At 72.4% G+C, this 115343-nt stretch carries 105 protein-coding genes, 5 tRNA genes, 3 pseudogenes and 1 riboswitch (2 of these 114 running past the window's edge); of the genes and pseudogenes, 82 read left to right on the top strand and 31 right to left on the bottom strand.

Features of this window, described 5'->3' with window-relative positions; genetic code table 11:
• The 3 genes from VM636_RS08860 to VM636_RS08850 form a co-directional block, all read left to right on the top strand.
• Positions 1 to 674, top strand: the 3' portion of a protein-coding gene (locus VM636_RS08860; protein ID WP_030421675.1) for a branched-chain amino acid aminotransferase. The gene continues 415 nt to the left of window position 1, outside the view; only the last 674 of its 1089 coding nucleotides appear in the window; its start codon lies off the left edge, out of view; the stop codon is at positions 672 to 674.
• 442 nt (positions 675 to 1116) lie between these two features.
• Positions 1117 to 2721 carry a citramalate synthase gene (gene cimA, locus VM636_RS08855; RefSeq protein WP_030421676.1) on the top strand — a complete coding sequence of 535 codons (1605 nt, stop codon included), beginning with the start codon at positions 1117 to 1119 and terminating at the stop codon, positions 2719 to 2721.
• A 94-nt stretch (positions 2722 to 2815) separates the two neighbouring features.
• Positions 2816 to 4168, top strand: coding sequence for a hypothetical protein (locus VM636_RS08850; protein WP_338484250.1), 1353 nt, complete (start codon positions 2816 to 2818; stop codon positions 4166 to 4168).
• Between the two features lie 132 nt (positions 4169 to 4300).
• Here VM636_RS08850 and VM636_RS08845 read toward each other — a convergent pair whose 3' ends face one another.
• Complete coding sequence (locus VM636_RS08845; RefSeq protein WP_030421678.1) at positions 4301 to 4903, bottom strand: YceI family protein; 603 nt, start codon at positions 4901 to 4903, stop codon at positions 4301 to 4303.
• A gap of 406 nt (positions 4904 to 5309) precedes the next feature.
• Between VM636_RS08845 and VM636_RS08840 the strand changes: the two genes are divergently transcribed.
• A complete protein-coding gene (locus tag VM636_RS08840; RefSeq protein ID WP_338484249.1) occupies positions 5310 to 6893 on the top strand; it encodes an acyl-CoA carboxylase subunit beta in 1584 nt (527 codons plus the stop codon).
• Positions 6894 to 6938: 45 nt separating this feature from the next.
• Complete coding sequence (locus VM636_RS08835) at positions 6939 to 7130, top strand: acyl-CoA carboxylase epsilon subunit (protein WP_030421508.1); 192 nt, start codon at positions 6939 to 6941, stop codon at positions 7128 to 7130.
• A gap of 159 nt (positions 7131 to 7289) precedes the next feature.
• Here VM636_RS08835 and VM636_RS08830 read toward each other — a convergent pair whose 3' ends face one another.
• The 8 genes from VM636_RS08830 to VM636_RS08795 form a co-directional block, all read right to left on the bottom strand.
• Positions 7290 to 7871: an ATP/GTP-binding protein gene (locus VM636_RS08830; protein ID WP_026243582.1), complete on the bottom strand. Its 582-nt coding sequence runs from the start codon at positions 7869 to 7871 to the stop codon at positions 7290 to 7292.
• Positions 7852 to 8424 carry a DUF742 domain-containing protein gene (locus VM636_RS08825; RefSeq protein WP_030421510.1) on the bottom strand — a complete coding sequence of 191 codons (573 nt, stop codon included), beginning with the start codon at positions 8422 to 8424 and terminating at the stop codon, positions 7852 to 7854. Before VM636_RS08825 ends, VM636_RS08830 begins: the two co-directional genes overlap by 20 nt.
• Positions 8425 to 8518: 94 nt before the next feature.
• A complete protein-coding gene (locus tag VM636_RS08820; protein WP_004983065.1) occupies positions 8519 to 8932 on the bottom strand; it encodes a roadblock/LC7 domain-containing protein in 414 nt (137 codons plus the stop codon).
• Between the two features lie 10 nt (positions 8933 to 8942).
• A complete protein-coding gene (locus VM636_RS08815) occupies positions 8943 to 12173 on the bottom strand; it encodes a nitrate- and nitrite sensing domain-containing protein (RefSeq protein WP_053913630.1) in 3231 nt (1076 codons plus the stop codon).
• 405 nt (positions 12174 to 12578) lie between these two features.
• Positions 12579 to 13154 (bottom strand): ATP/GTP-binding protein, encoded by a 576-nt coding sequence (locus tag VM636_RS08810; protein WP_053913631.1) that lies wholly within the window; start codon positions 13152 to 13154, stop codon positions 12579 to 12581.
• Positions 13135 to 13533, bottom strand: coding sequence for a DUF742 domain-containing protein (locus VM636_RS08805; RefSeq protein ID WP_003997626.1), 399 nt, complete (start codon positions 13531 to 13533; stop codon positions 13135 to 13137). The genes VM636_RS08810 and VM636_RS08805 overlap by 20 nt, the downstream gene beginning before the upstream one ends.
• A gap of 111 nt (positions 13534 to 13644) precedes the next feature.
• Positions 13645 to 14058, bottom strand: a complete 414-nt coding sequence (locus tag VM636_RS08800) for a roadblock/LC7 domain-containing protein (protein ID WP_007503778.1) — start codon at positions 14056 to 14058, stop codon at positions 13645 to 13647.
• Positions 14059 to 14067: 9 nt separating this feature from the next.
• Positions 14068 to 17754, bottom strand: a complete 3687-nt coding sequence (locus tag VM636_RS08795) for a nitrate- and nitrite sensing domain-containing protein (protein ID WP_338484248.1) — start codon at positions 17752 to 17754, stop codon at positions 14068 to 14070.
• Between the two features lie 603 nt (positions 17755 to 18357).
• Between VM636_RS08795 and VM636_RS08790 the strand changes: the two genes are divergently transcribed.
• The 9 genes from VM636_RS08790 to VM636_RS08750 all read left to right on the top strand — a co-directional run bounded on the left by VM636_RS08790 (position 18358) and on the right by VM636_RS08750 (position 22395).
• Positions 18358 to 18543 (top strand): hypothetical protein, encoded by a 186-nt coding sequence (locus tag VM636_RS08790; protein ID WP_030421515.1) that lies wholly within the window; start codon positions 18358 to 18360, stop codon positions 18541 to 18543.
• Between the two features lie 120 nt (positions 18544 to 18663).
• Positions 18664 to 19440 carry a fumarylacetoacetate hydrolase family protein gene (locus VM636_RS08785; RefSeq protein ID WP_053913633.1) on the top strand — a complete coding sequence of 259 codons (777 nt, stop codon included), beginning with the start codon at positions 18664 to 18666 and terminating at the stop codon, positions 19438 to 19440.
• Positions 19433 to 20917, top strand: a complete 1485-nt coding sequence (gltX, locus tag VM636_RS08780) for a glutamate--tRNA ligase (RefSeq protein ID WP_338484247.1) — start codon at positions 19433 to 19435, stop codon at positions 20915 to 20917. Before VM636_RS08785 ends, gltX begins: the two co-directional genes overlap by 8 nt.
• A 118-nt stretch (positions 20918 to 21035) precedes the next feature.
• Entirely contained in the window at positions 21036 to 21767 is a 732-nt protein-coding gene (locus VM636_RS08775) for an HAD family hydrolase (RefSeq protein ID WP_030421518.1), read from the top strand.
• Between the two features lie 90 nt (positions 21768 to 21857).
• A tRNA-Gln gene (locus VM636_RS08770) sits at positions 21858 to 21929 on the top strand.
• Between the two features lie 42 nt (positions 21930 to 21971).
• A tRNA-Glu gene (locus tag VM636_RS08765) sits at positions 21972 to 22044 on the top strand.
• An 85-nt stretch (positions 22045 to 22129) separates the two neighbouring features.
• Positions 22130 to 22202: transfer RNA gene (locus VM636_RS08760), tRNA-Glu, on the top strand.
• Between the two features lie 20 nt (positions 22203 to 22222).
• Positions 22223 to 22294: transfer RNA gene (locus VM636_RS08755), tRNA-Gln, on the top strand.
• 28 nt (positions 22295 to 22322) lie between these two features.
• A tRNA-Glu gene (locus VM636_RS08750) sits at positions 22323 to 22395 on the top strand.
• 217 nt (positions 22396 to 22612) lie between these two features.
• Here VM636_RS08750 and ndgR read toward each other — a convergent pair.
• Positions 22613 to 23329, bottom strand: a complete 717-nt coding sequence (gene ndgR, locus VM636_RS08745; RefSeq protein ID WP_011030305.1) for an IclR family transcriptional regulator NdgR — start codon at positions 23327 to 23329, stop codon at positions 22613 to 22615.
• A gap of 196 nt (positions 23330 to 23525) precedes the next feature.
• Between ndgR and leuC the strand changes: the two genes are divergently transcribed.
• The 4 genes from leuC (at position 23526) to VM636_RS08725 (ending at position 26857) form a co-directional block, all read left to right on the top strand.
• Positions 23526 to 24956: a 3-isopropylmalate dehydratase large subunit gene (leuC, locus tag VM636_RS08740; RefSeq protein WP_030421519.1), complete on the top strand. Its 1431-nt coding sequence runs from the start codon at positions 23526 to 23528 to the stop codon at positions 24954 to 24956.
• 5 nt (positions 24957 to 24961) lie between these two features.
• Positions 24962 to 25555, top strand: coding sequence for a 3-isopropylmalate dehydratase small subunit (gene leuD / locus VM636_RS08735; protein ID WP_338484246.1), 594 nt, complete (start codon positions 24962 to 24964; stop codon positions 25553 to 25555).
• 275 nt (positions 25556 to 25830) lie between these two features.
• Positions 25831 to 26061 (top strand): hypothetical protein, encoded by a 231-nt coding sequence (locus VM636_RS08730; RefSeq protein ID WP_030421521.1) that lies wholly within the window; start codon positions 25831 to 25833, stop codon positions 26059 to 26061.
• A gap of 136 nt (positions 26062 to 26197) precedes the next feature.
• Positions 26198 to 26857 (top strand): HU family DNA-binding protein, encoded by a 660-nt coding sequence (locus tag VM636_RS08725; RefSeq protein WP_030421522.1) that lies wholly within the window; start codon positions 26198 to 26200, stop codon positions 26855 to 26857.
• Between the two features lie 97 nt (positions 26858 to 26954).
• Here VM636_RS08725 and VM636_RS08720 read toward each other — a convergent pair whose 3' ends face one another.
• Together VM636_RS08720 and cofC are read right to left on the bottom strand one after the other, a co-directional pair.
• Positions 26955 to 27158, bottom strand: a complete 204-nt coding sequence (locus VM636_RS08720) for a hypothetical protein (protein WP_030421523.1) — start codon at positions 27156 to 27158, stop codon at positions 26955 to 26957.
• A gap of 9 nt (positions 27159 to 27167) precedes the next feature.
• Positions 27168 to 27806, bottom strand: coding sequence for a 2-phospho-L-lactate guanylyltransferase (gene cofC, locus VM636_RS08715; protein ID WP_030421524.1), 639 nt, complete (start codon positions 27804 to 27806; stop codon positions 27168 to 27170).
• 143 nt (positions 27807 to 27949) lie between these two features.
• Between cofC and VM636_RS08710 the strand changes: the two genes are divergently transcribed.
• The 4 genes from VM636_RS08710 to VM636_RS08695 all read left to right on the top strand — a co-directional run bounded on the left by VM636_RS08710 (position 27950) and on the right by VM636_RS08695 (position 32231).
• Positions 27950 to 28744, top strand: coding sequence for a lysophospholipid acyltransferase family protein (locus VM636_RS08710; protein ID WP_030421525.1), 795 nt, complete (start codon positions 27950 to 27952; stop codon positions 28742 to 28744).
• The gene (locus VM636_RS08705; protein ID WP_030421526.1) at positions 28741 to 29751 is read left to right on the top strand and encodes an NAD(P)H-dependent glycerol-3-phosphate dehydrogenase; all 1011 of its coding nucleotides are present in this window, start codon (positions 28741 to 28743) and stop codon (positions 29749 to 29751) included. The genes VM636_RS08710 and VM636_RS08705 overlap by 4 nt, the downstream gene beginning before the upstream one ends.
• Before the next feature lie 148 nt (positions 29752 to 29899).
• Positions 29900 to 31054, top strand: coding sequence for a D-alanine--D-alanine ligase family protein (locus tag VM636_RS08700; RefSeq protein WP_030421527.1), 1155 nt, complete (start codon positions 29900 to 29902; stop codon positions 31052 to 31054).
• 220 nt (positions 31055 to 31274) lie between these two features.
• Positions 31275 to 32231, top strand: coding sequence for an IS481 family transposase (locus VM636_RS08695; protein WP_338482875.1), 957 nt, complete (start codon positions 31275 to 31277; stop codon positions 32229 to 32231).
• On the opposite strand, the gene VM636_RS08690 is transcribed toward VM636_RS08695, so the two are convergent.
• Complete coding sequence (locus VM636_RS08690; protein WP_030421528.1) at positions 32228 to 32710, bottom strand: DUF3515 domain-containing protein; 483 nt, start codon at positions 32708 to 32710, stop codon at positions 32228 to 32230. The two genes, VM636_RS08695 and VM636_RS08690, sit on opposite strands and share 4 nt — an antisense overlap.
• A gap of 20 nt (positions 32711 to 32730) precedes the next feature.
• A complete protein-coding gene (locus VM636_RS08685) occupies positions 32731 to 32964 on the bottom strand; it encodes an Lrp/AsnC ligand binding domain-containing protein (RefSeq protein ID WP_030421529.1) in 234 nt (77 codons plus the stop codon).
• A 224-nt stretch (positions 32965 to 33188) separates the two neighbouring features.
• On the opposite strand from VM636_RS08685, the gene VM636_RS08680 reads away from it, so the two are divergent.
• Together VM636_RS08680 and thiD are read left to right on the top strand one after the other, a co-directional pair.
• Positions 33189 to 34157, top strand: a complete 969-nt coding sequence (locus tag VM636_RS08680) for a thiamine-phosphate kinase (protein WP_030421530.1) — start codon at positions 33189 to 33191, stop codon at positions 34155 to 34157.
• The gene (gene thiD / locus VM636_RS08675; protein WP_030421531.1) at positions 34154 to 34951 is read left to right on the top strand and encodes a bifunctional hydroxymethylpyrimidine kinase/phosphomethylpyrimidine kinase; all 798 of its coding nucleotides are present in this window, start codon (positions 34154 to 34156) and stop codon (positions 34949 to 34951) included. Before VM636_RS08680 ends, thiD begins: the two co-directional genes overlap by 4 nt.
• An 80-nt stretch (positions 34952 to 35031) precedes the next feature.
• On the opposite strand, the gene rpmB is transcribed toward thiD, so the two are convergent.
• Positions 35032 to 35217 carry a 50S ribosomal protein L28 gene (gene rpmB, locus VM636_RS08670; protein ID WP_003993230.1) on the bottom strand — a complete coding sequence of 62 codons (186 nt, stop codon included), beginning with the start codon at positions 35215 to 35217 and terminating at the stop codon, positions 35032 to 35034.
• Between the two features lie 263 nt (positions 35218 to 35480).
• Between rpmB and VM636_RS08665 the strand changes: the two genes are divergently transcribed.
• The 9 genes from VM636_RS08665 (at position 35481) to mutM (ending at position 45044) form a co-directional block, all read left to right on the top strand.
• Positions 35481 to 37382, top strand: a complete 1902-nt coding sequence (locus VM636_RS08665; protein ID WP_338484245.1) for a DAK2 domain-containing protein — start codon at positions 35481 to 35483, stop codon at positions 37380 to 37382.
• A 185-nt stretch (positions 37383 to 37567) separates the two neighbouring features.
• Positions 37568 to 39796, top strand: a complete 2229-nt coding sequence (gene recG / locus VM636_RS08660) for an ATP-dependent DNA helicase RecG (RefSeq protein ID WP_338484244.1) — start codon at positions 37568 to 37570, stop codon at positions 39794 to 39796.
• A gap of 84 nt (positions 39797 to 39880) precedes the next feature.
• Positions 39881 to 40468 carry a 16S rRNA (guanine(966)-N(2))-methyltransferase RsmD gene (gene rsmD / locus VM636_RS08655; RefSeq protein ID WP_030421534.1) on the top strand — a complete coding sequence of 196 codons (588 nt, stop codon included), beginning with the start codon at positions 39881 to 39883 and terminating at the stop codon, positions 40466 to 40468.
• A gap of 26 nt (positions 40469 to 40494) precedes the next feature.
• Positions 40495 to 40974: a pantetheine-phosphate adenylyltransferase gene (gene coaD / locus VM636_RS08650; protein ID WP_030421535.1), complete on the top strand. Its 480-nt coding sequence runs from the start codon at positions 40495 to 40497 to the stop codon at positions 40972 to 40974.
• A gap of 120 nt (positions 40975 to 41094) precedes the next feature.
• Positions 41095 to 42255 carry an ATP synthase F0 subunit B gene (locus VM636_RS08645; protein ID WP_030421536.1) on the top strand — a complete coding sequence of 387 codons (1161 nt, stop codon included), beginning with the start codon at positions 41095 to 41097 and terminating at the stop codon, positions 42253 to 42255.
• 159 nt (positions 42256 to 42414) lie between these two features.
• Positions 42415 to 43065: a DUF177 domain-containing protein gene (locus VM636_RS08640; RefSeq protein ID WP_030421537.1), complete on the top strand. Its 651-nt coding sequence runs from the start codon at positions 42415 to 42417 to the stop codon at positions 43063 to 43065.
• A gap of 5 nt (positions 43066 to 43070) precedes the next feature.
• On the top strand, positions 43071 to 43244 hold the full coding sequence (gene rpmF / locus VM636_RS08635) for a 50S ribosomal protein L32 (protein ID WP_003951102.1): 174 nt from the start codon (positions 43071 to 43073) through the stop codon (positions 43242 to 43244).
• 19 nt (positions 43245 to 43263) lie between these two features.
• On the top strand, positions 43264 to 44106 hold the full coding sequence (gene rnc, locus VM636_RS08630) for a ribonuclease III (RefSeq protein ID WP_030421538.1): 843 nt from the start codon (positions 43264 to 43266) through the stop codon (positions 44104 to 44106).
• Between the two features lie 80 nt (positions 44107 to 44186).
• The gene (mutM, locus tag VM636_RS08625) at positions 44187 to 45044 is read left to right on the top strand and encodes a bifunctional DNA-formamidopyrimidine glycosylase/DNA-(apurinic or apyrimidinic site) lyase (RefSeq protein WP_030421539.1); all 858 of its coding nucleotides are present in this window, start codon (positions 44187 to 44189) and stop codon (positions 45042 to 45044) included.
• 749 nt (positions 45045 to 45793) lie between these two features.
• Here the strand turns inward: mutM and VM636_RS08620 are convergent.
• Positions 45794 to 46342: an AAA family ATPase gene (locus tag VM636_RS08620; protein WP_267887094.1), complete on the bottom strand. Its 549-nt coding sequence runs from the start codon at positions 46340 to 46342 to the stop codon at positions 45794 to 45796.
• The gene (locus tag VM636_RS08615; RefSeq protein ID WP_053913723.1) at positions 46339 to 47097 is read right to left on the bottom strand and encodes a GntR family transcriptional regulator; all 759 of its coding nucleotides are present in this window, start codon (positions 47095 to 47097) and stop codon (positions 46339 to 46341) included. The genes VM636_RS08620 and VM636_RS08615 overlap by 4 nt, the downstream gene beginning before the upstream one ends.
• A 249-nt stretch (positions 47098 to 47346) precedes the next feature.
• Here VM636_RS08615 and VM636_RS08610 point away from each other — a divergent pair, with 249 nt between their 5' ends.
• Genes VM636_RS08610 through VM636_RS08595 form a run of 4 tightly spaced genes read left to right on the top strand, consistent with a single transcriptional unit; the run spans position 47347 to position 50487 of the window.
• Positions 47347 to 47631: a hypothetical protein gene (locus VM636_RS08610; protein WP_159042113.1), complete on the top strand. Its 285-nt coding sequence runs from the start codon at positions 47347 to 47349 to the stop codon at positions 47629 to 47631.
• The gene (gene repSA / locus VM636_RS08605; RefSeq protein ID WP_338484243.1) at positions 47628 to 49055 is read left to right on the top strand and encodes a replication initiator protein RepSA; all 1428 of its coding nucleotides are present in this window, start codon (positions 47628 to 47630) and stop codon (positions 49053 to 49055) included. Before VM636_RS08610 ends, repSA begins: the two co-directional genes overlap by 4 nt.
• Positions 49052 to 49246, top strand: a complete 195-nt coding sequence (locus VM636_RS08600; protein WP_053913725.1) for a helix-turn-helix domain-containing protein — start codon at positions 49052 to 49054, stop codon at positions 49244 to 49246. Before repSA ends, VM636_RS08600 begins: the two co-directional genes overlap by 4 nt.
• Positions 49246 to 50487 (top strand): site-specific integrase, encoded by a 1242-nt coding sequence (locus VM636_RS08595; RefSeq protein ID WP_053913641.1) that lies wholly within the window; start codon positions 49246 to 49248, stop codon positions 50485 to 50487. Before VM636_RS08600 ends, VM636_RS08595 begins: the two co-directional genes overlap by 1 nt.
• A 20-nt stretch (positions 50488 to 50507) precedes the next feature.
• Here the strand turns inward: VM636_RS08595 and VM636_RS08590 are convergent, their stop codons facing one another.
• Positions 50508 to 51692, bottom strand: coding sequence for a CAP domain-containing protein (locus VM636_RS08590; protein ID WP_053913726.1), 1185 nt, complete (start codon positions 51690 to 51692; stop codon positions 50508 to 50510).
• A gap of 160 nt (positions 51693 to 51852) precedes the next feature.
• On the opposite strand from VM636_RS08590, the gene VM636_RS08585 reads away from it, so the two are divergent.
• The 4 genes from VM636_RS08585 to VM636_RS08570 all read left to right on the top strand — a co-directional run bounded on the left by VM636_RS08585 (position 51853) and on the right by VM636_RS08570 (position 58350).
• Positions 51853 to 52134, top strand: coding sequence for an acylphosphatase (locus VM636_RS08585; protein ID WP_030421544.1), 282 nt, complete (start codon positions 51853 to 51855; stop codon positions 52132 to 52134).
• A 368-nt stretch (positions 52135 to 52502) separates the two neighbouring features.
• Positions 52503 to 52715 carry a hypothetical protein gene (locus VM636_RS08580; RefSeq protein WP_030421545.1) on the top strand — a complete coding sequence of 71 codons (213 nt, stop codon included), beginning with the start codon at positions 52503 to 52505 and terminating at the stop codon, positions 52713 to 52715.
• Positions 52716 to 52988: 273 nt separating this feature from the next.
• On the top strand, positions 52989 to 56705 hold the full coding sequence (locus VM636_RS08575) for an AAA family ATPase (RefSeq protein ID WP_338484242.1): 3717 nt from the start codon (positions 52989 to 52991) through the stop codon (positions 56703 to 56705).
• 226 nt (positions 56706 to 56931) lie between these two features.
• On the top strand, positions 56932 to 58350 hold the full coding sequence (locus VM636_RS08570; protein WP_030421547.1) for a sugar porter family MFS transporter: 1419 nt from the start codon (positions 56932 to 56934) through the stop codon (positions 58348 to 58350).
• Positions 58351 to 58483: 133 nt separating this feature from the next.
• Here the strand turns inward: VM636_RS08570 and VM636_RS08565 are convergent, their stop codons facing one another.
• Positions 58484 to 59944, bottom strand: a complete 1461-nt coding sequence (locus VM636_RS08565) for a cytosine permease (protein ID WP_030421548.1) — start codon at positions 59942 to 59944, stop codon at positions 58484 to 58486.
• A 174-nt stretch (positions 59945 to 60118) separates the two neighbouring features.
• Here VM636_RS08565 and ftsY point away from each other — a divergent pair, with 174 nt between their 5' ends.
• Positions 60119 to 61333: a signal recognition particle-docking protein FtsY gene (gene ftsY, locus VM636_RS08560; RefSeq protein WP_030421549.1), complete on the top strand. Its 1215-nt coding sequence runs from the start codon at positions 60119 to 60121 to the stop codon at positions 61331 to 61333.
• Positions 61334 to 61494: 161 nt separating this feature from the next.
• Here the strand turns inward: ftsY and VM636_RS08555 are convergent, their stop codons facing one another.
• Positions 61495 to 62160 (bottom strand): bifunctional DNA primase/polymerase, encoded by a 666-nt coding sequence (locus VM636_RS08555; protein WP_030421550.1) that lies wholly within the window; start codon positions 62158 to 62160, stop codon positions 61495 to 61497.
• Positions 62161 to 62604: 444 nt separating this feature from the next.
• Here VM636_RS08555 and VM636_RS08550 point away from each other — a divergent pair, with 444 nt between their 5' ends.
• The 22 genes and pseudogenes from VM636_RS08550 (at position 62605) to VM636_RS08445 (ending at position 84791) form a co-directional block, all read left to right on the top strand.
• Positions 62605 to 64104: a hypothetical protein gene (locus tag VM636_RS08550; protein ID WP_030421551.1), complete on the top strand. Its 1500-nt coding sequence runs from the start codon at positions 62605 to 62607 to the stop codon at positions 64102 to 64104.
• Between the two features lie 282 nt (positions 64105 to 64386).
• Complete coding sequence (locus tag VM636_RS08545; RefSeq protein ID WP_030421552.1) at positions 64387 to 65736, top strand: ammonium transporter; 1350 nt, start codon at positions 64387 to 64389, stop codon at positions 65734 to 65736.
• Positions 65733 to 66072, top strand: a pseudogene (locus tag VM636_RS08540) (P-II family nitrogen regulator). The gene VM636_RS08545 and the pseudogene VM636_RS08540 overlap by 4 nt, the downstream one beginning before the upstream one ends.
• A 145-nt stretch (positions 66073 to 66217) precedes the next feature.
• Positions 66218 to 67768 (top strand): signal recognition particle protein, encoded by a 1551-nt coding sequence (gene ffh, locus VM636_RS08535; RefSeq protein ID WP_030421553.1) that lies wholly within the window; start codon positions 66218 to 66220, stop codon positions 67766 to 67768.
• A 1128-nt stretch (positions 67769 to 68896) separates the two neighbouring features.
• The gene (locus VM636_RS08530) at positions 68897 to 69493 is read left to right on the top strand and encodes a hypothetical protein (RefSeq protein WP_030421554.1); all 597 of its coding nucleotides are present in this window, start codon (positions 68897 to 68899) and stop codon (positions 69491 to 69493) included.
• Positions 69494 to 69764: 271 nt separating this feature from the next.
• Positions 69765 to 70184: a 30S ribosomal protein S16 gene (rpsP, locus tag VM636_RS08525; protein ID WP_030421555.1), complete on the top strand. Its 420-nt coding sequence runs from the start codon at positions 69765 to 69767 to the stop codon at positions 70182 to 70184.
• Between the two features lie 2 nt (positions 70185 to 70186).
• Positions 70187 to 70426, top strand: coding sequence for an RNA-binding protein (locus VM636_RS08520; RefSeq protein ID WP_003973401.1), 240 nt, complete (start codon positions 70187 to 70189; stop codon positions 70424 to 70426).
• 234 nt (positions 70427 to 70660) lie between these two features.
• Complete coding sequence (rimM, locus tag VM636_RS08515) at positions 70661 to 71215, top strand: ribosome maturation factor RimM (RefSeq protein ID WP_053913643.1); 555 nt, start codon at positions 70661 to 70663, stop codon at positions 71213 to 71215.
• Positions 71215 to 72045, top strand: a complete 831-nt coding sequence (gene trmD / locus VM636_RS08510; RefSeq protein WP_030421557.1) for a tRNA (guanosine(37)-N1)-methyltransferase TrmD — start codon at positions 71215 to 71217, stop codon at positions 72043 to 72045. Before rimM ends, trmD begins: the two co-directional genes overlap by 1 nt.
• A 133-nt stretch (positions 72046 to 72178) precedes the next feature.
• A complete protein-coding gene (gene rplS / locus VM636_RS08505; protein ID WP_030421558.1) occupies positions 72179 to 72529 on the top strand; it encodes a 50S ribosomal protein L19 in 351 nt (116 codons plus the stop codon).
• A gap of 45 nt (positions 72530 to 72574) precedes the next feature.
• Positions 72575 to 73291: a signal peptidase I gene (gene lepB / locus VM636_RS08500; protein WP_053913644.1), complete on the top strand. Its 717-nt coding sequence runs from the start codon at positions 72575 to 72577 to the stop codon at positions 73289 to 73291.
• The gene (gene lepB / locus VM636_RS08495) at positions 73284 to 74423 is read left to right on the top strand and encodes a signal peptidase I (RefSeq protein ID WP_234312678.1); all 1140 of its coding nucleotides are present in this window, start codon (positions 73284 to 73286) and stop codon (positions 74421 to 74423) included. The genes lepB (VM636_RS08500) and lepB (VM636_RS08495) overlap by 8 nt, the downstream gene beginning before the upstream one ends.
• Positions 74398 to 75261, top strand: coding sequence for a signal peptidase I (lepB, locus tag VM636_RS08490; protein ID WP_234312680.1), 864 nt, complete (start codon positions 74398 to 74400; stop codon positions 75259 to 75261). Before lepB (VM636_RS08495) ends, lepB (VM636_RS08490) begins: the two co-directional genes overlap by 26 nt.
• Positions 75262 to 75569: 308 nt before the next feature.
• Entirely contained in the window at positions 75570 to 76343 is a 774-nt protein-coding gene (gene lepB, locus VM636_RS08485; protein WP_053913645.1) for a signal peptidase I, read from the top strand.
• Positions 76333 to 76848 (top strand): NUDIX hydrolase, encoded by a 516-nt coding sequence (locus tag VM636_RS08480; RefSeq protein ID WP_030421563.1) that lies wholly within the window; start codon positions 76333 to 76335, stop codon positions 76846 to 76848. Before lepB (VM636_RS08485) ends, VM636_RS08480 begins: the two co-directional genes overlap by 11 nt.
• Positions 76849 to 76903: 55 nt before the next feature.
• Positions 76904 to 77212 (top strand): DUF2469 domain-containing protein, encoded by a 309-nt coding sequence (locus VM636_RS08475; RefSeq protein WP_003965949.1) that lies wholly within the window; start codon positions 76904 to 76906, stop codon positions 77210 to 77212.
• Between the two features lie 119 nt (positions 77213 to 77331).
• The gene (locus VM636_RS08470) at positions 77332 to 77694 is read left to right on the top strand and encodes a YraN family protein (RefSeq protein WP_030421564.1); all 363 of its coding nucleotides are present in this window, start codon (positions 77332 to 77334) and stop codon (positions 77692 to 77694) included.
• Positions 77694 to 78794, top strand: a pseudogene (locus tag VM636_RS08465) (ATP-binding protein); the annotation flags it as partial. The gene VM636_RS08470 and the pseudogene VM636_RS08465, both read left to right, overlap by 1 nt.
• 121 nt (positions 78795 to 78915) lie before the next feature.
• The gene (locus VM636_RS08460) at positions 78916 to 80310 is read left to right on the top strand and encodes an integrase (protein WP_338484241.1); all 1395 of its coding nucleotides are present in this window, start codon (positions 78916 to 78918) and stop codon (positions 80308 to 80310) included.
• Positions 80300 to 82231, top strand: a complete 1932-nt coding sequence (locus VM636_RS08455) for a hypothetical protein (RefSeq protein ID WP_338484240.1) — start codon at positions 80300 to 80302, stop codon at positions 82229 to 82231. Before VM636_RS08460 ends, VM636_RS08455 begins: the two co-directional genes overlap by 11 nt.
• Positions 82228 to 84366, top strand: coding sequence for a hypothetical protein (locus VM636_RS08450; protein ID WP_338484239.1), 2139 nt, complete (start codon positions 82228 to 82230; stop codon positions 84364 to 84366). The genes VM636_RS08455 and VM636_RS08450 overlap by 4 nt, the downstream gene beginning before the upstream one ends.
• Complete coding sequence (locus tag VM636_RS08445; RefSeq protein WP_338484237.1) at positions 84363 to 84791, top strand: hypothetical protein; 429 nt, start codon at positions 84363 to 84365, stop codon at positions 84789 to 84791. Before VM636_RS08450 ends, VM636_RS08445 begins: the two co-directional genes overlap by 4 nt.
• Here the strand turns inward: VM636_RS08445 and VM636_RS08440 are convergent.
• Positions 84781 to 85680: a hypothetical protein gene (locus VM636_RS08440; RefSeq protein WP_338484235.1), complete on the bottom strand. Its 900-nt coding sequence runs from the start codon at positions 85678 to 85680 to the stop codon at positions 84781 to 84783. The two genes, VM636_RS08445 and VM636_RS08440, sit on opposite strands and share 11 nt — an antisense overlap.
• Before the next feature lie 117 nt (positions 85681 to 85797).
• On the opposite strand from VM636_RS08440, the pseudogene VM636_RS08435 reads away from it, so the two are divergent.
• The 4 genes and pseudogenes from VM636_RS08435 to VM636_RS08420 all read left to right on the top strand — a co-directional run.
• Positions 85798 to 86316 (top strand): annotated as a pseudogene (locus VM636_RS08435) (ATP-binding protein); the annotation flags it as partial.
• Positions 86317 to 86762: 446 nt separating this feature from the next.
• Positions 86763 to 87881, top strand: coding sequence for a DNA-processing protein DprA (gene dprA, locus VM636_RS08430; protein ID WP_051821445.1), 1119 nt, complete (start codon positions 86763 to 86765; stop codon positions 87879 to 87881).
• A gap of 278 nt (positions 87882 to 88159) precedes the next feature.
• Positions 88160 to 89002 (top strand): RNA polymerase sigma factor WhiG, encoded by an 843-nt coding sequence (gene whiG / locus VM636_RS08425; protein WP_030421567.1) that lies wholly within the window; start codon positions 88160 to 88162, stop codon positions 89000 to 89002.
• 129 nt (positions 89003 to 89131) lie between these two features.
• A complete protein-coding gene (locus VM636_RS08420) occupies positions 89132 to 89689 on the top strand; it encodes a TetR/AcrR family transcriptional regulator (RefSeq protein ID WP_030421568.1) in 558 nt (185 codons plus the stop codon).
• Positions 89690 to 89722: 33 nt separating this feature from the next.
• On the opposite strand, the gene VM636_RS08415 is transcribed toward VM636_RS08420, so the two are convergent.
• A complete protein-coding gene (locus VM636_RS08415; RefSeq protein ID WP_053913733.1) occupies positions 89723 to 90247 on the bottom strand; it encodes a M23 family metallopeptidase in 525 nt (174 codons plus the stop codon).
• A 397-nt stretch (positions 90248 to 90644) separates the two neighbouring features.
• Here VM636_RS08415 and VM636_RS08410 point away from each other — a divergent pair, with 397 nt between their 5' ends.
• The 10 genes from VM636_RS08410 (at position 90645) to VM636_RS08365 (ending at position 101582) form a co-directional block, all read left to right on the top strand.
• The gene (locus VM636_RS08410; protein ID WP_159042122.1) at positions 90645 to 90797 is read left to right on the top strand and encodes a hypothetical protein; all 153 of its coding nucleotides are present in this window, start codon (positions 90645 to 90647) and stop codon (positions 90795 to 90797) included.
• A gap of 598 nt (positions 90798 to 91395) precedes the next feature.
• Entirely contained in the window at positions 91396 to 92313 is a 918-nt protein-coding gene (gene rpsB, locus VM636_RS08405; protein WP_053913689.1) for a 30S ribosomal protein S2, read from the top strand.
• Between the two features lie 197 nt (positions 92314 to 92510).
• Positions 92511 to 93347, top strand: coding sequence for a translation elongation factor Ts (gene tsf, locus VM636_RS08400; RefSeq protein WP_030422055.1), 837 nt, complete (start codon positions 92511 to 92513; stop codon positions 93345 to 93347).
• Positions 93348 to 93553: 206 nt separating this feature from the next.
• Entirely contained in the window at positions 93554 to 94312 is a 759-nt protein-coding gene (gene pyrH, locus VM636_RS08395; RefSeq protein WP_030422056.1) for a UMP kinase, read from the top strand.
• Between the two features lie 185 nt (positions 94313 to 94497).
• Positions 94498 to 95055 carry a ribosome recycling factor gene (frr, locus tag VM636_RS08390; RefSeq protein WP_030422057.1) on the top strand — a complete coding sequence of 186 codons (558 nt, stop codon included), beginning with the start codon at positions 94498 to 94500 and terminating at the stop codon, positions 95053 to 95055.
• On the top strand, positions 95055 to 96188 hold the full coding sequence (locus tag VM636_RS08385) for a phosphatidate cytidylyltransferase (protein ID WP_078856138.1): 1134 nt from the start codon (positions 95055 to 95057) through the stop codon (positions 96186 to 96188). Before frr ends, VM636_RS08385 begins: the two co-directional genes overlap by 1 nt.
• Positions 96189 to 96393: 205 nt before the next feature.
• Positions 96394 to 97506 (top strand): 23S rRNA (adenine(2503)-C(2))-methyltransferase RlmN, encoded by a 1113-nt coding sequence (gene rlmN, locus VM636_RS08380; protein WP_053913690.1) that lies wholly within the window; start codon positions 96394 to 96396, stop codon positions 97504 to 97506.
• A 132-nt stretch (positions 97507 to 97638) separates the two neighbouring features.
• Positions 97639 to 97744: riboswitch (TPP riboswitch) on the top strand.
• A 75-nt stretch (positions 97745 to 97819) separates the two neighbouring features.
• Positions 97820 to 98908, top strand: a complete 1089-nt coding sequence (locus VM636_RS08375; RefSeq protein ID WP_030422060.1) for a thiamine ABC transporter substrate-binding protein — start codon at positions 97820 to 97822, stop codon at positions 98906 to 98908.
• A gap of 50 nt (positions 98909 to 98958) precedes the next feature.
• Positions 98959 to 100560 (top strand): iron ABC transporter permease, encoded by a 1602-nt coding sequence (locus VM636_RS08370; RefSeq protein ID WP_037859102.1) that lies wholly within the window; start codon positions 98959 to 98961, stop codon positions 100558 to 100560.
• Between the two features lie 2 nt (positions 100561 to 100562).
• Positions 100563 to 101582, top strand: coding sequence for an ABC transporter ATP-binding protein (locus tag VM636_RS08365; RefSeq protein WP_338484226.1), 1020 nt, complete (start codon positions 100563 to 100565; stop codon positions 101580 to 101582).
• A gap of 82 nt (positions 101583 to 101664) precedes the next feature.
• Here the strand turns inward: VM636_RS08365 and VM636_RS08360 are convergent, their stop codons facing one another.
• The 6 genes from VM636_RS08360 to VM636_RS08335 all read right to left on the bottom strand — a co-directional run bounded on the left by VM636_RS08360 (position 101665) and on the right by VM636_RS08335 (position 107509).
• Entirely contained in the window at positions 101665 to 102372 is a 708-nt protein-coding gene (locus VM636_RS08360; RefSeq protein ID WP_053913692.1) for an LAETG motif-containing sortase-dependent surface protein, read from the bottom strand.
• Positions 102373 to 102603: 231 nt separating this feature from the next.
• The gene (locus VM636_RS08355) at positions 102604 to 103011 is read right to left on the bottom strand and encodes a VOC family protein (protein ID WP_030422064.1); all 408 of its coding nucleotides are present in this window, start codon (positions 103009 to 103011) and stop codon (positions 102604 to 102606) included.
• A 117-nt stretch (positions 103012 to 103128) separates the two neighbouring features.
• Entirely contained in the window at positions 103129 to 104643 is a 1515-nt protein-coding gene (locus VM636_RS08350) for a hypothetical protein (protein ID WP_030422065.1), read from the bottom strand.
• Positions 104625 to 105401 (bottom strand): ATP-binding cassette domain-containing protein, encoded by a 777-nt coding sequence (locus VM636_RS08345; protein ID WP_030422066.1) that lies wholly within the window; start codon positions 105399 to 105401, stop codon positions 104625 to 104627. The genes VM636_RS08350 and VM636_RS08345 overlap by 19 nt, the downstream gene beginning before the upstream one ends.
• Before the next feature lie 222 nt (positions 105402 to 105623).
• Positions 105624 to 106991: an aspartate aminotransferase family protein gene (locus VM636_RS08340; RefSeq protein WP_030422067.1), complete on the bottom strand. Its 1368-nt coding sequence runs from the start codon at positions 106989 to 106991 to the stop codon at positions 105624 to 105626.
• Positions 106992 to 106993: 2 nt separating this feature from the next.
• Positions 106994 to 107509 carry an Lrp/AsnC family transcriptional regulator gene (locus VM636_RS08335; RefSeq protein WP_053913734.1) on the bottom strand — a complete coding sequence of 172 codons (516 nt, stop codon included), beginning with the start codon at positions 107507 to 107509 and terminating at the stop codon, positions 106994 to 106996.
• 166 nt (positions 107510 to 107675) lie between these two features.
• Here VM636_RS08335 and VM636_RS08330 point away from each other — a divergent pair, with 166 nt between their 5' ends.
• Positions 107676 to 109115, top strand: coding sequence for a gamma-aminobutyraldehyde dehydrogenase (locus VM636_RS08330; protein ID WP_030422069.1), 1440 nt, complete (start codon positions 107676 to 107678; stop codon positions 109113 to 109115).
• A 223-nt stretch (positions 109116 to 109338) separates the two neighbouring features.
• On the top strand, positions 109339 to 109830 hold the full coding sequence (locus tag VM636_RS08325) for an HXXEE domain-containing protein (RefSeq protein WP_338484222.1): 492 nt from the start codon (positions 109339 to 109341) through the stop codon (positions 109828 to 109830).
• Here the strand turns inward: VM636_RS08325 and VM636_RS08320 are convergent.
• Together VM636_RS08320 and VM636_RS08315 are read right to left on the bottom strand one after the other, a co-directional pair.
• Entirely contained in the window at positions 109808 to 110491 is a 684-nt protein-coding gene (locus VM636_RS08320) for a glycerophosphodiester phosphodiesterase (RefSeq protein WP_053913693.1), read from the bottom strand. The genes VM636_RS08325 and VM636_RS08320 overlap by 23 nt on opposite strands.
• A gap of 32 nt (positions 110492 to 110523) precedes the next feature.
• The gene (locus VM636_RS08315; RefSeq protein WP_030422072.1) at positions 110524 to 111585 is read right to left on the bottom strand and encodes an adenosine deaminase; all 1062 of its coding nucleotides are present in this window, start codon (positions 111583 to 111585) and stop codon (positions 110524 to 110526) included.
• Between the two features lie 151 nt (positions 111586 to 111736).
• On the opposite strand from VM636_RS08315, the gene VM636_RS08310 reads away from it, so the two are divergent.
• Entirely contained in the window at positions 111737 to 112540 is an 804-nt protein-coding gene (locus tag VM636_RS08310) for a DUF4190 domain-containing protein (protein ID WP_053913694.1), read from the top strand.
• A gap of 586 nt (positions 112541 to 113126) precedes the next feature.
• On the opposite strand, the gene VM636_RS08305 is transcribed toward VM636_RS08310, so the two are convergent.
• A complete protein-coding gene (locus VM636_RS08305) occupies positions 113127 to 113732 on the bottom strand; it encodes an NADAR family protein (RefSeq protein ID WP_107091355.1) in 606 nt (201 codons plus the stop codon).
• A gap of 241 nt (positions 113733 to 113973) precedes the next feature.
• Between VM636_RS08305 and VM636_RS08300 the strand changes: the two genes are divergently transcribed.
• Positions 113974 to 115343, top strand: the 5' portion of a protein-coding gene (locus tag VM636_RS08300; RefSeq protein WP_030422075.1) for a gamma-aminobutyraldehyde dehydrogenase. The gene runs 166 nt beyond the window's last position; the window shows 1370 of its 1536 coding nt (coding positions 1-1370); it begins with the start codon at positions 113974 to 113976; the stop codon falls past the right edge of the window.

Genomic DNA, 115343 nt, shown 5'->3' with positions numbered 1-115343 from the left:
AATCCCTCTACCTGCGTCCGTTCATGATCGCCACCGAGGTCGGGCTCGGCGTCAAGCCGGCCAACGAGTACCTCTTCCTGGTCATCGCCTCCCCGGCCGGCGCCTACTTCCCCGGCGGCGTGAAGCCCGTCTCCATCTGGGTCTCCGAGGACCGCGTCCGCGCCGTCCCCGGCGGCATGGGCGACGCCAAGACCGGCGGCAACTACGCCGCCTCCCTGCTCGCGCAGGCCGAGGCCGCCGCCAAGGGCTGCGACCAGGTCTGCTACCTCGACGCGGTCGAGCACCGCTGGGTCGAGGAGCTGGGCGGCATGAACCTGTACTTCGTCTACGGCGACCGCATCGTCACCCCCTCCCTCACCGGCTCCATCCTGGAGGGCGTCACCCGCGACTCGCTGCTGACCGTCGCCCGTGACCTCGGCTACCAGGCGGAGGAGGGCCGCGTCTCGGTCGAGCAGTGGCAGCGTGACGCCGAGAACGGCACCCTGACCGAGGTCTTCGCCTGCGGCACCGCGGCCGTGATCACCCCGGTCGGCACCGTCAAGCGGGCCGGCGCCGAGTGGCAGCAGAGCGGCGGCGAGCCTGGCGAGGTCACCCAGCGGCTGCGCCGGACCCTGCTCGACATCCAGCGCGGCACCGCCCCGGACACCCACGGCTGGATGCACACGCTCGCCTGACCCCCGCCCCGTCCCGTCCGCCCGCCGGAGCCGCCCCGGCGGGCGGAGGGCGGTCCGGGCGACGGCCCCGGCGCGCGGCCCGGCCCTCCGGCCCGTCCGCTCCCACGACACGCCGCGGCCGTCCGGCCCGTCCGGATCCGCCCGCGTCCGTGCCCGCATCCTGAGACGGTCATGAGGTGGCGGGCGGATTGTGCCAGACTGCCCCCGTGCTCTCGTTCGCCATGATTATTGGCAGCAGGCGCGCCGGTCCGCAGTGACCGCCTCGTACGACCAGGTACGGGCGGACACCGTCGTCCTCGACCCGCGCGCAGACCTCTCGCACCCGCGAGAGGTTTTTCGTTTTCCCGGCCCACCTCCAGCCGGGAGGGGAGCGCGAGGGATCATAGGGGACGGTGGAACCGGTCATTCCGGTAGACCGAGATCCAACACAGGAGCCTGAGACATGACCGCATCCAACGAGCTCGACGACTCGTTCCACGTCTTCGACACCACCCTGCGCGACGGCGCGCAGCGGGAGGGCATCAACCTCACCGTCGCGGACAAGCTGGCCATCGCACGGCACCTGGACGATTTCGGCGTCGGCTTCATCGAGGGCGGCTGGCCGGGCGCCAACCCCCGCGACACCGAGTTCTTCGCCCGCGCCCAGGAGGAGATCGACTTCCGGCACGCCCGGCTCGTCGCCTTCGGCGCCACCCGCCGGCCCGGCGCGACCGCCGCCGAGGACCCGCAGGTCAACGCGCTCCTCGCCTCCGGGGCCCAGGTCATCACCCTGGTCGCCAAGTCCCACGACCGGCACGTCGAACTGGCCCTGCGCACCACCCTCGACGAGAACCTGGAGATGGTCCGCGACACCGTCGCCCACCTGACCGCGCAGGGCCGCCGGGTCTTCGTCGACTGCGAGCACTTCTTCGACGGCTACCGCGCCAACCCCGAGTACGCCAAGGCCGTCGTGCGCACCGCCGCGGAGGCGGGCGCCGACGTGGTCATCCTCTGTGACACCAACGGCGGCATGCTCCCCGCCCAGATCCAGGCCGTCGTCGCCACCGTCCTCGCCGACACCGGCGCCCGGCTCGGCGTCCACGCCCAGGACGACACCGGCTGCGCCGTGGCCAACACCCTGGCCGCGGTCGACGCGGGCGCCACCCACGTCCAGTGCACCGCCAACGGCTACGGCGAGCGCGTCGGCAACGCCAACCTGTTCCCGGTGGTCGCCGCCCTGGAGCTGAAGTACGGCAAGAAGGTCCTCCCCGAGGGCCGACTGCGCGAGATGACCCGCATCTCGCACGCCATCGCCGAGGTGGTCAACCTGGCCCCCTCCACCCACCAGCCCTACGTCGGCCTCTCCGCCTTCGCGCACAAGGCCGGACTCCACGCCTCCGCCATCAAGGTCGACCCCGACCTGTACCAGCACATCGACCCCGAAGAGGTCGGCAACACCATGCGGATGCTGGTCTCCGACATGGCCGGCCGCGCCTCGATCGAGCTGAAGGGCAAGGAACTCGGCATCGACCTCGGCGGCGACCGCGAACTGGTCGGCCGGGTCGTCGAGCGCGTCAAGGAACGCGAACTGCAGGGCTACACCTACGAGGCCGCCGACGCCTCCTTCGAACTGCTGCTGCGCGCCGAGGTCGAGGGCGGCCCGCTGAAGTACTTCGACGTCGAGTCCTGGCGCGCGATCGCCGAGGACCGCCCCGACGGCACCCACGCCAACGAGGCCACGGTCAAGCTCTGGGCCAAGGGCGAGCGCATCGTCGCCACCGCCGAGGGCAACGGCCCGGTCAACGCCCTGGACCGGGCGCTGCGGGTGGCGCTGGAGAAGATCTACCCCGAGCTGGCCAAGCTGGGCCTGGTGGACTACAAGGTCCGCATCCTGGAGGGCAGGCACGGCACCCACTCCACGACCCGGGTGCTCATCTCCACGGCCGACGGCAGGGGGGAGTGGTCCACGGTCGGCGTCGCCGACAACGTCATCGCCGCCTCCTGGCAGGCCCTGGAGGACGCCTACACCTACGGCCTGCTCCGCGCGGGGGTCGCACCGGCCCGCTGAACCCCGCACGCCCCCTGCGCCGCGGCCCGCGGCACGATCCGGAAGGACGGCCCCGGAGTCTCGGCGCAGGGGAAATTCGGGTACGTTCGCACGTATGAAGGGCGCCCGCACGCAATTCCTCGTACGCCTGCTGATCGTGCCCGTCGTCGCCGCGCTCGCGGTGCTGACGACCGGCACGCCCGGAGCGCAGGCGGTCACCGACGTCCCGACCATCGCCGAGGCCCTGCGCGAACGCCCCGTCTACGTCGATCCCGACGCCTCGCACCTGTTGTCGAAGGCGGACGCCGACGCGCTCTCCGACAAGATCCGGGACGCGGACAAGCCGGTGCTCGTCGTGGTGCTCCCGGCCGACTACCCCACCCAGGACCTCTTCCAGCACCTGCGCACGCAGGCCGGGCTCACCGGCCTGTACGGGGTCCGGCTCGGCGACCGCTTCGACGCGCGCGCCGACAGCGGCGTGCTCAGCCGCCAGGGCGTCTCCAACCTGGTCGGCTCGGTGCAGGGCACGTCCGACCCCAAGGCCCAGCTCAACGACTTCGTCGACGCCGCGCTGCGCAGCGTGCACGGTTCGGCGCCCTCGACCTGGGCCACCGGCGGCTCGGTGTCGACGACCACGCTGCTCACCGCGGGAGCGGTCGTGGTGGTGGCCGGCGCGGGCGGCTACGCCCTGGTGCGCCGCGCCCGGCGCCGCCGCGAGGAGGAGCAGCGGGCGGCGCTGGAGCGGCTGCGGGTGGTGGTCGACGAGGACATCACGGAGTTCGGCGAGGAACTGGACCGCCTCGACTTCCGCCCCTTCGAGCCCGGCGCCGACGACGCGATGCGCGCCGACTACGAACGCGGGCTGGACGCCTACGAGCAGGCGAAGACGGCCATGGCGGATGCCCGGCGGCCCGAGGACGTGCGCGCGGTGACCGAGGCACTGGAGGACGGCCGCTTCGCGCTGGCGCAGCTCGCCGCCCGCCGGGAGGGCCGGCCGCTGCCCGAGCGGCGCCCGCCCTGCTTCTTCGACCCGCGCCACGGGCCCTCGGTCGCCGACGCGGCCTGGACGCCGCCCGGCGGCGCGACCCGCGAGGTGCCGGTCTGCGCCGCGGACCGGGCCCGGCTCTCGGACGGCCTGGACCCGCTGGTCCGCGAGGTCGACACCGATCAGGGCCGCCGGCCCTACTGGGACGCGGGGCCGGCGTACGGCCCCTGGGCGGGCGGTTACTTCGGCGGGGGCATCCTGCCGGGACTGCTGGTCGGCACCGTGCTCGGCGGCATGATGTCCTCCCCGTCCTACGCGGCCGGCTACGGCGGCGGGTACGGCGACTTCGGCGGCCACCAGGGCGGTGACGTCTCCGGCGCGGACTTCGATCCCGGCGACTTCGGGGGCGGTTTCGGCGGCGGGGACTTCGGCGGCGGCGGCGACTTCGGCGGTGGCGGAGGGGACTTCGGCGGCGGTTTCTGAGCCGGGCGGACCGGGCCCGGGAGGCCGCGGCGCCCCGGGACGCGGAGCCCGGTGGTCCCGTCGGGGGCCGGGACAGGCGAAGGCGGGGCCGGCGCGGTGTGCGCCGGCCCCGCCTCCGTGCGGCGGCGGGCCTCAGGCCTGCTTGATCGCGGAGATGTCGAAGTTCAGCTTGATCTTGTCGGAGACCAGCACGCCACCCGTCTCCAGGGCCGCGTTCCAGGTCAGGCCCCACTCGGAGCGCAGGAGCTCGGCCTTGCCCTCGAAACCGACGCGCTCGTTGCCGAAGGGGTCGGTGGCGGCGCCGTTGAACTCCAGGTCGATGGTGATCGGCTTGGTGGTGCCGAGGATGGTGAGGTCACCGGTGATGCGGTAGTCGTCGCCGCCCAGGGCCTCCGCCTTGGTGGAGCGGAAGGTCATCTTGGGGAACTCCTCCGTCTTGAAGAAGTCCGCGCTCTTGAGGTGGCCGTCGCGGTCCGCCGAGCCGGTGTCGATGCTGTCCATCGTGATGTCCAGGGCGGCGGTGGAGCGGGACGGGTCGCTGCCGTCCAGGTGCAGGGTGCCGCCGAAGTCGTTGAACTTGCCCTTGACGTTGGTGACCATCGCGTGCCGGGCGACGAAGCCGAGCGTGGAGTGGGCCGGGTCGAGGGTGTACTCGCCGGTCAGCGCGGCCAGGTCGGGGTTGACCGGGGCGGCAGCGGCGGAGGCGGCGGAGTTGGTGCGGTTGAAGAGGCCCATGGTGTGCTCCTGAAGGGGACGGGGACGTGACGCCGGGCGGCGTACGACCGGTGATGTTGAATGTTCAACCAGTGCAACGCTCTCGACTGTAGACGCATTCCGTTCAATATTCAACGTTATGGCCGTCACGCGCGCCTGTCCACGCGCCACGCGGCAGGATGGCCGAACACCGCCCGTCCGGCGCCCCGGGCGGCGGGCGTCACTCCGGAGGTGGTACGCGCGGCGGGCGATGTGAGGTGGCCCTGCGCCGGAGTGATTTGTGCAACCCCTACAAGCCCGGGACCCTCCGCGCAGTCGAAAGGGCTGCCGTGGGCCGGGGTTCTGTTCAAGGGCACCAGGAAAACGCCACGGAGACTGTACGGAGTGGACGGGCCGGTTTCCTTGGTCTGCTCCGTAAGGTCGCTACATGACCGTTTTGGATGAGGCGCCGGGCGAGCCGACGGACGCGCGCGGGCGAGTGGCCGAGCTGCACGACATCCGTGCGCGGGCCGTGGCCGGGCCGAGCGAGAAGGCGACGGCGGCGCAGCACGCCAAGGGCAAGCTGACGGCACGCGAGCGGATCGAGCTGCTGCTCGACCCCGGCTCCTTCCAGGAGGTCGAACAGCTCCGCCGGCACCGGGCGAGCGGCTTCGGTCTGGAGGCGAAGCGGCCGTACACGGACGGTGTGGTCACCGGGTGGGGCACGGTCGAGGGCCGGACGGTCTTCGTGTACGCGCACGACTTCCGGATCTTCGGCGGTGCGCTGGGCGAGGCCCACGCGACCAAGATCCACAAGATCATGGACATGGCCATCGCGGCCGGTGCTCCCCTGGTCTCCCTGAACGACGGGGCCGGTGCGCGTATCCAGGAGGGTGTCTCCGCGCTCGCCGGGTACGGCGGCATCTTCCAGCGCAACACCAGGGCGTCGGGTGTCATCCCGCAGATCAGCGTGATGCTCGGCCCGTGCGCGGGCGGGGCGGCCTACAGTCCGGCGCTGACGGACTTCGTGTTCATGGTCCGCGAGACCTCGCAGATGTTCATCACCGGCCCGGACGTCGTCAAGGCCGTCACCGGCGAGGAGATCACCCAGAACGGCCTGGGCGGCGCCGACGTGCACGCCGAGACCAGCGGCGTGTGCCACTTCGCCTACGACGACGAGGAGACGTGCCTCGCCGAGGTGCGCTACCTGCTGTCGATGCTGCCGCAGAACAACCGGGAGAACCCGCCGCGCACCGAGTGCGCCGACCCGGCGGACCGCCGCGGCGACGCCCTCCTGGACCTGGTCCCGGTCGACGGCAACCGCCCGTACGACATGACCAAGGTCATCGAGGAGATCGTCGACGACGGCGAGTACCTGGAGGTCCACGAGCGCTGGGCGCGCAACATCATCTGCGCCCTGGCCCGCCTGGACGGACAGGTCGTCGGCATCGTCGCCAACCAGCCGCAGGCGCTGGCCGGGGTGCTGGACATCGAGGCGAGCGAGAAGGCGGCGCGCTTCGTCCAGATGTGCGACGCGTTCAACATCCCGATCGTCACGCTGCTGGACGTGCCCGGCTTCCTGCCCGGCGTCGACCAGGAGCACGGCGGCATCATCCGCCACGGCGCCAAGCTGCTCTACGCCTACTGCAACGCGACCGTCCCGCGGATCTCCCTCATCCTGCGCAAGGCGTACGGCGGCGCCTACATCGTCATGGACAGCCAGTCCATCGGCGCCGACCTCACCTACGCCTGGCCCACCAACGAGATCGCCGTGATGGGCGCCGAGGGCGCCGCCAACGTCATCTTCCGCCGCCAGATCGCGGGCGCCGAGGACCCCGAGGCCATGCGGGCCCGCATGGTCAAGGAGTACAAGGCGGAGCTGATGCACCCGTACTACGCGGCCGAGCGCGGCCTCGTCGACGACGTCATCGACCCCGCCGAGACCCGCGAGGTCCTGGTCAGGTCCCTGGCGATGCTCCAGACCAAGCACGCCGACCTGCCGTCCCGCAAGCACGGCAACCCGCCCCAGTAACCGGGCGGACACCCCGCGGACCCCTCACCCAGAAAGACTCACACCATGAGCACTGCCGACATCCGCGTCGAGAAGGGCCACGCCGAGCCCGAGGAGGTCGCCGCCATCACGGCCCTCCTGCTGGCCCGCGCCGCCGCCCGCCCCGCCGAGATCGCCCCCGCCCACGGGCGCGTCCGCGCCGGCTGGCGCCGCCTGGAGCGCGAGCCCGGCTTCCGCGCCCCGCACAGCTGGCGCTGAGCGCCCGCGTACGCCACGCACGGCCGAAGGGGCCCCACACCCGTCACGGGTGTGGGGCCCCTTCGGCGTTCCCGAGGCGCGCGGGGAGGGGGGGAAACGACTTGGGGGGTGCCTCTCCGCAGAGAGAGGCACCCCCCAAGTCGTTCCGCGCGGTCCCCGTTACCGCAGCCGCGCCATGAGCGCGTGCTCCACCAGGGTGATCAGCGTCGACTTGGCGTCGGCGCGATGCCGGGCGTCCGTCGTGATGATCGGGGTGTCCGGACCGATCTGCAGGGCCTCGCGCACCTCGTCGGGGTTGTACGGCTGCTGGCCGTCGAAGCCGTTGAGCGCGATGACGAAGGGCAGGCCGGAGTTCTCGAAGTAGTCGACCGCGGGGAAGCAGTCGGCGAGCCTCCTCGTGTCGACGAGGACCACGGCGCCGATGGCGCCGCGGACCAGGTCGTCCCACATGAACCAGAAGCGGTCCTGGCCCGGGGTGCCGAAGAGGTAGAGGATCAGGTCCTGGTCGAGCGTGATGCGGCCGAAGTCCATGGCGACCGTCGTGGTCGTCTTGTCCCCCGTGTGGGTGAGGTCGTCGATGCCCGCCGAAGCGGAAGTCATCACGGCCTCTGTGCGCAGCGGGTTGATCTCCGAGACGGCGCCGACGAACGTGGTCTTGCCCACGCCGAAGCCGCCCGCCACCACGATCTTCGCGGAGGTGGTGGAGCGGGAAGGACCGCCGCTAGAGCTTGCGAAGTCCACTGAGCACCCTTTCGAGCAGTGTCACGTCTGGCTGGCCGCCGGCGTTCTCGTCGCCGCCGGGCTGATGAATGGCGACCAGTCCCGCCTCCGCCAAGTCGGCGACGAGGATCCTGGCCACGCCGAGGGGGATCGTGAGCAGGGCCGAGATCTCGGCCACCGACTTGATCTCCCGGCAGAGGTTGCAGATGCGCTGATGCTCGGGCAGCTGGCCCTGCATCTGGTGCGGCTGCGCGGTGGTGTGCACCAGCGCCTCGATGGCGAGCTGGTACCGGGGCCTGGTGCGTCCGCCCGTCATGGCGTACGGGCGCACCAGGGGGTTGTGTGCCGCCCCCGCGGGCGCCGGCTCGGGAGCGCGGCGCTGCGGTTGCACCGGCTGGATGCGCGGGGCGTGCGGCTGGTCATACGGCGAGGGGCCGGGGCCCTGTGGCGCGTACGGCTGCCGGTGGTCCGGCGGGGAGGGGAAGTCGTACGGGCTCGCCGGACCGTCTCCCTGGCCCTGGGCAGGGCCGTAGGACCAGTTGCCCGACGAAGGACCGCCTGGGGGTGTTGCCACTGTCTCCTCCTCCGACTGTGCCTGGCACCCATCGCTGTGGAGCCGCGTCCCGAAACCTTACGGCCCCGGGACGCCAATACGCACCGTCCGTCCTTTAGTTGAGAAGGCTCCCCTGGAGCTCCGCGCGCAGGTCCGGTGTGAGGACCGTACCCGCGCGGTCGACCAGAAGGGCCATCTCGTACCCGATGAGGCCGATGTCCGCCTCCGGGTGTGCGAGAACCGCGAGCGACGAACCGTCGGAAATGGACATGATGAAGAGGAATCCCCGCTCCATCTCCACAACCGTCTGGTTCACGCTGCCGCCCTCGAAGATGCGCGAGGCGCCGGCGGTCAGCGAGGTCAGACCGGAGGCGACAGCCGCGAGCTGGTCGGCCCGGTCGCGCGGGAAACCTTCGGACATCGCCAGAAGGAGTCCGTCGGCGGAGACCACCACCGTGTGGGACACCCCCGGGGTGTTGTCCACGAAGTTGGTGATCAACCAGTTCAGGTTCTGTGCCGCCTGGCTCATCGGGCTCACACTAACGCTCCTGGTCGTAGGTGCTGTCAGGACCACGGTGTTCATTCCTTGTGTCCTGGCCGTTCGTTTCACTGCCTGCGTTGCGGCCCCGTTGGACACCGCGCCGCAGGTTGCTCAGCCTGCCCCGGACGTCCTCCGGGGCGCGGGAGACCTGTGGGCCCCCCTGGGGGGTGGTTTGGGCGGCTCCCTCGACCAGGTTGGCCTTGGGGACCCGCCGCGGCAGACCGGAGGAGGTGACCCCGCCCGCCTTCGGCTTGCGCAGCTGTGAAGCCTGCTGCCAGCGCTCGTCGTTGGCCGACCGCCAGTCGTCGTCCGCCCCGGGAGCCGCGGCCGGTTCCGCCGGGCCCGCGTGCCGCGCCTCGCCGGTGCCGCTCGCGGCGGAACCGCGGCGCGGAAGTCCCGCGTCGGTCAGCTCGTGGGCGGCGGAGGCGGCCGGTCCCGGACGGTCGAAGCCTACGCGGTCCGCCTCGTGCGCGTCAGCGACCTCGGTGGATTCCGCTTCCGGTGCCCCCGCAGGGTACTGGCTCGGATAGCCGTTCTGGTAGCCGTCCTGTGGGGGCCAGTCGTCCTGGTGACGCCGTTGTCCGAAGGGCGAGTAGGCGTCCTGGCCGCCGGCGGCGGGGGACTGGTGCGCGTCCTGGCCGGACTCCGCATACGGGCTCTCGGGGTAGCCGGCCGGGGACGAGAAGGTGTCGTTCCGCGGCAGGCCGCCGTCGGGCGCGTAGTACTGCTCGTCGTACGCCGGCTGCTGGGGCTCCGCGTACGCCTGCTGCGGGTGTTCGGTGTACGCCCGCTGGTCGTAGCCGCCCTGCTGCTCGGGGTAGCCGCCCTGGTCGAAGGCGGTCTGGCCGGTGAACGGGTCCTGGTAGCCGGCCGCCTCGCCGCCCTCGGCGCCGGGCCGCGGGTCGTCGGGGTGGGCCTGGGCCTCCAGGGCCGCGCGGCGCTCCCCGCGCATCAGCGAGCGGCCGACGGGATCGAGGTCGCGCAGGTCGTCGGGGACCTCGGTGTAGCGGCTGTCGTCGAAGCCGAGTTCGGCCGCGGTGCGCATCGGCTGGGCGAAGTTCTCACCCGGGACGTGCTGCGCGGGCATGGTCTGGGAGATGGTGAACTCGTCGCGCTGGACGTGGTGTTCGCCGCCACCGCCGTGGGTGATGGCGTCCGGCAGCATGACCAGCGAGGTGGTGCCCGCCTGTTCGCCCGAGGGGCGGAGCTGGACCCGGACGCCGTGCCGGTCGGCGAGCCGGCCGACCACGAACAGGCCCATGCGCTGCGAGATCGCGGCGTCCACGGTCGGCGGGTTGGCCAGCTTGTGGTTGATGTCCGCGAAGTCCTCGGCGGTCAGGCCGATGCCCTTGTCGTGGATCTCGATCATCACGCGGCCGTCGGGCAGCCGGGTCGCGGTGACGCGCACCTTGGTCTGCGGGGAGGAGAACGTGGTGGCGTTCTCCAGCAGCTCGGCGAGCAGGTGCACGAGGTCGGTCACGGCGCGGCCGTGGATCTCGGCCTCCGGCACGCCGGACAGCTCGATGCGCTCGTACTGCTCCACCTCGGAGGCGGCGGCGCGGAGCACGTCGACCAGCGGGACCGGCTGGTCCCAGCGGCGGCCGGGCTCCTCGCCGGCGAGGACGAGGAGGTTCTCGCCGTTGCGGCGCATGCGGGTGGCCAGGTGGTCCAGGCGGAAGAGGTTCTCCAGCTGGTCCGGGTCGGCCTCGTTGTTCTCCAGGTCGGTGATGAGGGTGAGCTGGCCCTCGATGAGCGACTGGTTGCGCCGCGACAGGTTGGTGAAGATCGCGTTGATGTTGCCGCGGAGCAGGGCCTGCTCGGAGGCGAGCCGGACGGCCTCGCGGTGCACCTGGTCGAAGGCGCGGGCGACCTCGCCGATCTCGTCGGTCGAGGTGATCGGGATCGGCGTGACCCGGGTGTCGACGCGGCCGGGGTCGGTACGGGAGAGCTGGTCGACCAGCATCGGCAGGCGCTGCTCGGCGATGCCGAAGGCGGCGTTGCGCAGACGGCGCATGGCGCGGCTCATCTGGCGGGCCACCATGCCGGCCAGGATGAAGGCGGCGAGCAGTGCGATGACGACCGCGGCACCGGTGATGAAGGCGTCGCGCCGGGCGTCGTCGGCGATGGCGGAGGCCTCGGCCACCGCCCGGTCGGCCATGTCCGACTCCAGCGTGTGGTAGGCGTCGTACTTGAGGGTGTGGACCGCCCACCAGTTGTCCGGAGTGATGCCCCGCTGGGCGAGGGCGGCGCGGGCGGCGGGGTCGGTGGTGTCCAGCCGGGCCAGTTCCGAGACCATCGTGGTCGGGTTGGCGGGCGGCGGCACGTAGTCGGGGTCGTTGGCCTTGGCCTCCCTGGCCAGGGCGGCGCCGTCCTCCTTGACCTTCTTCTCCGCCTCCTTGAGCCTCTTCGCGTCCTCCTCGGTACCGCCGCCGATGTACTCCTCGACGGCGATGCCCTCCAGGTAGGCGTAGGAGGAGAGGGCGACGCGCTGGCTGGCCAGGTGGCCCGGGTCCGGACCCGGTTTGACCAGCATGTGCATGCCGATCGAGCGTTCCAGCGAGAGGGCGGCCTTGGTCAGGGAGATCGCGTAGACCGCGCGGCCGTAGGAGGTGATGTTGCCGGTGCCCAGGCCGAGTTCGTTGGCGAACTCCATCAGCGGGTGGGCGATGCCGACGTAGCCCTCCTCCGTCTCCACGCCCTTCAGCTTGGGGGTGTAGGAGGCGGCGCGCAGGGCGGAGAGCTTGGGCTCCTGCTCGCGGAAGAGCTTGAGCCGGCGCTGCAGGCCGGGCTTGTCGGGCATGTTCCGGGCGGCCTCGTCGAAGGTGCCGGCCGCCTTGTCGGTGGCCTCGCGGGCCTTGGTCACGGAACTGTCGCTCTGGCCCTTGCCCTGGAGCAGCGGGGCGGCGCTGACGTCGCGCTCGTAGTAGAGGGCGTCGGCGTAGCTGAGGGAGGCCTGCACGAGGCGGGCGGTGTTCTTGGCGTCCTCGGCGTCCTGCCAGGTGTCGATCGAGCCCTTGACCTGGAAGCCGCCCATGACGAGGCCGACCAGCACGGGTATGAGCAGGATCGCGTTGAGGCGGGTCGCCACGTGCCAGTTGCGCGGGGTGAGACGGCCTCCGACGGGTGCGGGCGGCGCCACGGGTTCGGACGCGGGGGCGGACGCCGCTGTGCGCGGCGGGGTGAAGTTGCCCCGGGCCGATGGCTCGGGACTGCTCTTGCTTCGCCTCACTCGACCAACAACCTCTCGGCGGTCGGCACCTGTGTCGTGCCGCAGTGTCTCAGAGCCCAGTCCGTCATCAGTACGTGCTACTGGTGAGTACGTCTTTGACCATCGGGCAGTTCTGGCATTCCAGCACGACGACCAGCGCTCTTCCAAACAGCGGAACGAGGGGATTTCACGTGAGGTAAACCGCAGATAAATCGGTCATAAAGAGCGAGGGCCAGCAAAAGGCGGGGCCGGCGTGAGCGCAGCGGCACCGATCGACCGCGACGCGTGTCGGTACCACCCGATTCCTCTGCCGAAACGTTATGAACAGCGAAGCCGACCGTGTCAAAGGACACAGCCGGCTCCGGTACCGCTACGACAACTGCCGTATGACCATGCCGATTTGATCACCGGCGATGGGCGGTGCGCCTACCGCAGCCGGGCCATGAGCGCGTGCTCCACCAGGGTGATCAACGCGCTCTTGGCGTCGGCACGGTGGCGGGCGTCGGTCGTGATGATCGGGGTGTCGGGGCCGATCTGCAGGGCCTCGCGGACCTCGTCGGGGTTGTACGGCTGCTGGCCGTCGAAGCCGTTGAGCGCGACCACGAAGGGCAGGCCGGAGTTCTCGAAGTAGTCGACCGCGGGGAAGCAGTCGGCGAGCCTCCTCGTGTCGACGAGGACCACGGCGCCGATGGCGCCGCGGACCAGGTCGTCCCACATGAACCAGAAGCGGTCCTGGCCCGGGGTGCCGAAGAGGTAGAGGATCAGGTCCTGGTCGAGCGTGATGCGGCCGAAGTCCATGGCGACCGTCGTGGTCGTCTTGTCGCCGGCGTGGGTGAGGTCGTCGATCCCGGCGCTGGCGGAGGTCATCACGGCCTCCGTGCGCAGGGGGTTGATCTCGGAGACGGCGCCGACGAACGTGGTTTTGCCCACGCCGAAACCACCGGCCACCACGATCTTCGCGGAGGTCGTCGCCCGACCTCCGTCAGAGCTTGCGAAGTCCACTGAGCACCCTTTCGAGCAGTGTCACGTCCGGCGCACCGCCGTTGTTCTCGTCGCCGCCCGGCTGGTGGATGGCGACGAGCCCGGCCTCCGCGAGGTCCGCGACGAGAATCCGGGCCACACCGAGAGGCATCGACAGGAGTGCCGACACCTCGGCCACCGACTTCACCTCGCGGCACAGGTGGCAGATGCGCTGGTGCTCGGGGAGCAGCCCCATGAGCGCTGCCGGATCGGCCGTCGTGCTGATCAGCGCCTCGATGGCGAGCTGATAGCGCGGCCGCGTCCGGCCACCGGTCATCGCGTACGGACGGACCAGTGGTTGGTCGCCCTCATCCTCGTACGGCTCCGCGTACGGATCATGAGAGGCGGTGGGCGGGGTCATGAATCCTCCGGGCGGGACAGCAAGTCGGTCGGTCAAGCCGTCTGACGAGGCCGGTGGGGGGATTGTGGCGGCCGGACGGTGATTTGGTGAGACGGGTGGTGCCGGGGCCGATCAGTGGAGCAGACTGCCCTGTAGTTCGGCGCGCAGGTCGGGTGTGAGGACCGCGCCGGCACGGTCGACCAGAAGCGCCATCTCGTAGCCGACCAGACCGATGTCGCACTCGGGGTGGGCGAGCACGGCCAGGGACGAGCCGTCCGAGACGGACATGAGGAAGAGGAACCCCCGCTCCATCTCCACGACCGTCTGGGAGACGTCGCCGCCTTCGAAGATCCGGGAGGCCCCCGCGGTCAGCGAGGTGAGTCCCGAGGCGACCGCCGCGAGCTGATCGGCGCGGTCGCGTGGAAAGCCTTCCGACATCGCCAGAAGGAGTCCGTCGGCCGACACGACGACGGTGTGGGACACCCCCGGGGTGTTGTCCACGAAATTCGTGATCAACCAGTTGAGGTTCTGTGCCGCCTGGCTCATCTGGCTCAACTAACGCTCCTGCTGGTGAGTGGGCCGCGGGTGGCTGCCGGTCTGGTTGGTGCCGGCCTGGCGGCCCTGTGCGATTCCCCGACGGAGATTGGTCAGCCGGCCGCGCACCTCGTCGGGCGAGCGCGAGACCTGAGGACCACTCTGGTGGGACTGCTGCTGAGCCGTGCCCGGGACGAGGTTGGCCCGGGGGACCCGGCGGGGCAGACCGGAGGTGGTGACACCGCCGGCTGCCGGCTGCCGGACGCGCTCCGCCTGCCGTACGAGGTCGTCGTTCGGCGAGCTGCGCCACGTGGAGGGGGCGGGCTGCTCGGGCGCCGCCGGGGTCTGGGGCTGGGCCGCCGGTTCGGCGGACGGGGCGTCCTGTGCCCGTGCCCGTCGTTCCCCGTGGAACCAGTTGGTCTCCAGCGTGTCGTAGAGCGGGGTGCGTCCGTCGCCGGGCCCGGGGGCGGGCGGCAGGGCCCAGCCGTCCGCCGGCCGCTGCGGGGCGGCCGGCTCCTGGGACGCGGGGCGCTGTGGCACGGCACCCGGGGCGCCGCCGCCCTGCGGACGGGGGAACCCGCCACCGGCCGGGGGCTCCTGGCGGGCGGGCAGCCCGTGGCGCGCGCCCGAGCCGTTGCCGAAGGACGAGGGGCCGCCGAACGGGCCCGGCGCGGCCGGGTCCGGGGAGGCCGCCGGGCCGGTGGGGCCGCCGAAGACGTCCGGGCGGACGAACGAGCCGGTGTGCTGCTGCGGCGCGGCCTCGCCCCGCGAGAACTGGTCGTCGCGCGGCCCGCCGCCGCCCGGCCTGCCGTACGGGTCGGCGCCCGGCTGGGTGAACTGGCCCGTGTGCTGCGGGGTCCCCGGCGCCGGGGCGTCGAAGTCGGGACGGGCGAACTCGGCCGTGGCGCCCGGTCCCTGGCCGTCGCCGAAGCCGGTCACGGCCGGCATCCGCGCGGTCGAGTCCGGAGCCTGCCGGGCGTCGTGGTGCGGGGCGCGGGCGCCCGGCTCCTCGTGGCCGCGCGGGGCGTCCAGCGAGGCGCGGCCCGCCGGCGGCTGCGCGTTCTCGTCGCTCCAGCTCGGCACGCGGGGCTGCGGCGTGCCGCCGGGCAGCTCGGCCCGGGGACCCCCGCGCGGCGGGAGCTGGGGACGGCGGCCCTGGCCGGTGTCGGCGGGGCCGGCGTCGCGGCCGGTGCCGCGCTGCGGGGGCACCGCGCCGTGGCTGCCGCCGAACATGTCCTGGCCGCCCTGCGCGCCGCCCGCGGGGGCCGGACGGCCCTGCTGCGGAGGCGTCGGGGACTGGGGTCCGCGCATCCCGCCCGGGGCGCCGGACCGTTCGCCCGCGTCCCGTCCGGGCAGCGCGGCGCGCGGGTTCTGGCCGGTGCCGAGGGGACCGCCGCCGAAGCCGCCGCCACCGCCGAGGGCGCCGCCGCCCTGGCCGCCGCCGCCCTGGCCGCCGCCCCGGCGGGCCGCCGCGGCGCCCGCCGCCGCCTGCGCGGCGGCCGGACCGCCGCCGCCCATGGCGGGCTGGCCCTGCTTGGGCTGCGGCTTGCGACCGCCCTGGGCCACGTCGACGGGGAGCATGACCAGCGCGGTCGTGCCGCCGGAGTCGGAGGGGCGCAGCTGGATGCGGATGCCGTGGCGCTGCGAGAGGCGGCCGACCACGAAGAGGCCCATGCGGCGGGAGACGGAGACGTCCACCGTGGGCGGCGCCGCCAGGCGCTCGTTGATCGCGGCCAGGTCCTCGGGGGAGAGGCCGATGCCGGTGTCGTGGATCTCGATCAGCACCCGGCCGTCGGGCAGGGCGTGACCGGTGACCTTGACCTTGGTCTGCGGGGAGGAGAACGACGTCGCGTTCTCCAGCAGCTCGGCGAGCAGGTGCACGAGGTCGTTGACGACCCGGCCCGCCACCTCTGTGGTGGGCACGGAGGTCAGTTCGATGCGCTCGTACTGCTCCACCTCGGAGGCGGCGGCGCGCAGCACGTCGACCAGCGGGACCGGGCGGGTCCAGCGGCGGCCGGGCTCCTCGCCGGCGAGGACGAGGAGGTTCTCGCCGTTGCGGCGCATGCGGGTGGCGAGGTGGTCGAGCTTGAAGAGCGAGGAGAGCTGGTCCGGGTCGGCCTCGCGCGACTCCAGTTCGGAGATGAGCGAGAGCTGGCGCTGGATGAGGCCCTGGGAGCGGCGCGAGAGGTTGGTGAACATCGCGTTGACGTTGCCCCGCAGCAGCGCCTGCTCGGCGGCGAGGCGGACCGCCTCGCGGTGCACGTCGTCGAAGGCCGCGGCCACCCGGCCGATCTCGTCCCGGGAGTGCACGCCGACGGACTCCACGGAGGTGTCCACGTCCTGCGGGTCCGTCTCCGAGAGCTGCTTGACCAGCTCGGGCAGACGGTCCTGGGCGACCTTGGTCGCCGTCTCCTCCAGGCGGCGCAGCGAGCGGATCATGGAGCGGGCCACGACGAAGGCGCCGACCAGCGAGACGCCGAGCACGATGAGGATCACCGCACCGGAGATGATGGCCTCGCGCTCGGAGGCGCTGCGCAGCTCGCGGGCCTTCTGCTCCATGTCCTCGAGCAGCGTGTGCTCGATGTTCTTCATCTGCTGGATCTTGGTGGAGCTGTCGTCCAGCCAGTCCTGGTACGAGCGCTTGTCCAGACCGGCCAGGCCGTCGGCGCTGCCGAGCGCGCGGCCCGCGTAGGTGTCGCTGGCCTCGATGGTCGGGTTGCCCTGCGAGATGGGCTTGAGGAGTTCCTCGGCACCGTCGCCGTAGATGCTGGTGAAGGTGCGGATCTCGGACTTCTGGCTCTGCAGCGCCGACTCGGCGTACAGGCGGTCGTTCTCGACCAGCTTGCCGCGGGTGGTGTTGCTGGCCGGCAGCGCCGCCGCGATGACCGCCCGCTGCACCGAGGCGTACTCCTTGGCCGAGGAGAAGGCCGACAGGGCGCGGGTGCGCTGGATCATCTCGGGGTTGCTGGTGGCCTCCGCCATGTCCTGCGAGAGGTCGAGCAGGTGGGTGATCAGGCGGTGGTAGGCCTCGACGGTCTGGGTCGAGTTGTCCTTGGCCTGGTAGGCGGTGCTGCGGATCTTGTTGAGGTCGTTCAGGTCGCTGGCGAGGCCGACGAGGCTGTCGCGGACACCGACCAGGTTGCCGTCCTTGGAGGCGGCGTCGATGTCCTCGGAGCTGTCCAGGAAGTTCTTCAGGGCCCGGTCGGTCTTCTCCCGGTCGCCCTTCACCGAGATCGCGCTGGCGGTCGAGCCGTGCGCGAGCGGGCCGGCGGACTGGTCGCGCTCCTCCTGGAGCGCGGCGGCCAGTTCGGTGGCCTGCTTGGTCATCTCGGTCAGCAGCTTCATGTTGTCGAGCTGCTGGATGTCGTCCATGGACTGGCTGATGCGCAGTCCGCCCAGCGTGGTGGCGGCGACCACGGGCAGCGCGAGGAGCGAGACCAGGCGGGTCGAGATGCGCCAGTTGCGCAGGGCTATCCGCGGTCCGGGGCCGGGCGGGGCCTTGGGCGTCTCGCCGCCCGGTGCCGAGCCGCCGGGGGAGGACGGACCCGCCTTGCCGGGCCGTCCCGGCCGCTCCCCGCCGTCGCCGGACTGTCCCTGGCCCTGGTTCTGGGCGTGCTGGGGCGAGGAGCCGACGGCCTTGGGGCCGGTCCCGCCGTGCGGCTCCGGCTCCGCCGAAGCGCTGCCATCCCTCTTGAAACGTCCCTGCACTAGCGTCGCAACCTCTGGACCAGGCGCCCCTCCGCGTGAACGGCACGGGCACGGTGTCGGCGTCTTGGGAGCGCCCTGAATACGCCCCCGTGGTGGTCGTCGGTGACCGGCGCTTTGGTTCCCCCTCGGGCCGCCGCGCGGCGCTGTGGTGCGCCCCCTGCGCGCCGGCTCGATACCTGCGGCGGTTCGACGAATTCCAGCACAGTGCAGGATCTCCAACAAGGCCCGCGGTCCAGGGTGTGGAATACGTGACACCATGTGAGGGCCGGATCACCGCGGGTAGAAAGGCTTCGGCGGCAAAACGGATGTATGTGCGCAAGTCCGCGAGGCGTGGGTCGTGTCCCAGTCGCCATGATCAGGAGCGGAATGGTGGGTTCAGGTGCATCATGTCCGTTTCGTCGGCATGGGTGACCGGTCGGGATTGACCGTTTTGACCAGTGATAAGTGAGGAAACTCACACGGTGATCACAGCCTCTCCCTGGGTTCGGCGGGAATTGCATGTTTAGCCTGACGATTTACAGAGAAGGCAAAACCGACAACCCGCGTCCCCCCAAGGGTGCTTGCACCCTCCCGGGCGCCGTACACGACAGGGTCACGTAAACCGTGAAGACGACGATGATGTTCCCCAAGACCGCCAACCCGCGGCGCACCACGCTGGCGCACCTGACCGACGCCGGCGAACTGCAGGTCCCGGAGCTCCCGGAGCACACCGCCGAGCTGCCCGCCCAGACCGCCAACCCGCGGCGCACGGTCCTGATGGAGGTCCCCGTCTCCGCCTTCGCCGAGTAGTACGGCCCCCGGCCGCCCGCCGTTCAGGCGGCCGTCCCCGCCTGAGCCGCCGGACGGACCGTCCGCGTTAGCCTGGAGCGTCAGACTTCAGCCCAGCTCAGCCAAGGGGTCACACCACCCGTGCGCATCGCCAGGTTCTCCATCGACGGGAACGTCGCCTTCGGCGCGGTCGAGGGCGACCAGCCGGACGAGCTCGTGCTCGACATCATCAAGGGCATCCCCTTCGCGGACTTCGAGCTCTCCGGCACCAAGGTGCCGCTGGGCAAGGTGCGCCTGCTGCCCCCGGTGCTGCCCAGCAAGGTCGTGGCCTTCGGCCGCAACTACGCCGAGCACGCCCGCGAACTCGGCAACGAGGTGCCCGACGCCCCGTTCGCCTTCTTCAAGCCCTCCACCTCGGTCGTCGGCCCCGGCGACGAGATCCGCCACCCCTCCTTCTCCGAGGAACTCCACCACGAGGCCGAGCTGGCCGTCGTGATCGGCCGCATGTGCCGCGAGGTCCCGCGCGACCGCGTCAAGGACGTGATCCTCGGCTACACCTGCGCCAACGACATCACCGCCCGGGACGTCCAGCGGCGCGAGAAGCAGTGGGCCCGCGCGAAGGGCTTCGACACCGCCTGCCCGCTCGGCCCCTGGGTGGAGACCGACCTCGACCCCGGCGACCTGACGATCCAGCTCACCGTCAACGGCGAGCAGCGCCAGCTCGGCCGCACCGGCGAGATGATCCACTCCGTCGAGGACCTGGTCGTCAACATCTCCGAGGCGATGACGCTGCTGCCCGGTGACGTGATCCTCACGGGCACCCCGGCCGGCGTCGGCCCCCTCCACGTCGGCGACGAAGTCGCCGTCACCATCGAAGGCATCGGCACTCTCACCAACAAGGTTGTCAAGCGTGGCTAGCGCATCCGGCTCCTCCGTCCGCGTCCGTTTCTGTCCCTCGCCCACCGGTAACCCCCACGTGGGCCTGGTCCGCACCGCCCTGTTCAACTGGGCGTTCGCCAAGCACCACCAGGGCACCCTGGTCTTCCGCATCGAGGACACCGACGCGGCCCGCGACTCCGAGGAGTCCTACGGCCAGCTCCTCGACGCGATGCGCTGGCTCGGCTTCGACTGGGACGAGGGCCCCGAGGTCGGCGGCCCCCACCCGCCCTACCGCCAGTCGCAGCGCATGGACGTCTACGCCGACGTCGCGCAGCGGCTCCTGGACTCCGGCCACGCCTACCGCTGCTACTGCTCCCAGGAGGAGCTGGACGAGCGCCGCGAGGCCGCCCGCGCCGCCGGCAGGCCCTCCGGGTACGACGGCCACTGCCGCGACCTGAGCGCGGCGCGGGTGGAGGAGTACGTGGCGCAGGGCCGCGAGCCCATCGTCCGCTTCCGCATGCCGGACGAGACGATCACCTTCACCGACCTGGTCCGCGGCGAGCTGACCTTCACCCCGGAGAACGTCCCGGACTACGGCATCGTCCGCGCCAACGGGGCCCCGCTCTACACCCTGGTCAACCCGGTCGACGACGCCCTGATGGAGATCACCCACGTCCTGCGCGGCGAGGACCTGCTCTCCTCCACCCCGCGGCAGGTCGCCCTCTACCGGGCGCTGATCGAGCTGGGCGTCGCCAAGGAGATCCCCGCCTTCGGCCACCTGCCCTACGTCATGGGCGACGGCAACAAGAAGCTCTCCAAGCGCGACCCGCAGTCGAGCCTGAACCTCTACCGGGAGCGCGGCTTCCTCCCCGAGGGCCTGCTCAACTACCTGTCGTTGCTCGGCTGGTCGCTCTCGGCCGACCGGGACGTCTTCACCATGGACGAGATGGTCGCCGCCTTCGACATCTCCGACGTCAACCCCAACCCGGCCCGCTTCGACCTCAAGAAGTGCGAGGCGATCAACGCCGACCACATCCGGATGCTCGGCGCCCAAGACTTCGCCGAGCGCTGCCGCCCGTGGCTGGAGGCCCCCGTCGCCCCCTGGGCGCCCGAGGACTTCGACGAGACGAAGTGGCAGGCGATCGCGCCGCACGCGCAGACCCGCCTCAAGGTGCTCTCCGAGATCACCGACAACGTCGACTTCCTCTTCCTCGCCGAGCCGGTCTTCGACGAGACCTCCTGGAACAAGGCGATGAAGGAGGGTTCGGACGCCCTGCTGCGCACCGCGCGGGAGAAGCTGGAGGCCGCCGACTGGACCTCCCCCGAGTCCCTGAAGGAGGCCGTCCTCGCGGCCGGCGAGGCGCACGGCCTCAAGCTCGGCAAGGCCCAGGCCCCGGTCCGCGTCGCGGTCACCGGCCGCACGGTCGGCCTGCCGCTCTTCGAGTCCCTGGAGGTCCTCGGCAAGGAGAAGGCGCTGGCCCGCGTGGACGCGGCGCTGGCCCGCCTCGCTGCCTGACCCACCCCGCGTGACGGCGCGGACACGCACCGGCGCGCACCGGCGCGGGACGGGGGCGGCACCCGGCGACGGGGCCGCCCCCTCGTGCGTCCGCACCCCGGCGGGTTACGGTCGGGGCATGGGGATCACAGCCGTCGTCTGGGACGTCGACGACACGCTCTTCGACTACACCACCGCCGACCGCGAGGGTCTCAGCGCCCACCTGGCGGCCGAGGGCGTCCTCGGCCGGTACGGGTCCGCCCACGAGGCCCTCGCCCGCTGGCGGGAGATCACCGACCGCCAGTGGGCCCGCTTCGCCGCCGGCGAGACCGACTTCGAGACCCAGCGCCGCGACCGCACCCGCGTCTTCCTGGAGCGGGACCTGACCGACGCCGAGGCCGACGACTGGTTCCGCCGCTACCTCGTCCACTACGAGGCCGCCTGGGCCCTCTTCCCGGACGTGCTGCCCGTCCTGGACGCCCTGGCCGGCAGCCACCGCCACGCCGTCCTCTCCAATTCCAGCCTCACCGTCCAGGACCGCAAGCTGCGCGTCCTGGGCGTGCACGACCGCTTCGAGACCATCCTGTGCGCCGCCGAACTGGGCGTCTCCAAGCCGGACGCCGCGGCCTTCCTGGCCGCCTGCGACGCCCTCGGCCTCGCCCCGCACGAGGTCGCCTACGTCGGCGACCACCCGGAGATCGACGGGCGCGGCGCCGCCGACGCCGGGCTGCTGTCGGTGTGGATCGACCGGGGCGGTCCGTACGCCGCCCTCGAACCGCCGTCCGGGCCGCGCCGTATCGCCTCCCTGTCCGAACTCCCCGCGCTCCTCGGCGCCGATACTCGTTTTGGAGCCCCGTCCACCTTCGGGTAATGTTCTTCCTGCGCCGCCGGGGAGCGGGCCGAAAGGCCGGGGAACCGGGACGTACACGAGAACAAGATCCCTCCGGGGCTTGCGTTCCAGTGGCCTATGGTGTAATTGGCAGCACGACTGATTCTGGTTCAGTTAGTCTTGGTTCGAGTCCAGGTAGGCCAGCTCGCAGAGCTCATCTGCGTCCGTGGAGGACTGCTCCACAAAGCCCCCGTTGTGTAGCGGCCTAGCACGCCGCCCTCTCAAGGCGGTAGCGCCGGTTCGAATCCGGTCGGGGGTACTGATCCATCCCGCGGGAACAATCGGGGTCGCACCCCTTGTTTCCACGGTGACAACGCCCGGCTCCGGCCGGGTGGGATCGCCAGGCCCCCGTTGTGTAGCGGCCTAGCACGCCGCCCTCTCAAGGCGGTAGCGCCGGTTCGAATCCGGTCGGGGGTACTGACTGGTCTAAACCACATTGGTCTATGGTGTAATTGGCAGCACGACTGATTCTGGTTCAGTTAGTCTTGGTTCGAGTCCAGGTAGACCAGCTCGGACCTGCGGAAACGCAGTGTCCAGGCCCCCGTTGTGTAGCGGCCTAGCACGCCGCCCTCTCAAGGCGGTAGCGCCGGTTCGAATCCGGTCGGGGGTACGTCATCGATGGCCCCTCGCTCAGGCGGGGGGCCATCGGCGTGTCCGGGGCCGGGCGGCCGGTACCGCGCACAACTCGCCCCGCGGCGGTACGGGTTCACCCCGGACCGGAGAGCGGGAGGGCCCGGCGTCGGGGAGCGGGGTCGTGGGACCGTGGTCGAGGGGAGCGCCCGCCGCGGCGTTGAGGCGGACACTCCCGAGGGGACGGTGGACGGCGGTCAGCCGTTGCGGCGCAGGGCCTCCGAGAGGCGGCCGGCGGCGTCGATGATCGCCTGGGCGTGCATCCGGCCCGGGTGCCGTGTCAGGCGCTCGATGGGCCCGGAGACGGACACCGCGGCCACCACGCGGTTGGACGGGCCGCGCACCGGCGCCGAGACCGACGCCACGCCCGGCTCCCGCTCGCCGATCGACTGGGCCCAGCCGCGCCGCCGTACCCCGGAGAGCGCCGTCGCCGTGAAGCGGGCGCCCTGCAGGCCCCGGTGCAGCCGCTCCGGCTCCTCCCAGGCCATGAGGATCTGCGCGGAGGAGCCGGCCTTCATGGTGAGCGTGGACCCGACCGGGACCGTGTCCCTGAGGCCCGACAGGCGCTCGGCCGCGGCCACGCAGATCCGCATGTCGCCCTGGCGCCGGTAGAGCTGCGCGCTCTCGCCCGTCACGTCCCGCAGGTGCGTGAGGACGGGGCCCGCCGTGGCGAGCAGCCGGTCCTCGCCGGCCGCGGCGGCCAGCTCCGCCAGCCGCGGGCCGAGGATGAACCTGCCCTGCATGTCCCGCGCCACCATGCGGTGGTGTTCCAGCGCCACGGCCAGGCGGTGGGCCGTGGGTCGTGCCAGTCCGGTCGCACCGACCAACCCCGCGAGGGTGGCCGGGCCGGACTCCAGAGCGCTCAGGACGAGGGCCGCCTTGTCCAGAACGCCGACGCCGCTACTGTTGTCCATGCAACGATACTTGCGTCTCACTCTGTGAAACGCAAGTTCAATTTTCCGTGGAACACGCCACCCTGGGTCCCACGACGTCACAGCGGCCCATGGACGGAACGGGCCTGGCGGCGGACGCCCGGACCAGGGGGGCGCGGGCGCCGCTTCCACACGATCTAGTTGGTTCGGCGCTCGGTCGCCGGCCGGAGGGAAAGCGATGGCCAGGACACTCGCGGAGAAGGTCTGGGACGACCATGTCGTCCGGCGCGCGGAGGGCGAGCCCGACCTGCTCTTCATCGATCTGCACCTCCTGCACGAGGTGACCAGCCCGCAGGCCTTCGACGGCCTGCGCAAGAACGGGCGCGAGGTGCGCCGGCTCGACCTCACCATCGCCACCGAGGACCACAACACCCCGACCGTCGACATCGACAAGCCCATCGCGGACCCGGTCTCCCGGGCCCAGCTCGAGACGCTGCGCAAGAACTGCGCCGACTTCGGCGTGCGGCTGCACCCGCTGGGCGACGTCGAGCAGGGCGTCGTGCACGTGGTCGGCCCGCAGCTCGGCCTGACCCAGCCCGGCACCACCGTGGTCTGCGGCGACTCGCACACCTCCACCCACGGCGCCTTCGGCGCGCTGGCCTTCGGCATCGGCACCTCGCAGGTCGAGCACGTGCTGGCCACCCAGACGCTGCCCCTGGCCCGTCCCAAGACCATGGCGATCACCGTCGACGGCGAACTGCCCGACGGCGTCACGGCCAAGGACCTGATCCTGGCGATCATCGCGAAGATCGGCACGGGCGGCGGCCAGGGCTACATCCTGGAGTACCGCGGCGAGGCCATCGAGAAGCTCTCGATGGAGGCCCGGATGACCATCTGCAACATGTCGATCGAGGCCGGTGCCCGCGCGGGCATGATCGCCCCCGACGAGACCACCTTCGCCTACCTCAAGGGCCGCCCGCACGCCCCCGAGGGCGAGGACTGGGACGCGGCCGTCGCGTACTGGAAGACGCTGAGGACCGACGAGGACGCCGAGTTCGACGCCGAGGTCGTCATCGACGCCGCCGAGCTGTCCCCGTTCGTCACCTGGGGCACCAACCCCGGCCAGGGGGCGCCGCTGTCCGCCGCCGTGCCCGACCCCGCCTCCTACGAGGACGCGTCGGAGCGCCTCGCCGCCGAAAAGGCCCTGGAGTACATGGGATTGGAGGCCGGGCAGCCGCTGCGCTCCATCAAGGTGGACACCGTCTTCGTGGGGTCCTGCACCAACGGGCGCATCGAGGACCTGCGTGCCGCCGCCGACATCCTGCGGAGCCGCAAGGTCGCCGACGGCGTGCGCATGCTGGTCGTCCCCGGCTCCGCCCGGGTCGGCCTCCAGGCCGTCTCCGAGGGCCTGGACCAGGTCTTCAAGGAGGCCGGGGCCGAGTGGCGGCACGCGGGCTGCTCGATGTGCCTGGGCATGAACCCGGACCAGCTCGCCCCCGGTGAGCGTTCCGCGTCCACCTCCAACCGCAACTTCGAGGGCAGGCAGGGCAAGGGCGGCCGCACCCACCTGGTCTCCCCGCAGGTCGCCGCCGCCACCGCCGTCACCGGCCACCTGGCCGCCCCGGCCGACCTGGCCGCCGCCGACGTCCCCACGCCCGCTGGAGTCTGAGAGTCATGGAAGCCTTCACCACCCACACCGGCCGGGCCGTCCCGCTGCGCCGCAGCAACGTCGACACCGACCAGATCATCCCCGCCCACTGGCTCAAGAAGGTCACCCGGGACGGTTTCGAGGACGGGCTCTTCGAGGCCTGGCGCAAGGACCCGTCCTTCGTGCTGAACCAGCCCGAGCGCGAGGGCGCCTCGGTCCTGGTGGCCGGCCCCGACTTCGGCACCGGCTCCTCCCGCGAGCACGCCGTCTGGGCCCTGCAGAACTACGGCTTCAAGGCCGTGATCTCCTCCCGGTTCGCCGACATCTTCCGCGGCAACTCGCTGAAGAACGGCCTGCTGACCGTGGTCCTCGACCAGAAGGTCGTGGACGCCCTCTGGGCGCTGACCGACGCCGACCCGCAGGCCGAGATCACCGTCGACCTGGAGGCTCGCGAGGTCCGCGCCGAGGGCGTCACCGCCGCCTTCGAGCTGGACGAGAACTCCCGCTGGCGGCTGCTGAACGGCCTCGACGACATCTCGCTCACGCTCCGCGACGAGAGCGACATCGCCGCCTACGAGGCGACGCGCCCGTCCTTCAAGCCGCGGACGCTCCCGGTCTGACCCGGGCGGCCGGCCCACCGCCGGCACAGTCGACTTTCGGCCACCCCAGCACCGCCTCCGTACCCCCGATCGGTCCGATCGGGGGTACGGCCGTGTCGGGGCGTCGTCCGTCGCGCCGAGGCGCCCTCGGATCGGCAACTTCCCACGTTAGAGCCGTGGTTGCAGGGGTACACGCCCCCTGGAGCCACGGCTCTCGCGCGTCCCGGAACGACGTGCCGAGACGCGAGTTGCCCCCTGCGCAGGCGACAACTCGCCCCAGATGGCACAATCTGTGCATGGAACACGACGGCCAACTCGAGCTCTATGCGGCGGTCGCGGTCCGGCTCAAAGAAGCGCACGCGAAGGTGCGCGCACTGCAAGTCCCGGAGGGCGTACGGATGGCGCTGACCCGGAAGCTGCTGGTCATTACGGCCGCGGCCAAACACGATCTGCCCGGTGCGGCGCGGCGTCTGGAGCGGTTCACGGCGGACCTCGACGAGGGTCGGCTCCCCGAAGAGGAAGCCTGAACAGGCCGAGACAGCCGAGTCCGTTGCGGCACAAGGGTGATTAGCCCGTTTCGCGTTTGATTTGCGGTATATATCTGCCTAACGTGCGAAAAAGCCTGAACGCATTCGTTCCGGCAATGTCTCCGAAGGGGAAGACGTGAACAAGGCGCAGCTCGTAGAAGCGATTGCCGACAAGCTGGGCGGACGGCAGCAGGCCGCCGACGCCGTCGACGCGGTCCTGGACGCCCTCGTCCGCGCGGTGGTCGCGGGGGACCGGGTGTCGGTCACCGGTTTCGGTTCCTTCGAGAAGGTGGAGCGTCCCGCCCGCTACGCCCGCAACCCCCAGACGGGCGAGCGGGTTCGGGTCAAGAAGACCTCCGTGCCCCGCTTCCGCGCGGGCCAGGGTTTCAAGGACCTGGTGAGCGGCTCGAAGAAGCTCCCGAAGAACGACATCGCGGTCAAGAAGGCCCCCAAGGGCAGCCTGTCGGGCCCCACGCCGACCATCGCCAAGGCCGCGGGAAAGAAGGCCGCCGCCAAGAAGGCGACCACGGCGGCGAAGAAGGCCACCCCCACGGCGAAGAAGACCACCGCGGCGAAGAAGGCCACCCCCGCCAAGAAGACGGGCGCGGCCAAGACCACGGCGGCGGCGAAGAAGAGCACGGCGAAGAAGGCCACGGCGAAGACCACCACCGCCACGGCGAAGAAGACCGCCGCCAAGAAGGCTCCCGCGAAGAAGGCGACCGCCAAGAAGGCCCCCGCCAAGAAGTCGACCGCCCGCAAGACCACCGCCAAGAAGACCACCGCCCGCAAGAAGTAGCGGCGGGCCACCGGGCAGCAGGGCACTCACGCGCCGGGCCGGACTCCCCATCGGAGCCCGGCCCGCGGCGTGTCCGGGGGCGCCCGCGCGGCCCGCGTCAGAAGGTCTGGAGCGTCACCAGCGTGATCCGGCGGTCCGCGCCCGCCCCCTCGGTCTCCACGCGCACGCGCTGTCCGGGCCGCAGGAGCCGCAGGCCCCCCGCGTCGAACGCCGCCGTGTCGAAGGGCACCGGGGTGCCGTCGTCGAGCAGCACCTGCCCGCTGCGGCTGTCGGGGTCGTACGTGTACGCGGTCGCCTGCATACCGGCAGCCTACGTCCCCACCGCGGGCAACCGCGCGGCCACCGCGGCCGTATGAGGACCCACCCCCAGCGCCAGCGCCGTCCGCAGGTCCTCGCCGGTGTCGACGTCCTGCCGTACGGAATCCACCCCGGCGGGGAGCAGCTCCGCCGCGCCCGACGCGCGGTGGCGGAAGCGGGAACGCACGCCGAAAGCCGGTGACAATTCCCGGCCCGGGGCGGCCGTCAGCAAGGTCGTGCCGATTCCCGCCGCGTCCGGGAGAAAAGCGCGGGGGAAACACGCCGCCGCCGACAGCGCGCGGGCCAATTCCACCGGCCGCAGCGCGGGGAGATCCGCGTTCAGCGCGGCCACCGCGCTTTCGGGGAGGAGCGCCCGCACCCGCGCCGCGCCGTGGGCCAGGGCGGCGTTCAGACCGGCGTCCGGTTCGTCCGGGACGACGCCGGCGCCGAGGGCCGCCAGGGCGCCGGCCGCCCGCGGATCGTCCGTGACGACGGCCACACCCGCGACCGCCGGGCAGGCCAGCGCGGCCGCCACGGTGTCCTGGGCGAACGCCAGCGCGAGCCCCGGCCGCACCCCGTCGTGGGCCGTGTCCGCCAGCCTGCTCTTGGCCCGGGCCAAGGGCTTCACGGGTACCACCAGGGTCCACTGCACGGGCGTTCCGTCCTTCTCTCGTCGCCGTCATTGTCACCCGGGGTATCTGGCGGTTCCCCCGTCGGGGCGTACGGTGTTCTCGACAGACGCGCGGCCCGGGGCGACACTTGTCCGTCCCCAGGCCCTGGAGGAAAGGTGTCCGCGTGCCCCGCCGCCGAATCGGCTTCTGGTACCGCTTCGCCGCGGTGATCTGCAAACCGCCGCTGGTGGTTCTGCTCAAGCGGGACTGGCGGGGAATGGAGAACATTCCGGCCGACGGCGGATTCATCACCGCCGTGAACCACAATTCGCACGTCGATCCCTTCGCGTACGCGCACTATCAGTACAACACCGGACGGGTGCCGCGGTTCCTGGCGAAGAGCGGTCTTTTCCGGAAAGGTCTCGTCGGCGCCGCGATGCGCGGCACCGGGCAGATCCCCGTCTACCGCGAGAGCACCGACGCGCTCAGCGCCTTCCGCGCCGCGATCGACGCGGTGGAGCGCGGCGAGTGCGTCGCCTTCTACCCGGAGGGCACCCTGACCCGCGACCCCGACGGCTGGCCCATGACCGGCAAGACCGGCGCGGCGCGCGTCGCGCTCCAGACCCGCTGCCCGGTGATCCCGGTCGCCCAGTGGGGCTGCAACGAACTCCTGCCGCCCTACGCCAAGAAGCCCCACCTGCTGCCGCGCAAGACCCACCGCGTGCTGGCCGGGCCGCCGGTCGACCTCTCCCGCTTCTACGGCCAGGAGATGACCGCGGAACTGCTCAAGGAGGTCACCGAGGCCATCATGGCCGACGTGACCCGGCTGCTGGAGGAGATCCGGGGCGAGAAGGCGCCCGAGACCCCCTACGACCCGCGTCGCGAGCGGATCGAGCAGCGGCGCCGCACCGAGGCGCAGACGCAGACGCCGGCGCAGGAGCGGGCACAGGAGCAGCACGCGGAAGGGCAGAGCACGTGAGCACAGCGGTCAGGGCGGCCGTCTTCGGCACCGGTTCCTGGGGCACCGCCTTCGGCGCGGTCCTCGCCGACGCGGGATGCGAGGTGACCCTGTGGGGGCGCCGCGCCGCACTCGCCGACGCGGTCAACTCCACCCGCACCAACCCGGACTACCTGCCCGGGGTGGAACTCCCGGCGAACCTGCGGGCCACCACCGACGCCGCCGAGGCCGCCGCGGGCGCGGACTTCACCGTCCTCGCCGTCCCCTCCCAGACGCTGCGCGAGAACCTGGCCGCCTGGACGTCGCTGCTGGCGCCCGGCACCGTCCTCGTCTCGCTGATGAAGGGCGTCGAACTCGGCTCCGCGATGCGGATGAGCGAGGTCATCGAGGACGTCGCCGGCGCCGCCGCCGACCGGGTCGCCGTCGTCACCGGCCCCAACCTGGCCCGCGAGATCGCCGCGCGCATGCCGGCCGCCGCCGTGGTCGCCTGCCGCGACGAGGAGGTGGCCCGCCGCCTCCAGACCGCCTGCCACACCCCCTACTTCCGCCCCTACACCAACACCGACGTGGTCGGCTGCGAACTGGGCGGCGCCGTCAAGAACGTCATCGGCCTCGCCGTCGGCATCGCGGACGGCATGGGCCTCGGCGACAACGCCAAGGGCTCCCTCATCACCCGCGGGCTCGCCGAGACCACCCGGCTCGGCGTGGCGCTCGGCGCGGACCCGCTGACCTTCTCCGGACTGGCCGGACTCGGCGACCTGGTGGCCACCTGCTCCTCGCCGCTCTCCCGCAACCACACCTTCGGCACCAACCTCGGCAAGGGCATGACCCTCCAGGAGACCATCGCGGTCACCCGGCAGACCGCCGAGGGCGTCAAGTCCTGCGAGTCCGTGCTGGATCTGGCCCGCCGGCACGGCGTCGACATGCCGATCACCGAGACGGTCGTCGCCATCGTGCACGAGGGCAAGTCCCCGGTGACCGCCGTGGCCGAACTGATGGGGCGCAGCGCCAAGCCCGAGCGGCGCTGAACCGGCCGCGGGGCCCCGGCCGGGCCCCGCCGGCCACGACGCTGAGCGACCGTCCCGGCGACAGCGCGCGACCGTCCGTGGGACGTTGCGGAGAGGCGGCCCGGCGGGCGCAGACGCGCGGAATACCACCGGGTACTCTCGACGCGATATGAGCACCGAGAACCTCCCCCAGAGCCCTGAGCCGCCGCGCAAGCCGCGGGTGGCCGTCGTGTTCGGCGGACGCAGCTCCGAACACGGGATCTCCATGGTCACCGCGGGCGCCGTCCTCGCGGCCATCGACCGGTCGGCGTACGACGTCCTGCCGATCGGCATCACCCGCGAAGGCCGGTGGGTGCTCACGGCCGACGAACCGGAACGCATGGCCATCACCGAGCGGCGCACGCCCAGCGTGGACCAGCTCGCCGAGTCCGCCGACGGCGCCGTGGTGCTGCCCGTCGACCCGGGCAACCGCGAAGTCGTCTACAGCGAGCCCGGTTCGGTGCCCAAGGCGCTCGGCGAGGTGGACGTCGTCTTCCCGGTGCTGCACGGCCCCTACGGGGAGGACGGCACCCTCCAGGGCCTGCTGGAACTGTCCGGGGTCCCCTACGTCGGCTCGGGCGTGCTCGCCTCGGCCGTCGGCCAGGACAAGGAGTACATGAAGCGGGTCTTCGCCTCCTTCGGGCTGAAGGTCGGCCCCTACGAGGTGATCCGGCCCCGCGACTGGGAGCGGGACCGGCCCGCCGCCCGCAAGCGGATCGTGGACTTCGCCGCGGAGCACGGCTGGCCGCTCTTCGTGAAGCCCGCCCGCGCCGGCTCCTCGATCGGCATCACCAAGGTCGAGGACCTCGCCGGGCTCGACGAGGCCATCGAGGAGGCCCGCGCCCACGACCCGAAGATCCTCGTCGAGGCGGCCCTGCGGGGCCGGGAGATCGAGTGCGGGGTGCTGGAGTTCGAGGACGGCCCCCGGGCCTCCGTCCCCGCCGAGATCCCGCCGCCCTCCTCGCAGGCGTACTACGACTTCGAGGCCAAGTACATCGACTCCACGCCGGGCATCGTCCCCGCCCCGCTCACGCCGGAGGAGACCGCCGAGGTGCGGCGGCTGGCCGTCGAGGCGTTCGAGGCGGCCTCCTGCGAGGGGCTGGTGCGCGCGGACTTCTTCCTCACCGAGGACGGCGAGTTCGTGATCAACGAGATCAACACGATGCCCGGTTTCACGCCGATCTCGATGTACCCGCAGATGTGGCAGGCGAGCGGCGTCGGCTACCCGGAGCTGGTGGACCGGCTCATCTCGGCGGCGCTGCGCCGCTCCACGGGCCTGCGCTGAGCCACCGGGGCCGGTCGCGGTCGGCGGCTCGCCGGCGTCTGGGGTCTTTCGTTGGGATCAGGCCGGATCAGGGTGCCGGGCCCCGCGAGCCCGGCGTGATCCCAACGAAAGGCCCTAGGTGTATTGATCACGAGCGTTGTTGACACTGCTGGATCTTGAACATGGCGAAGACCTCCGGTGTGGTGGGAGCTGTCTAGGAACTCACCGCACGGAGGTCTTCGTGCCCCACCGTAATGCCCGGCTGACCGTCTTCGGTAGAAGACTGCTGGTCGAACGTGTCTGCTCAGGCCGTCCGGTCGCTCACGTGGCCGCCGAGATGGGTATCTCCCGGGCCACGGCTCACAAATGGATCCGCAGGTGGCGGGCTGAAGGCGAGGCGGGCCTGCACGACCGGTCGAGCCGGCCTCACACGACGCCGCACCGGACCGCGGCCTCGGTCGAAACCCGCGTCTGCGACCTGCGACAGAGCCGCAAGCTCGGGCCGGCCAGGATCGGCCCGATCCTGGGCCTGCCCGCCTCGACCGTCCACCGGATCCTGACCCGCCACCGGCTCAACCGCCTGGCCTGGCTCGACCGCCCCACCGGCACGCTGATCCGCCGCTACGAACGCGAGCGTCCCGGGGAACTCATCCACGTCGACGTGAAGAAACTCGGCCGGATCCCCGACGGCGGCGGTCACAAAGCGCTGGGCCGCCAGGCCGGCCGGGCCACCCGCAACAACATGGGCTTCGACTACGTCCACTCCGCCGTCGACGACCACACCCGCCTCGCCTACAGCGAGATCCACGGCGACGAGAAGACCGCGACCTGCGCGGGCTTCCTCACCCGCGCGGCCACGTTCTTCCACAGCCAGGGCATCACCCGGATCGAGCGGGTGCTGACCGACAACGCCTGGGCCTACCGCAAGGGCCTGGCCTGGAAGGCAGTCCTGGCCGAGCTCGGCGCGACCGGCAAGCTGACCCGGGCCTACCGGCCGCAGACCAACGGCAAGGTCGAACGCTTCAACCGCACCCTGCTCGACGAATGGGCCTACCTGCGGCCCTACACCTCAAACACCGAACGGACCGAAGCCCTGGCAGACTTCCTCCACACCTACAACCACCACCGCTGCCACACCGCACTGGACGGACACCCGCCCATCAGCCGTGTCAACAACGCTGCGGGTCAATACACCTAGGAGGCGATTCCCTCGGGGATCGCCTTCTTCACGGCCGGGGCCAGATCGACCAGCGGCGCCATTCCGCCGTCCGCCCGCTCGGCGGGGATGGTCACCTCGACGTACGCCTCCCGCAGCGTCGTGGTGAACCGGAACCCTCCGTCGTCCCGCCTGAGCAACTGCCAGCCCACTCCGTCGACCTCGACCCCGTCCGCCGCGGGATCGTCCATCTCGGCGGGCCGTTCCACACCGCAGCGCAGTATGATCACCGGGTTTCCCCAGCCCGCCGTCAGCTTCGAGGCGGGCGAGGGGTCCTCACGCTCCAGGCCGTCCACGGTCGGCGGCAGCGCCGAGTCCAGGTTCCGGCACAGTCCGGCGGCCTTCGCGTCCGGGCTCGGGACCGGCACCGGGGCACCGTCGTCCGCGGTGGTGCAGCCGGCGGCGGCGATCAGCAGGACGAGGGCGGGCAGGCGGCGGGGCCGGTGGCGGAAGGATGTCACCGGCACAGCGTAGACGGGGGCTAGAGATGGACGACCGGGCAGGTCAGAGTACGGGTGATCCCGTCCACCTGCTGGACTTTGGCGACCACCATGCGGCCCAGGGCATCGACGGTGTCGGACTGCGCCCGGACAATGACGTCATAGGGTCCCGTCACGTCCTCGGCCTGGATCACGCCGGGGATCTCCCCGATCGTCCGGGCGACGGCCGACGCCTTGCCGACCTCCGTCTGGATCAGGATGTACGCCTGTACCACGGAACCTCCAGGGCGGCCACGGGGATCATGTGCGGGAAAAAGGAACGCCACGGTATCGCGTCGTCCCTTCCGGCGGGGAGACCCGCGGGGCGGGGACACGCCGGGCATCCGGCGACGACGCGCGATCGGCACCCACGCGGCCGGGACGACGGTCCTCTCGACCGTAACCAGCCCGGGAACGGCACGCGACCGGACCCGGACAGGGACAGAAGGGGAGTAAGGCAATGAAGGGCACTGTCGGTGAGCTGGGGGAGTTCGGGCTCATCAGGGAGCTCACCTCCCGGCTCACCACGACCCCGGCGGTCCGCGTCGGCCCCGGCGACGACGCCGCGGTGGTCGCCGCACCCGACCGCCGGGTGGTGGCCAGCACCGACATCCTCGTGGAGGGACGGCACTTCCGGCGCGACTGGTCCACCGCCTACGACGTGGGCCGCAAGGCGGCGGCCCAGAACCTGGCGGACATCGCCGCGATGGGCGCCGTGCCCACCGCACTGCTCCTCGGCCTCGTCGTCCCCTCCGAACTCCCGGTGACCTGGCCGACCGAGCTGATGGACGGGCTGCGCGACGAGTGCCAGGTCGCGGGCGCCGCCGTGGTGGGCGGCGACGTGGTGGGCGGTGACACGATCACCGTCTCCATCACCGCCCTCGGCGACCTGCGCAACCAGGAGCCCGTCACCCGGGGCGGCGCCCAGCCCGGCGACCTGGTCGCGGTGACCGGCTGGCTCGGCTGGTCCGCCGCCGGATTCGCCGTCCTGTCCCGGGGTTTCCGCTCCCCGCGCGCCTTCGTGGAGGCGCACCGGCGCCCCGAGCCGCCCTACCACGCCGGCCCGGCCGCCGCCGCCCTCGGCGCCACCGCCATGTGCGACGTGAGCGACGGGCTCGTCGCCGACCTCGGGCACATCGCCGAGGCCAGCAAGGTGCGTATCGACGTCCGCTCCGGACAGATCGACATCCCCTCCCAGATGAACGACATCGGCCAGGCCGTCGGCGTCGATCCGATGCAGTGGGTGCTCACCGGGGGAGAGGACCACGCCATGGTCGCGACCTTCCCGCCGGACGTGAAGCTGCCCGCCCGCTGGAAGGTCATCGGCGAGGTGCTCAACCCCTCGGCGCTGCCCCAGGTCACGGTCGACGGCGCGCCGTGGACCAGCACCGGCGGCTGGGACCACTTCGGAGGGGGTGGGGAGGCGTGACCCCGCCGCGCGTCCTGACCGTGGCCGGTTCCGACTCCGGCGGCGGAGCGGGGATCCAGGCCGACCTGAAGACGATGCTCGCCCTCGGTACCCACGGCATGAGCGTGCTCACCGCGGTCACCGCGCAGAACTCGCTCGGGGTCCAGGGCGCCTGGGAGCTGCCGGTGGAGGCGGTCCGCGCCCAGTACCGCAGCGTCGTCGACGACATCGGGGTGCAGGCGGTCAAGACCGGCATGCTCTCCTCCGCCGAAGTGGTCGAGACGGTCGCCGCACTGATCGCCGGTACCGACGCGCCGGCCGTGGTCGACCCGGTCGGCGTCTCCAAGCACGGCGACGCGCTGCTCGCCGCCTCCGCCCTGGACGCCGTCCGCACCCGGCTCCTGCCGGCGGCGACGGTGGCCACGCCCAACCTCGACGAGGTGGCGCAACTGACCGGGGTGGAGGCCGGCTCGGAGGCGGATCTGCCGAGGGCCGCCGCGGCGGTCCTGGAGTTCGGGCCGCGCTGGGTGCTGATCAAGGGCGGGCACCTGGAGGGGGACGCCGTGGACCTGCTCACCGACGGCTCCGAGGAGCACTGGCTGCGCGCCCCGCGCCTGGACAACCGGCACACGCACGGCACGGGCTGCACCCTCGCCTCGGCCGTCGCCTGCGGGCTGGCCCGGGGACTGAGCGTCCCCGACGCGGTCCGGGCGGCCAAGGAGTACGTCACGGGCGCCATCCGGGCCGGCTTCGCCCTCGGCGGCGGCATCGGACCGGTCGGCCACGGCTGGGCCCTGCGCCGCGCGACGCCCTAGCTACCGGCGTGCGGGTACGGCAAAAAGCCGGTCCACCTCAGGTGGACCGGCTTCGTACCGCGGACCGGGCAGTGCACGCGTCAGCGCGAGACCTTGCCGGCCTTGATGCACGAGGTGCAGGCGTTCACGCGCTTCGGCGTCCCGCCGACCACGGTACGCACACGCTGGATGTTGGGGTTCCAGCGACGGGACGTACGGCGGTGCGAGTGCGAGATGTTGTTGCCGAAGCCCGGCCCCTTGCCGCAGACGTCGCAGTTGGCAGCCACGGGTCACTCCAAAGACTTCAGATGCACTTACGGTTGATCCCGGCATGCCGGGATCAAGATTTCGGCTCGTGAGCGTTCCGGAATCTGAGTGGCGGTGCCAGGGGAAAGCCCGATCGGATCGGGCAACCGGAGCAGCATACAACGACTGCATCGGTACAACGAAACTACCATGGCGGCCCACCGGCCGGTCCCGGCCCTCCGCGGGCCGAGGGCCCCGCACGGTCTACGCTGCCTGCCACGTCCAGCAGCTCAGGGAGGCGCAGGTGCCGCGGAGGTTCTTCGACGCTTCGGCGGTCCGCACCTGGTGCGGACTGTCGCTGGACGCGCTGGGGCGGGCCCGCGAGGGGATCGACGCGATCAACGTCTACCCGGTCGCGGACGGGGACACCGGCACCAACCTGTACCTGACCGTGGAGTCGGCCGCCGCCGCCGTCGAGGCGGTCTTCGCCGCGCACGAGGTGCCGGCCGCGGTGACCGCGGCGGCGGGGGAGACGGCCGCCGGGGGCCCCGCGGCGGGCGCGGGGGGCACGGGGGCCGGGGGAACGCACGCGTCCGCGGACGCCGGGCCGGAACTGGCCGACGTGGTGCGCGCCATGGCGCACGGGGCGCTGATCGGCGCCCGGGGCAACTCCGGGACGATCCTGGCGCAGCTCCTGCGGGGGATGGCCCAGGTGCTCGCGGGGGCGGCGGAGTCCGGGTCCGCCGGGTCCGGAGGGTCCGCTGGTCCCGCTGGTCCCGGCGGTCCTGCCGGGTTCGCCGCCGACGGGGCCGTGCTCGCGTGGGCCCTGCGCCGCGCGGCCGACTCCGCCCGGCAGGCCGTCGCCCACCCGGTCGAGGGCACCGTCCTGACCGTCGCCTCGGCCGCCGCCGACGCCGCCTCGGCCGCCGCCGACGCCGCCTCGGCCGCCGCCGACGCCGCCTCGGCCGCCGCCGAGGGTGCCGGGGACGCCGGGGGCGACTGCGCCGCCGTGTCCCGTGCCGCGTACGACGGTGCCCGTCGGGCGCTGGCCGCGACCCCCGGTCTGCTCCCCGCGCTGGAACGCGCCCACGTGGTGGACGCCGGCGGCCAGGGCCTGGTCACCCTCCTCGCCGCGCTGGTCGAGGCGCTCACCGGGCACGCCCCCGAGCCGCCCGTCGTGCCGCACGCGCGCGTGGAGCGCGGCGAGCCCGCGGGCCGCCCGCCCTCCGGCGCGCACACCGAGCGGGACACGCCGGGGGAGTGCGCCGGGGCGGAGTGCGCCGAGGGCGGCCCCGCCTTCGAGGTGATCTACCTCCTGGAGGCCACCGACGACGCCGTGGCGCGGCTGCGGCGGCGGCTCGACGCCCTCGGGGAATCGCTCGTCGTGGTCGGCGGCGACGGACTGTGGAACGTCCACGTGCACGTCGACGACGCCGGCGCCGCCGTCGAGGCGGGTGTCGAGGCCGGGCGGCCGTACCGGATCAGGATCACCCACTTCGGCCACGACGAGGCACACGCCCCCGAGCGCCCGGTCCGGGAGCGGGCCCAGCGCGCCGTCGTCGCGGTCGTCCCCGGCGAGGGACTGGCCGGACTCTGCGCGGAGGCCGGCGCGACCACCGTGCTCGCCCGCCCCGGGGAACCGCCCGCCAGCGGCGAACTCGTCCAGGCCGTCCGGCGCGCGCACGCCCGCGAGGTCGTCCTGCTGCCCAACGACACCGAACTGCGCCACACCGCCGCCGCCGCGGCCGACCAGGCCCGTGCCGAGGGCGTCCGCGTCGCCCTGATCCCCACCCGCTCCGCCGTCCAGGGCCTCGCCGCGCTCGCCGTGCACGAGCCCGCGCGCCGTTTCGACGAGGACGTCGTGGCCATGACCTCGGCGGCCGGCGCGACCCGCCACGCCGAGGTCACCGTCGCCGAGCACCGGTCGTGGACCTCGGCCGGCATCTGCCAGGCCGGGGACGTGCTCGGCCTCCTCGACGGGGACGTGGCCGTCATCGGCACCGACGTCACCGCCGTCGCCGAGACCGTGCTCGACCGCATGCTCGCGGCCGGCGGCGAACTCGTCACCCTGGTCGTCGGCGACGAGGCCCCCGAGACCGTCGCCGGCCGGCTGGAGGCCCGGGTGAGGGAGGCGTACCTCGCCGTCGACACCGTCGTCTACCACGGCGGCCGGCAGGGCGCCCTGCTCCTCATCGGCGTCGAATAGCCGGACCGGCGTCGAAGGGCCCACCGCGGCCCGCTCGCACGGCACGGGCACCCCGCCCCGAGCACCGGCCCGCCGCCCGCACCGGCGCATCCGCCGCCCGCAGCGTCCGGCCGGGCGCCCCGTACGGGCCGTACGACCAGGGCTTTTCCGGCGAGGGTACGGCGATGTCGGTGCCGTGGTGTGCAATGGATCTCGTGCCCGCACAGCGACAGACCCTCGACCAGCCCCTGAAGTCGGTGCTCGGCCCCGCCACCGCGAAGGTGATGGCCGAGCACCTCGGCCTGCACACCGTCGGCGACCTCCTCCACCACTACCCCCGCCGGTACGAGGAGCGCGGACAGCTCACCCACCTCGCCGACCTCCCCATGGACGAGCACGTCACGGTCGTCGCCCAGGTCGCCGACGCCCGGCTGCACACCTTCGCCTCCTCCCGGGCCCCGCGCGGCAAGGGACAGCGCCTGGAGGTGACCATCACGGACGGCAGCGGCCGGCTCCAGCTCGTCTTCTTCGGCAACGGCGTGCACAAGCCCCACAAGGAACTGCTGCCCGGCACCCGCGCGATGTTCGCCGGCAAGGTCTCCGTCTTCAACCGCCGCCTCCAGCTCGCCCACCCCGCCTACGCGCCGCTGCGCGGCGACGGCGAGGACGGCGAGGAAGCCGCCGAGTCCTGGGCGGGCTCCCTCATCCCGCTCTACCCGGCCACCGCCAAACTGGAGTCCTGGAAGATCGCCAAGGCGGTCCAGACCGTCCTGCCCAGCGCCGGCGAGGCCCTCGACCCGCTCCCCGAGGCCCTGCGCGAGGGCCGCGGAATGCTCCCGCTCCCCGAGGCACTGCACAAGATCCACCGCCCGCACACCAAGGCCGACGTGGAGGAGGCCCGCGCCCGCCTGAAGTGGGACGAGGCGTTCGTCCTCCAGGTCGCCCTGGCCCGCCGCCGCCACGCCGAGACCCAGCTCCCCGCCGTCCCCCGCCGCCCCCGGCCCGACGGCCTGCTCACCGCCTTCGACGCCCGGCTGCCCTTCACCCTCACCGAGGGCCAGCGCACCGTCTCCCGCGAGATCTTCGACGACCTCGCCACCGACCACCCCATGCACCGCCTGCTCCAGGGCGAGGTCGGCTCCGGCAAGACCATGGTCGCCCTGCGCGCCATGCTCGCCGTCGTCGACGCCGGGGGGCAGGCCGCGATGCTGGCGCCCACCGAGGTCCTCGCCCAGCAGCACCACCGCTCGATCGTCGAGATGATGGGGGAGCTGGCCGAGGGCGGCATGCTCGGCGGCGCCGAGAACGCCACCAAGGTCGTCCTGCTCACCGGCTCCATGGGCGCCGCCGCCCGCCGCCGCGCCCTGCTCGACCTGACCACCGGCGAGGCCGGCATCGTCATCGGCACCCACGCCCTGATCGAGGACAAGGTCCGCTTCCACGACCTGGGCCTCGTCGTCGTCGACGAACAGCACCGCTTCGGCGTCGAGCAGCGCGACGCCCTGCGCGGCAAGGGCACCCAGCCCCCCCACCTGCTCGTCATGACCGCCACGCCCATCCCGCGCACCGTCGCCATGACCGTCTTCGGCGACCTGGAGACCTCCGTCCTGGACCAGCTCCCGGCCGGCCGCTCCCCGATCTCCAGTCACGTCGTCCCCGCCGCCGACAAACCGCACTTCCTCGCCCGTGCCTGGGAACGGGTCCGCGAGGAGGTCTCCCAGGGCCACCAGGCGTACGTCGTCTGCCCCCGCATCGGCGACGAGGACGAGGACCCCGGAAAGCGCAAACCGCCCGCCGACGCCCAGGGCGACGACGCGAAACGGCCCCCGCTCGCCGTCCTGGAGGTCGCCGGACACCTCGCCGAGGGCCCCCTCGCGGGCCTGCGCGTCGAGATCCTGCACGGCCGGATGCCCCCCGACGACAAGGACGCCGTCATGCGCCGCTTCGCCGCCGGCGAGACCGACGTCCTGGTGGCTACCACCGTCATCGAGGTCGGCGTCAACGTCCCGAACGCCACGGCGATGGTCATCATGGACGCCGACCGCTTCGGCGTCTCCCAGCTCCACCAGTTGCGCGGCCGGGTCGGACGCGGCTCCGCCCCCGGCCTGTGCCTGCTGGTCACCGAGGCGCCCCCGGCGAGCGGGGCCCGGCAGCGCCTGGACGCCGTCGCCGCCACCCTCGACGGCTTCGCGCTCTCCCGCGTCGACCTGGAACAGCGCCGCGAGGGCGACGTCCTCGGCCAGGCCCAGTCCGGCGCCCGCAGTTCGCTGCGCGTCCTCGCCGTCATCGAGGACGAGGAGATCATCGCCGAGGCCCGCGAGGAGGCCGCGGCCCTGGTCGCCGCCGACCCGGACCTCACCCGGCTGCCCGGACTGCGCACCGCGCTGGACGCGCTCCTGGACGCGGAACGGGAGCAGTACCTGGAGAAGGGCTGACAGACTGGACGGGGCAGCGCCCCTGCCCCGTGCCGCCGCACGGCGGCCCGGCCACCGCACCCACACCACCGTGAAGGACCCGAGATGACCCGCGTGATCGCCGGACGGGCCGGCGGACGCCGCCTGGCCGTTCCGCCGGGCAACGGCACCCGCCCCACCTCCGACCGCGCGCGCGAGGGCCTCTTCTCCACCTGGCAGTCCCTGCTCGGCGGCCCCCTCGACGGCCTCCGCGTCCTCGACCTGTACGCGGGCTCCGGCGCCGTCGGACTGGAGGCCCTCTCCCGCGGCGCGGCCCACGTGCTGCTGGTGGAGGCCGACCCCCGGGCCGCCCGCACCCTCCGGGAGAACGCGCGCTCCCTCGGCCTGCCCGGCGCCGAGACGCGCACCGGGAAGGCCGAGCAGACCGTCCGCGCCGCGCCCCCGGCCGACCCGTACGACGTGGTCTTCCTCGACCCGCCCTACGCGGTCTCCGACGACGATCTCCGGGAGATCCTCCTCACACTCCGTACCGGGGGGTGGCTCGCGCCGGACTCGCTCGTCACCGTGGAGCGCAGCACCAGAGGCGGTGAGTTCGGCTGGCCGGACGGCTTCGACGCACTCCGTGCCCGTCGCTACGGCGAGGGAACGTTTTGGTACGGTCGCGCCGCCTCTACGTGCGAAGACGCACGATGACCGGACCGGAGAGCGAGGGACCACCAGTGCGCCGAGCAGTCTGTCCCGGGTCGTTCGACCCGATCACCAACGGACACCTCGACATCATCGCCCGTGCCTCCAGCCTCTACGACGAGGTGTACGTCGCGGTGATGATCAACCAGGCCAAGAAGGGCCTCTTCGACGTCGACGAGCGGATCGACCTCATCCGCCGGGTCACCGCCGAGTACGGCAACGTGCGCGTGGAGTCCTTCCACGGACTGCTCGTCGACTTCTGCAAGCAGCGCGAGATCCCCGCCATCGTCAAGGGCCTGCGCGCGGTCAGCGACTTCGACTACGAACTCCAGATGGCCCAGATGAACAACGGGCTGTCCGGGGTCGAGACCCTGTTCATCCCGACCAACCCCACCTACAGCTTCCTCTCGTCCTCCCTGGTCAAAGAGGTCGCCACCTGGGGCGGAGACGTCTCCCACCTGGTCCCGGAGCTGGTCCACGGCGCCCTGGCCGAACGGCTGGGGAGGGACTGACCCGCGCCCCGCGCGGCGCGGTGGGCTGACAAACCGTCACCCGGTGTCCCCGGGCGGGCCGTGGGTCGTACAGTCGTCCCGTCCGTCTCCAACACAGCTGTAGAGAGTGGCGAGCACACGGTGGACGTGCAGAAGAAGCTCGACGAGATCGTCACGATGGTCTCCGGCGCCCGCGCCATGCCCATGTCGGCCTCGTGCGTGGTCAACCGCGCCGAGCTGCTCTCCCTGCTGGAGGAACTCCGCACCGAGCTGCCCGGCTCGCTGGCGCAGGCCCAGGAGCTGATCGGCGACCGGGAACAGATGGTCGCGCAGGCCCGCCAGGAGGCCGAGCGGATCATCGAGGGCGCCCACGCCGAGCGCGGCTCCCTCGTCGCCGGCACCGAGGTCGCCCGCCGCTCCCAGGCCGAGGCCGACCGCATCCTCGCCGAGGCCCGCCAGGAGGCCGAGGAGGTCCGCGCCGAGGCCGACGACTACGTCGACTCCAAGCTCGCCAACTTCGAGGTCGTCCTCACCAAGACCCTCGGTTCCGTCGGCCGAGGGCGCGAGAAGCTCCTCGGCACCGGGCCGGGCCTGGACGAGAACGGCTACGAGGACGAGGACGCCCCCGAGCGCAGCCACGACCCGGAGACGCTGCGCCGCGACGCCGACTCCTACGTCGACTCCAAGCTCGGCGCCTTCGAGGCGGTGCTGGCCAAGACGCTGGAGGCGGTCGGCCGCGGCCGGCAGAAGCTGCACGGCCGGATCGCCACCGACGACCTCGGCGCCCTCGCCGACGACACCACCACGGTCCGGCACTCCAGCGACGCCGACTACCTCGCCGACCTCGCGGCCCTCTCCGACGCCCCCGCGGCCCCGCTCCGCGCCCCGGAGTACGACGGGCGGCAGCCCGCCGCCGCCGGGTACGGCGAGCGGCAGCCGGCCGCGGCCCAGGCGGCGCCCGAGACCGCCCAGCCCGCCTACGGCTACGCCCAGCAGCCCGACCCCTACGCCGGCTACGCGCAGCAGGGCTACGACGGCGGACAGGACGCCTACGGCTACCCGCAGCAGCCCGACCCGTACGCCACCGGCGGCTACGCGCAGCCCGGCGCCGACCCGTACCAGGCCGGTTACGACACCGGGCAGCAGCCCGCGTACGACACCGGACAGCAGGGCGGCTACCCGGCGCTCCCGCCGGCGACGCCGCAGGCCCAGCCGCAGGTCCTCGACGAGACCAGCCTCTTCGACACCAGCATGATCAGCGCCGAACAGCTCCGCGCCTACGAGCAGGGCCGCGGGCTCTAGGAGAGGGTCCGGGGCGGTGCCCGCGGCCCGGTACCGAATTGGGCCGAGCGCCGAACGTCCAGTATCCTGGCTCATCGGTCGCGTGTACGTCCGCGATCGCCGCTGCCCGGGAACACCGCAGGGCGGCGTCCCCCTCAGTCACGGAGACCGAAAGCAGGAATGGTTCTGAACGCGCGCTTGGACCACCGTGATCCCCTCGTGTTCGACACGCACGAGCTGGGACGACGGCCGGGTGCGCTCCAGCGCCTGAACCGCACCGTCGACGCCCCCAGGGACCTGGGGATCAAGGGGGTCATCGGAGTGCCGGAGGGCGCCCCGGTGGAGCTCGGACTCCGGCTGGAATCCGTCATGGACGGAGTCCTCGTCACGGGTACCGCCCGTGCGCGGGCCGAGGGGGAGTGCGTAAGGTGTCTGGAGCCGCTGGAGCAGGAGCTCGAAGCGGACTTCCAGGAGTTGTTCTCGTACCCTGACGCCGACGACCGGGGCCGCGCCAGCGCGGAACCGGGCGACGACGCCGAGGACGACGAGGACAGGCTCTTCGTCGAGGACGGTCTGATCGGCCTCGAACCCGTGCTGCGCGACGCGGTGGTGCTCGCACTGCCGATGCAGCCGGTGTGCCGGGAAGACTGCCCGGGTCTGTGCTCCGAGTGCGGGGCGCGCCTGGCGGACGATCCGGACCACCACCACGACGCCGTCGACATTCGTTGGGCGGCATTGCAGGGACTCGCCGGATCACTCGGAGACGGCGAGAAGGACGATATGAGCGGCGACGCGCCTCGTTCAGCAGACGCCGCCGAGAAGCAGGAGTAGTAGCCGTGGCCGTTCCCAAGCGGAAGATGTCGCGCAGCAACACGCGCCACCGCCGGTCGCAGTGGAAGGCTGCGGTCCCCACCCTGGTTGCGTGCGAGCGCTGCCACGAGCCCAAGCAGCAGCACATCGCGTGCCCGTCTTGCGGCACTTACAACAAGCGCCAGGTCCTCGAGGTCTGAGCGGCTGGTGAGAGGCACTGTGTCCACGCCCAAAAAGCAGTCGTCCCGCACCGTCGGGAACGGACCGGCGGACCACACGGCCTCGTCCCACACGCTTCTGGAAGGGCGGCTCGGCTATCAGGTCGAGTCCGCCCTTCTGGTGCGTGCGCTCACCCACCGTTCCTACGCGTACGAGAACGGCGGTCTGCCGACGAACGAGCGACTGGAGTTCCTCGGTGACTCCGTGCTCGGCCTCGTCGTCACCGACACGCTGTACCGCACCCACCCCGATCTGCCCGAAGGCCAACTGGCCAAGCTGCGGGCCGCGGTGGTCAACTCGCGCGCACTGGCGGAGGTGGGCCGCGGGCTCGACCTCGGCTCCTTCATCCGGCTCGGCCGCGGTGAAGAGGGCACGGGCGGCCGGGACAAGGCGTCCATCCTCGCCGACACCCTCGAAGCGGTGATCGGCGCGGTCTACCTCGACCAGGGACTGGACGCGGCGGCGGAGCTGGTGCACCGCCTGTTCGACCCCCTGATCGAGAAGTCCTCGAACCTCGGTGCCGGACTGGACTGGAAGACGTCCCTCCAGGAACTCACCGCGACCGAGGGGCTCGGCGTCCCCGAGTACCTGGTCACGGAGACCGGACCCGACCACGAGAAGACCTTCACTGCTGCCGCCCGCGTCGGAGGCGTCTCGTACGGCACCGGCACCGGCCGCAGCAAGAAGGAGGCGGAGCAGCAGGCCGCGGAATCCGCCTGGCGCTCCATCCGGGCGGCGGCGGACGAACGCGCCGCGGCCGAGGCCACCGCCGAGGAGGCCGGGGCGGCCGAGCCCGCCGGGGTCGCCGAGGCGGGCGCCGACGCGCCCGCGGCCTCCGCCTGACCCACCCGCGTACGACCGCGCGCCCGTCCCGGACCCGGGGCGGGCGTTCGCTCGTCCACCGGCCCACCCGAGGGGATGCCATGCCCGAGTTGCCCGAGGTCGAGGTCGTCCGGCGCGGACTGGAGCGCTGGATCGCCCACCGGACCGTCGCGGACGCCGCCGTCCTGCACCCGCGCGCGGTCCGCCGGCACCTCGCCGGCCCCGACGACTTCGCCCACCGGCTCAAGGGCCACCGCATCGGCACGCCCAGCCGCCGTGGCAAGTACCTGTGGCTGCCGCTGGCGGACACCGGACAGGCGGTCCTCGCCCACCTCGGCATGAGCGGCCAGCTCCTGGTCCAGCCGCACGAGGCACCGCCGGAGAAGCACCTCCGCGTCCGGGTGACCTTCGCGGACGGCGTCGACACCGAGCTGCGCTTCGTCGACCAGCGCACCTTCGGCGGCCTGTCCCTGCACGACACCGGTCCCGACGGGCTGCCCGACGTCATCGCGCACATCGCCCGCGACCCGCTCGACCCGCTCTTCGACGACGAGGCGTTCCACCTCGCCCTGCGCCGCAAGCGCACCACCGTCAAACGCGCGCTGCTCGACCAGTCCCTGATCAGCGGCGTCGGCAACATCTACGCCGACGAGGCGCTGTGGCGCTCCCGCCTGCACTACGAACGGCCCACCGCGACGCTCACCCGCCCCCGCACCGCCGCACTCCTCGGCCACGTCCGGGACGTGATGAACGAGGCCCTGGCCGTCGGCGGCACCAGCTTCGACAGCCTCTACGTCAACGTCAACGGGGAGTCCGGCTACTTCGACCGCTCCCTGGACGCCTACGGCCGCGAGGGCCTGCCCTGCCGCCGCTGCGGCACCCCGGTCCGGCGCCGCCCCTGGATGAACCGCTCCAGCTACTTCTGCCCCGCCTGCCAGCGCCCGCCCCGGGCGTCGTAGCGCGCCCCGGCCTCCTGGACGGCTCCCCGCGAGGCCGGGGGCCGTCCGCTCACCTCACCTCCGCGCGACACCGTCCCGCAGCGTCCACGCGTGCGCCCCTCCGGGGCCCGTGGCGGGCGGTTGTCTCAGTAGCCGAAGAAGTGCGGGGGCGGTTCTCTGACCTGCGCCCACGTAATCGATCAACGCTGCGACCTGCGACTTAGCTGTCGGTGGTTGTCAGCGTTGGTCGTCTTTGAGCGCCCCCGCACGGCCCAGAGACGGCCCGAGTGGGGATGCCCGCCTCTCCTTTATCTCCCCCCCTCATCCCCACCACCCCCACCACCCCCACCACCCTTGACCGTGAGTTGGCAACGGTGAGAGGTCGGCTCCGAGACTTTGGGCTGGAGCTGCCATGGGGCGAGTGATCATGGCCCATTAAGCTGATGGCGAGTCGGGCAGTCTGTGGACCTGCCCGTTAAAGCACGACGTTGGGCCATGATCTTCGAGGCTCGCCCCATGGTGGCTGCCTAAAGTCTCGGAGCCGACCGGCCCCCGCCGGCGCAGTCGTACGGTGCTCGACTCATAGCTTCCGGCCCTATCCACACGTGGGCGCGCGTCGGCGCAGCGCGGGCGGAGCGGGCCGAAGGCAGGAGCGGCGCCCGGAGCGGAGCCGGGAGCGCGCCCGGCGGAGCGGAGCGCAGCCGGGGCTTGATGAGGTAGAGAAACCTGTAACTGGTGCCTGGCTTGGCACGATGGCCTGCGGCTCAGAGCTAAGGGCGGGCCTGCTCCGATTGCAGCGCCTTCAGAACAGACTCAGGATCGCCGTTGTAGACGATGTGCGGCTCAGCGGGCTCCGGGGCAATGAATCGAGAGCGGTAGCGGATCAGATCGCTTTCGGCGAAGTAGATCGAGTTCGGATCGTCCTCGTGCCGGGCGTTGCGCTTGCTCACGCGGGACCACAGCTCTTCGTGGCTGGCCTCCAGATAGACGACCACGGAGATCGCTCCACCTTCGGTAGCAACCGATCGCCAGTGAGCACGGTCCTCCGGCGTCCAAAAGCCATGGTCCACCACCACATCGTGCCCGGCCTGGAGCTGCTCACGGAGTTCCACTGCCGTCTCTTCAAGAATCGGCCGCTCAAGGGTCGGGAACGTCCCTCGGGGAAAGTCGACCCCGTACACCCCATGTCGGCGGAACATTTCCTCGTCCGGGCAGAGTCTGACGAACCCTTGCGCTGTCAGCGCACGGGCCAGAGTCGTCTTCCCTGAACCAGGTAGGCCCACCATCAGGACGCAGAACGGTCGGCGAGCGACATTCACTGGGCGACTTCCGATTCCGTCTGCCACGTACGGCCGGGGCCGCCGAGGTCGACACCGTACTCAACGACGGCACCTTCACTGTCAACGAACCTCGCAGTCATGACGACCACAGGGTCTCGCGGGGCCTTCTCGGGGTCTAGCTCCAACAGCTTCGCGTCGTCAGGAGTCAGCAGCCGAGCCGACGCGGTGTCGAACCGGTGTGTGATGGGGCGACCGGTTGCCTGCGCGATGAGTTGCAGGGAGGTTCCTCCCGTCAGTCGCTCGCTGCTCGTGAGCTGTGGAATCAGCTCTCCGTACCGGGCGGGAATCCATGACGTTGAGTGCGCGACGATGCCGTGTCGGTCGCGGTAGACGCGGCTGCGCCGGATCACCTTCGAGTTGGGCTTGAGGTCCAGCGCTTGGGCCACTTCTGCGGGCGCCGGCACCACCGAAGCTCGATGTGAGTCGGACCGTTCGCCGGTTCCCCAACTAGATCCGGTGCGGCGGCCTCGATCCTGGCGCTGAGCCCCGGAGGACATAGGAGCAGGGCGGTCCAGAACCTCGGTGCCGATGCCGTGGATGCCCCTGACAAGGCCCTCGTTGCGCAGCTTCCGCAGAGCCTTCTCGGCAGTCGCAGTGCTAACGCTCCACTCCTGCGACAGGTTCTTGATGCTCGGCAGAAGCGTGCCCGGCTGGAGTTCGCCGGATGTGATCAGTTCCGTGTAGTGGGCGGCAATCTGCGCATAGGGCGCTCGATTGTCGGCCTGGTCAGCCATGGGGGCCATCTCCCTCGTCTCAGTTGGCTACATCCCTAGCGTACCCCTTGACACCCTAAGGTGCCCTAGGGAACCTTAGGGATGTGCCTCCTGTGCGAATGAGCGAGGCCCAGCACCTACTACGTCTGCCCAGGGGCGGCGCTCAACCGCCAAGAAGAACCGCCGCCCCTGGCTCCCTCGAAGGGAAGTCCCATCATGCCTGGAACCTTGGTTGCGTCGCACGCTCTGTCTGCGGCTCCGGTCAAGACGGTGAACGGGTGCCCGTCCTGCGGCGGCACGCTCGTGGACCTGGACGGAGACGGTTCGCTGACGGGGTTCGTCGGCGCGCTGGTCCCGTGCTGCTGCACGACCTCCAGCCAGGGGCGGAGCCTGTCGTGTGTCTGCCACATCGAGGGCTACCTCCTGGACGGTGGCTTCACCGGCTGGGTCGTTGACGCCCCCTTCGCCGACGACAAGCCGTTCTTCCGCCCGTGCTCGGCGCACTCGCCCGCCCGCACGAAGGCGGTCGCCAAGCTGCTGGTGGGTGCCGCGTGACGGTGTTCCCCGTCCCCTCGGAGGCCGTGGCCGGTGCTGCGGCCTCCCTGGGCTGTGACCCCACAACGCTGGCCGACCTGCTGCGGGTGGCCAACGCTCCGGGCTTCGACCGCTGGCAGGAACAGGTTCGCCGTACGGGCGGCTGCTCGAACCCCATCCGCCTGATGGGCCAGACCGTGACCCGCGACCGCGTGACCGGGGATGTGCTCTACTCCTACAGCACCGAGCACGAGCCGGACGGCGCTCTCCGGGTGGCCTGCGGCAACCGCCGTGCCTCCCGCTGCCCGGCCTGCGCCTGGACCTACGCCGGGGACACCTACCACCTGATCCGTGCCGGGATCACCGGGGACGCACGCAAGGACGTACCCGCCACCGTGCGGGATCACCCCCGTGTCTTCGCCACCCTCACCGCCCCGTCCTTCGGACCCGTGCACAACCGGCCCGACTCCGGGCGCTGCCGCTGCGGGCACACGCATACCGAGGACGCCCCGGAGCTGGGCACGGCCCTCGCCCCCGAACGGTACGACTACGCGGGCGCGGTGCTGTGGAACAACTTCGCCTCCGACCTGTGGCGCCGCTTCACCATCTACCTGCGCCGCGAGATCGCCGCCCACGCAGGACTAACCCAGGCGGCAATGAAGGAGGTATGCCGGGTCTCCTTCGGCAAGGTCGCCGAGTTCCAGAAACGCGGCTCCGTCCACTTCCACGCCGTGGTCCGCCTCGACGGCCCCGACGGACCCGACACCGCCCCGCCGGCGTGGGCCACGGTCGCTCTCCTGGACGCCGCGATCCGCGCTGCCGCCGCCCGCGTCTCCGTACCGGTCCCCGCATCCGGCGACTTCCCCGCCCGCACCCTGCGGTGGGGTGACCAGGTCGACGTGCAACCCATCGGCGCCCTCGGACATGAGGAACTGACCGAACAGGCCGTGGCCTCCTACGTCGCCAAGTACGCCACCAAAGCGGCCGAGACGACCGGCACCGTTGACCGCCGGATCGGGGAGCTGTCCGAGCTGGACAAGCTGCCCCTGCCCGCGCACACGCGACGGCTCATCGAAGCGGGCTGGGACCTGGACGACTCCTACCCGGATCGCCTGCTGGCGCGCTGGGCTCACATGCTCGGCTTCCGCGGGCACTTCTCGACCAAGAGCCGCCAGTACTCCACCACGCTCGGCGCCCTCCGCCAGGTCCGCGCCGACTACCGCGCACGCCAGGAACGCCGCGAACGCGGGCTCTCCGAAGACCTCGACGACACGGAGGGCTCCACGCTCGTGCTCGCCCACTGGACCTACGCCGGACAGGGCCACACCCCCGGTGAATCCTGGCTGGCTGCATCGATCGCCCGTGAGCTGCACCTGAACCGCGAGACAGCACGCGAAGCACTCGCCGACCTGCACGACATGGACGACATGGAGGTGTGGGCGTGAAGCGCTCGTTGCCCGACCGCTACCTGACCCCGGTCGACCTGGCTGACCTCCTCGGCGTCCCGGTCGAGACCGTCTATCAGTGGCGCCGCAAGCAGACCGGACCGCGCGGCTTCCGCGTCGGCCGGCACCTTCGCTTCGACCCCGAAGACGTTCGCGTCTGGGTCCAGTCCCAGATGGAGAGGGCCGCCTGATGGCCGGACACGTACAAGACCGCTGGTACAAGGTCGAGACCGGCACCGACGGCAAGACCGTCAAGGTCAAGACCGACCGCTTCGGCGTCGGCCTGCGCTACCGCGCCCGCTACGTCGGCCCTGACGGCTCCGAGAAGTCCAAGAGCTTCCCTGACAAGCAGAAGCGCAAGGCGGAGCAGTGGTTGGCCAATATCGAGGCCGACATGTCGCGCGGCGACTACGTGGATCCCGTGGCTGGCAAGGTCACGTTCGAGCAGTACGCCACTGAGTGGATGGCCTCGCAGATCACTGACCCGCTGACCCGTGAGTCGGTGGAGAGTCGTCTCCGCCTGCACGCGATTCCGTACCTGGGCTCTCGGCCGCTGGCCTCCTTCACACCGTCGCATCTGCGGGTCTGGCTGCGGACGCTGGAGGATCGGGGCCTCTCCGCCGGGTATCGACGCGGCATCTTCGCTCACGTGTCGACGGTGTTCACCTCCGCCGTGGAAGACCGAATCATTCGCGCCAACCCGTGCAGCGCTCGGTCCGTGCGTGCGCCGCGTCTGGAGCCACGCAAGGTCAAGCCGTGGCCTGCTGAGCGGATCATGGATGTGCGCTCGGCCCTGCCGGACCGCTATCAGGCGCTCGTCAACGTCGCTGCCGGATGCGGCCTGCGTCAAGGGGAGGTCTTCGGCCTCGCCGTGGAAGACGTCGACTTCCTCGGGGGAGTGGTCCACGTCGTCCGGCAGGTCAAGCTACTGCGTTTGCACCGGCCGGTGTTCGCTCCCCCGAAGGGCGGCAAGGAACGTGACGTGCCTCTGCCGCAGTCCGTCGCCTTCGCTCTGGCCGCTCACCTCAAGAGCCACCCCGCGACGCGGATCACGCTTCCGTGGAAAAACCTCGACGGTCCGCCGGTCACGGCATCGCTCATCTTCACTGGCCCTGCCGGGCTGCCGCTCGACCGGAACCGCTTCAACGATCGCGTGTGGCGGCCGGCGCTTCGGGCCGCGAGTGTCGAGGCCGGTCGGGACAACGGCATGCATGCCTTGCGGCACTTCTATGCCTCGGTGCTGCTGGACGCGGGGGAGAGCATCAAGGCTCTCAGCGAGTACCTGGGGCACCACGACCCCGGCTTCACGCTGCGGACGTACACGCACCTGATGCCGTCGAGCGGGTCCCGGACCCAGGCCGCCGTGGATCGCGTCTTCTCTGACGAGGGGCCTGCCGCTGACGGCCCGGAGAGGGCCCACGAGGGCGACTAGCCCGCTGACCTGCGGTTATCTCAGTAGCCGAAGTTCTGGGTCCACCAGGGGCCGCCGGGGGCGAAGTGGACGCCCACGCCGAGGGTGCGGAAGTCGCAGTTCAGGATGTTGGCGCGGTGGCCGGGGCTGTTCATCCAGGCGTCCATCACCGCCTGCGCGTCGGCCTGGCCCCGGGCGATGTTCTCGCCGCCGAGGTTGGCGATGCCGGCCTTCTCCGCCCGGTCCCAGGGCGTGGCGCCGCTCGGGTCGGTGTGGTCGAAGAAGCCCTGGGTGGCCATGGCCCTGCTGAAGTTCTCGGCGAGGTCGCGCAGCGCGCTGTTGGCGGCGACTGGGCTGCACCCGGCCCTGGCCCGCTCCTCGTTGACCAGTGTGAGCACCGCGGCCTCCGCCGCGGCCCGCTCGGAGACGGTGACCGGTGCCTCGACCCGCTGGGGCGCCTTCGTCTCCGTACGCGGGGGCGTGGCGGGCGACTTGGTGCCGGGCGCCGCCTCCCGCTCCGACGTCTCGGAGGGCGCCTCGTCGGCCGTCGGGGCCGGGGCGGAGGGCGTGGCGGACGGGGCGGCGGGGGCGGTGGAGGAGCCGGGGGTGGAGGGCGAGGCCGTACGGCCCGTGCCGCGGCTCGTGGACGCCTCGGCGCCGTGGCCGGCCTCCGCGCTGCCGGAGGTGCCGCCCAGCCCCGCCGGGCTGTTGGTGGGCCCGCCGTCGGCCTGGACCCGGTCGGAGCCGCCGGCGTCACCGCCGATCCGGTAGTTCTCCAGGCCCGGCACCGCGCCCGTGGCGACGGCGACCGTGCCGAGGGCCACGGCGGCGGAGACGCCGAGCAGGCCCGTGCGGACCGGGGTGGCGGCCTTCTTCTTGCGGCGGCGGTGCGCGCCGGAGCGCTGCGGGCCGTCGGCGGGCGTGTAGACCTCCGGCGCGTGCACCTCGTGCGCGTGGTCCTCGCCGGGGAGGTCGACCATGCGGCGGGCCTGCGGGGGCACCGCGGCCTGCGGCTCGTCCGGCGCGAAGAGGTAGGCCTCGCTGCGCGCCCGCGCCTCGGAGTACGCGTCGGGGTTCAGGTAGGGAGCGATGCCCATGGTGGGGCGGCCGTCGGCGTCCCGGCCGAGTGGGCGGGGGTCCCTGCCCGCCGGGCCGTCCGGCTGCTGTCCCCCCGCGGCGCGGCCCGTGGCGGCGCGGCCGGCGTCGGAGCGTCGGTGGCGTCCCATGTCCTGGCCTTCCTCGTCCTGGCGGTCGACGACCTTCATGATCACCACTGAACTCACACGATCGAGTGAGTTTCATATGAGATTCATTGGGTGGGGACGGTACCGCATGGGCCAGGGGCCGCGGGTGCCCGGAGGGAGTTTGACCGGTTAGGTTGCCCTCATGAGCGAGGACGCGCGACTGGTGGCATGGGTGCGGGGACGGGTACAAGGGGTGGGTTTCCGCTGGTTCACCCGCGCCCGGGCGCTGGAACTCGGCGGACTGAGTGGTTTCGCTCTCAATGTGGCCGACGGCCGGGTCCAGGTCGTCGCCGAGGGCCCGAGGGACCGCTGCGAAGCCCTGCTCGACTGGCTGCGCGGTGACGACACGCCCGGCCGCGTGGAGGGCGTCACGGAGATCTGGGACACACCGCGCGGCGGCTACGACGGCTTCGCGATCCGCTGACACCGGCCCTCCCGGCGCCCGGCACGAGCTGCGTGCCGCGCCCCGCCGGGAGGGAAAACGAGCAGGTGGTTGCCAAGGCGGCCGGCTCGTGACAGGCTCCGGACGGCAGAGTGATCGCCACGCCCCGAGGGCCCCGCAGGAGTCGCGGCGCCGCCGTCCGACGGCCGCGCGCCCCCGGCGCCCGCCGATACGGGGCGTGATCGTGTTGACCGTCAAACTTTTTGGTGAGACGCTGAAAGCCCCGCGCACCTGAGCTGTTTGGCATGGTTGAACGGCAGTGCGGCTCACGAATGCCAGGCATCGCGGGTGCGAATCCCTCACGACCCACACCGCATCGGTCGGTCACTCATTGTGGAGGACCATCCATCATGGCAAAGGCGCTTCTCGGTTACGTCGGCGGCTCCGACCCTCGACTCCTCGCCGAGATGCGACGGCTCCAGCAGCGCGTCCAGGACCTGGAATCCGAGCTCGTACGGATCCAGGCGGAGAACGACGCCCTGGCGGCTGCCGCCTCTCACGAAAGGATCATGGAGAGCATGGAGAGCGTTGACGCACACCAGGCGGAGCCTGCGCTCACCTGATCACCGTAATCGCTCCAGGGTTCCATGACGGCACAGCAGTGGTTGCGCCGCCCGTCAACCGCTTCGTTGTCCGAGTTGCAAGGGACGCTTCGGCGTCCCTTCTTTCTTGCCCGCCCCCTTCGGTCGCTCCGCGTCCCCGCCCCGCCCCCGTTCGTTCCCCGTGCGTTCCTTGAAGCCTTCAACGTCTGGTCTGCCCTGCCCGTTCACCCGTGAAACCGCGCCGGTTCACCGGTTCGTGGAGCGAGATGTCCGAGAAAGGTAGAGTCGGGCCGCGTGCACCTGAAGGCCCTGACCCTCCGCGGATTCAAGTCGTTCGCCTCCGCGACCACCCTCCGGTTCGAACCGGGCATCACCTGTGTCGTCGGCCCCAACGGCTCGGGCAAGTCCAATGTCGTGGACGCGCTGAGCTGGGTCATGGGCGAACAGGGGGCCAAGTCGCTGCGCGGCGGCAAGATGGAGGACGTCATCTTCGCCGGCACCACCGGCCGCCCGCCGCTCGGCCGGGCCGAGGTGTCGCTGACCATCGACAACTCCGACGGCGCCCTGCCCATCGAGTACGCCGAGGTCACCATCACGCGGACCATGTTCCGCAACGGCGGCAGCGAGTACCAGATCAACGGCGACACCTGCCGGCTCCTCGACATCCAGGAACTGCTCTCCGACTCCGGCATCGGCCGGGAGATGCACGTCATCGTCGGGCAGGGCCAGCTCGACTCCGTCCTGCACGCCGACCCCGCCGGACGCCGGGCCTTCATCGAGGAGGCCGCCGGGGTCCTCAAGCACCGCAAGCGCAAGGAGAAGGCCCTCCGCAAGCTCGACTCCATGCAGGCCAACCTCGCCCGCGTGCAGGACCTGACGGAGGAACTCCGGCGCCAGCTCAAGCCGTTGGGCCGCCAGGCCGCCGTCGCCCGGCGGGCCGCCGTCATCCAGGCCGACCTGCGCGACGCCCGGCTGCGGCTGCTCGCCGACGACCTCGTACGGCTGCGGGAGGCGCTGCGGGCCGAGGTCGCCGACGAGGCCGCGCTCAAGGAGCGCAAGGAGGCCGCCGAACGCGAACTCGCCCGCGCGCTGCACGGCGAATCCCTGCTGGAGGACGAGGTGCGCCGGCTCGCGCCCCGCCTCCAGAGCGCCCGGCAGACCTGGTACGAACTGTCCCAGCTCGCCGAGCGGGTACGCGGCACGGTCTCGCTGGCCGACGCGCGCGTGCAGAGCGCCCGCTCCGCCCCCGTCGAGGAACGGCGCGGCCGGGACCCGGAGGAACTGGAACGCGAGGCCGCCCGCGTCCGCGAGCAGGAGGCCGAACTCGACGCCGCCCGCGAGGCGGCCGAACGCGCCCTGGAGGACACGGTCGCCCACCGCGGCGAGCTGGAGGCCGAACTCGCCCGCGAGGAACGCCGCCTGCGGGACGTCGCCCGCGCCCTCGCGGACCGCCGCGAGGGACTGGCCCGTCTCGGCGCCCAGGCGGGCGCGGCCCGTTCGCGCGCCGCCGCGGCCCAGGCCGAGATCGAGCGGCTGGCCGCCGCCCGGGACGAGGCACGCCTGCGGGCCGCCGCCGCGCAGGAGGAGTACGCGTCCCTCCGGGCCGAGGTCGACGGGCTGGACGCGGACGACCGTGATCTCGCCGAGCGGTACGAAGCCGCCCGGGTCCGGCTCGCCGAGTCGCAGAACGCCCTGGACGCCGCCCGCGACGCGCTCGCCGCCACCGAACGGGAACGGGCCGCCACCCAGGCCCGCCACGACGCCCTCGCCCTGGGGCTGCGCCGCAAGGACGGCACCGGCGCCCTCCTCGCCGCGGGGGACCGCCTCGGCGGCCTGCTCGGACCGGCCGCCGAACTGCTCACCGTCGCCCCCGGCCACGAGACGGCCCTCGCCGCGGCCTTCGGCGCCGCCGCCGACGCCGTCGCGGTCGCCTCCCCCTCGGCCGCCGCGGAAGCCCTGCGCCTGCTCCGCAAGCAGGACGCGGGCCGAGCCGCCCTGCTCCTCGCCGGCGCCCCCGACGACCCGCCGGGGGCGCGCCGGACCGGCGACACACCGGCGCGGGCGGGAGCGGACGACGTGCCGCGAGACGGGCGGTTCGGCGACACTCCGGGCGAGCGGCAGCCCGCTGACACGCCGGGGCCTGCGCACCCGTCCGACACGCCGCACCACGCGCACCGGCCCGGCGAAGCGCCGCCGCCCCCGTCCGGGGCTTTCCCCCTCGCCGCCGACCTCGTCCGCGGCCCCGCCGAACTGCTGCCCGCCGTCCGGCGCCTGCTGCGCGGGATCGTCGTCGTGGGGACCCTGGAGGACGCCGAGGAACTGGTCCGGGCCCGGCCGGGGCTCACCGCGGTCACCGCCGAGGGCGACCTGCTGGGCGCCCACTACGCGCAGGGCGGCTCCGCGGGTGCCCCCAGCCTGCTGGAGGTCCGGGCCTCCGTCGACGAGGCCGCCGCCGCGCTCCGCGACCTGGACGCCCGCTGCGGGCGACTGACCGTCGCCCGCGCCACGGCGGCGGAGGAGCACTCCCGCCGCGCCGCCCTCGTCGAGGAACTGGGCGAGCGGCGCCGCGAGGCCGACCGGGAGAAGTCCTCCGTCGCCCAGCGCCTGGGCCGGCTCGCCGGACAGGCCCGGGGCGCCGCCGGGGAGGCGGAGCGGGCCGAGGCCGCCGCCGACCGGGCCCAGGAGGCCCTGGAGAAGGCCCTCGCCGAGGCCGGGGAACTGGCCGAGCGGCTCACCGCCGCCGAGGAGGCGCCCGGCGAGGAGGAGCCCGACACCTCCGTACGCGACCGGCTGGCCGCCGACGGGGCCAACGCCCGCCAGACCGAGATGGAGGCCCGCCTCCAGCTCCGTACGCACGAGGAGCGGGTCAAGGGGCTCGCCGGACGGGCCGACTCCCTCGACCGGGCCGCCCGCGCGGAACGTGAGGCACGCGCGCGTGCCGAACGCCTCCGGGCCCGCCTCCGCCACGAGGAGGCCGTCGCCGAGGCCGTCTCCCGCGGCGCCCGGCAGCTCCTCGCCCACGTCGAGGTCTCCCTCACCCGAGCCGACGAGGAGCGCGCCGCGGCGGAGGCCGCCAAGACCCGCCGCGAGGAGGAACTGACCGCCGCCCGGGCCGCCGGACGCGACCTCAAGGCGGAGCTGGACAAGTTGACGGATTCGGTTCACCGCGGCGAGGTACTCGGCGCCGAGAAGCGGCTGCGCATCGAGCAGCTGGAGACGAAGGCGCTGGAGGAACTGGGTGTCGAACCGGCGGGGCTGGAGGCGGAGTACGGTCCGCACCGGCCCGTGCCACCCTCGCCCCCCGCCGACGGCGAGGAACCGCCGGAGGACCCGGAGCACCCCCGCAACCGGCCCCGGCCCTTCGTCCGCGCCGAGCAGGAGAAGCGGCTGAAGGCGGCCGAGCGCGCCTACCAGCAGCTCGGCAAGGTCAACCCGCTGGCCCTGGAGGAGTTCGCGGCCCTGGAGGAGCGCCACCGTTTCCTCGGAGAGCAGCTCCAGGACCTCCGGCAGACCCGGGCCGACCTGCTCCAGGTCGTCAGGGACGTCGACACGCGCGTCGAACAGGTCTTCACCGAGGCATACCGGGACACGGCCCGGCAGTTCGAGGGTGTGTTCGGCCGGCTCTTCCCGGGCGGCGAGGGGCGGCTCGTCCTGACCGACCCCGGCAACATGCTCACCACCGGCGTCGACGTCGAGGCCCGGCCACCGGGCAAGAAGGTCAAGCGGCTCTCCCTGCTCTCCGGCGGGGAGCGTTCGCTGACCGCGGTGGCCCTGCTCGTGGCGATCTTCAAGGCGCGGCCGAGCCCGTTCTACGTCATGGACGAGGTCGAGGCCGCCCTCGACGACACCAACCTGCGGCGGCTGATCGGCATCATGCGGGAACTCCAGGAGACCTCGCAGCTCATCGTCATCACGCACCAGAAGCGGACGATGGAGGTCGCCGACGCGCTGTACGGCGTGTCCATGCAGGGCGACGGCGTGTCGAAGGTCATCGGCCAGCGGCTGCGCTGAACGGCCGGACCGCGGACACCGGAGCACCGCCGAACCGGCACCTTGGCTTCATGTCTTGAACGCTTGATCTCCCATCGTCGGCCTTTCCTTCCCCAACCCACCCTGTTGACTTCGAAACTTGAAGGCTTAGTCTCTGCAACGTTGCCTTCACCTTCAGGTGCCTCACGTGGCACCACGAAGGGCGGACCCCACCCCGGCAGCGCTGCCGGTGGCCCGAGGAGTACACGTGACCAGCACATCGCCCGCGTCCGAACCAGCCGCGAGGGCGGCTCACCCCGAACATCTCGGCCATGTCGTCTTCATCGCGGCGGCCGCCGCGATGGGCGGCTTCCTGTTCGGCTACGACAGTTCCGTGATCAACGGCGCCGTCGAGGCCATCCGCGACCGGTACGACGTCGGGTCGGCGGTCCTGGCCCAGGTCATCGCCGTCGCCCTGATCGGCTGCGCCTTCGGCGCCGCGACCGCCGGGCGCATCGCCGACCGCATCGGCCGCATCCGCTGCATGCAGATCTCCGCGGCGCTCTTCGTGGTCAGCTCCATCGGCTCCGCCCTGCCCTTCGCCCTGTGGGACCTCGCCATGTGGCGGGTGGTCGGCGGCTTCGCCATCGGCATGGCGTCGGTGATCGGCCCGGCCTACATCGCCGAGGTCTCCCCGCCCGCCTACCGCGGCCGGCTCGGCTCCTTCCAGCAGGCCGCGATCGTCGTCGGCATCGCCGTCTCGCAGCTCGTGAACTGGGGCCTGCTCAACGCCGCCGGAGGGGACCAGCGCGGCCGGCTGATGGGCCTGGAGGCGTGGCAGGTCATGCTCGGTGTCATGGTCGTCCCGGCCGTGCTGTACGGGATGCTCTCCTTCGCCATCCCCGAGTCGCCCCGCTTCCTCGTCTCGGTCGGCAGGCACGAACGCGCCCGGCGCGTCCTCGCCGAGGTCGAGGGCGAGGGGGCCGACCTCGACGCGCGGGTCGCCGAGATCGAGACCGCGATGCGCCGCGAGGAGAAATCGTCCTTCAAGGACCTCCTGGGCGGCACCTTCTTCTTCAAGCCGATCGTCTGGATCGGCATCGGCCTGTCGGTCTTCCAGCAGTTCGTCGGCATCAACGTCGCGTTCTACTACTCCTCGACGCTGTGGCAGTCGGTCGGCGTCGACCCGACCGACTCGTTCTTCTACTCGTTCACGACGTCGATCATCAACATCGTCGGCACCGTGATCGCGATGATCTTCGTGGACCGCGTCGGCCGCAAGCCGCTCGCCCTGATCGGTTCGGTCGGCATGGTCATCGGCCTCTCGCTGGAGGCGTGGGCCTTCTCCCACGACCTCGTCGACGGCAAGCTCCCGGCGACACAGGGCTGGGTGGCCCTGATCGCGGCCCACATGTTCGTGCTCTTCTTCGCCCTGTCCTGGGGCGTCGTGGTCTGGGTCTTCCTCGGCGAGATGTTCCCGAACCGCATCCGCGCCGCCGCGCTCGGCGTCGCCGCCTCCGCACAGTGGATCGCCAACTGGGCCATCACCGCGAGCTTCCCGTCCCTGGCCGACTGGAACCTCTCCGGCACGTACGTGATCTACGCGATGTTCGCCACGCTCTCCATCCCGTTCGTCCTCAAGTTCGTCAAGGAGACGAAGGGCAAGGCGTTGGAGGAGATGGGGTAGCACCCCGCACCGGCCCGGGGAGGCGGGCTCAGTCCCCGCCGCCCGTCTCCCCGTACGAACCGCCGCCCCGCCCGGTCGCCGACCGGACCGGGCGGCGGTTCGGGTTCCGGGGGCCGGACGCCGGCCCCCGGGGTCAGGCGCCCCGGACGGTCACCGGCTCCCGCTGCTCCGCGCCGGCCGCGGCAGGCGCGGGCAGGCGCACCGGGGGCTTCGGCAGCACGACGTACAGCACACCGGAGACCACCACCGTGGCGACCCAGCCGAGGCCGTACTGGCCGACGACGTTGTTCGCGGCGAGCGGGCCCGTGAACCAGTCCGACGAGGTGAACATCAGCCCCACCGCCAGCCCCAGCGCCCACGCCGCGACCGCGGCGGGCGAGAACCCGCCCCGGTACCAGTAGGCGCTGGTGCGCCCGGTGTCGGCGAGGGCGGCGCCGTCGTACTCGCGGCGCCGCAGCATGTCCGCGCCGAAGACGCCGACCCAGGCCGAGAAGGCGACCGCCAGCAGCGACAGGAAGGCGATGAAGGAGCCCATGAAGCTGGTCGCCGCCAGCATCAGCACCCCGCCGAGGACCAGCGAGATCAGGGCGTTGACCGAGACCGCCCAGTGCCGCTCGACCGTGAAGCCCAGGGTCTGCGCGGTGAATCCCGCCGAGTACATCGACATCGAGTTGATCAGCAGCATCCCGATCAGCGCGGTCAGCAGGTACGGCACCGCGAGCCAGACCGGCAGGATCTCGCCGAGGAAGGAGACCGGGTCGGCGGCCGAGGCCAGACCCGGCGTGGAGACCGCCATCACGGCGCCCATCAGCACCATCGGCAGGACGACGATGCCCGCGCCGCCGATCGTGACGCCCACGATGCCCTTGGCGGAGGCCGTGCGCGGCAGGTAGCGGGTGAAGTCGGGGGAGGACGGGATCCAGCTCACCCCGCCCGCCGCGATCAGTCCGATCCCCGTGATCACCGAGGCCACCGGCCCCGCCGGCCGGCCGAAGACCGCCGGCCAGTCGGTGTGCACGACGAGATACCCCAGCACCAGCACCGAGAAGACGCCGAAGAGATAGGTGGCGTACGTGTTGCACCTGCGGACCGCGCGGATGCCGAGCCCCGAGATGGCGAAGGTGCCGAGCACGAAGGCGAGCAGCGTCACCAGATCGAGCACGGCGTTGCGGCGGACCCCGAAGAGGACGTCCAGGACGGTCAGCACCGCGTACGCGCCGGTCACCGCGTTGATCGTCTCCCAGCCCCAGCGGGCCACCCAGATCAGCGCGCCGGGCAGCAGATTGCCCCGCTGCCCGAACACCGCCCGGGACAGCGCCATGCCCGGCGCCCCGCCCCGCTTGCCGGCGATCCCGATCAGCCCCACCAGCCCGTACGACACCACCGGCGCCGCCAGCGCGACGACGACGGCCTGCCAGAAACCGAGGCGGTAGGCGACGACGAGGCTCGCGCCCATGGTGAGCAGCAACACGCTGATGTTGGCGCCGACCCAGGTGGGGAAGAGGTCGCGGATGCGGGCGGTGCGCTCGTGGTCGGGCACCTGCTCGATGCCGCGGGTCTCCAGGGCGCCGTCGGTCCGGGCGGTCTTGCTCATACGGGGGTCCGTGCCTCGATCGTGGGGGAGAGGGAGCGGTCGGGGACTCTACGCGCGTCGACGGAGCCTCTTCCATCGTACTTTGGTCCGACTCCTTCCTTCCAGTGGCCTTTGTCTCTCGGAGGAAGCCACAAGCGGAGCGTCTCGGGAGCCATGACTGATACTGGACGGGTTATGGACATCGTCATCCTTGCTGTAGTCATCGCCGTGGTCGTGATCGGCGCGCTCGGCGGGCTCGTCGTCGGCAGCCGGCGCAAGAAGAAGCTGCCTCCGCCGCCGCCCGCCACGCCCGACATCACCGCCCCTCCGGCCGAGCCGCACGTCGGCGACGAGGCCGAGACACCGCGCGACGAAACGCGCCGGACGATAGAGGAGGTCGACCTTCCGGACGGCGGCGGAGCCCCCGCCACCGTCGAGGAACCGCCCGTCGTCGAAGAGCTCGAAGTCCCTCCGATCGAGGTCCCCGAGCCCACCGCCGGCCGGCTGGTCCGGCTCCGCGCCCGTCTCTCCCGTTCGCAGAACGCGCTCGGCAAGGGTCTGCTCACCCTGCTCTCGCGCGAGCACCTGGACGAGGACACCTGGGAGGAGATCGAGGACACGCTGCTCACCGCCGACGTCGGCGTGCAGCCCACCCAGGAACTGGTCGAGCGGCTGCGCGAGCGGGTGAAGGTGCTCGGCACCCGCACCCCCGAGGAGCTGCGCGCCCTGCTCCGCGAGGAACTGGTCACCCTGGTCGGCCCCGAGATGGACCGCCGGGTCACGACCGAGCCCGAGACCGGCAAGCCGGGCGTCGTGATGGTCGTCGGCGTCAACGGCACCGGCAAGACCACCACCACCGGCAAGCTGGCCCGGGTCCTGGTGGCCGACGGGTGCAGCGTCGTCCTCGGCGCCGCCGACACCTTCCGCGCCGCCGCCGCCGACCAGTTGCAGACCTGGGGCGAGCGGGTCGGCGCCCACACCGTGCGCGGCCCGGAGGCGGGCGACCCCGCCTCCGTCGCCTTCGACGCCGTGAAGGAGGGCAAGGAGATCGGCGCGGACGTCGTGCTGATCGACACCGCCGGCCGGCTGCACACCAAGACCGGTCTCATGGACGAGCTGGGCAAGGTCAAGCGGGTCGTGGAGAAGCAGGCCCCGCTCGACGAGGTGCTGCTGGTCCTCGACGCCACCACCGGCCAGAACGGCCTCATCCAGGCCCGGGTCTTCTCCGAGGTGGTGGACATCACCGGCATCGTGCTGACCAAGCTGGACGGCACCGCCAAGGGCGGCATCGTGATCGCGGTCCAGCGCGAACTGGGCGTGCCGGTCAAGCTGATCGGGCTCGGCGAGGGCGCGGACGACCTGGCGCCGTTCGAGCCGGGGGCGTTCGTGGACGCCCTGATCGGCGACTGAGAAGCAGCGGACGAGATCCGCGGACGAGGGAAGCGCCCGCCCCCGAGGTGCAGTCGGGGACGGGCGCTTCGTCATGGGGCGGCCGGCAGGGGACCCGGGCACCGGGGGAGCGGAGGCGGGCCGCCCGCGGGGTGCGGGGTGCCCGGCAGGGCGGGGGCCGCCTACGCCCAGCAGCGGTGGGCCACGTAGGCCAGGGTGCCCAGCAGCAGCCGGGCCGCCGGGGGGCGGCTCGTCGCGTCGAGCGCCGGGGCGCGCAGCCAGCGGGCCGGGCCCTTGCCGCCCCGGTCGGAGGGCGGCGCCGTCAGGTACGTCCCCGGGCCGAGGCCGCGCAGGTCGAGGGCGGACGGGTCGTCCCAGCCCATCCGGTACAGGAGCCGGGGCAGCTCGGCCGCGGCGCCGGGGGCGACGAAGAACTGGGCGCGGCCCTGCGGGGTCACGGCGACCGGGCCGAGCGGCAGCCCCATGCGCTCCAGCCGCGCCAGCGCCCGGCGCCCGGCGGCCTCGGCCACCTCGATCACGTCGAAGGTCCGTCCCACCGGGAGCATCACCGCCGCCCCCGGGAACCGTGCCCACGCCTCGCCCGCCTCGCCCAGCGTCGCGCCCGCCGGCACCTCCGGGGCGAAGTCCAGCGGATGCGCGCCCGGAGCCGGACAGTCCGGCCGGCCGCAGGAGCAGGCGCCCGCGGCGGCCCGTGCCCCTGGCACGACGTCCCAGCCCCACAGCCCGGTGAACTCGGCCACGGCCGTGCCCTCCGAGGTGCGTCCGCGGCGCCGCGCGCCGGACCGGATGTCGCGCATCGCCCGACTGCTGCCGATCGTGAAGCCCATGCCCCCTCCAACGGTCCGACGCGGCGTCGGTTACGCAGCGGACGCGAAACGTGACTCTCTGTCTCCAACTCCCCGGTGTGGCGCGGTTCATGCAGCGCCTTGGCGTGTGTCCGGGAGTGCGCTTGCCGGTGCGCGCCCCGGCGTGCACCCTTGCACCGACTCCCGGTTGGCCTGTGTCAAGTCAATCGTGGGCAGCCTGACCGGTGTTCATTCGAAGGGGTGGCGAATGGTGGCGTTTATGGAATCCCCATGGCTGGACGGGTGATCGTAGGATTACTTTGAGTGCACGACGCCTTGGGGCACATGCACGGAAGGGTATGCCGGAGGCAAGTCGACTCCCTGTTCGAAGGGTGACGAACACCGGACAGAGGGTCGCCGACACCGGCATTCTGATAAGGCTTGGCGCACTCGGCGACAGGTGGTCTCAGGGATGGGGGCGTTCCAGTGAGCGGCAACGGCGGAAGCGGGACGAGCGCGGGGAGTCCGGGGAGTCCCGCGCCCGCCGAGAAGCGCCCCAACGAGCTGCTCACCTCGTGGTTCGTGCGCAGCGGCTGGTCCAAGGGCGAGCTGGCCCGGCAGGTGAACCGGCGTGCGCGCCGGCTCGGCGCCAACCACATCTCCACCGACACCTCACGGGTGCGCCGCTGGCTCGACGGCGAGAACCCGCGCGAACCCATCCCGCGCATCCTCTCCGAGCTGTTCTCCGAACGGTTCGGCGTCGTCGTCGCCGTCGAGGACCTGGGCCTGCGCACCACCCGCCCCACCCCCTCCACGACCGGCGTCGACCTGCCCTGGACCGGCCCCCAGACCGTGGCCCTGCTCAGCGAGTTCTCCCGCAGCGACCTCATGCTGGCCCGGCGCGGCTTCCTCGGGACCTCCCTGGCCCTGTCCGCGGGGCCGTCCCTGATCGAGCCCATGCAGCGCTGGCTGGTCCCCTCGCCCCCGGCCCCCGCCGAGCCCGAGCCCCTCTCCGCCGAGGTCCCGCGCGGCCGGCTCTCCGCGCCGGAGCTGGACCTGCTGGAGTCCACCGCCGTGATGTTCCGGCGCTGGGACGCCCAGTGCGGCGGCGGCCTGCGCCGCAAGGCGGTCGTCGGCCAGCTCCACGAGGTCACCGACCTGCTCCAGGAGTCCCAGCCGGACGCCATCCGCGCCAAGCTCTTCAAGGTCGCCGCCGAACTCGCCGAACTGGCCGGCTGGATGTCGTACGACGTGGGCCTCCAGCCCACCGCGCAGAAGTACTTCGTCCTCGCCCTGCACGCCGCCAAGGAGGCCGGGGACCGGCCGCTCGGCTCGTACATCCTCTCCAGCATGAGCCGGCAGATGATCCACCTCGGCCGGCCCGAGGACGCGCTGGAGCTGATCCACCTCGCCCAGTACGGCAGCCGGGACTGCGCGAGCCCCCGCATCCAGTCGATGCTCTACGCGATGGAGGCCCGCGCCTACGCCAACATGGGCCAGCCCGGCCGGTGCAAGCGCGCGGTCCGCATGGCCGAGGACACCTTCACCGACGTCGCCGAATGGGACGAGCCCGACCCGGACTGGATCCGCTTCTTCTCCGAGGCCGAACTGCACGGCGAGAACTCCCACTCCTTCCGCGACCTCGCCTACGTCGCCGGCCGCAGCCCCACCTACGCCTCCCTCGCCGAACCGCTGATGAGCCGCGCCGTCGAACTGTTCGCCCAGGACGAGGAACACCAGCGTTCCTACGCGCTCAACCTGATCGGCATGGCCACCGTCCACCTGCTGCGCCGGGAGCCCGAGCAGAGCACCGTGCTCGCCGCCGAGGCCATGGCCATCGCCAAGAAGGTCCGCTCCGAACGCGTCAACACCCGCATCCGCAAGACCGTCGACACCGCCGTACGCGACTTCGGCGAACTCGGCGAGGTCATCGACCTCACCGAACGGCTCGCCGTCGAACTGCCGGAGACCGCCGAGGCGGTCTGACCCACCCCCAGACCCCGGCCGCGGCCGGCCCTCCCGAACTGCCCGACTCGGCTCCCCCATGCCAGTCATTCGGAAGGCCGGACGCGGCCGGCTCGCGTCCCCCCCCCCCGGCCGCCACCCGCCTGTTCACCGGGCCGTAACACCCGCGGCACCTTCGTCACCCGCGCGAAACCGCGCGGCGCGCCCGCCGAAACGGCGCCACGTCACGCTCGTGACACGCGACGGCCCGCAGCCGCCGCGCCTCGCGCCCGCACGGGCCGCACCAACGACGAGGAGGCGCCGATGGCCCCCGCCACCCCCTTCGCCGCGGACACCCCCGCGCTCTCGCCCGCCGACACCGGCTTCATGCTCGTCTGCACCGCCCTGGTGATGCTCATGACGCCCGGCCTGGCCTTGTTCTACGGCGGCCTGGTCCGGGTCAAGAGCACCCTCAACATGCTGATGATGAGCTTCGTCAGCCTCGGCGTCGTCACCGTCCTGTGGGTGCTCTACGGCTTCTCCCTCGCCTTCGGCACCGACACCGCCGGCCTCATCGGCTGGAACCCCCACTGGCTCGGCCTCAGCGGCATCGGCCGCACCGACCTCTGGGACGGCACCACCATCCCGGTGCTGGTGTTCCTGGTGTTCCAGATGATGTTCGCGGTGCTCACCCCGGCCCTGATCAGCGGCGCCCTCGCGGACCGCGTCAGGTTCGGTGCCTGGGCGCTCTTCGTCACCCTGTGGGCCACCGTCGTCTACTTCCCGGTCGCCCACTGGGTCTGGGGCGCCGGCGGCTGGGCCCACCGCCTCGGCGTCATCGACTTCGCCGGCGGCACCGCCGTCCACGTCAACGCCGGCGCCGCCGCCCTCGGCGTGATCCTGGTGACCGGCAGCCGCGCCGGCTTCCGCACCGACGCGATGCGCCCGCACAACCTGCCGCTCGTCATGCTCGGCGCCGGACTGCTGTGGTTCGGCTGGTTCGGCTTCAACGCCGGCTCCTGGCTCGGCAACACCGACGGCGTCGGCGCCCTGATGTTCGTCAACACCCAGATCGCCACCGGCGCCGCCGTCCTGGGCTGGCTCGCCTACGAGAAACTGCGGCACGGCGCCTGCACCACCCTCGGGGCCGCCTCCGGCGCCGTCGCGGGCCTCGTCGCCATCACCCCCTCGGGCGGCGCCGTCTCCCCGCTCGGCGCGCTCGCCGTCGGCGCCTGCGCCGGCGTGCTCTGCGCCCTCGCCGTCGGCCTGAAGCACCGGCTCGGCTACGACGACTCCCTCGACGTCGTCGGCGTCCACCTCGTCGGCGGCGTCCTCGGCTCCCTCCTCGTCGGCCTCCTCGCCACCGGAACCGGCCAGTCCGACGTCGCCGGCCTCTTCTACGGCGGCGGGCTCGGCCAGTTCTGGAAGCAGTGCGCCGGCGTCCTCGCCGTCCTCGCCTACTCCCTCGCGGCCTCCGCCCTCCTCGCCCTCCTCCTCGACCGGACCCTCGGCATGCGCGTCTCGCGGGAGACGGAGGAGAGCGGCATCGACGGCGCCGAACACGCCGAGACCGCCTACGACTTCAGCGGCGCCGGCGGGGGCGCCGACCACGTTCCCACGGCCCCGGGCGCCCCGCGGGCCGGGCGGGCCGACACCAGGAAGGTGACCGCGTGAAGCTCATCACCGCCGTCGTCCGCCCGCACCGGCTCGACGAGGTCAGGAACGCCCTCCAAGCCCTCGGGGCGCACGGCCTCACCGTCACGGAGGCCCACGGCCACGGCCGCCGGCCCGGCCACACCGAGATCCAACGGGGTGCCGGGTACACGGTCGGCCCGACGCCCGAGGTCCGCGCCCGAGGTCCTCACCGCCGACGAGGACGCCGGGCGGCTGATCGACGCCGTCGTCACCGCCGCCCGCACCGGCACGCTCGGCGACGGCAAGGTCTGGTCCGTCCCGGTCGACACGGCCGTACGGGTCCGGACGGGAGCGCGCGGGGCGGACGTGCTCTGAGCCCCGGGGCGCGGTGGGGAGGCGCTGCGAACCCGGGGGCGCGGCGGGCCCGGACCGACCTCGCCCGCGAGGGCCGAATCGCTTGCGCGGCCCGATACCCTGGAAGACGCTCAGACTGCCGCCGACTCCGAGGACCGACGCCGCCGTGTTCGATACTCTCTCCGATCGCCTCTCAGCCACGTTCAAGTCCCTCCGGGGCAAGGGCCGGCTCTCCGAGGCGGATATCGACGCCACGGCCCGTGAGATCCGCATCGCCCTCCTCGAAGCGGACGTGGCGCTCCCGGTCGTCCGGGCGTTCATCAAGAGCGTCAAGGAACGCGCCCTCGGGAGCGAGATCTCCAAGGCCCTCAACCCGGCACAGCAGTTCATCAAGATCGTCAACGACGAGCTGGTCACCATCCTCGGCGGCGAGACCCGCCGGCTGCGCTTCGCCAAGCAGCCCCCAACCGTGATCATGCTCGCCGGCCTCCAGGGCGCGGGCAAGACCACCCTCGCGGGCAAGCTCGGCCGGTGGCTCAAGGAGCAGGGCCACTCCCCGCTGCTGGTCGCCTGTGACCTCCAGCGCCCCAACGCCGTCAACCAGCTCAGCGTCGTCGCCGAGCGGGCCGGCGTCGCGGTCTACGCGCCCGAGCCGGGCAACGGCGTCGGCGACCCGGTCAAGGTCGCCAATGACTCCATCGAGTTCGCCAAGGCCAAGGTCCACGACCTCGTCATCGTGGACACCGCCGGCCGCCTGGGCATCGACCAGGAGATGATGCGGCAGGCCGCGGACATCCGCGACGCGGTCTCGCCCGACGAGATCCTCTTCGTCGTCGACGCGATGATCGGCCAGGACGCGGTCAACACCGCCGAGTCGTTCCGCGACGGCGTCGGCTTCGACGGCGTGGTCCTGTCCAAGCTGGACGGCGACGCACGCGGTGGCGCGGCCCTCTCGATCGCCTCCGTGACCGGCAAGCCGATCATGTTCGCCTCCAACGGCGAGAAGCTGGAGGACTTCGACGCCTTCCACCCGGACCGGATGGCTTCCCGCATCCTCGACATGGGTGACCTCCTCACCCTGATCGAGCAGGCGGAGAAGACGTTCAGCCAGGAAGAGGCCGAGAAGATGGCCTCCAAGCTGGCGTCCAAGAAGGGCCAGGACTTCACCCTGGACGACTTCCTGGCCCAGATGGAGCAGGTCCGCAAGATGGGCTCGATCTCCAAGCTGCTCGGCATGCTGCCGGGCATGGGCCAGATCAAGGACCAGATCAGCAACCTGGACGAGCGGGACGTCGACCGCACCGCCGCGATCATCAAGTCGATGACCCCGGGCGAGCGCCAGGACCCGATGATCATCAACGGCTCGCGCCGTGCCCGTATCGCCAAGGGCTCCGGTGTCGAGGTCAGCGCGGTGAAGAACCTCGTCGAGCGGTTCTTCGAGGCCCGCAAGATGATGTCCCGCATGGCCCAGGGCGGCGGCATGCCGGGGATGCCGGGCATGCCCGGCATGGGCGGCGGTCCGGGCCGGCAGAAGAAGCAGCAGAAGAAGGCCAAGGGCAAGCAGCGCTCCGGCAACCCGATGAAGCGCAAGCAGCAGGAGCAGGAGGAGGCCGCCCGCCGGGCCGCCGCGGCGCAGAGCGGGGGCGCCCTCGGGCTGCCGCAGCAGGGCGGCCAGGACTTCGAGCTGCCGGACGAGTTCAAGAAGTTCATGGGCTGACCCGCCCCGGTCGTCTTCGGGCGACCCCGCCCACGGGCGGTCGGCAGGGGCACCGGCGGGCGGGCGGTCGTGCGCGCCGGCCGGGGTCCGGCGCCGGGTGGCCCCGGGGCGGGGTGCCGCCGTAGCCGCGACAGCACCAGGCCGCCGCCGGGTGCGCCGTCGCCCCCACGGTCCGGCGACGGCCGATCGTGTCCCGCGTACGGCGCGGTGCCCGTGTAGGCGGCGCCCATGTACGGCGTGCCCGTGTAGGGCGGCGCCCGCGTCGGTGTGGCCGGAGGGGGTGGGCCGAGCCGGCCGAGTCGACGGGGGGGAGCCGTCCGGTCGAGCCCACGGTGCGGAGTCACCCGGCCGAGCCGCCCAGCGAGAGTCGCCCGGCCGAGCCGGCCGCCCAGAGCCCACCCGTCCCGCACCGGACAGGTTTCGCCGTGTGCCGCCGCAGCGGCCGACGCTCCGGCCCTCGTACGCCGCGGCGGACTCCACCGTCCGCGGCAAGGGAACCCGGTCCCACCGGCCCGTGCGGCGACGCGCGCCCGCGTCGGCCCGCCGTCCGTCCCGTGGCGAGAAGTCATCGGCGTGCCATCCGCCCGGCCCGTACGCCACACCGGGTGGCACGATCCCGGGCCCCGCACCGGATGGCCGGAACACGGCGCCCGCCCGTGACAGCGGGTCGCGGCGCCGCCCGTACGGCGCTTTCGGCCAGGGCCCGCACCGCCGTTGCGCGGGCTCCGGACGCGGAGCACCAAACTCCGGAAACCGGTGGCCGAGAAGGGCGGTCGGGGAGCGCATGCCGACGGCACACCCGGTAGCCTCGCGCCCATCGGCGCGCTGGGGGGCGTGCCCGGGGAGTGCACGGGGCGTGCTGCCGGAGGTGCCGCCCGCCCGCCACGACACCGGCCGAAACCCCCCTTGCGTGGGGGCGGACCGTCCGTACCCCGGCGCGCGGACAGGGGGTACGCGCCCGCGCGTACGCCTGACTACGCACCGACTTGCCACCAGGTGCGAGGCTTCTCCGCAGATCAGCGCACCCGCCCTCGTCGGGACGCATCAGCGGCAACTGACGGGTACGTGCAAATTATTTGGGATGGCCCGGAATAGGAACACAGCGGCACTCCGGCTCGTTGTCATTACGTGAGCACGACACCACCTGTTCTCGCCGCAGAGCTGGCGCAGGCGTGGGCCGACATTCAGCGGTACCACCCCGAGCTGCCGGATCTTGCCGCGCCGGAGTCCCTGATCGGGGAGTCGTCGTCCGCCTGCGGACACGAACTCTCCTTCGAGCGACTGCTCCATGAGGCAGTCCACGGCATCGCCGCAGCCCGGGGAGTGCGTGACACCTCCCGAGCCGGCCGCTACCACAACCGACGATTCCTGGCCATCGCCGAGGAGATGGGCCTCGACCACCCCGAGGAGCCGCATCCCAGCAGCGGTTTCTCGCTGGTCGCGCTCACCCCCGAGGCGAAGCGCCGCTACCGCCCGACGATGGAACGCCTCCAGCGCGCGCTGAAGGCCCACTCCGCCGCGACGTCGGCCGACTCCGCCCGCAGCTTCCGCGGGCCGGCCGCCCGCCACGGCTCCTCCGGCGGAGGGGTACGCGTCAAGGCGGTGTGCGACTGCGGACGCAACGTCCGGGTCGTCCCGTCGGTCCTCGCCCAGGCGCCCATCATGTGCGGCGGCTGCGGCAAGCCCTTCCGCATCCCCGAGCCGGTCGGCGCCGCGGCGGGCTGACGGTCCGGCTGCTCGTGGCAGCCGGACCGCCGGCCGGCGGTGACGGAGGCGTCCGGGCCGGTCACGGCCGCGCCCGGACGCCCTCCGTGCTGCCCGGACGCCCTCGTCCACACCCCCCGAGCGGGTGTGGCAGAATGGCCAGCTGTACTCGACAGCCGCACAGGACCCCTCTCTCCTCCGGCTGACGCGTCCATCGGGCACTCGGGTACCGCAACCCCACGCGGCAGTCCCGCCGTGCCCCACCACGTCAATTCCAGGAGAACCCACTCCCGTGGCAGTCAAGATCAAGCTGAAGCGTCTGGGCAAGATCCGTTCGCCTCACTACCGCATCATCGTCGCCGACTCGCGCACCCGCCGTGACGGCCGGGCCATCGAGGAGATCGGCAAGTACCACCCGACGTACAACCCGTCGGTGATGGAGGTCGACGCCGAGCGCGTGGCGTACTGGCTCGGCGTCGGCGCCCAGCCGACCGAGCCCGTGCTCGCCATCCTCAAGAAGACCGGCGACTGGCAGAAGTTCAAGGGCGAGCCCGCCCCGGCGCCGCTGCTCCAGGCGGCCGAGAAGGCGGCCCGTCCGTCCTTCGAGTCCCTCGGCGGCGACGACGCCGGCAAGGGCGAGGCCATCACCCAGAAGAAGAAGGCCGACAAGAAGGACGAGGCCGAGTCCTCGTCTGAGTCGACCGGGGCCTGAGCATGCTCGAGGAGGCTCTCGAGCACCTCGTGAAGGGCATCGTCGACAACCCCGACGATGTGCAGGTGGCCTCGCGCAACCTGCGCCGCGGGCGCGTCCTCGAAGTCCGGGTCCATCCGGACGACCTCGGCAAGGTGATCGGCCGCAACGGCCGCACCGCTCGCGCGCTGCGCACCGTCGTGGGCGCCATCGGCGGCCGTGGTGTCCGCGTCGACCTCGTCGACGTCGATCACGTCCGCTGACGTTTCACCGCACCGGCTCGGGCCGGGGAGGGCCATCGGCCGTCCCCGGCCCGTCGTCGTCCGGCCCGCCCCGGCCGATGCCGTCCGGGCCGCCCCCCGGCCCGGGGCCTCCGGCGTCCCGGGCGGTGCCTCCGGGGGTCCGTCCCCGGGCGGCGCCCGCCACGCTTTCGTTTCCCGCCTCGTCGCCGTCCGAGCCGTGACCGGCTCCCGCAGTTCCGACAGGAGATCAGCACAGTGCAGCTCGTAGTCGCCCGCATCGGCCGCGCCCACGGCATCCGGGGCGAGGTCACGGTCGAGGTCCGCACCGACGAACCCGAACTGCGGCTCGGCCCCGGTGCCGTGCTGACCACCGACCCCGCCACCGCCGGACCGCTCACCATCGAGACCGGCCGCGTGCACAGCGGGCGCCTCCTGCTGCGCTTCGAGGGCGTCCACGACCGCGACGGCGCCGAGGCCCTGCGCAACACCCTCCTCATCGCCGAGGTCGACCCGGACGAACGCCCCGAGGACGAGGACGAGTACTACGACCACCAGCTCATCGACCTCGACGTGGTGACCGTCGACGGCGAGGAGGTCGGCCGCATCACCGAGATCTCCCACCTGCCCACACAGGACCTCTTCATCGTGGAACGCCCCGACGGCTCCGAGGCCCTCGTGCCCTTCGTCGCCGAGATCGTCACCGAGATCGACCTGGAGCGCCAGCGCGCCGTCATCGACCCGCCGCCCGGCCTCATCGACGACCGCGCCGAGATCGCCTCCGCCCGGGACGCCGGGGAGGAGCGGGCGTAATGCGGCTCGACGTCGTCACGATCTTCCCCGAGTACCTGGAACCGCTCAACGTCTCCCTGGTCGGCAAGGCCCGCGCCCGCGGACAGCTCGACGTGCACGTGCACGACCTGCGCTCCTGGACCCACGACCGCCACCACACCGTCGACGACACCCCCTACGGCGGCGGCCCCGGCATGGTCATGAAGACCGAGCCGTGGGGCGAGGCGCTGGACACCGTCCTGGCCGACGGCTACGAGGCCGGCCACGGACGGCCCGCCCTCATCGTCCCCACCCCCAGCGGCCGGCCCTTCACCCAGGACCTCGCCGTCCGCCTCTCCGCACAGCCCTGGCTGATCTTCACCCCCGCCCGCTACGAGGGCATCGACCGCCGGGTCGTCGACGAGTACGCCACCCGCATGCCCGTCCACGAGGTGTCCATCGGCGACTACGTACTGGCCGGCGGTGAGGCGGCCGTCCTCGTCGTCACCGAGGCCGTCGCCCGGCTGCTGCCCGGCGTCCTCGGCAACGCCGAGTCCCACCGCGACGACTCCTTCGCCCCCGCCATGGCCGGCCTCCTGGAAGGGCCCGTCTACACCAAGCCGCCGCTCTGGCGCGGCCGGGACATCCCCGACGTGCTGCTCAGCGGACACCACGGCAGGATCGCCCGCTGGCGCCGCGACGAGACCCTGCGACGCACCACCGCCCACCGGCCCGACCTGATCGAGCGGTGCACGCCCGACGCCTTCGACAAGAAGGACCGCGAGATGCTCTCCATCCTGGGCTGGCAGCCCGACCCCGAAGGGGAGCGCACCGGCCGATTTTGGCGCAGGACCGAAGACGTGGAAGAATAGGCCGCTGTTGTGCGCAGGTCCGGCGCGCGCCCCTGCCACAGGGGGAGCCGACGCCCGCCCCGACCCGCACCACCTCGATCCGTACCCCTAGTGCCGCTGATGACCTGTGGCATCAGCGAAGAAAGCAGACGAAATGTCTCACCTGCTCGACTCCGTCGACGCCGCGTCGCTGCGCAGCGACGTCCCGGCCTTCCGCCCCGGCGACACCGTCAACGTCCACGTGCGCGTCATCGAGGGCAGCCGCTCCCGCGTGCAGCAGTTCAAGGGTGTCGTCATCCGCCGCCAGGGCGCCGGCGTCCGCGAGACCTTCACGGTCCGCAAGGTCTCCTTCTCCGTCGGCGTCGAGCGCACCTTCCCCGTGCACACCCCGATCGTCGAGAAGATCGAGCTGGTCACCAAGGGCGACGTCCGCCGCGCCAAGCTGTACTACCTGCGTGAGCTGCGCGGCAAGGCCGCGAAGATCCGCGAGAAGCGCGAGAGCTGAGCGCGCCGAGGGGTCCGCGTCCGGGCCGGATAGCATCTGGCCCCGATGGACACCGACGCTGAACGCACGGAGCGCGACCGCTCCTCCCGCCCCACCGGCACCGAGCACCCCTCGGACCCGGAGGGCCCGGAGGAACGGTCGCGTTCCGCGTTCGCCACGAGCCTCACGGAGTGGGTGCCGGGCGGACGCCTCACCCTCGCCCTGCTCGCGTTCCTGGCCGTGCTGCTGCTCGTCAGCACCTTCGTGCTCAAGCCGTTCCAGATCCCCAGCGGCTCCATGGAGCGGGGATTGAGGATCGGGGACCGTGTGCTCGTAAACAAGGTGGCGTACCGTTTCGCAGGCCGGCCGCAGCGGGGCGACATCGTCGTCTTCGACGGCACCGGGACCTTCGGGCACGGCGACTACATCAAACGCGTCGTCGGTGTGGGCGGTGACCGCGTGGTGTGCTGTGACAGGGAGGGGAGGGTCCAGGTGAACGGTGAGCCCGTCGACGAGTCGGCCTTCCTGTACCCGGGCGACAGCCCCTCCACCGTCCCCTTCGACGTCGTCGTCCCGGCCGGCGCCCTCTTCGTCCTCGGCGACCACCGCGGCGCGTCCAGCGACTCCCGCGACCACCTCGGCTCCCCGGGCGGCGGCATGGTCCGTACCGACGACGTGATCGGCCGCGCCGACTGGATCGTGTGGCCCTTCGCCCACGCCACCCGCCTCGACCGCCCCGACGCCTACGCGCGCGTACCGGCCGCCGAGGGCAGCGATGGGTAGCCGGGGCAAGCCGCGCAACGCGCCCAGCAGCCCCGCCGAGGACCTGCTGCCCACCGGTTTCCGACGGGCCCCCTCCGGCGGCGGACGCTCCCGCGCCGAGCGCCGCAAGCTCCAGCGCAAGGTCAGACGGCGCCGCAGGCGCAGCGCCGTCAAGGAGATCCCGCTGCTCGTCGGGGTCGCCGTCCTCATCGCCCTGGTCCTCAAGACGTTCCTCGTCCAGGCCTTCGTGATCCCATCCGGCTCCATGGAGCAGACGATCCAGATCGGCGACCGCGTCCTGGTCGACAAACTCACCCCGTGGTTCGGCTCCCGGCCCGAACGCGGGGACGTCGTCGTCTTCCGCGACCCCGGGGGCTGGCTCCAGGGCGAGCAGACCACCAAGACCAAGGACCCCGTCGTCGTCAAGCAGGTCAAGGAGGGGCTCGCCTTCATCGGCCTGCTCCCCTCCGACGACGAGAAGGACCTCATCAAACGGGTCGTCGGCGTCGGCGGCGACCGCGTCACCTGCTGCGACACCCAGGGCCGGATCACCGTCAACGGTGTCCCGCTCACCGAGAACGACTACCTGTACCCGGGCGACCGCCCCTCCACGACCCCGTTCGACGTCACCGTCCCCGAGGGCCGGCTGTGGGTGATGGGCGACCACCGGTCCAACTCGGCCGACTCCCGCGCCCACCAGGACACCGACTTCGGCACGGTCTCCGAGGCCGGCGTGGTGGGCCGGGCCATGGTGATCGCGTGGCCCTTCGGCCACTGGACCACCCTGGACGAGCCGAAAACGTTCACGACCGTGTCCGACGCGGTCTCCGGACCGGCCGCCGCCGCGCCGCTGTCGCATAGGGTTGCCTCCTACGGCCCGAACGCGATGGTTCAACTCCCGATCCCTGCGGAACTCCCGCTCGTTATGGGAGTGGTGGGCCTGCGCCGGGCACGGGGCAGGCGGTGGCAGAGAGTGAGGAGTTGGCGTGGGCGATGTGGCGGTTGGCGCGCGGTCCGGACACGACGGCGAGGAGGACCGCGGACGCCCCGGGGAGACGGCCGGCCCGACCGCGCACCGCTCCCCGGCCTCCGGGCACGACGCCGGGACGACGGAGGACGGCACGCGAGTGGACGGACACGGCGGCACCGCTGAGCGGGGCGAGGGCGGAGCCGCCCACACGCCCCCTCCGGCGGCCAGGAAGCAGCGGTCCTTCTGGAAGGAACTGCCGATCCTCGTCGGCATCGCCCTGGTCCTCGCACTGCTGATCAAGACGTTCCTGGTGCAGGCGTTCTCGATCCCGTCGGCCTCGATGCAGAACACCCTCACCGAGGGGGACCGGGTCCTGGTGGACAAGCTCACCCCCTGGTTCGGCTCCGAGCCGGAGCGCGGCGAGGTCGTCGTCTTCCACGACCCGGCGGACTGGCTGGCCGGCGAGCCGACCCCCGAACCGAACGCCTTCCAGACGGTGCTGAGCTGGATCGGCCTGATGCCGTCCGTGGACGAGAAGGACCTGATCAAGCGGGTCGTCGGCGTCGGCGGCGACACCGTCGAGTGCAAGGGCACCGGCCCGGTGCGGGTCAACGGCCTGGCACTGAACGAGCCGTACGTCTACCCCGGCAACACCCCGTGCAGCGTCGACGACCAGGGCGGCCAGTTCAAGGTCAAGGTCCCCGAGGGCTTCCTCTGGGTCATGGGCGACCACCGGCAGAACTCCCGCGACTCGCGCTACAACCGCGCCGACCGCAACGGCGGCATGGTCCCGGTCAAGGAGGTCGTCGGCCGCGCCATCGTCAAGGCCTGGCCGATCAACCACTGGGGCACCCTCCCGGTCCCCGACACCTACGACCAGAGCGGGCTGCAGAACCGGTCGGCGCCGGCGCTCACGCCGGGCGTCGCGCTGACGACCGCCCCCCAGGGTGTGGCCCTCGCCGGCGCGGTCCCCTTCGTGCTGTGGCGGCGCCGGCGCATCGCCCCGGCACGCACCCGCTGACGGGAGCGCCGGCCCGGAGCGCGGCGCCCTGGCGGGGCGCGGTCCTCGGTGGTGCGCGGCCCTCCGCGAGTCCGGTGCGCGCGGCGGTGCCCGTGCGCGCCGGTCCCGCACGGTGCGGCGGGCTTGGCTCACGGCGGCCCCGGTCGCCCGGCCTCCGGTTCTCCGGACGGCGGGGCGACCGGGGCCGTCGTCCGTCCCTGGCCCATGGCCTGCGGGCGCTGCGGGCGCTGCGGGCCGGGGCCGGGGCGGCCCCGGAGGCCGGAGGAGGGGCTGACCCGCCCCGGTACCGGCGGGTAAGGTGCGGGTCCATGGGTGGCGAGAGCACGACACACACGGACCGGCGGGGTCCCGGCCCCGGCACCCCGGCCGGCGGCCGGACCGGGCAGCGGCTGTCCGGGCTGGTCGTGGCGCTGGGCACGGTGCTGTTCCTCGGCGGTTTCGCCTGGGGAGCGGTGGTGTACCGGCCGTACACGGTGCCGACCGGTTCGATGGCGCCGACGATCGCCGTCGGCGACCGGGTGCTGGCGCAGCGCGTCGACAGTGCCGACGTCCGCCGGGGCGACGTGGTCGTCTTCAAGGACGCCACGTGGGCCGACGCCCCGATGGTCAAGCGGGTGGTCGCGGTCGGCGGGGACACCGTCACCTGCTGCCAGGAGGGCCGGCTGAAGGTCAACGGCAAGGTGATCGACGAGACCTACCTGGCGGCCGGGACCCCGGCCGAGATCACCGGCTTCCCCACCGTCACCGTGCCCGAAGGACGCCTCTTCCTGCTCGGCGACGAACGCGGGGGCTCCCTCGACTCCACCGCCCACCTCACCGACGCGGCCGGCGGCACCGTCGCCCGCTCCGCCGTCGACGCCCGGGTCGACGCCGTCGTCTGGCCCCTGGACGGCATGCTGGAACGGCCCTCCGGCTTCGAGGCGCTCGGCCCCCTGTCGACGCCGGGCCCCCTGCGCACGGTCCTCACCGTCGTCGTGGCCGGGGCGGTGCTGATCTTCGCCGGCGCGGCGTACGGGCCCGTCGCCCAGCGGCTCGGCGCCTCCCGCGCCCGGTCCGGAACGGAGCCCGCCGATGTCCGCTGAGCGCGTGCCCGGCACGGAGGCCGCAGGGCTGCGCAGGGTGGCGCGGGTCGTCCTGCTCGATCCGCGGGACCGCATCCTGCTGCTCCACGGACACGAACCGGACGATCCGGCCGACGACTGGTGGTTCACCCCCGGCGGCGGCGTCGAGGGCGAGGAGACCCGCGAGCAGGCCGCCCGCCGCGAACTGCGTGAGGAGACCGGGATCACCGACGTCGAGATCGGACCGGTGCTGTGGCGGCGCACCTGCTCCTTCCCGTTCGCCGGCCGCCGGTGGCACCAGGACGAGTGGTACTACCTGGCCCGTACGCACCAGACCGCGACCGTCGCCGCCGGGCTGACCGAACTGGAACGGCGCAGCGTCGACGGAGCCCGCTGGTGGACGTGTCGGGAACTGGCTCGCGCCCATGAGACGGTGTATCCGACCAGACTCGCCGAGCTGCTGCGCACACTGCTCGACGAAGGTCCCCCGGCCGGGCCGGTGACCCTGGACACCGAAATCGTCTAGGGCGCGCGGACCTGACGCACAATGGTGGGATCGCACGGCTGAAGGGGAACATGCCATGAGCGCCGAGGACCTCGAGAAGTACGAGACCGAGATGGAGCTGAAGCTCTACCGGGAGTACCGCGATGTCGTCGGTCTGTTCAAATACGTGATCGAGACGGAGCGGCGTTTCTACCTCACCAACGACTACGAGATGCAGGTGCACTCGGTCCAGGGCGAAGTGTTCTTCGAGGTCTCCATGGCCGATGCCTGGGTCTGGGACATGTACAGGCCGGCCCGTTTCGTGAAGCAGGTACGCGTCCTCACGTTCAAGGACGTGAATATCGAGGAGCTGAACAAGAGCGACCTCGAACTGCCCGGCGGTTGAAACCCCGACGACGGTCACACAGGCGGGTGACGGAGTTTTCCACAACCCGCTGACCGTCCACCAAGATCCCACAGCGCTGCGGGCCGCCCCCATCGTTGGCACCGGAGGTGGTGCCGACAATGAACGCACGAGACGCGATGGGCAGGTACGGCGAATCCCTCGCCGCCCGCCGGCTGACCGAGGCCGGGATGACCCTCCTGCGGCGCAACTGGCGCTGCGGCAGGACCGGAGAGATCGACATCGTCGCCCGGGACGGAGACGTCCTGGTCGTTTGCGAGGTCAAGACCCGCAGGGCAGGCTCCTGGGAACACCCGATGGCCGCCGTCACACCCGCCAAGGCACGACGGCTGCGCACCCTCGCCGCACACTGGGTCCACACCCACGGCGGAGCCCCGCCCGGCGGCGTCCGCATCGACCTGGTGGGGGTGGTCCTGCCGCCCCGGGGCGCACCCGTCGTCGAGCACGCCCGGGGGGTGGCGTGATGGGATTCGCCCGCACCTGCTCCGTGGCCCTCATGGGCGTGGAAGGCGTCGTCGTCGAGGTCCAGGCCGACCTGGAACCGGGCGTGGCCTCCTTCGCCCTGGTCGGCCTGCCCGACAAGAGCCTCACCGAGAGCCGCGACCGGGTCCGGGCGGCGGTGGTCAACTCCGGAGCCGAATGGCCGCAGAAGAAACTCACCGTCGGCCTCAGCCCCGCCCCCGTCCCCAAGAGCGGCAGCGGCTTCGACCTCGCCGTGGCCGCCGCCGTCCTCGGCGCCACCGAACGCGTCGACCCCCGGCCGCTCGCCGACATCGTCATGATCGGAGAGCTGGGCCTCGACGGACGCGCCCGCCCCGTCCGCGGCATCCTCCCGGCGGTCCTCGCCGCGGCCGACGCCGGGTACGAACAGGTGGTCGTCCCCGAGAGCGCCGCCGCCGAAGCGAGCCTCGTGCCCGGCGTCTGTGTCCTCGGCGTGCGCAGCCTGCGCCAGCTCATCGCCGTCCTCGCCGACGAACCCGTCCCCGAGGAGGAAGCGGACCGCCAAGGCCGCCCCGACCCGCTGCTCGCCGGACTGCGCATGCCCGGCACCGGCGCCGCCACCGGCACCCACAGCCCCGCAGACCGGGGCCACGACCTCGCCGACGTCGTGGGCCAGGCAGCGGCCCGCACCGCCGTCGAGGTCGCCGCCGCAGGCGGCCACCACCTCTTCCTCGAAGGCCCTCCGGGCGCGGGCAAGACGATGCTCGCCGAACGGCTCCCCGCGGTGCTTCCCCGGCTCACCCGCCCGGAGTCCCTGGAGGTCACCGCCGTCCACTCCCTGGCCGGCCTGCTGCCCCCGGGCAAACCCCTCATCGACACCGCCCCCTACTGCGCGCCCCACCACTCGGCCACCATGCAGTCCCTGGTCGGCGGCGGCCCGGGCATCGCCCGCCCCGGCGCCGTCTCCCTCGCCCATCGCGGCGTGCTCTTCCTCGACGAGGCGCCCGAGTTCAGCGGCCACGCGCTCGACGCCCTGCGCCAGCCGCTGGAGGCCGGACACGTCGTCATCGCCCGCAGCGCCGGAGTGGTCCGCTTCCCGGCCCGCTTCCTGATGGTCTTGTCTTATGCGGGTTCGGACATGTCCTTGTTAGCGTCCAGCCGTGCGAACGAGAGACACGGGCGTGTTGGGGTGGCGGGTGTTTTTCACGCGTCGCGAGCTGCCCCAGCCGCGGGCTGGGACCGATGTGCTGGCCGAACTTGATGACCTTGACGACTGGCTGGACTCGCGGGGAGTCGAGGACGGATCGCCGTACCTGATCGACCCGTTGGGCCGGTACGACGTCGATCTGAACGACTACTTCCTGACCGAGCTGGCGAACGAGCCGACCACTACGCAGGAGGCTGTGGCCTACGACCTGAAGCGGTTCCTGAAGTTCTTGTGGGACAACCGCGGCCGCAGGAGTTGGAAGGTCGCCACGGCGGAGGACCGGGCGGCGTTCAAGCACTGGCGGATCAGCGACATCGCCGGTCCGCGGGTAGAGCTGACAACCTGGGACCGCGAGGTCGCCACAGTCCACCAGTTCTACATCTGGGCGGTGAGGGAGAGCCACGCAGCCCGCAACCCGTTCCGCCAGCGGAAGTCCCGGAGCCGTGATCCGCGCAGGCGGACCGCAGAGGAGACCCCGGCGGAGGCTTCGCACGAGGGCCGCCCCAACGACATCGAGTGGCTGCCACCGGTCCTCTACCGCCAGTGGAGGGATGCGGGACTGCGGGGATTCACCCCGGAGGGGCTCCCGGATCGCTCGTTCCGGGGCCGGTTCGCCTCGCGGAACGCGGCCTACAGCGACTCGATGATCCGCACCGGATTGCGGCTGTCCGAGCAGACCAGTCTGAGCCTGTTCGAGCTGCCCGAGGTGGTGCCGGGCGTGCTGAACATGAGGTCGTGGCTGCCGAAGGCCATCGCCAAGGGCGGCTCGGCCCGCCGGATCTACTTCGCGGCGTCCCCGCTCAAGGACGTGTGGGACTACGTCGAGACCGACCGGGCCGAGGCCGTCGAGGCGGCCCGGGATAACGGCGCCTACGAGCGCATCCGCAATCCGCTGATCATCACCAACCCGCGCAAGCCGGTCGTGATGCTCGACGGCGAGCGCGTGAACATCGCCAAGCTCAAGCACCACGAGCGCCGCCGGGTGCTGATCGACACACCGCAGGGGCTGGAGCCGGCGGCCTTGTGGTTGAACCAGTACGGCATGCCGAGCAAGCCGTCGGCCTGGCAGGAGGTCTTCAAGACCGCCAACGGTCGGTGCGAACGGCTGGGGCTGAAGGTCAGATGCCACCCCCACGTTTTGCGGCACAGCTTCGCGGTGATCACTCTCGAACAGCTGATGCGCGGGCACATCCAGGAGATGGCGGAGATGACGCCGGGCCAGCGCTTCACCTTCCAAAGGATCTTCGGTGACCCGCTGAACTGGGTCCGGATGCGACTGGGCCACTCATCGATCGAGGTCACACAGCTTTACTTGCACACCCTGGAAGAACTGGCGATGGAGACCCGGATGGCGCTGGTCCCCGACGGCTGGGAGCCGACCGGGGTCCACCCGGAGGACCTGGAGGAGAAGGCGGTGGACGATGCCGCCTGAGATCCCGAGCCAGCGGCGCCGGACCGGGCGAGGCCGGGTCTCGCCCCAGCCGGACGGCTTCTACGAGCCGGAAATCGTGCGCGAGGAGGCCGGCCCGGTCGTCGAGTTCTTCGGCGAGGACGGCCGACGAGCCACCTACTCGTTCGCGGAACTACCGTGTCCCGGGCTCCATGCCGATCTCGCCGCGGCCTGGGCCCGCAGGACCAGCCCCACGGGCGACGGGCTGCGAACCCGCGCTGCCGCCGAATACGCCTGGGGCGTGATCGCACGGCTGATGAGATGGCTGGGCGAACTCGCCCGCCCGCCACGGGCGTTGCGCGGACTGTCCCTGTCTCACCTGCGGCGTTTCGACCAGCACCGGCGCATGACGATCCAGGCCACCAGCGCCGTGCTGGAAATGGCCCAGATCAGAGCCCTCCTGAGGGAGGTCGAGCCAGCCGGTCTGCTGCGAGAGGAAGTACGGGAGTATCTGGACCGGCCCGGACAGCTCTACGGCCGCTGGCGGGAAGTGCGGGCCAAGGAGCCGCCGCCCGGCTACTCGGACCGCGAGTTCGCGGCGATCATGGCCGCCGCCCGCAAGGACGTGGTCGCGATTCGCCAGCGGTTGCGGGCCTCCCGCACGCTGATCGAGCGGTTCGAGACGGCCCCGCACACCCTCAGTGGGGACGAGCGGGCACGGGCCGAGGAACTGGCGAGGATGCTGAGGACCGGTGAGGTTCCCCCGCCGATGAAGGCTAAGGGCAACGGTGGGCACCTTCCCGATCTGGCCGCGCAGAGGGACCGCGCGGGACAGGTGTTCCTCACCACCCAGGACCTGCCCTCGCTCATGGTGATGGGGGTGGGCCTCTCTGGCCGAAACGGCGAGACGATCAAGGAACTGGCCGCCGACTTCCGTGCCCTCGACGGGCGGGCGGTCGCGGTCAATCTGCTCAAACGGCGCCGTAACAAGGCCCGCACCCGCCAGACGGTCCACTGGGAGGTCGGGAGCGAGAGCTCCCGCCTGCACACTCCCGGCGGCTGGTTCCTGCTCCTCAACGAGCTGGCCGAGTCCAGCCGCGTGTTCAGCAGGTCGGAGCGGGTGTGGTCGATCTGGACCGGCGACACCGCCGGCGGGCCGGAGGACTTCAAGGCCGCCCGCAGCGCGGCCAAGGGCCACATCGACCCGTTCGGCCTGAAGCTCGCGCGGCAGTTCGAGTGGAACAAGTGGGTCGCCCGGCACGAGTTGACGGCTGATACTGCTGACGATGAGGCGGAGCCCGAGCCGCTGGTGCTGACGATGAACCGGTTGAAGAAAACGGCCGAAGTCCGCACCACACGGGCGGTCGGCGGGCACCTGCCGTCCGCGTCGCGAACCAACACGCCAGACGTGTCGTTCCTGCACTACCTGCGCAACGACCCGACCATCCGGGACTGGGCCGAGCAGATCCTCACCGAGGCCCTGGAGGACACCGAGGCGTCCGCCCGCGCCTTCCGGGGACGGATCTTGGACGAACAGATGGCCAAGGAGGCCGGGCACGACCCCGCGGCCGCGGCCGAGAAGCTGGGCACTACAACGGACAAGCTCACCGCCGCCATGAGCGGCGAGCTGGACACGCTGGTGGCCTCCTGCCTCGACTTCGAGCACAGCCCCCAGAACGACGGCGGGCTCTGCAACGTGTCGTTCCTGACCTGCCTACGCTGCCCGAACGCGCTGGTCGCGGAACGGCACCTGCCGAAGCTGTTCGCGCTGCTGCGATGGCTCCAGAGCGAACTCGACGCCCGAGGCGTCGACGACTGGATCGCCCGCCACGGCATCACCTGGCTGATCATCACGCGCCTGATCCTGCCCAAGTTCACCGAGGCCCAGCAGGAGCAGGCCCGCGCGAACGCCTCCGAGAAGCTGCCCACCGAACTCCTCGACGGACTCAAGGAGCCCTCGTGACCGACCTGACCGTCGGCGAAGTACAGCCGAACGTGCGCAACCGCAGACGAGTACGCATCCCTGCCGACGCCCTCGTCCTGGCCGGGCGCCCTCTGCGGCCCGGAGTGAGGCTGAACGATACCTCCAGGTTCAGTGACGACACCTGGCTCCTCAAGCACACTCAGACGCAGAACCACCAGAGCGAGCTGGTGCTGAACTTCCGTCGCATCCCCGCCGCCTTTCGCACAGTGGCGAAGGAGATCTGCTTCACGCTCCTGCGCGGCGACCTGCCACCTGGCTGCGAGGCGATCCGCAGCATCGACTCGATCCTGGGCTATCTGACCGAGCTGAAGATGGTCTTCGAGTGGGCAGAGAGCCGAGGCATCACCGAGGTCGCCGCGATCACCCCGACGGACGTCGAGGCGTTCGCCCGCTACATCGCCGGGCAGCGGCTCAGCCAGAACACCAAAGACCACCGCCACCGGGGCATGAGACTGCTGTGGTTGTGCCGGTCGAAGACCAACGACCCCATGGCCTTCGACCCCGCTGCCGTGGTCGCCGGGATGCGGTTGCCCCAGTCCCGCTCGGCGACCTCCCGGCGCCGGGAGAACGTCACCGACCGCATCCCGGAGCAGGTTCACGCCCCCTACCTGGTCTGGGCCCTGCGTTTCGTCGACGACTTCGCCGCCGACATCGTGGCCGCCCACGAGGAATGGCGGCAGCTGAACCGATGGTCCATGCCGGCCCGGCGGCGCCGCGGCCAGAAACCCGCCGGACGACATCAGGTCGTCAAGGCCACGACCCGGGTCCTGGCCCGCTACCGGGCCGAGCGGCGCCCGCTGCCGGGCTGGAAGGACGAACCCAACCGCTGCCACATTGCCCGCGAGGCCCAGGTCGAGCGCACGAGCCTGTCGGACAAGTACGCAGGAGGGAAGTTGATCCGGGAGGCCGCCGCCGAGCTGGGTGTCGCGGACGCCACCTACCTGCGGACGCCGGTTACCGGACAGCTGGACGGACAGCCCTGGCGCGGACCTATCGAATACGACGACGTCGAACTGCTGACACGCATGTTGCAGACCGCCTGCTACGTCGTCATCGCGTTCCTCTCCGGCATGCGCGACAGCGAGGTCAAGCACATCAAACGCGGATGCGTGAAAGCCTGGCGCGATGAGGACGGCCGCGTGGTCCGCCGCCGACTGAAGAGCCTGGCTTTCAAGGGCGAGGAGGACCAGACCGGGGTCGAGGCCACCTGGGTGATCAGCGGGCCCGCCCAGCGAGCCGTCGAGGTCCTGGAGCGGCTTCAGCCGGCCAGGCAGAAGTTCTTGTTCGCACTGCTGCCGCCTTCCCGCGGCTACATCGCCCAAGGCGGCCAGAACGAGGCGAAGACAACAGCAGCGACGAACAAGGACCTCATCGCCTTCGGGCAGTGGATCAACGACTACTGTCGCCGCACCGGACGGGACGACGGCGTCCCCCTGGTCGATAAGCAGGAGTGGAAGATCACCACCAGCCAGTTCCGCCGCACCCTGGCCTGGTTCATCGCCCGTCGTCCCGGCGGCGTCATCGCTGGCGCCCTGCAATACCGGCATCTGCGGGTCCAGATGTTCGAGGGCTATGCAGGCACCTCGGAGTCGGGGTTCCGCGACGAGGTCGAGGCCGAGGACGCCATCGCCCGCGGTGAGAAGCTCGGCGACCTGATCACCAGCCACGAGTTCCACCGTCTGACCGGACCGGCCGCGGCCGAGGCGGAAAGTCGGCTGGCAACCTTCGAGCGGCACGTCCAGTTCGACGGCAAGGTCATCAACGACCGCAAGCGGCTCCAGCGGCACATGAACCGCCACGACCCGCACATCTATCCAGGGGAGTACGTCACCTGCGTCCACAACCGTGACCGGGCACTCTGCCACCGGTCGGACGGGAAGGAAGGCCCATCGTTGCCCGACTGCCAGCCCCTGCGCTGCCGCAACGTTGCGCTGACCAGCGAAAACCTCGCCCATATGCGGGACGCTCTGACCGCCTACGACCGCGAACTTGCCCGGGGCGAGTTGCTCGCCCCACTCGTCCGCCACCGCCTGCAAGCCCGTCGCCAAGAGATCGCCGACTTCCTCGCCGCGACCATCGGCCCAGCTCAGGCCGTCACCACGGAGGCATCATGAACCGCCCGCTGCCCACCGACGAGCAGGTCCGCAGCGCGATGACGGCCGAACTCGACGAGAGCGAGGCCAGCGGTCGGCGGGCCACCGCCAGCAACGTCGAGAAGCAGCTCGGCGTCACGCACGCGACGTTCTACCGGAACTACCCCGACCTGATCGAGTGGTTCAAGGTCCAGCTCGTGGCCCGGCGTCAGGAGGTAGTGACCGAGAAGGGCACGAGCAAGCGAGAAGACGACCTGGACCGGCTCCGGCGCGAGAACACCGACCTCCGCAAACAGGTGAGAATCTATGCCGAGGCCATCCGCCAGCTCACCCTGGACAAGGCTGCGCTGGAGGACACGGTCCAGAGCCTTGCTGGGATCGCCAGTCTCGACGATCGCCGGCGTCGGCAAACAACCGATCTCGACACCGGGCCGTTCACCAGCTGAGGTCGTTTCCCTCTCCATACACTGCCGTCACCCCAGACAGCGGAGAGACCAGCCACGCCTTGCTCAGCACGCCAGGCCAGTCTTGCGCGATCTCGTGGATCAGGTGACTGACCACGAAGGGCGGAAGGTCGAAGACCGGTTCCGGTTTCCCCTTCCCCGGGCTAAGCATGGGCCGGCTGTCTATGAGCAGCCCGATGGGGCGGGTCGCCGCCACAGCTCTGACTCCCGCCAACTGCTTGCGCAGCTTGCCTTCGATAGCCCGCCCGATGGTGGGACGGATCTCGTTGACGTTGAACCGCCAGTGCCCGTCAGGGTCAAGGCGCCCTGACCAGCCAGAAGTCAGATCAGTGAAGGAGATGATCACCCGCAGCTCGTCCGGGCACGGCCAGAATCCGATCGTGGGCACGGGGAAGGGGCGTTGGGGCAACCGTCGCATATCAACGAATGGCTTGCCCCGCTCGACCGCTTTCCTAGCCATGGCGACGACTTGGGCATACAGCCGGTCTCCCGCCTTCTTCGACACTCCCATCCACGGACTGGCCGCCAGGTTGACGATCAAGCCGCCACCGGGTGCTTCCGCTGCGAGGTCGGTCAGCAGACCTATGAGACGCTCAGCCACGGCATCCTGGGTTGCCACCCGACGTTGATCTTCCTGCGGAGCGGGGAGCACGGTGTGATCAACGAAGCCAGCCACACCGTTCACGGCCACTTCGGCGTCTACGGGGATAGGCGGGGTGAAGGGATACAGGTCCCTTTGGCGCTCGGGGCTGCCCAAGAGTTCAGCGTGATGCCCTTCGTTCCTCATGGCTTCGAGCAAGGCCGCGAAGGCGCTCATCTCGCGCGGCTTGTCAGCCAACAGCTGCAAGGGTTCTGCTTCGTCAGCCGTCATCCGCCCCATCCTTCTCTCGATTACGAGCACCAGCTTGCACCGTCAGATCCAAGTTGGTGGCCTCATGCGGAGAGCAGCCAGCGCGGACAACGGACAGAAATGAAAGGCCCTCATAACCTCGCCGCCAACCCGTGCCCCTGCGGACGCTTCAGCCAGAACGACGAGCATTGCGAATGCCCGACGTCACTCGTCCGCCGCTACCAGGCCCGGCTCTCCGGCCCCCTCCTGGACCGGGTCGACCTGCGGGTCGAGGTGGACCGTGTCACCCGCGCCGAACTCACCGCCACCGGCACCCGCGGCGACTCCACCGCCACCGTCGCCGACCGGGTCCGCGCCGCCCGTGAACGCTCCGCCGCCCGTCTCACCGGCACCCCGTGGCACGCCAACAGCGAGGTCCCCGGCCGCGAACTGCGCACCCGCTGGCGCGCCGCACCGGGTGCGCTCGACCAGGCGGAGCGCGGCCTCGAACGGGGCCTGCTCACCGCCCGCGGGCTCGACCGGGTCCTGCGCGTCGCCTGGAGCGTGGCCGACCTCGTCGGACACGACCGCCCGGACGCCACCGACGTCGCCCTCGCCCTGCAACTCAGGACGGGCGTGCCACGAGGCGTGCCGATGCTGCTGGGGGCGGGGACATGACGGGCGCGGCAGCGGGGCGGAACGAGGGGCGCGGCGAACGGGACCCCGGCCCCCGGCAGGGCGACGGCGGCGCCACCGGCCGGGCCGGTGGCGCCGGCACGGCTCGCGCGGCCCGCACGGCGGGTGCCGTCGGTGCCGCAAGCGCCGTTGGTGAGGAGCCTACGGGGGTGCCGGGCGCGGAGCACGGGCGTACGGGCGTGAACGGGGGAGCGCCACCGGGCGCGGGCGTGCCGAGCGGCCCTCGCACACCGGATGGGCCCGGCGGGCCGCCTTCCTCCGGCGGACTTCCGCAGTCCGGCGCGCCACCCGGGGGCACGGTGGCGTCGGGTGGCGCGGGACCACAGCTGGGTGGCGCGGGAGGCCCGGGGCAAGCGCCGCCCGGCGCGGACCGGGAGTACGCGCCGGGGACGGGGGAGGACCCGGAGGACCCGGAGACACTCGGCCGGATCTTCCTCACCCGCGTCCTCGAACCCGGCGACGCGACAGGCGGGCGCTGGGTGCGGGAACTCGGCGTCACCGAAGTCGTCCGGCGCCTGCGCGAAGGCGGCACCGCCCTGCCGGGGGCCGGCGAGAAACGCTGGGCCGGGCTGCGCGCCCGCGCCGTCCGCGCCGACCCCCGCCAGGACCTCGCCGCCGCCCGGACAGCGGGCGTCCGGTTCGTGCCGCCCGGCACGGCGGAGTGGCCCCGGCAACTCGACGACCTGGGCGACGCCCGCCCCCTCGGCCTGTGGGTCCGCGGCCTGCCCAGCCTGCGGATGTGGGCGCTGCGCTCCGTGGCCGTCGTCGGCGCCCGCGCCTGCACCGCCTACGGCGCCCACATGGCCGCCGAACTCGCCGCCGGCCTCACCGAACGCGGCTGGGTCGTCGTCTCCGGCGGGGCCTACGGCGTCGACGGCGCCGCCCACCGCGGCGCCCTCGGCGCGGGCGGCGCCACCGCGGCCGTGCTCGCCTGCGGAGTCGACCGCCCGTACCCGGCCGGCCACGCCCGTCTGATCACCAGGATCGCGGAACAGGGCCTGGTCATCGGCGAACTCCCACCCGGCGACCATCCCACGCCCAGCCGCTTCGTCCTCCGCAACCGGGTGATCGCCGCGCTCACCCGGGGCACCGTGGTCGTCGAAGCCGCCCTCCGCAGCGGCTCCCTCGTCACCGCGCGCGCCGCCCAGCGCCTGGGCCGCCACACCATGGGCGTCCCCGGCCCCGCCACCAGCACCCTCTCCGCCGGAGTGCACGAGATGCTGCGCGGCGGCGCCGTCCTCGTCACCGACGCCGCCGAGATCGTCGAACAGGTCGGCGCCATGGGCGAACTCGCCCCCGACCGGCGCGGACCCGTCCTGCCCACCGACCTCCTCGACCCCGGAACCCGCCAGGTCCTGGCCGGACTCCCCGCCCGGGGCGCCGCGACGGCGGACGAGATCGCCCGCCAGGCACAGACCACCCAGGACGACGCCGTCGCCCGGCTGTACGAACTTCGAGCACTTGGGTACGTCGAACGACACAGCGACGGTTGGAAGTTGACACGCCAAACCATGATCTCCGCGCGCGGCGGCCGAAGTCCGCGCTGACCGAGCGTGTTCGGCCGTCCGGGGTAACCCCTACCCCCTTGGGAATTCCCGAAGTTGAGGTAGTCGAGTGATCGCGCAGAGTGATCATCGCCACCTCTTCGGAGCATTCAGCGGAACGTATCTGCATACCGCTCCGCCCCGCCCCTCGCGCACCGCGACAGCTCAGTCACGCTACGCTCACGAGGGCCCCCGCACAGACGGGCACCAACCGGACAGTGGACCGGCAGCCACCATCGGCTCCCCACACACGATCACGGCAGAACGGCACAAGGCGACGAATGCCCCAGCACACCTCCGGGTCCGACAGGGCGGCGATCCCCCCGGCCGCCCGAGACGGTGGCGGCGTGCGCCCGCCCGCTCCCTCGACGCTCGACGAGTTGTGGCGGTCGTACAAGGAGACGGGAGACGAGCGGCTGCGGGAACAGCTCATCCTCCACTACTCGCCCCTCGTCAAATACGTGGCGGGCCGGGTCAGCGTCGGACTGCCCTCCAACGTCGAACAGGCCGACTTCGTCTCCTCCGGAGTCTTCGGACTGATCGACGCCATCGAGAAGTTCGACGTCGACCGGGAGATCAAGTTCGAGACGTACGCGATCACCCGCATCCGCGGCGCGATGATCGACGAACTGCGCGCACTGGACTGGATCCCCCGCTCGGTACGCCAGAAGGCACGCCATGTCGAGCGCGCCTACGCCACCCTGGAGGCGAGGCTGCGCCGCACCCCCTCCGAAGGCGAGGTGGCCGGCGAGATGGGCATCGCGGTGGAGGACCTGCACGCGGTTTTCAGCCAGTTGTCCCTGGCCAACGTCGTGGCACTGGAGGAACTGCTGCACGCCGGGCAGGAGGGCGGCGACCGGCTCAGCCTCATGGACACCCTGGAGGACACCGCCGCCGACAACCCGGTGGAAGTGGCCGAGGACCGCGAACTGCGCCGCTTCCTCGCCCGCGCCATCAACACCCTGCCCGACCGGGAGAAGACCGTCGTCACGCTCTACTACTACGAGGGCCTCACCCTCGCCGAGATCGGCAACGTACTCGGAGTCACGGAGAGCCGGGTCAGCCAGATCCACACCAAATCCGTCCTCCAGCTCCGCGGCAAACTGGCCGGATTCGCGCGCTGACCCGCCCCGGACGGCCGAGAGCCGGACCGCTCCGCCACCCGGTCGGCGGGCGCGCGCCCGGTGGCCGACTCCCATACCGGCAGTCACCTCCGTACAGTGGAAGGCGTGCCAAGGATTCGAGCGGCCTCCGTGGCCGAGCACCGGTCGATGCAGCGTGCCGCCCTGCTGGACGCGGCACGCTCCCTGCTGTCCCACGGCGGTACCGATGCCCTGACCTTCCCCGCTCTCGCCGAGCGGACGGGTCTGGCCCGGTCCTCCGTCTACGAGTACTTCCGCTCGCGCGCCGCCGTCGTCGAGGAACTCTGCGCGGTCGACTTCCCCGTCTGGGCGGCGGAGGTCGAGGCGGCCCTGGCCCAGGAGGCCACACCCGAGGGCAAGGTCGAGGCGTACGTGCGCAAGCAGCTCGCCCTCGTCGGCGACCGCCGGCACCGCGCCGTCGTCGCGATCTCGGCCAGCGAACTGGACGCCGGGGCGCGCGAGAAGATCCGGGCGGCCCACGGCGGGCTCATCGCCATGATCGTCGAGGCGCTGGCCGAGATGGGGCACGCCCAGCCCCGGCTGGCGGCCATGCTGCTGCAGGGCGTCGTGGACTCGGCCGTGCGCCGGATCGAACTGGGCGCCGCCGAGGACCCCGAGACGATCACCGAGGCCGCGGTGTCCATGGCCCTGCGCGGCGTACGGGGCTGACCCGGCCGGCAAGGCGCCCGGTGGGCCCCGGCGTCAGGGTGTGCCCGTGATCCGGCCGCCCTCCGGCCGCGGAAGCGGAACACCGAGCACCGGCAGCAGCCGGGGCGGGCCCCCGTCGAGCAGCCACGGCGGCAGGAGCGCCAGCGGATTGAGGTAGACCTCTCCGCGCAGCAGACCCCAGTGCAGGCAGCCCGCACAGTGCGGCCCCGCCGGCTCCAGCGTGCCCAGCACGTCACCGGCGGCCACCTCGTCGCCGCGCCCCACGGACGCGGCGACCGGGAGGTACGTCGTCCGCAGCGGCGGATCACCCGTGCCGGCCAACTCCACGGAGACGACGCCCCAGCCGCCCACCCGGCCGGCGAAGGACACCCGCCCGGCCGCCACCGACCGCACGGGCCCGGACGCCGCGGCGGCGAGATCGACACCGCGGTGCCCCGGCCCGTAGGGCGTCGACGGCGGCTCCCAGCCCCGGACGACCGCCGGCCGCCGGCCCACCGGCCAGTTCCGGGCGAGGGCGGGGACGTCGGGGGTGGGGGCGTCCAGGACGCGGAGGTCCAGAGCGGCGACGTCGGGGACGGGGCCGGGAGCGGTGACGTCGGAGGGAGTGGCGAGGAGGCCGAGCGGCGTAGCGGTCACCAGGGGGGCCGCCCCCACCCCCTCCCCCCTCCCCTCCGCCCCCACCCCCGGTGCCAGCACCCCCGGCACCATCAGCCCCCACGCCCCCATCCACACCCCGGCCCGCACCCGCACCCGCGCCGCCGGCCCGGCGCGCACACCACCCCGCGCGCCCGCACCCACTCGCGCGCCCGTCGGCACCGGCACCCTGCCCCGTCCTCGCGCGCAACCCTCAACCCACTCCAGCACCCGCCCCCACCCGGGCACCCGCCCCCACCCGGGCACCCGCACCCGACCCGGCACCCGCACCCGACCGGGCCCACGCCCCGCCATCGGCCCCTTGACCGATCTCGACGTCGGGTCCCGCATCGGCCCCTTGACCGATCTCGACGTCGGGTCCCGCATCGGCCCCTTCACCGATCTCGACGTCGGCTCCCGCACCGGCCCCTTCACCGATCTCGACGTCGGCTCCCGCACCGGCTCGCTCACCTGACCGCGCGGCCCCGCCACCCGACCGCCTGATCCCGGCATCCGTCCTCTCATCGGCCCCGCCACCCGACCGCCTGACCCCACCACCCGTCCTCTCACCGGCCCGGCCACCCGACCAACTCGGCCCCCGCGTCCGAGCCCTCCGCGCTTCCCCCCTCGTCCTCGACCCCACCACTCCCGCCCTGCCTTCGGGCCCGGTCCCCGCCCGCACTCCCGCCCCTGCCGTTGCCTTCGCCTCCGCCCTCGCCCTCGCCCTTGCTCCTCTTCCCGACCCCGCCGACGTCCCCGCTCCGGCGCCCGCATCCGTGCTCGCGTTCTCATGCCGGAACTGTCCCGTAGGCGGCATCCGGCGTGTGCGGACCTGTGGACGGGTGTCCGGTTGTGGACAACCGCGTCACCCGGTGGTCCTCCGGTCCCGTACACTTCTGATGGCGACCCGGGTCATCGGGTCGACTTCGCACGCCCCGGTACCAGGGCCGGCAGCAGCCGCAGCCCGGGTAGCAGCGCCCCTCGGTCCCTCGTGGCACGGCGCATCGTGGGCGTCAGGCGCGGGAGCCGTCCGGTTCCCGCGGCACAACCGAGAAAATCAAGGAGATACGGCCATGGCCGTCGTCACGATGCGGGAGCTGCTGGAGAGCGGCGTCCACTTCGGTCACCAGACCCGTCGCTGGAACCCGAAGATGAAGCGCTTCATCTTCACCGAGCGCAACGGCATCTACATCATCGACCTGCTCCAGTCGCTGTCGTACATCGACCGCGCCTACGAGTTCGTCAAGGAGACCGTCGCCCACGGCGGCACGGTCATGTTCGTCGGTACGAAGAAGCAGGCGCAGGAGGCCATCGCCGAGCAGGCGACCCGCGTCGGCATGCCCTTCGTGAACCAGCGCTGGCTGGGCGGCATGCTCACCAACTTCTCGACCGTCTACAAGCGTCTGCAGCGCCTCAAGGAGCTCGAGCAGATCGACTTCGAGGACGTGGCCGCCTCCGGCCTCACCAAGAAGGAGCTGCTGGTCCTCTCCCGCGAGAAGGCCAAGCTGGAGAAGACCCTCGGCGGTATCCGCGAGATGTCCAAGGTGCCCAGCGCCGTCTGGATCGTGGACACCAAGAAGGAGCACATCGCGGTCGGCGAGGCCCGCAAGCTCAACATCCCGGTCGTCGCGATCCTCGACACCAACTGCGACCCCGACGAGGTCGACTACAAGATCCCGGGCAACGACGACGCGATCCGCTCCGTCACCCTGCTCACCCGTGTGATCGCCGACGCCGTCGCCGAGGGCCTCATCGCCCGTTCCGGCGCCGCCACCGGTGACAAGGGTGAGAAGGCCGCCGGCGAGCCGCTCGCCGAGTGGGAGCGCGACCTGCTCCAGGGCGAGAAGGCCGAGAAGGCCGAGGCCCCCGCCGCCGCCGAGGCCCCCGCCGCCGAAGCCCCCGCCGCCGAGGCCCCCGCCGCCACGGAGGAGCCCGCCGCGGCCGAGAAGCCGGCCGAGGCCCCCGCCGCCGCCGAGGGCGAGCAGGGCTGACCGTCCCGTCGGTGTCGACGGCGGGAGCGCGGACCGCGCCGGCCCCCGGCCTCCGGGCCGGGGAAGGTGTGCCGGGCGCTCCCGCCGTTCACCCGTAGGTCGGCGGCCGGTCACGCGGTCACGGCTCCCTGGGCCGTGGAGACCGCGGGCCCCGCAGATCTCCGAACCTCCAGACTTCGAGAAAGACTCACAGACTCATGGCGAACTACACCGCCGCCGACGTCAAGAAGCTCCGCGAGCTCACGGGCGCCGGCATGATGGACTGCAAGAAGGCGCTGGACGAGGCCGAGGGCAACGTCGACAAGGCCGTCGAGGCGCTCCGCATCAAGGGCCAGAAGGGCGTCGCCAAGCGCGAGGGCCGCTCCGCCGAGAACGGCGCGGTCGTCTCGCTCCTCGCCGACGACAACACCTCCGGCGTCCTCGTCGAGCTGAAGTGCGAGACGGACTTCGTCGCCAAGGGCGAGAAGTTCCAGAGCGTGGCGCAGGCCATCGCCGAGCACGTCGCCAAGGTCGCCCCGGCCGACATCGAGGCGCTGCTCGCCTCCGAGATCGAGGCCGGCAAGACCGTCCAGGCGTTCGTGGACGAGGCCAACGCCAACCTGGGCGAGAAGATCGTCCTGGACCGCTTCGCGCAGTTCTCCGGCGGCTTCGTGGCCGCCTACATGCACCGCACGATGCCCGACCTGCCCCCGCAGATCGGTGTCCTCGTCGAGCTGGACAAGCCGAACGCCGAGGTCGCCAAGGGCGTCGCCCAGCACATCGCCGCCTTCGCGCCGAAGTACCTCGCCAAGGAGGACGTGCCGGCCGAGGTCGTCGAGAGCGAGCGCCGCGTCGCCGAGGAGACCACCCGCGCCGAGGGCAAGCCCGAGGCCGCCCTCCCGAAGATCGTCGAGGGTCGCCTCAACGGGTTCTTCAAGGAGGCCACGCTCCTCGGCCAGCCCTACGCGCTGGACAACAAGAAGTCGGTCCAGCAGGTGCTGGACGAGGCCGGTGTCACCCTGAAGCGCTTCTCGCGTATCAAGGTCGGCATCTGACTCCGTACCGCGACGGACGCACGACCCCGGTAGGGTCGGCGGCAGTCGTCCGCACCGCGCGCGTACGCCGTGCCGCGCACGCGCGCGGCGCGGGGCGACAGCAGATCTGACGAGGAGGCCATTGCCGAGCATGGGATGCGAACCACGCCCCCACCGGCAATGGCCTTCTTCGTGTGTGTGACCCACGTAAAAGAGGCGAGATCTCCATGACCACCAAGGCCGAGAAGAGCGACGACGGCAAAGTACGCGGCCGGTTTCTGCTGAAGTTGTCCGGAGAGGCCTTCTCCGGCGGTGGGGGACTCGGCGTCGACCCCGACGTGGTGCACGCCATCGCCCGCGAGATCGCCGCCGTGGTGCGCGACGGCGCGCAGATCGCCATCGTCATCGGCGGCGGCAACTTCTTCCGCGGCGCCGAACTCCAGCTGCGCGGCATGGACCGCGCCCGCTCCGACTACATGGGCATGCTGGGCACCGTGATGAACTGCCTGGCCCTCCAGGACTTCCTGGAGAAGGAAGGCGTCGACTGCCGCGTGCAGACCGCCATCACCATGGGCCAGGTCGCCGAGCCCTACATCCCGCTGCGCGCCGTGCGCCACCTGGAGAAGGGCCGCGTCGTCATCTTCGGCGCGGGCATGGGGATGCCGTACTTCTCCACCGACACCACCGCAGCCCAGCGGGCCCTGGAGATCGACGCCGAGGCGCTGCTCATGGGCAAGAACGGGGTGGACGGGGTCTACGACTCCGACCCCAAGGCCAACCCGGACGCCGTGAAGTTCGACGCGCTCGGCTACGGCGAGGTCATCACCCGCGACCTGAAGGTCGCCGACGCCACGGCCGTCACGCTCTGCCGCGACAACCGCCTTCCCATCGTCGTCTTCGAACTTCTGAAGGAAGGCAATATCGCCCGCGCCGTCAAGGGTGAGAAGATCGGCACGCTCGTGGGTGACCACGGCAGCCGGGACTGACCGGAGAACCACCCCCCTCCGTGGCCGGACGCCACCTGTCCGGGCGACGGCGGGGACGGTGCCGGGCCGGGGGATGGACAATGTCCCGCCGGTCGGGAACCGTGCAGGAAGAAGACGCGACGCAGCCGGCCGCCGCCCCCACGGGAGCGCGGCCGGGCCTTACTCAAGACACGCAGGAGCAAGTGGTGATCGAAGAGAGCCTCCTCGAAGCCGAGGAGAAGATGGAGAAGGCCGTCGTGGTCGCCAAGGAGGACTTCGCCGCGATCCGCACCGGCCGTGCGCACCCGGCGATGTTCAACAAGATCGTGGCCGAGTACTACGGGGCGCCGACGCCGATCAACCAGCTGGCCTCGTTCTCCGTGCCCGAGCCGCGCATGGCCGTGGTGACGCCGTTCGACAAGACCGCGCTGCGCAACATCGAGCAGGCGATCCGCGACTCCGACCTGGGCGTCAACCCCAGCAACGACGGCAGTATCATCCGGGTGGTCTTCCCCGAGCTGACCGAGGAGCGCCGCCGCGAGTTCATCAAGGTCGCGCGGGCCAAGGGCGAGGACGCCAAGGTGTCCATCCGCGCCGTGCGCCGCAAGGCCAAGGACGCCATCGACAAGCTCGTCAAGGACGGCGAGGTCGGCGAGGACGAGGGCCGCCGTGCGGAGAAGGAGCTCGACGACACCACCGCGAAGTACGTGGCGCAGGTGGACGAGCTCCTGAAGCACAAGGAAGCCGAACTGCTCGAGGTCTGATGAACCACTCTTCCTGGGGAGCGCCGCCACACGCCGGGTACGGGGGGCCGCCCGACCAGGGGCCTGCCCAGGGGGCCACCGCCCCGGCGGGGCCCGCCCACGATGCGCACCAGGCGCAGCAGACCCGCCCCATGCCCGTCGTCCCCGGCGTCCCCGGACACGGACACGGCGGTGACCAGGACGACCGGGGGGCCGCCGGGCACGGTGGTCCCCTCTTCCGCGACGACACCCCGCCCGCGCGGCCGTACCCGGCGGCGCCGCAGAATCCGGAGCCCATGCCCGACACCCCGCAGCCGGCCGCCGGGCCGCCGCAGAAGAAGAGCGCGGGGCGGGACCTGGGGGCCGCGATAGGGGTCGGCGTGGGGCTCGGCGCGGTGATCGTCGCGTCGCTCTTCGTCGTCAAGGCCGTCTTCGTCGCCGTGGTCGCGGTCGCCGTGGTCGTGGGGCTGTGGGAGCTGACCTCGCGGCTGGAGGAGCGCAAGGGCGTCAAGGCGCCCCTGGTGCCGCTGGCGGTGGGCGGCGCGGCCATGGTCGTCGCCGGGTACGCGCGGGGCGCCGAGGGCGCGTGGATCGCCATGGCGCTGACCGCGCTGGCGGTGCTGGTGTGGCGGATGGCGCGACCGCCGCAGGACTACCTGCGGGATGTCACGGCGGGCGTGTTCGCCGCGTTCTACGTGCCGTTCCTCGCCACGTTCGTCACCATGATGCTCGCCGCCGACGACGGCGCCTGGCGCGTGCTGACCTTCCTGGTGCTGACGGTGGTCAGCGACACCGGGGCGTACGCGGTCGGCTGGCGGTTCGGCCGGACCAAGCTGGCCCCGCGCATCAGCCCCGGCAAGACCCGGGAGGGCCTGATCGGCGCGGTGGCCTTCGCCATGGCGGCGGGCGCGCTGTGCACGCAGTTCCTGATCGACGGCGGTTCCTGGTGGCAGGGGCTGCTGCTGGGGCTCGCGGTCGCGGCCAGCGCCACGCTGGGCGACCTGGGCGAGTCCATGATCAAGCGCGATCTGGGCATCAAGGACATGGGCACGCTGCTGCCGGGGCACGGCGGCATCATGGACCGGCTGGACTCCCTGCTGCCGACGGCGCCGGTGGTGTGGCTGCTGCTGGTGCTCTTCGTCGGATCGGGTTGACAGGCATCGGGTACGCTGGAAGGGCCCGTGGCGCTGTCCGCGGGCCCTTTCCCGTGTTCCCGCCGCTTCCGCCGGCCCGCTTCCGCGGCCGGTGACCGTCGGCGGGGACGGTCCCGTGAGGTCTCCTGGCTCCGGCATGGCCTTGCCGTCTTCCCGCCGTGCGCGGGGGTGCCGTAGGCCCGTCGTCCAGAGGAGTTGCCCGACCGTGGCCCGACCCGTCCCCGGTGAGCTCACCTTCGTCGCGCCCCGCGGGGCGCAGCGTCCGCCGCGTCACCTCGCCGATCTCACGCCGGCCGAGCGCAAGGAGGCCGTCGCCGCGATCGGTGAGAAGCCGTTCCGTGCCCGGCAGCTCTCCCAGCACTACTTCGCGCGCTACGCGCACGACCCGGAGCAGTGGACCGACATCCCGGCGCGCGCCCGCGAGGGACTCCGGGAGGCGCTGCTGCCCGAGCTGATGACGGTCGTGCGGCATCTGTCGACGGACGAGGGAACCACCCGCAAGACGCTGTGGCGCCTCTTCGACGGCACCCTCGTCGAGTCCGTCCTGATGCGCTACCCGGACCGGGTGACCATGTGCATCAGCTCCCAGGCGGGCTGCGGCATGAACTGCCCGTTCTGCGCGACCGGGCAGGCGGGCCTGGACCGGAACCTGTCGACGGCCGAGATCGTGCACCAGATCGTGGACGGCATGCGTGCCCTGCGCGACGGCGAGGTCCCCGGCGGACCGGCCCGGCTCAGCAACATCGTGTTCATGGGTATGGGCGAGCCGCTCGCCAACTACCGGCGGGTCGTCGGCGCCATCCGCCGGCTCACCGACCCCGAGCCGGACGGCCTCGGCCTGTCGCAGCGGGGCATCACCGTCTCCACCGTCGGTCTGGTCCCCGCCATCCACCGCTTCTTGGACGAGGGCTTCAAGTGCCGTCTGGCGATCTCGCTGCACGCCCCCGACGACGAGCTGCGTGACACCCTCGTCCCGGTCAACACCCGGTGGAAGGTGCGGGAGGTGCTGGAGGCGGGCTTCGCGTACGCGGCGAAGTCCGGGCGGCGGCTCTCCATCGAGTACGCGCTGATCCGGGAAATCAACGACCAGGCGTGGCGCGGTGACCGGCTCGGCCGGCTGCTCAAGGGCAAGCCCGTGCACGTCAACCTGATCCCGCTCAACCCGACACCCGGCTCGAAGTGGACCGCGTCGCGGCCCGAGGACGAGAAGGCGTTCGTGGAGGCGATCGCGGCGCACGGCGTGCCGGTGACCATCCGGGACACCCGGGGCCAGGAGATCGACGGGGCCTGTGGCCAGCTCGCCGCGAGCGAGAGGTAGTCTGGCCGACGCGGGGACATCTTCATACGGTTCACGACATACGGTTCACGGAATACGGTGTACGGCATACAGTGCCGTGTGCGTGTGCCGGGGCGGTGTCCCGCGCCGACAACTCCACATCCCGACATCTTCATATTCCGACAGGGGAGCGCCACAGCGCTGAGAGTGCGGCACCGGCCGCAGACCCTCCGAACCTCGCCCAGGTCATTCTGGGTAGGGAGATCGGTCACCACTCAAGCTGCTGCGTCCTGCCCGGGCCCCGCGAGGGACCCGGGCAGGGCCGCGTCTCCTTCTGGAACCCCAGGAGGAATCAGTGAGCATCACCCGCAAGGTCACCGTCCTGGCCGCCGGGCTGGGCCTGGTCACGCTGTCCGCGTGCGGATCGTCCGGCGGCTCGGACACCGGTTCCGGTGCCGGCGGCGCCAAGACGGTGACCCTGGTCAGCCACGACTCGTGGGCCGCCTCGAAGGACGTCATCGCCGCCTTCGAGAAGAGTTCCGGCTACAAGGTCCGGGTCCTGGAGGACGGCGAGGCCGGACAGGCCGTCAACAAGGCCATCCTCACCAAGGACAACCCGCAGGGCGACGTCTTCTTCGGCGTCGACAACACGCTGCTCTCCCGGGCGCTCGACAACGGCCTGTTCCAGCCGTACGCGGCCAAGGGGCTCGACGCGATCGACGAGCGCTACCGGGTCGACGGCGACGAACACCGGGTCACGCCCGTCGACTACGGCGACATCTGCGTCAACTACGACAAGGCGTACTTCGAGCGGCACGAGCTGGCGCCGCCGGAGACCTTCGACGACCTGGTCAAGCCCGAGTACAAGGACCTCCTCGTCACCGAGAACGCCGCCACCTCCTCGCCCGGCCTCGGCTTCCTGCTCGGCACCGCCGCCCGCTACGGCGACCAGGGCTGGACGGACTACTGGAAGAAGCTCAAGGCCAACGGCGTCAAGGTCGTCGACGGCTGGGAGCAGGCGTACAACGAGGAGTTCTCCGGATCGGCCGGCGGCAAGGAGGCCAAGGGCGACCGTCCGCTGGTCGTCTCCTACGCGTCCTCGCCGCCCGTCGAGGTGATCTACGCCGAGCCCCGCCCGGACACCGCGCCCACCGGCGTGGCGACCGGCACCTGCTTCCGGCAGATCGAGTTCGCCGGCCTGCTGGCCCACGCGAAGAACCCGGAGGGCGGCAAGGCGTTCATCGACTTCCTGATCGGCCGGGAGTTCCAGGAGGACATGCCGCTCAACATGTTCGTCCACCCGGTGAACCCGGACGCCGGGCTGCCCGCGGAGTTCACCGAGTTCGCCCCCAAGGTCGAGGACCCGCGGACGATGGCCCCCGCGAAGATCGCCGAACACCGTGACCAGTGGGTCACCTCGTGGTCCTCGCTCGTCCTGAAGTGAGCGCCCGCCCCGCCCGCCGGCGGAGCGGGAACGCGGCGCGGCTCGCCCTGATGGCCGGGCCCGCCGCGTTCTTCGCGGTGTTCTTCGCCTACCCCGTCGCGGCCATCGTCGCCCGGGGCCTCACGGCCGACGGCACCTGGCGGTTCGGGCGGTTCGCCGAGGTGCTGGCCGAGCCCGGCATCCGGCAGGTGCTGTGGTTCACCACCTGGCAGGCGCTCGTCTCCACCGCGCTCACCCTGCTGATCGCGCTGCCCGGCGCCTACGCCTTCGCCCGCCTCGACTTCCCCGGCAAACAGGTCCTGCGGGCCGTGGTGACCGTGCCGTTCGTGCTGCCGACCGTCGTCGTGGGCACCGCCTTCCTCGCCCTGGTCGGGCGCGGCGGGCTCCTCGACGAACTGTGGGGGGTGCGCCTGGACACCACCGTGTGGGCGATCCTGCTCGCCCACGTCTTCTTCAACTACGCGGTCGTCGTCCGCACCGTCGGCGGACTCTGGTCCCAGCTCGACCCCCGCCAGGAAGAGGCCGCGCGGATGCTCGGCGCCTCCCGGCTCGCCGCCTGGCGCCGGGTGACGCTCCCGGCGCTCGGCCCCGCCGTGGCCGCCGCCGCGCTGATGGTGTTCCTGTTCACCTTCACCTCCTTCGCCGTCGTCCAGATCCTCGGCGGGCCCGCCTTCTCCACCCTGGAGGTGGAGATCTACCGGCAGACCTCGCAGGTCTTCGACCTGTCCACGGCCGCCGTGCTGACCCTGGTCCAGTTCGCCGCGGTCGGCGCCGTCCTCGCCGTGCACGCCTGGACGGTGCGGCGCCGCGAGAGCGCCCTCCGGCTGGTCGATCCCGCGGGCACCGCGCGCCGGCCGCGCGGCGCCGGCCAGTGGGCGCTGCTCGGCGGGGTGCTGGCCACCATCGCCGTACTGCTGGTGCTGCCGCTCGCCGTCCTGGTCGAACGGTCACTCGCCGCCCCCGGCTTCGGCTACTACCGGGCGCTGACCCGCGAGGACGGCGGCGCCTTCCTCGTGCCGCCCATCGACGCCGTCGGCAACTCCCTGCGCTACGCGCTCGCCGCCACCGCCATCGCCGTGGTGATCGGCGCCCTGGCCGCCGCCGCGCTCGCCCGGCGCGACGCGGGCCGCCTGGTACGCGGCTTCGACGCCCTGCTGATGCTGCCGCTCGGCGTCTCCGCGGTCACCGTCGGCTTCGGTTTCCTCATCGCCCTGGACGAACCCCCGCTGGACCTGCGCTCCTCCTGGCTCCTGGTGCCGCTGGCCCAGGCCCTGGTCGGCGTGCCGTTCGTGGTGCGGACGATGCTGCCGGTGCTGCGCGCGGTGGACGGACGGCTGCGGGAGGCCGCGGCGGTGCTCGGCGCGTCCCCCTGGCGGGTGTGGCGCGAGGTCGATCTGCCGCTGGTGCGGCGGGCGTTGCTGATCGCGGCCGGTTTCGCGTTCGCCGTGTCGCTCGGCGAGTTCGGCGCGACGGTGTTCATCGCGCGGCCGGACAACCCGACGCTGCCGGTCGCGGTGGCCCGGCTGCTGGGCCGGCCGGGACAGATGAACTACGGCCAGGCGATGGCCCTTTCGACGATTCTGATGGTGGTGTGCGCGGTGGCCCTGCTGGTGCTGGAGCGGCTGCGCACCGATCGGGGCGGGGAGTTCTAGGGATGTTGCTGAGTCTGCGGGAGGCGACCGTCCGCTTCGGCGGGCGGGCCGTGCTCGACGCCGTCGACCTCGACGTCGCCGAACACCAGGTGGTGTGCGTGCTCGGGCCGAGCGGCAGCGGCAAATCCACGCTGCTGCGCGCCGTCGCCGGGCTCCAGCCGCTGGACGCCGGGCGGGTGCTGCTCGACGGACGGGACCAGGACGGGGTGCCGGCGCACCGGCGGGAGGTCGGGCTGATGTTCCAGGACCACCAGCTCTTCCCGCAGCGGGACGTGGCCGGAAACGTCGCCTTCGGGCCCCGGATGCGGGGCGCGTCCCGGGCCGAACAGCAGGCCCGGACCGCGGAGTTGCTGGAGCTGGTCGGTCTGCCCGGCGCGGCCCGCAGAGCGGTGGCCGCCCTGTCCGGCGGCGAGCAGCAGCGGGTGGCGCTGGCCCGCGCCCTCGCGCCGCGGCCCCGGTTGCTGATGCTGGACGAACCGCTGGGCCAGCTCGACCGCTCCCTGCGCGAACGGCTCGTGGTGGAACTGCGGGAGCTGTTCGGCCGGCTGGGGACCACCGTGCTCGCCGTGACGCACGACCAGGGCGAGGCGTTCGCGCTGGCCGACCGGGTGGTGGTGATGCGGGACGGGCAGATCGCCCAGTCGGGCACGCCGCTGGAGGTGTGGCAGCGGCCCGCCGACGCCTTCGTGGCGCGCTTCCTCGGCTTCGACAACGTGGTCGGGGCGACCGTCACGGGCGAGGCCGCGGACACCCCGTGGGGCAAGGTGCCGGTCCCGCGGAACGCCCCGCAGGGCGCCCGTACGCTGCTGGTCCGCCCGGCCGGCGTCCGTCTGGTCGAGGCCGGGGCGGGCCTGCGCTGCACCGTCACCGCGCGCACCTTCCGCGGCACCCACGTCACCGTCCTCCTGCGGCCGGGCGACGCCCCCAGCCTGGAGGCCGCCTGCCCGCTGCGCTCGGCCCCGGCCCCCGGTGAGGAGGTCGGCGTGGAGTTCGACCCGGCCGAGACGGTGGTGCTGGACTGAGCGTCCGGCGAGGTGCCGCCGGGCAGGGCCGTGGCCCGTCTCCCGGGTGGGGACGGGCCACGGTGGTGCGGGTGGTGCGGGGTCAGCCGGCGTTGCCGGCGCCGCGGCGGCGCAGGCCGAAGAAGATGGCGCCGCCACCGATGGCGACCAGGGCGGCCGCGATACCGGCGATCAGGCCGGTGTTGGAGTCGGCACCGGTCTCGGCGAGGTTGGACTCGCCGACCGCCGGGGACGGGGCGTTGCCAAAGCCGCCCGCCGGGACGGTGCTCTCGCTCTCCGAGGCGGCCGGGGACGACTCGGACGGGGCCGGGGCCGGGGAGTCGGACTCCTCGGGGGCGGGGGAGGTCTCGGACGGCGACGGGGCCGGCGGCTCCTCCGTCGCGCAGGCGGTGCCCGGGGTCGTGAGGTTCGGCTTGATGTCCTCGTCGACGTACCGGTCGGCCTTGACGTGGACGCGGTACTCGGCGTTGGGCTGCCAGTCCGCTGCGAAGGTGATGGTCTCGCCCTTCCGGGAGCCCTTGACCACCTGCTCGCCGATCTTCCGGGCGTCGGCGCCGTTGTTCTGGAGGTAGACGGTGACCGTGGCCGGGATGCCGGCCGGGTCGACGTCGGTCACGGTGATGACGCCCTTGTCGCCGTCGCAGACGGCCTGGGCGGAGAACTCGCTGATGTCGCAGGCGAGGGCGTTGCCGGCGGCGCCGAACGCCAGGGCCGCGGAGGCCGAGACGACGCCGAGGACACGGAGGCCACGGCGGGTGGCCGTGCGGCTGGGTATGGACAGGACTGCCACGTTTGTCCTTTACGAAGCGCTGATGCGGGGGGTGGAAGGGGCGCTGACGTGACGTCAGCGCCCCGGGAGCCTCACTGGTCTATAAGCGGAGCGTAAGCAGTGTCAACGCATATGCCCGCAGGGGGCAGGGGCTTTGCTCACTTATTAACCACGGAGACGTTTCAACACTTCGGAAGGTTGTACGAGTTCTGGCCGACGATCGTGATCTCCCCCACGGTGAGGCCGAGTTGGTCAGCCCTCGATGGCCGCCGGGTCCATCCAGACGACCTCCCAGGTGTGGCCGTCCAGGTCGTCGAAGGCCCGGCCGTACATGAAGCCGAGGTCCTGCGTCTGGCCGGTGACCGATCCGCCCGCGGCGACGGCCCGGTCGACCATCTCGTCGACCTTGGCGCGGCTCTCCGCGCTGAGCGCCAGGAGCACCTCGCTGCTCCGGGTGGCGTCCACGATCTCCTTCTTCGTGAACTGCCCGTACTTCTCGTGGGTGAGCAGCATCGCCACGATGGTGTCGCTGATCACGATCGAGGCGGCCGTCTCGTCGCTGAACCGGGGGTCGTTGCGAAAGCCCAGCTCGGCGAAGAACGCCTTCGAGGCGTCGAGGTCGCGCACGGCCAGGTTCACGAAGATCATCTGCTGGTACATGGGGTCTCCCGTCGGGGTGTGCCGTTGTCGTGCCGTACAGGGGGTAGACCGGGCGGGAGGCCGAAAGTCATCGCCGCCCCGGGAAGGGAGGTCCCGGGGCGGCGAGGGGCCCGTCGGTCAGCGGCCCAGCGGCAGCGCGGCCAGCGCCGCCACGATCAGTGTCAGCGGGCCGAAGAGGGCCAGCAGCGCCCCCGCCCGCACCGCCGCCGCGGCCCGCAGCGTCGCCGGGGGCGCCCCCAGCCGCAGCAGCGCCTCGGTGGTCTCGGCCCGGTCGTGCTTGGCCTCCACCGCGGCGATGAGCAGGGTGGCCACCGCGCAGCCGGCCACCAGGACCGCGCCGAGGGTGCCCAGCGGACCGAACGACGGCCCGTCCCCGGCGTGGAGCACCGCCGCCGCGTAGGCCGCCGACGCCACCGCGCAGACGACGCCGAGCGGGCGGCCGACGCGGTGCGCCTCCTCCATCAGGACGCGGCCGGCCAGCAGCCGCAGCGCGCCGGGGCGCACCGCCTGCAGGAGCCGGCCGCACAGGTGGGTCAGGCCGGGCCCGGCCATCGCCAGGCCGAGCGCGGTCAGCGTCCAGCCGGCGAGGACACCGGCGGCCGGGACGGCGCCGGGCGCGACGCCGGTGGTGCGGCCCGCGTACGTCTCGACGGCGAGGCCCGCGGCGAGGACGGCGATGCCCCAGGGGAGCGTGCCGGCCCCCGGGCGGGGCGCCGCCGGCGCGAGGGCGGGGGCGCCCGCGGCGGCCGGATCGGCGGCCCGCGCGCCCGGAGCGCCGGGCGCGTCCGCCGTGCCCACCGCGCCCGCCGGGCCGGCGGGATCCTCCGTCCCGGGAGCCCCGGCGGTCACCGCGGACACCGCGCCCGCCGGCACCGCGCTCGCCTGCCCCGGGCCCGGCGTGACCGTGCTGTGCGCCACCTCCGGGCCCGCCGTGACCACCGTGGGCGTCGACCCCCGCGCGGCCACCGCCCCGCTCGCCGTCGCCCCGCCGGACGCGCCGGTGGCGGAGCGGCGGGCGCCGAAGCGTCCGTAGGCGCCGAAGGTCTCGCGGGCCGCTCCCCAGCCGTACGCCCCGAAGCGGCCGTGGTGGCGGGTGCCCGGGGCCTCGGCGGGCCGGGGCGCCTCACGGGGCCGCAGGGCGAGGGCCACCGCGCAGGACGCGGTCGCCGGCACCAGCGCCAGCAGGGTCAGCGCGGCCGGGTAGGGCAGCGGGTGCCCGGCGGCCAGGCTGCCGGCGGCGGCGCCGTCGAAGGGCATGCCGGACAGGTCGCCGCGCAGGTGCAGGAAGAAGAGCAGGGCCAGCAGCGAGCCGAGGACGCAGGCGAGGGCGGTGGTCGTCGCGGAGACGGCCATCATCCGGCCGGGCCCCAGCCCGATGGCGGACAGCCCGGTGCGGGGCCGGGTGCCGGGGTCGGTCCGGGCGACGGCGACGGCGAGGTAGACGGTGGCGGCGAGGGGAGCCGCGCACCAGGCCAGCCGGAGCGCGGAGGCGCCGGCCGTCTCGGGGTGGCCCAGCGCGTGGCCGAGGGCGCACAGCAGCAGGAAGCCCGTGCCCCCCGAGGCCGCGGCGACGAGCAGACGGCGCCCCTGGACGGCGAGGTGCGCGCCGCGGCTCAGACGGAGAGCGAGCACGCCGCCCGGCCTTCCGTCCCGGCGGGGCCCGCGGTCCCGGCGGCCGTGGTGGTCTCGGCGGCCGGCGGCAGGTGCACGGTCTTCACGCGCCGGCCGTCGAGCAGCGCCACGGTGCGGTCGGCGAGGGCGGCGGTGCGCGCGTCGTGGGTGGCGAGGACGACGGTGATGCCGTGCGAGCGGGCCGCCGTGGTGAGGGTGCGCAGCACCTGGGCGCGGTCGGCGCGGTGCAGGGGCGCCGTCGGCTCGTCGGCGAACAGGACCGAGGGCCCGACGGCGAGGGCGCGGGCGATGCAGACGCGCTGGCGTTCGGACTGGCGCAGCTCGTGCGGGCGGCGCCGGGCCCGGTCGCCGACGTCGAGGCGCTCCAGCCACTCCAGGGCGGCGGTCTTGGCCCGGCGGCGGCCGGTGCCGCGCAGCATCAGCGGCAGGGCCGTGTTCTCCCAGGCGTTCAGCTCGGGGACGAGCGCGGGGGCCGGGTCGATCCAGCCGAAGCGGTCGCGGCGCAGCCGTTCGCGGCTGAGCGGGCCCATGGTGTGGACGGGCACGCTGTTGAACCAGACCTCGCCCTCCTGGGGGCGGATCATCCCCGACAGGCAGCGCAGCAGGGTCGTCTTGCCGCTGCCGCGCGGTCCGCTGACGGCGAGGATCTCGCCCTCCCGGACGCCGAGCGAGACGCCGCTGAGCGCGGGAGTGCCGTCGTGGTGCTGGAAGTGCAGGGCGCGGGCCCAGAGCACGTCGTTGTCCGGCGGGGCCTCCATGGGCGTACACCTCGGTTCTGATCCGTGTTTCCCGGGTCCGTCCCCCCTTTCGGGTGAACGACGGCGGGGCCGATCGGTCACTCGGCACGCTAGGCAGTCACCACGGGGAGGCCGGACAGCACGCGGCCCCGGGCCGTCAATTCTCACTCGAAAGGACGACGCCGGGGCTGTGGAGGACCCTCGTTCGCGTGAAACGCGGGGGTGGGGGTGGACGGGTGGGGGTCAGAGCTGGGCCCATGCCTCCGTCAGCGTCGCGCGCAGGATCTGCTCGATCTCGTCGAAGGTCCCCTGGTCGGAGATGAGCGGCGGGGCGAGCTGGATGACCGGGTCGCCGCGGTCGTCGGCCCGGCAGTACAGGCCGTTCTCGTAGAGCTCGCGGGAGAGGAAGCCGTACAGGACGCGCTCGGTCTCCTCCTCGTCGAAGGACTCCTTGGTGGTCTTGTCCTTGACGAGTTCGATGCCGTAGAAGAAGCCGTTGCCGCGGACGTCGCCGACGATCGGCAGGTCGTGCAGCTTCTCCAGGGTGGCGCGGAAGGCGCCCTCGTTGTCGAGGACGTGCCGGTTCAGGCCCTCGCGCTCGAAGAGGTCGAGGTTGGCGAGGGCGACGGCGGCGGAGACGGGGTGGCCGCCGAAGGTGTAGCCGTGCAGGAAGGTGTTGTCGCCCTGGTAGAAGGGCTCGGCGAGCCGGTCGGAGACGATGCACGCGCCGATGGGGGAGTACCCGGAGGTCATGCCCTTGGCGCAGGTGATCATGTCCGGGACGTAGTCGAACTTGTCGCAGGCGAAGGTGGTGCCGAGGCGGCCGAAGGCGCAGATGACCTCGTCCGAGACGAGCAGCACGTCGTACTGGTCGCAGATCTCGCGCACCCGGCGGAAGTAGCCGGGCGGGGGCGGGAAGCAGCCGCCCGCGTTCTGCACCGGCTCCAGGAAGACGGCGGCGACGGTCTCCGGGCCCTCGAAGAGGATCTGCTGCTCGATCTGGTCGGCGGCCCAGCGGCCGAACGCCTCGGGGTCGTCGCCGTGGATCGGGGCGCGGTAGATGTTGGTGTTCGGCACCTTGTGGGCGCCGGGGACGAGCGGCTCGAACGGGGCCTTGAGGCCGGGCAGTCCGGTGATGGACAGGGCGCCCTGCGGGGTGCCGTGGTAGGCGACCGCGCGGGAGACGACCTTGTACTTGGTCGGCTTGCCGACGAGCTTGAAGTACTGCTTGGCGAGCTTCCAGGCGGTCTCGACGGCCTCGCCGCCGCCGGTGGTGAAGAAGACCTTGTTGAGGTCGCCGGGCGCCTCGTGGGCCAGGCGCTCCGCGAGTTCGACGGCCTTGGGGTGGGCGTAGGACCACACCGGGAAGAAGGCCAGCTCCTGGGCCTGCTTCATGGCGGTCTCGGCCAGCTCCGTGCGGCCGTGCCCGGCCTGGACCACGAACAGGCCGGCGAGGCCGTCGAGGTAGCGCTTGCCCCGGTCGTCGTAGATGTGCACGCCCTCGCCCCGCACGATGGTGGGGACGGGCGCCTTCTCGTACGACGACATGCGGGTGAAGTGCATCCACAGGTGGTCGTACGCGGTCCGGCTGAGATCCTTGTCGGTGCTCACGATTATCGGGTTCCCCACATGTAGGTCTGCTTCTTGAGCCTGAGGTAGACGAAGCTCTCGGTGGAGCGCACTCCGGGGACGGCCCGGATGCGTTTGTTGATGACGTCCAGCAGGTGGTCGTCGTCCTCGCAGACGACCTCCACCATCAGGTCGAACGAGCCCGCCGTCATCACCACGTACTCGCACTCCGACATGGCGGCCAGCGCGTCGGCGACCGCGTCCACGTCGCCCTCCACGTTGACGCCGACCATGGCCTGGCGCAGGAAGCCCACGGTGAGCGGGTCCGTGACCGCGACGATCTGCATCACGCCCTGGTCGAGCAGCTTCTGGACGCGCTGGCGCACGGCCGCCTCCGACAGGCCCACGGCCTTGCCGATGGCGGCGTACGGCCGGCGGCCGTCCTCCTGGAGCTGCTCGATGATGGCGAGGGAGACGGCGTCCAGCGGGGGGCCGCCGTTCCGGGACTCGCGGGGGTCCTTCTTCTCTGCGCTTCGACTGGCCACGGCCTCACTGTGCACCACGGATCGGCAGTTTCGCAAGCCAAATGCGATGAAATTCGTTGTCTGTGACGCCTCAGCCTGCGGATTTCGCAACGTCAGGGGGAGTGGGGGTGTTGAAAACGTGGAGTCACGGATTAGGGTGGGTGTCTCAGAGAATGGACACCCCGAACTTGGAGGGCCGGCAGTGAGCACCGAGCTGCGTCGACTGCGCAACCACATCGACGGCGAGTTCCGGGACGCCGCCGACGGGCGGACCACCGAGGTGGTCAACCCCGCCACCGGCGAGGCGTACGCGACCGCGCCGCTGTCCGGGCAGGCGGACGTCGACGCCGCCATGGCGGCCGCCGCCGCGGCCTTCCCGGCCTGGCGCGACACCACGCCCGCCGAGCGGCAGCGGGCCCTCCTGAAGATCGCCGACGCGTTCGAGGAACGGGCCGAGGAACTCGTCGCGGCCGAGGTGGAGAACACGGGCAAGCCCGTCGGGCTGACCCGCACCGAGGAGATCCCGCCGATGGTCGACCAGATCCGCTTCTTCGCGGGCGCGGCCCGGATGCTGGAGGGCCGCAGCGCCGGCGAGTACATGGAGGGCCTGACCTCCCTCGTCCGCCGCGAGCCGATCGGCGTCTGCGCGCAGGTCGCGCCGTGGAACTACCCGATGATGATGGCCGTGTGGAAGTTCGCCCCGGCGCTCGCCGCGGGCAACACGGTCGTCCTCAAGCCGTCCGACACCACCCCGGCCTCCACGGTCCTCATCGCCGACATCATCGGCTCGGTGCTGCCCAAGGGCGTCTTCAACGTGATCTGCGGCGACCGCGACACCGGCCGCATGATGGTCGAGCACCCGACCCCGGCGATGGCCTCCATCACCGGCTCGGTGCGGGCCGGCATGTCCGTCGCCGAGTCGGCCGCCAAGGACCTCAAGCGGGTCCACCTGGAACTGGGCGGCAAGGCGCCCGTCGTCGTCTTCGAGGACACCGACATCCCCAAGGCCGTCGAGGACATCTCCGTCGCCGGCTTCTTCAACGCCGGCCAGGACTGCACGGCGGCGACCCGCGTGCTCGTGCACGAGTCGATCCACGACGAGTTCGTGGCCGCGCTCGCCAAGGCCGCCGCCGAGACCAGGACCGGACAGCCGGACGACGAGGACGTGCTCTACGGCCCCCTCAACAACCCGGCCCAGCTCGCCCAGGTCTCCGGCTTCGTCGAGCGGCTGCCCGCCCACGCCAAGGTCGAGGCCGGCGGCCACCGGGTCGGCGACCGGGGCTACTTCTACGCGCCCACCGTCGTCTCGGGCCTCCGGCAGGACGACGAGATCATCCAGAAGGAGGTCTTCGGCCCGGTCATCACCGTCCAGTCCTTCACCGACGAGGACCAGGCCGTGGAGTGGGCCAACGGCGTCGAGTACGCCCTCGCCTCCTCCGTCTGGACCAAGGACCACGGCCGCGCCATGCGGATGTCCAAGAAGCTCGACTTCGGCTGCGTCTGGATCAACACCCACATCCCGCTGGTCGCCGAGATGCCCCACGGCGGCTTCAAGAAGTCCGGCTACGGCAAGGACCTCTCGGCCTACGGCTTCGACGACTACACCCGCGTCAAGCACGTGATGACGTCCCTCGACGCCTGAGCCCTCCCCGGCCACCACCCCGCCCCCGGAAGCCGGCAGCCGCCCGGGGGCGGGGTGCCGCCTCCGGTGCGGAACCTTCCGCGCCCGCGCGGAGTCCTTCCCCGTGTCATGCCCGTGACGAACACTTCGCGGCCCCCGGAGGCCGTCGGCGCCGCCACGTGGGGGGCCGGCGGCGGCCTGGGCCCTGCACGACGCCGAGGAACTGGCCACCGCGGCCGCCTGGGTGCGGCGCAACGCGCCCGTCCTGCGCGAGCGGTACCCGGCGGTGCCCGAGGCGGTGTGGCGCCGGGCCGCGTCCGTCGACCGGCGCGAATTCACCGTGGCCGTCGCCCTGGTGGGCCTGTACGTCGCCGCCGCGGCAGCCGCGGGCCGGGCGAGCGGCGGGCGTTCGGCCTTCTACCAGTGCGTGCTGTACGGCTTCGGACTGCACGCACTGGTCCACATCGGGCAGGCGGCGGCCCTGCGCCGCTACACCCCGGGCTCGGTCACCTCACCGCTCGTGGTCGTCCCGTTCACCCTGTGGGCGCGCGGACGGCTGCGCCGCGCCGGGGTGTTGCGGCCCACGCGCCCGCGCGACCTCGTGATCGCCCCCGGCGGCGCGGGCGCCGTCGCGGTCGCCGCGCACGCCGTGGCGCAGGGGCTGCTCGCCGCCGGGGACCGGCCCCGGCGGCGGACGGCTGCCGGCGGCGCGCTCAGCGGGGGCGGAGGGCGGTGAGGAGGGGGACGCGGTTCGTGGTGATGGAGTCGACGCCCAGGCGGAGCATGCGGCGCAGCGAGCGGCGGGTGTCGGGGGTCCACACCGACAGCAGGAGTCCGTCGCGGTGGACCCGGCCGACGAGGTCCGCGTCCACCAGCCCGAAGCGGTAGTTGAGCCAGCGCGGGCGCACCGCCGCCAGCACGCCGGCCCGCGGCGGGGCGAGCGAGGTCCAGGTCAGGGCGATCTCGGCGGAGGGATCGGCGGCCCGCACGGCGAGCATGGTCCGGGCGCCCGCGCAGTAGTACACCCGCTCCCGCGCCCCGCAGGCGTCGACCACCTCGACGATGCGCCGCACCGACCGCGGGCCGGGGGACCCGGGCAGGTCCAGCATCACCCGGCTGCCCTCCGTCGCGGCGAGGGCCTCGGCGAGCGTGGGCACCCCGCCCGAGGTCACCGCGCGCACCTCGTCGGCGGAGAGCGAGCCCAGCGGACGGTCGTGCCCCCACAGCCGTTTCAGCGTCTCGTCGTGCAGCAGCACCGGGACGCCGTCCCGGGTCAGACGGACGTCGATCTCCACCGCGTCCGCGCGCCGGCCGAGCGCGGAGCGCAGCGAGCCGAGGGTGTTCTCGCGGACGTGGTACGGGTCGCCGCGGTGGGCCACGGCGGTCACGGTCTGCATGGCGGCATTCTCCCTCGGGCCGGCCGGGCGGCTCAGGCCGCGGTCCGGCGGTCGGTGTACGCGTCGATCTCCGCGAGGATCCGCGCCTTGCCCGCCTCGTCGAGGAAGGAGGCGCGCACCGCGTTGCGGGCCAGGGCGGCGACACCCCGCTCGTCGAGGCCGAGCAGCCGGGCCGCGACCGCGTACTCGTTGTTCAGGTCGGTGCCGAACATCGGCGGGTCGTCGGAGTTGACCGTCACCAGGACCCCGGCGCGCGCGAACTCCTTGAGCGGGTGCTCGTCCAGCGACGCCACGGCGCGCGTGGCGATGTTCGAGGTCGGGCACACCTCCAGCGGGATGCGCCGTTCGGCCAGGTACGCCAGCAACTCGGGGTCGCGGGCGGCGCTCGTGCCGTGGCCGATGCGCTCGGCGCGCAGGTCGCGCAGCGCGTCCCACACCGTCTGCGGGCCGGTCGTCTCGCCCGCGTGCGGGACCGAGTGCAGCCCGGCGGCGATCGCGCGGTCGAAGTACGGCTTGAACTGCGACCGGCCCACCCCGATCTCGGGCCCGCCGAGCCCGAAGGACACCAGCCCCTCCGGGCGCACCCGGTCGTCGGTGGCCAGCCGCGCCGTCTCCTCGGCGGAGTCGAGGCCCGCCTCCCCGGGGATGTCGAAGCACCAGCGCAGCACGGTCCCGAAGTCGGCCTCGGCCGAGCGGCGGGCGTCCTCGATGGCGTCCATGAACGCGCCCTCGTCGATGCCCCGCCGGGTGGAGGAGTACGGGGTGATGGTCAGTTCCGCGTAGCGCACCTGCTGGCGGGCCATGTCCCGCGCCACCTCGTAGGTGAGCAGCCGGACGTCCTCCGGGGTGCGGATCAGGTCCACCACCGACAGGTACACGTCGATGAAGTGGGCGAAGTCCGTGAAGGTGAAGTAGTCCGCGAGCGCTTCGGGATCGGTGGGCACCTTGGAGTCCGGGTGGCGGGCGGCGAGTTCGGCCACGATGCGGGGGGAGGCGGAGCCCACGTGGTGGACGTGCAACTCGGCCTTGGGCAGCCCGGCGATGAACGCGTGCAGGTCGCGCGGGACCTCGGGGTCGACGAGGCGCTGGGTCAAGGGTTCCTCCCCGGAACGGCGTCCCGGGCCGTCCGGCGGCGGGACGCGGTGATCGGCTGATCGGCGGTGCGGGGATCATCGTAGGCCCGGCCCCCGCCGGGCAGGCTCTGGCCGTAGCATGACGGGACGTTCGACAGAGGGGAACCCGCGCATGTCCGACGACGCGCTGCCGCCGAGAGCCGGTGCGCAGCCTCCGGAAGGCCCCGGCGACGGCTTCGGACCGGCGCCGACCCCACGGGTCGACCTGGACAAGGGCGCTACGGGCGGCGCCCCCGCCGAGCCCGGTCCGTGGGCGCCGCCCCCGAACGACGCCGGGCCGGGCCAGGGCCCCGGCGAGACCGTCGTCTCCGGCCCGATGCCCCCGTGGCCGGGTCCCTCCGTGCACGACCAGCAGACGGTCACCTCCCTGCCCTCCCCGGGCGACGGCCCCGCCCCCTCGCCGTGGGCCGCCCCCGCCGCGAACCCGGCGCCGGACACCGGCGGCCCCTTCGCCGCGCCCGGCGGGCCGGCCACGCCGTCCGCCCCCGCGCCCAACCCGTTCGCGGCGCCCGAGGACCGGCCGTCGCCCCCGCCGGGCCCCGCGGCCGGCGCCGGGCACGTGCCCTACGGCTACCCGCCCGGGCCCGCCTACCCGGGCGGCCCCGCCTACCCGGCGCAGGGCGGCTACGGTTCCGTGCCCGCGCAGGGCTACTACGGCTGGACCGGCATGCCGCCCGAGCCGAGCAACGGGATGGGCACCGCGGGCCTGGTCCTCGGCATCATCTCGGCGGTCATCTTCTGCCTCTGGCCGGTGACGATCATCCTCGGCGTGCTCGGGATCATCTTCGGCTCGATAGGCCGGGCCAAGGCCGCGCGGGGAGAGGCCGACAACGGGGGGCAGGCGCTGGCCGGCCTGATCTGCGGCATCGTCGGCGTCGTCCTGAGCTGCTTCGGCGCGGTGGTCTCGATCCTCTAGCACCGTCGGGCGCCCGTCCTGGTGCTCCGGGCGGGGGCGGGACGGGGGGACCGGCCCGCCCCCGCCCGGCGGCGCCCCGGTCCCGGCCCCACCCGCCCGCGCCGGAGTGCGAGCCCCTGCGGGCCCGGCCGTCCGGACGCCTCGCCCGGGTGTCTCCCGGCGCCGCCGCGATTCCGCTCCCGCCGGCCGTCCGGGCCCGCGCTGCCGACTCAGGTCGCGGGGCCGTGCCGTTGTCGGCGTGCGGGGTGCTCCGGGTGGCTGTCTCCGGACGGCCGGCGCGACGACGTGGCGCCGGCCGTGGGCCCGCGCCGGCCGCGGGGCCGAGTGGCTGACCGTGCGCGTGCGCCCCGCCCGGCCGCGGGGCCGGGTGGCTGTCCGTGCGGGTGCGCGTGTGCCTCGCCCGGCCGGCGGCGGGGGGCCGGCGCGACTGCGGTTGCGGACCGTCCACCGTGTCCGGGCCCGCCCCGCCCTCGCCCGGCCGCCGCCCGGCGCCCCGCGGCTGCCTGCCGCCCGTCGTCCGCTGCCCCCGGCGCCCTCGTCGTCGCAGTGCCGCCCGTCGTCCCCGCCCGGTCGCCCCGGGGACGCCTCACCGCACGGCCGCCTCCTCCGTGCCGCGCAGCCGGGACCGCGCCGCCATCAGGGCGAAGCCCAGCACATTGGCGCCCCGCCAGCGGGCCGGGTCGAGGGCGGCCTCGTCGTCCGGGGCCAGACCGATGCCCCAGATCCGGTCCACCGGACTGGCCTCCACCAGGACCCTGTCGCCGGTGTCCAGGAGGAACCCCCGCAGCCCGGGGTCGGCGCCGAACTTGTGGACGCTCCCCTCGACCACGATGCCGAACCGTTCGCGCTCCCACACCCCCTGGTCGAAGCCGCGTACCAGCCGCCCCGCCTTCTTCGCCTCGCCCGGATGCCCCGCCGCCAGCACGCGCCGCTCGGCCTCCGCGTCCGCGAAGAGCCGGGCCTTGGCGGCCATCATCCAGTGCTCCGCCGTCGCGTACCCGATCCCGTCCACGGTGAACGGCGCCGGCCACCACTGGCTCAGGCAACCCGGCCCGAGCCGACCGTCCGGCCGGGGCCGGTGACCCCAGAAGCACAGGTACTTCACGCGGGCGCCCGCCCGGACGCGCGTGAGCAGCGCCTCCCGGTTGAGGGCCGCGACCGCCTCCGGCACACCGGCCGTCGTCTCCTCCATGCCCGCGAGTGTGGCACGCGCCACCGACACCCCGGCCCGTCCCGCAAGGGCCCCGCATCCGGCCGTCGACAGATTCCGTCGCGTAACCAAAAGGAAACAACGGAATCACTTGTTGGACAAGCTCCCCTCTGTCAGGATCGGCACTCACATCGAGCCTGAGCCACGCCGACCCCTGTCGAGGGGGCGGTCGTCGCGGACACTTTTCGCCACGGGCCCCACGGGGACAACGAGGAGAGCCGAGATGCACCACCCGGGCAACGCCACCCCCGGCCGATTCCCGGCCGCCGAGCGCTTCGCGGACGGGGCGCAGTACATCGAGGGCCGTCTCACGCGGGGCACCTCGGGCCGGACCCACACCGTCGTCGACCCCGCGACCGGCAGCGAGGTCCTGACCTACGCCCTGGCCGGCACCGACGACGTGGACGCGGCCGTCGCCGCCGCGCGGGCGGCCTTCCCGGCCTGGGCCGGCGCCACCCCCGGCGAGCGCGCCGACGCGCTGTACCGTTTCGCCGGCGTCCTCGCCGAACGCGCCGAGGAGTTCGCGCGGGCCGAGTCGCTGCAGTGCGGGAAGCCGCTGAAGCTGACCCGCGAGTTCGACGTCCCCGGCACGGTCGACAACGCCGCCTTCTTCGCCGGGGCCGCCCGGCACCTCCAGGGCCAGTCGGCGGGGGAGTACTCCGGCGACCACACCTCGTACGTGCGCCGCGAGCCCATCGGCGTCGTCGGCTCCATCGCGCCCTGGAACTACCCGCTCCAGATGGCCGCCTGGAAGGTCCTCCCGGCGATCGCCGCGGGCAACACCATCGTCCTCAAGCCCGCCGAGACGACCCCGCTCACCTCGCTGCTCTTCGCCCGCGCGGCCACCGCCGCCGGCATCCCGGACGGCGTGGTCAACGTGGTCGCCGGCACCGGGCCCGAGGCCGGCGAACACCTCGTCGGCCATCCGGACGTGGCCATGACCTCCTTCACCGGCTCCACCGCCGTCGGCCGCCGCGTCGCAGGCATCGCCACCGCCACCGTCAAGCGGCTCCATCTGGAACTGGGCGGCAAGGCGCCCTTCCTCGTCTTCGACGACGCCGACCTGGACGCCGCCGTCCACGGCGCGGTGGCCGGGGCGCTGATCAACACCGGGCAGGACTGCACCGCCGCCACCCGCGCCTACGTGCAGCGCCCGCTGTACGAGGCGTTCGTCGAGCGGACCGCCGCGCTGATGGAGACCGTCCGGGTCGGCGACCCCTTCGCCCCCGGCACCGACCTCGGCCCGCTGGTCACCCACGCCCACCGCGACCGCGTCGCCGGTTTCGTCGACCGGGCCCGCTCCGCCGCCCGCGTCGTCACCGGCGGGAAGGCGCCCGGGGGCGAGCTGAGCGCGGGCGCCTACTACCTGCCGACGCTCATCGCGGACGCCGCCCGGGACAGCGAGGCGGTCCGCGAGGAGATCTTCGGGCCGGTCCTCGTCGTCCTGCCCTTCGACGGCGACGACGAGGGCATCCGGCTGGCCGACGACACCCCGTACGGGCTCGCCGCCTCCGCCTGGACCCGCGACGTGTACCGGGCGAACCGCGCCACCCGCGAGATCCGGGCGGGCTGCGTGTGGGTCAACGACCACAT

Source organism: Streptomyces sp. SCSIO 75703 (genome assembly GCF_036607905.1).
In the GTDB taxonomy this organism is placed as follows: Bacteria; Actinomycetota; Actinomycetes; order Streptomycetales; family Streptomycetaceae; genus Streptomyces.
The sequence above is the reverse complement of the archived record's forward strand: the minus strand, read 5'-3'. Positions and strand labels throughout refer to the sequence as shown.

Bases quoted from the DNA above. Each gene is read 5' to 3' on its own strand.
- VM636_RS08580 (WP_030421545.1), top strand. From the start codon at position 52,503: ATGGCAAAGGCGCTTCTCGGTTACGTCGGCGGCTCCGACCCTCGACTC.
- VM636_RS08845 (WP_030421678.1), bottom strand. From the start codon at position 4,903: ATGGGCCTCTTCAACCGCACCAACTCCGCCGCCTCCGCCGCTGCCGCC.
- rpsB (WP_053913689.1), top strand. From the start codon at position 91,396: ATGGCCGTCGTCACGATGCGGGAGCTGCTGGAGAGCGGCGTCCACTTC.
- cimA (WP_030421676.1), top strand. From the start codon at position 1,117: ATGACCGCATCCAACGAGCTCGACGACTCGTTCCACGTCTTCGACACC.
- VM636_RS08835 (WP_030421508.1), top strand. From the start codon at position 6,939: ATGAGCACTGCCGACATCCGCGTCGAGAAGGGCCACGCCGAGCCCGAG.
- VM636_RS08320 (WP_053913693.1), bottom strand. From the start codon at position 110,491: ATGCAGACCGTGACCGCCGTGGCCCACCGCGGCGACCCGTACCACGTC.
- lepB (WP_234312678.1), top strand. From the start codon at position 73,284: ATGGGTAGCCGGGGCAAGCCGCGCAACGCGCCCAGCAGCCCCGCCGAG.
- VM636_RS08555 (WP_030421550.1), bottom strand. From the start codon at position 62,160: ATGGGCTTCACGATCGGCAGCAGTCGGGCGATGCGCGACATCCGGTCC.
- VM636_RS08700 (WP_030421527.1), top strand. From the start codon at position 29,900: ATGAGCACCGAGAACCTCCCCCAGAGCCCTGAGCCGCCGCGCAAGCCG.
- VM636_RS08310 (WP_053913694.1), top strand. From the start codon at position 111,737: ATGTCCGACGACGCGCTGCCGCCGAGAGCCGGTGCGCAGCCTCCGGAA.
- VM636_RS08615 (WP_053913723.1), bottom strand. From the start codon at position 47,097: ATGGCTGACCAGGCCGACAATCGAGCGCCCTATGCGCAGATTGCCGCC.
- VM636_RS08355 (WP_030422064.1), bottom strand. From the start codon at position 103,011: ATGTACCAGCAGATGATCTTCGTGAACCTGGCCGTGCGCGACCTCGAC.
- VM636_RS08800 (WP_007503778.1), bottom strand. From the start codon at position 14,058: ATGAGCCAGGCGGCACAGAACCTCAACTGGTTGATCACGAATTTCGTG.
- VM636_RS08850 (WP_338484250.1), top strand. From the start codon at position 2,816: ATGAAGGGCGCCCGCACGCAATTCCTCGTACGCCTGCTGATCGTGCCC.
- VM636_RS08585 (WP_030421544.1), top strand. From the start codon at position 51,853: ATGAGCGAGGACGCGCGACTGGTGGCATGGGTGCGGGGACGGGTACAA.
- VM636_RS08385 (WP_078856138.1), top strand. From the start codon at position 95,055: ATGAACCACTCTTCCTGGGGAGCGCCGCCACACGCCGGGTACGGGGGG.
- leuC (WP_030421519.1), top strand. From the start codon at position 23,526: ATGGCCAGGACACTCGCGGAGAAGGTCTGGGACGACCATGTCGTCCGG.
- VM636_RS08480 (WP_030421563.1), top strand. From the start codon at position 76,333: ATGTCCGCTGAGCGCGTGCCCGGCACGGAGGCCGCAGGGCTGCGCAGG.
- VM636_RS08595 (WP_053913641.1), top strand. From the start codon at position 49,246: ATGGCCGGACACGTACAAGACCGCTGGTACAAGGTCGAGACCGGCACC.
- lepB (WP_053913644.1), top strand. From the start codon at position 72,575: ATGGACACCGACGCTGAACGCACGGAGCGCGACCGCTCCTCCCGCCCC.
- VM636_RS08445 (WP_338484237.1), top strand. From the start codon at position 84,363: ATGAACCGCCCGCTGCCCACCGACGAGCAGGTCCGCAGCGCGATGACG.
- VM636_RS08305 (WP_107091355.1), bottom strand. From the start codon at position 113,732: ATGGAGGAGACGACGGCCGGTGTGCCGGAGGCGGTCGCGGCCCTCAAC.
- VM636_RS08365 (WP_338484226.1), top strand. From the start codon at position 100,563: ATGTTGCTGAGTCTGCGGGAGGCGACCGTCCGCTTCGGCGGGCGGGCC.
- VM636_RS08820 (WP_004983065.1), bottom strand. From the start codon at position 8,932: ATGAGCCAGGCGGCACAGAACCTGAACTGGTTGATCACCAACTTCGTG.
- trmD (WP_030421557.1), top strand. From the start codon at position 71,215: ATGCGGCTCGACGTCGTCACGATCTTCCCCGAGTACCTGGAACCGCTC.
- VM636_RS08345 (WP_030422066.1), bottom strand. From the start codon at position 105,401: ATGGAGGCCCCGCCGGACAACGACGTGCTCTGGGCCCGCGCCCTGCAC.
- tsf (WP_030422055.1), top strand. From the start codon at position 92,511: ATGGCGAACTACACCGCCGCCGACGTCAAGAAGCTCCGCGAGCTCACG.
- recG (WP_338484244.1), top strand. From the start codon at position 37,568: ATGGATCTCGTGCCCGCACAGCGACAGACCCTCGACCAGCCCCTGAAG.
- ndgR (WP_011030305.1), bottom strand. From the start codon at position 23,329: ATGGACAACAGTAGCGGCGTCGGCGTTCTGGACAAGGCGGCCCTCGTC.
- leuD (WP_338484246.1), top strand. From the start codon at position 24,962: ATGGAAGCCTTCACCACCCACACCGGCCGGGCCGTCCCGCTGCGCCGC.
- VM636_RS08520 (WP_003973401.1), top strand. From the start codon at position 70,187: ATGCTCGAGGAGGCTCTCGAGCACCTCGTGAAGGGCATCGTCGACAAC.
- VM636_RS08590 (WP_053913726.1), bottom strand. From the start codon at position 51,692: ATGGGACGCCACCGACGCTCCGACGCCGGCCGCGCCGCCACGGGCCGC.
- VM636_RS08545 (WP_030421552.1), top strand. From the start codon at position 64,387: ATGGCCCCCGCCACCCCCTTCGCCGCGGACACCCCCGCGCTCTCGCCC.
- VM636_RS08470 (WP_030421564.1), top strand. From the start codon at position 77,332: ATGAACGCACGAGACGCGATGGGCAGGTACGGCGAATCCCTCGCCGCC.
- rplS (WP_030421558.1), top strand. From the start codon at position 72,179: ATGTCTCACCTGCTCGACTCCGTCGACGCCGCGTCGCTGCGCAGCGAC.
- ftsY (WP_030421549.1), top strand. From the start codon at position 60,119: ATGGACATCGTCATCCTTGCTGTAGTCATCGCCGTGGTCGTGATCGGC.
- lepB (WP_053913645.1), top strand. From the start codon at position 75,570: ATGGGTGGCGAGAGCACGACACACACGGACCGGCGGGGTCCCGGCCCC.
- VM636_RS08565 (WP_030421548.1), bottom strand. From the start codon at position 59,944: ATGAGCAAGACCGCCCGGACCGACGGCGCCCTGGAGACCCGCGGCATC.
- VM636_RS08805 (WP_003997626.1), bottom strand. From the start codon at position 13,533: ATGACCCCGCCCACCGCCTCTCATGATCCGTACGCGGAGCCGTACGAG.
- VM636_RS08475 (WP_003965949.1), top strand. From the start codon at position 76,904: ATGAGCGCCGAGGACCTCGAGAAGTACGAGACCGAGATGGAGCTGAAG.
- VM636_RS08370 (WP_037859102.1), top strand. From the start codon at position 98,959: ATGGCCGGGCCCGCCGCGTTCTTCGCGGTGTTCTTCGCCTACCCCGTC.
- VM636_RS08720 (WP_030421523.1), bottom strand. From the start codon at position 27,158: ATGCAGGCGACCGCGTACACGTACGACCCCGACAGCCGCAGCGGGCAG.
- mutM (WP_030421539.1), top strand. From the start codon at position 44,187: ATGCCCGAGTTGCCCGAGGTCGAGGTCGTCCGGCGCGGACTGGAGCGC.
- VM636_RS08455 (WP_338484240.1), top strand. From the start codon at position 80,300: ATGCCGCCTGAGATCCCGAGCCAGCGGCGCCGGACCGGGCGAGGCCGG.
- VM636_RS08640 (WP_030421537.1), top strand. From the start codon at position 42,415: ATGGTTCTGAACGCGCGCTTGGACCACCGTGATCCCCTCGTGTTCGAC.
- rsmD (WP_030421534.1), top strand. From the start codon at position 39,881: ATGACCCGCGTGATCGCCGGACGGGCCGGCGGACGCCGCCTGGCCGTT.
- whiG (WP_030421567.1), top strand. From the start codon at position 88,160: ATGCCCCAGCACACCTCCGGGTCCGACAGGGCGGCGATCCCCCCGGCC.
- VM636_RS08680 (WP_030421530.1), top strand. From the start codon at position 33,189: ATGAAGGGCACTGTCGGTGAGCTGGGGGAGTTCGGGCTCATCAGGGAG.
- VM636_RS08775 (WP_030421518.1), top strand. From the start codon at position 21,036: ATGGGGATCACAGCCGTCGTCTGGGACGTCGACGACACGCTCTTCGAC.
- VM636_RS08440 (WP_338484235.1), bottom strand. From the start codon at position 85,680: ATGACGGCTGACGAAGCAGAACCCTTGCAGCTGTTGGCTGACAAGCCG.
- pyrH (WP_030422056.1), top strand. From the start codon at position 93,554: ATGACCACCAAGGCCGAGAAGAGCGACGACGGCAAAGTACGCGGCCGG.
- VM636_RS08840 (WP_338484249.1), top strand. From the start codon at position 5,310: ATGACCGTTTTGGATGAGGCGCCGGGCGAGCCGACGGACGCGCGCGGG.
- VM636_RS08730 (WP_030421521.1), top strand. From the start codon at position 25,831: ATGGAACACGACGGCCAACTCGAGCTCTATGCGGCGGTCGCGGTCCGG.